The organism is Sphingobium sp. FW305-3-2-15-F-TSA7 (genome assembly GCF_058787155.1).
Window position 1 is genome coordinate 1 of the sequence record NZ_JBYSZM010000001.1, and the last position, 113,101, is coordinate 113,101.

The 113,101-nt window shown below is 65.3% G+C and carries 106 protein-coding genes and 1 pseudogene (1 of these 107 cut by a window edge); 51 read left to right on the forward strand and 56 right to left on the reverse strand.

The window, feature by feature from the left end:
* Positions 1–150: 150 nt before the first annotated feature.
* The 8 genes from zapE to AC3WN8_RS00040 all read left to right on the forward strand — a co-directional run bounded on the left by zapE (position 151) and on the right by AC3WN8_RS00040 (position 11,180).
* The gene (zapE, locus tag AC3WN8_RS00005; RefSeq protein ID WP_492667305.1) at positions 151–1,263 is read left to right on the forward strand and encodes a cell division protein ZapE; all 1,113 of its coding nucleotides are present in this window, start codon (positions 151–153) and stop codon (positions 1,261–1,263) included.
* Positions 1,264–1,647: 384 nt separating this feature from the next.
* Entirely contained in the window at positions 1,648–2,610 is a 963-nt protein-coding gene (gene mdh / locus AC3WN8_RS00010; RefSeq protein ID WP_492667306.1) for a malate dehydrogenase, read from the forward strand.
* Positions 2,611–2,706: 96 nt separating this feature from the next.
* On the forward strand, positions 2,707–3,591 hold the full coding sequence (gene sucD / locus AC3WN8_RS00015; RefSeq protein WP_492667307.1) for a succinate--CoA ligase subunit alpha: 885 nt from the start codon (positions 2,707–2,709) through the stop codon (positions 3,589–3,591).
* Positions 3,592–3,646: 55 nt separating this feature from the next.
* Positions 3,647–6,571: a 2-oxoglutarate dehydrogenase E1 component gene (locus tag AC3WN8_RS00020; RefSeq protein WP_492667308.1), complete on the forward strand. Its 2,925-nt coding sequence runs from the start codon at positions 3,647–3,649 to the stop codon at positions 6,569–6,571.
* 8 nt (positions 6,572–6,579) lie between these two features.
* The gene (gene odhB, locus AC3WN8_RS00025) at positions 6,580–7,824 is read left to right on the forward strand and encodes a 2-oxoglutarate dehydrogenase complex dihydrolipoyllysine-residue succinyltransferase (protein WP_492667309.1); all 1,245 of its coding nucleotides are present in this window, start codon (positions 6,580–6,582) and stop codon (positions 7,822–7,824) included.
* A 100-nt stretch (positions 7,825–7,924) separates the two neighbouring features.
* A complete protein-coding gene (lpdA, locus tag AC3WN8_RS00030) occupies positions 7,925–9,319 on the forward strand; it encodes a dihydrolipoyl dehydrogenase (RefSeq protein ID WP_492667310.1) in 1,395 nt (464 codons plus the stop codon).
* A gap of 70 nt (positions 9,320–9,389) precedes the next feature.
* Positions 9,390–10,031 carry a hypothetical protein gene (locus AC3WN8_RS00035; protein ID WP_492667311.1) on the forward strand — a complete coding sequence of 214 codons (642 nt, stop codon included), beginning with the start codon at positions 9,390–9,392 and terminating at the stop codon, positions 10,029–10,031.
* A 528-nt stretch (positions 10,032–10,559) separates the two neighbouring features.
* Positions 10,560–11,180, forward strand: a complete 621-nt coding sequence (locus tag AC3WN8_RS00040; RefSeq protein WP_492667555.1) for a trimeric intracellular cation channel family protein — start codon at positions 10,560–10,562, stop codon at positions 11,178–11,180.
* Positions 11,181–11,185: 5 nt separating this feature from the next.
* On the opposite strand, the gene AC3WN8_RS00045 is transcribed toward AC3WN8_RS00040, so the two are convergent.
* Positions 11,186–11,749: a GNAT family N-acetyltransferase gene (locus AC3WN8_RS00045; RefSeq protein ID WP_492667312.1), complete on the reverse strand. Its 564-nt coding sequence runs from the start codon at positions 11,747–11,749 to the stop codon at positions 11,186–11,188.
* A complete protein-coding gene (sppA, locus tag AC3WN8_RS00050; RefSeq protein WP_492667313.1) occupies positions 11,746–13,614 on the reverse strand; it encodes a signal peptide peptidase SppA in 1,869 nt (622 codons plus the stop codon). Before sppA ends, AC3WN8_RS00045 begins: the two co-directional genes overlap by 4 nt.
* Positions 13,615–13,903: 289 nt before the next feature.
* Here sppA and groES point away from each other — a divergent pair, with 289 nt between their 5' ends.
* Both groES and groL read left to right on the forward strand, forming a co-directional pair.
* Positions 13,904–14,191 carry a co-chaperone GroES gene (gene groES, locus AC3WN8_RS00055; RefSeq protein WP_492667314.1) on the forward strand — a complete coding sequence of 96 codons (288 nt, stop codon included), beginning with the start codon at positions 13,904–13,906 and terminating at the stop codon, positions 14,189–14,191.
* Between the two features lie 112 nt (positions 14,192–14,303).
* Positions 14,304–15,947, forward strand: coding sequence for a chaperonin GroEL (groL, locus tag AC3WN8_RS00060; protein WP_492667315.1), 1,644 nt, complete (start codon positions 14,304–14,306; stop codon positions 15,945–15,947).
* 152 nt (positions 15,948–16,099) lie between these two features.
* On the opposite strand, the gene AC3WN8_RS00065 is transcribed toward groL, so the two are convergent.
* Together AC3WN8_RS00065 and AC3WN8_RS00070 are read right to left on the reverse strand one after the other, a co-directional pair.
* Complete coding sequence (locus tag AC3WN8_RS00065) at positions 16,100–16,297, reverse strand: hypothetical protein (protein WP_492667316.1); 198 nt, start codon at positions 16,295–16,297, stop codon at positions 16,100–16,102.
* Positions 16,294–16,614: a hypothetical protein gene (locus AC3WN8_RS00070; RefSeq protein ID WP_492667317.1), complete on the reverse strand. Its 321-nt coding sequence runs from the start codon at positions 16,612–16,614 to the stop codon at positions 16,294–16,296. Before AC3WN8_RS00070 ends, AC3WN8_RS00065 begins: the two co-directional genes overlap by 4 nt.
* A 156-nt stretch (positions 16,615–16,770) precedes the next feature.
* Between AC3WN8_RS00070 and AC3WN8_RS00075 the strand changes: the two genes are divergently transcribed.
* The 4 genes from AC3WN8_RS00075 to metH all read left to right on the forward strand — a co-directional run bounded on the left by AC3WN8_RS00075 (position 16,771) and on the right by metH (position 22,403).
* The gene (locus AC3WN8_RS00075) at positions 16,771–17,733 is read left to right on the forward strand and encodes an ArsR/SmtB family transcription factor (protein WP_492667318.1); all 963 of its coding nucleotides are present in this window, start codon (positions 16,771–16,773) and stop codon (positions 17,731–17,733) included.
* Positions 17,730–18,671, forward strand: coding sequence for a methylenetetrahydrofolate reductase (gene metF / locus AC3WN8_RS00080; RefSeq protein WP_492667319.1), 942 nt, complete (start codon positions 17,730–17,732; stop codon positions 18,669–18,671). The genes AC3WN8_RS00075 and metF overlap by 4 nt, the downstream gene beginning before the upstream one ends.
* Positions 18,671–19,717 carry a homocysteine S-methyltransferase family protein gene (locus AC3WN8_RS00085; RefSeq protein WP_492667556.1) on the forward strand — a complete coding sequence of 349 codons (1,047 nt, stop codon included), beginning with the start codon at positions 18,671–18,673 and terminating at the stop codon, positions 19,715–19,717. The genes metF and AC3WN8_RS00085 overlap by 1 nt, the downstream gene beginning before the upstream one ends.
* Positions 19,718–19,790: 73 nt before the next feature.
* Positions 19,791–22,403 (forward strand): methionine synthase, encoded by a 2,613-nt coding sequence (gene metH, locus AC3WN8_RS00090; RefSeq protein ID WP_492667320.1) that lies wholly within the window; start codon positions 19,791–19,793, stop codon positions 22,401–22,403.
* Between the two features lie 111 nt (positions 22,404–22,514).
* Here the strand turns inward: metH and AC3WN8_RS00095 are convergent, their stop codons facing one another.
* Entirely contained in the window at positions 22,515–24,464 is a 1,950-nt protein-coding gene (locus AC3WN8_RS00095) for an LTA synthase family protein (RefSeq protein ID WP_492667321.1), read from the reverse strand.
* A gap of 41 nt (positions 24,465–24,505) precedes the next feature.
* Complete coding sequence (locus tag AC3WN8_RS00100; protein WP_492667557.1) at positions 24,506–26,098, reverse strand: alkaline phosphatase family protein; 1,593 nt, start codon at positions 26,096–26,098, stop codon at positions 24,506–24,508.
* Positions 26,099–26,219: 121 nt separating this feature from the next.
* Between AC3WN8_RS00100 and AC3WN8_RS00105 the strand changes: the two genes are divergently transcribed.
* Together AC3WN8_RS00105 and AC3WN8_RS00110 are read left to right on the forward strand one after the other, a co-directional pair.
* A complete protein-coding gene (locus AC3WN8_RS00105) occupies positions 26,220–28,283 on the forward strand; it encodes a protein-disulfide reductase DsbD family protein (RefSeq protein WP_492667322.1) in 2,064 nt (687 codons plus the stop codon).
* 70 nt (positions 28,284–28,353) lie between these two features.
* Positions 28,354–28,974, forward strand: coding sequence for a redoxin domain-containing protein (locus tag AC3WN8_RS00110; protein WP_492667323.1), 621 nt, complete (start codon positions 28,354–28,356; stop codon positions 28,972–28,974).
* Between the two features lie 131 nt (positions 28,975–29,105).
* Here the strand turns inward: AC3WN8_RS00110 and AC3WN8_RS00115 are convergent, their stop codons facing one another.
* Both AC3WN8_RS00115 and AC3WN8_RS00120 read right to left on the reverse strand, forming a co-directional pair.
* Positions 29,106–30,752, reverse strand: a complete 1,647-nt coding sequence (locus AC3WN8_RS00115; RefSeq protein WP_492667324.1) for an amidohydrolase — start codon at positions 30,750–30,752, stop codon at positions 29,106–29,108.
* Positions 30,749–31,615: an NAD(P)-dependent oxidoreductase gene (locus tag AC3WN8_RS00120; RefSeq protein ID WP_492667325.1), complete on the reverse strand. Its 867-nt coding sequence runs from the start codon at positions 31,613–31,615 to the stop codon at positions 30,749–30,751. Before AC3WN8_RS00120 ends, AC3WN8_RS00115 begins: the two co-directional genes overlap by 4 nt.
* A gap of 492 nt (positions 31,616–32,107) precedes the next feature.
* Here AC3WN8_RS00120 and AC3WN8_RS00125 point away from each other — a divergent pair, with 492 nt between their 5' ends.
* Complete coding sequence (locus AC3WN8_RS00125) at positions 32,108–33,358, forward strand: threonine ammonia-lyase (RefSeq protein WP_492667326.1); 1,251 nt, start codon at positions 32,108–32,110, stop codon at positions 33,356–33,358.
* Positions 33,359–33,652: 294 nt separating this feature from the next.
* Entirely contained in the window at positions 33,653–34,441 is a 789-nt protein-coding gene (locus AC3WN8_RS00130; protein WP_492667327.1) for an arginyltransferase, read from the forward strand.
* Between the two features lie 951 nt (positions 34,442–35,392).
* Here the strand turns inward: AC3WN8_RS00130 and AC3WN8_RS00135 are convergent.
* Positions 35,393–36,058: a transposase gene (locus tag AC3WN8_RS00135; RefSeq protein WP_492667328.1), complete on the reverse strand. Its 666-nt coding sequence runs from the start codon at positions 36,056–36,058 to the stop codon at positions 35,393–35,395.
* A 1,053-nt stretch (positions 36,059–37,111) separates the two neighbouring features.
* Here AC3WN8_RS00135 and AC3WN8_RS00140 point away from each other — a divergent pair.
* Positions 37,112–37,264 (forward strand): hypothetical protein, encoded by a 153-nt coding sequence (locus tag AC3WN8_RS00140; protein ID WP_492667329.1) that lies wholly within the window; start codon positions 37,112–37,114, stop codon positions 37,262–37,264.
* Positions 37,265–37,347: 83 nt separating this feature from the next.
* Here the strand turns inward: AC3WN8_RS00140 and AC3WN8_RS00145 are convergent, their stop codons facing one another.
* The 8 genes from AC3WN8_RS00145 to AC3WN8_RS00180 form a co-directional block, all read right to left on the reverse strand.
* Complete coding sequence (locus AC3WN8_RS00145) at positions 37,348–38,097, reverse strand: proteasome-type protease (protein WP_492667330.1); 750 nt, start codon at positions 38,095–38,097, stop codon at positions 37,348–37,350.
* Positions 38,097–38,921 carry a transglutaminase family protein gene (locus tag AC3WN8_RS00150; protein WP_492667331.1) on the reverse strand — a complete coding sequence of 275 codons (825 nt, stop codon included), beginning with the start codon at positions 38,919–38,921 and terminating at the stop codon, positions 38,097–38,099. Before AC3WN8_RS00150 ends, AC3WN8_RS00145 begins: the two co-directional genes overlap by 1 nt.
* 6 nt (positions 38,922–38,927) lie before the next feature.
* Entirely contained in the window at positions 38,928–39,863 is a 936-nt protein-coding gene (locus AC3WN8_RS00155; RefSeq protein WP_492667558.1) for an alpha-E domain-containing protein, read from the reverse strand.
* A gap of 8 nt (positions 39,864–39,871) precedes the next feature.
* The gene (locus AC3WN8_RS00160; RefSeq protein WP_492667332.1) at positions 39,872–41,401 is read right to left on the reverse strand and encodes a circularly permuted type 2 ATP-grasp protein; all 1,530 of its coding nucleotides are present in this window, start codon (positions 41,399–41,401) and stop codon (positions 39,872–39,874) included.
* A gap of 92 nt (positions 41,402–41,493) precedes the next feature.
* The gene (locus AC3WN8_RS00165; protein WP_492667333.1) at positions 41,494–42,288 is read right to left on the reverse strand and encodes a PhzF family phenazine biosynthesis protein; all 795 of its coding nucleotides are present in this window, start codon (positions 42,286–42,288) and stop codon (positions 41,494–41,496) included.
* 10 nt (positions 42,289–42,298) lie between these two features.
* Entirely contained in the window at positions 42,299–43,237 is a 939-nt protein-coding gene (locus AC3WN8_RS00170; protein ID WP_492667334.1) for a cation diffusion facilitator family transporter, read from the reverse strand.
* The gene (gene pdxH, locus AC3WN8_RS00175; RefSeq protein WP_492667335.1) at positions 43,234–43,824 is read right to left on the reverse strand and encodes a pyridoxamine 5'-phosphate oxidase; all 591 of its coding nucleotides are present in this window, start codon (positions 43,822–43,824) and stop codon (positions 43,234–43,236) included. Before pdxH ends, AC3WN8_RS00170 begins: the two co-directional genes overlap by 4 nt.
* Positions 43,825–43,883: 59 nt before the next feature.
* Positions 43,884–44,765 carry a LysR family transcriptional regulator gene (locus AC3WN8_RS00180; protein ID WP_492667336.1) on the reverse strand — a complete coding sequence of 294 codons (882 nt, stop codon included), beginning with the start codon at positions 44,763–44,765 and terminating at the stop codon, positions 43,884–43,886.
* A 188-nt stretch (positions 44,766–44,953) separates the two neighbouring features.
* Between AC3WN8_RS00180 and AC3WN8_RS00185 the strand changes: the two genes are divergently transcribed.
* The 6 genes from AC3WN8_RS00185 (at position 44,954) to AC3WN8_RS00210 (ending at position 49,751) form a co-directional block, all read left to right on the forward strand.
* On the forward strand, positions 44,954–45,436 hold the full coding sequence (locus tag AC3WN8_RS00185; protein ID WP_492667337.1) for a hypothetical protein: 483 nt from the start codon (positions 44,954–44,956) through the stop codon (positions 45,434–45,436).
* A 49-nt stretch (positions 45,437–45,485) separates the two neighbouring features.
* Positions 45,486–46,430 (forward strand): DnaJ C-terminal domain-containing protein, encoded by a 945-nt coding sequence (locus AC3WN8_RS00190; protein ID WP_492667338.1) that lies wholly within the window; start codon positions 45,486–45,488, stop codon positions 46,428–46,430.
* A 9-nt stretch (positions 46,431–46,439) separates the two neighbouring features.
* On the forward strand, positions 46,440–47,426 hold the full coding sequence (locus AC3WN8_RS00195; protein WP_492667339.1) for a YihY/virulence factor BrkB family protein: 987 nt from the start codon (positions 46,440–46,442) through the stop codon (positions 47,424–47,426).
* A complete protein-coding gene (fabI, locus tag AC3WN8_RS00200; protein WP_492667340.1) occupies positions 47,423–48,226 on the forward strand; it encodes an enoyl-ACP reductase FabI in 804 nt (267 codons plus the stop codon). Before AC3WN8_RS00195 ends, fabI begins: the two co-directional genes overlap by 4 nt.
* A 38-nt stretch (positions 48,227–48,264) precedes the next feature.
* Positions 48,265–49,335: a chorismate synthase gene (gene aroC, locus AC3WN8_RS00205; RefSeq protein WP_492667341.1), complete on the forward strand. Its 1,071-nt coding sequence runs from the start codon at positions 48,265–48,267 to the stop codon at positions 49,333–49,335.
* A 149-nt stretch (positions 49,336–49,484) separates the two neighbouring features.
* Complete coding sequence (locus tag AC3WN8_RS00210) at positions 49,485–49,751, forward strand: hypothetical protein (RefSeq protein ID WP_492667342.1); 267 nt, start codon at positions 49,485–49,487, stop codon at positions 49,749–49,751.
* A 53-nt stretch (positions 49,752–49,804) separates the two neighbouring features.
* Here the strand turns inward: AC3WN8_RS00210 and AC3WN8_RS00215 are convergent, their stop codons facing one another.
* The 7 genes from AC3WN8_RS00215 to AC3WN8_RS00245 form a co-directional block, all read right to left on the reverse strand.
* Entirely contained in the window at positions 49,805–50,395 is a 591-nt protein-coding gene (locus tag AC3WN8_RS00215) for an NADPH-dependent FMN reductase (protein WP_492667343.1), read from the reverse strand.
* 3 nt (positions 50,396–50,398) lie between these two features.
* Positions 50,399–51,145 carry a class I SAM-dependent methyltransferase gene (locus AC3WN8_RS00220; RefSeq protein WP_492667344.1) on the reverse strand — a complete coding sequence of 249 codons (747 nt, stop codon included), beginning with the start codon at positions 51,143–51,145 and terminating at the stop codon, positions 50,399–50,401.
* 160 nt (positions 51,146–51,305) lie between these two features.
* The gene (locus AC3WN8_RS00225) at positions 51,306–52,595 is read right to left on the reverse strand and encodes an adenylosuccinate synthase (RefSeq protein ID WP_492667345.1); all 1,290 of its coding nucleotides are present in this window, start codon (positions 52,593–52,595) and stop codon (positions 51,306–51,308) included.
* A gap of 132 nt (positions 52,596–52,727) precedes the next feature.
* The gene (locus AC3WN8_RS00230; RefSeq protein WP_492667346.1) at positions 52,728–53,843 is read right to left on the reverse strand and encodes an ATP phosphoribosyltransferase regulatory subunit; all 1,116 of its coding nucleotides are present in this window, start codon (positions 53,841–53,843) and stop codon (positions 52,728–52,730) included.
* A gap of 9 nt (positions 53,844–53,852) precedes the next feature.
* Complete coding sequence (locus AC3WN8_RS00235; RefSeq protein WP_492667347.1) at positions 53,853–54,272, reverse strand: anthrone oxygenase family protein; 420 nt, start codon at positions 54,270–54,272, stop codon at positions 53,853–53,855.
* A 33-nt stretch (positions 54,273–54,305) separates the two neighbouring features.
* A complete protein-coding gene (gene serA / locus AC3WN8_RS00240) occupies positions 54,306–55,889 on the reverse strand; it encodes a phosphoglycerate dehydrogenase (RefSeq protein ID WP_492667348.1) in 1,584 nt (527 codons plus the stop codon).
* 117 nt (positions 55,890–56,006) lie between these two features.
* Complete coding sequence (locus AC3WN8_RS00245; RefSeq protein ID WP_492667349.1) at positions 56,007–57,170, reverse strand: phosphoserine transaminase; 1,164 nt, start codon at positions 57,168–57,170, stop codon at positions 56,007–56,009.
* 148 nt (positions 57,171–57,318) lie between these two features.
* On the opposite strand from AC3WN8_RS00245, the gene AC3WN8_RS00250 reads away from it, so the two are divergent.
* A complete protein-coding gene (locus AC3WN8_RS00250) occupies positions 57,319–58,008 on the forward strand; it encodes an extensin-like domain-containing protein (RefSeq protein ID WP_492667350.1) in 690 nt (229 codons plus the stop codon).
* A gap of 39 nt (positions 58,009–58,047) precedes the next feature.
* Positions 58,048–58,917 (forward strand): LOG family protein, encoded by an 870-nt coding sequence (locus tag AC3WN8_RS00255; RefSeq protein WP_492667351.1) that lies wholly within the window; start codon positions 58,048–58,050, stop codon positions 58,915–58,917.
* A gap of 183 nt (positions 58,918–59,100) precedes the next feature.
* On the opposite strand, the gene AC3WN8_RS00260 is transcribed toward AC3WN8_RS00255, so the two are convergent.
* Together AC3WN8_RS00260 and AC3WN8_RS00265 are read right to left on the reverse strand one after the other, a co-directional pair.
* On the reverse strand, positions 59,101–59,688 hold the full coding sequence (locus tag AC3WN8_RS00260; RefSeq protein ID WP_492667352.1) for a GNAT family N-acetyltransferase: 588 nt from the start codon (positions 59,686–59,688) through the stop codon (positions 59,101–59,103).
* Entirely contained in the window at positions 59,685–60,326 is a 642-nt protein-coding gene (locus AC3WN8_RS00265; RefSeq protein ID WP_492667353.1) for a c-type cytochrome, read from the reverse strand. Before AC3WN8_RS00265 ends, AC3WN8_RS00260 begins: the two co-directional genes overlap by 4 nt.
* Before the next feature lie 116 nt (positions 60,327–60,442).
* On the opposite strand from AC3WN8_RS00265, the gene AC3WN8_RS00270 reads away from it, so the two are divergent.
* Positions 60,443–61,333 carry a prephenate dehydratase gene (locus tag AC3WN8_RS00270; RefSeq protein WP_492667354.1) on the forward strand — a complete coding sequence of 297 codons (891 nt, stop codon included), beginning with the start codon at positions 60,443–60,445 and terminating at the stop codon, positions 61,331–61,333.
* A 42-nt stretch (positions 61,334–61,375) separates the two neighbouring features.
* On the opposite strand, the gene AC3WN8_RS00275 is transcribed toward AC3WN8_RS00270, so the two are convergent.
* The 5 genes from AC3WN8_RS00275 to AC3WN8_RS00295 all read right to left on the reverse strand — a co-directional run bounded on the left by AC3WN8_RS00275 (position 61,376) and on the right by AC3WN8_RS00295 (position 66,707).
* Positions 61,376–62,221: a S1/P1 nuclease gene (locus AC3WN8_RS00275; protein WP_492667355.1), complete on the reverse strand. Its 846-nt coding sequence runs from the start codon at positions 62,219–62,221 to the stop codon at positions 61,376–61,378.
* A gap of 68 nt (positions 62,222–62,289) precedes the next feature.
* Complete coding sequence (locus AC3WN8_RS00280; RefSeq protein WP_492667356.1) at positions 62,290–62,925, reverse strand: carbonic anhydrase; 636 nt, start codon at positions 62,923–62,925, stop codon at positions 62,290–62,292.
* On the reverse strand, positions 62,922–64,493 hold the full coding sequence (locus AC3WN8_RS00285) for a SulP family inorganic anion transporter (protein WP_492667357.1): 1,572 nt from the start codon (positions 64,491–64,493) through the stop codon (positions 62,922–62,924). The genes AC3WN8_RS00280 and AC3WN8_RS00285 overlap by 4 nt, the downstream gene beginning before the upstream one ends.
* 166 nt (positions 64,494–64,659) lie before the next feature.
* A complete protein-coding gene (locus AC3WN8_RS00290; protein ID WP_492667358.1) occupies positions 64,660–66,036 on the reverse strand; it encodes an OprO/OprP family phosphate-selective porin in 1,377 nt (458 codons plus the stop codon).
* Positions 66,037–66,074: 38 nt separating this feature from the next.
* Positions 66,075–66,707, reverse strand: coding sequence for a hypothetical protein (locus AC3WN8_RS00295; protein ID WP_492667359.1), 633 nt, complete (start codon positions 66,705–66,707; stop codon positions 66,075–66,077).
* A gap of 256 nt (positions 66,708–66,963) precedes the next feature.
* Here AC3WN8_RS00295 and AC3WN8_RS00300 point away from each other — a divergent pair, with 256 nt between their 5' ends.
* Together AC3WN8_RS00300 and AC3WN8_RS00305 are read left to right on the forward strand one after the other, a co-directional pair.
* Positions 66,964–67,674 (forward strand): response regulator transcription factor, encoded by a 711-nt coding sequence (locus AC3WN8_RS00300; protein WP_492667360.1) that lies wholly within the window; start codon positions 66,964–66,966, stop codon positions 67,672–67,674.
* Positions 67,674–68,996, forward strand: coding sequence for an ATP-binding protein (locus AC3WN8_RS00305; protein ID WP_492667361.1), 1,323 nt, complete (start codon positions 67,674–67,676; stop codon positions 68,994–68,996). The genes AC3WN8_RS00300 and AC3WN8_RS00305 overlap by 1 nt, the downstream gene beginning before the upstream one ends.
* A 249-nt stretch (positions 68,997–69,245) precedes the next feature.
* Here AC3WN8_RS00305 and AC3WN8_RS00310 read toward each other — a convergent pair whose 3' ends face one another.
* Both AC3WN8_RS00310 and AC3WN8_RS00315 read right to left on the reverse strand, forming a co-directional pair.
* Positions 69,246–70,430, reverse strand: coding sequence for an aspartyl protease family protein (locus AC3WN8_RS00310; RefSeq protein WP_492667362.1), 1,185 nt, complete (start codon positions 70,428–70,430; stop codon positions 69,246–69,248).
* 278 nt (positions 70,431–70,708) lie between these two features.
* Positions 70,709–71,893 carry an acyltransferase family protein gene (locus AC3WN8_RS00315; protein WP_492667363.1) on the reverse strand — a complete coding sequence of 395 codons (1,185 nt, stop codon included), beginning with the start codon at positions 71,891–71,893 and terminating at the stop codon, positions 70,709–70,711.
* A gap of 44 nt (positions 71,894–71,937) precedes the next feature.
* Between AC3WN8_RS00315 and ispG the strand changes: the two genes are divergently transcribed.
* The 8 genes from ispG to AC3WN8_RS00355 all read left to right on the forward strand — a co-directional run bounded on the left by ispG (position 71,938) and on the right by AC3WN8_RS00355 (position 78,210).
* A complete protein-coding gene (gene ispG, locus AC3WN8_RS00320; protein ID WP_492667364.1) occupies positions 71,938–73,062 on the forward strand; it encodes a flavodoxin-dependent (E)-4-hydroxy-3-methylbut-2-enyl-diphosphate synthase in 1,125 nt (374 codons plus the stop codon).
* Complete coding sequence (locus tag AC3WN8_RS00325) at positions 73,059–73,538, forward strand: GNAT family N-acetyltransferase (RefSeq protein ID WP_492667365.1); 480 nt, start codon at positions 73,059–73,061, stop codon at positions 73,536–73,538. The genes ispG and AC3WN8_RS00325 overlap by 4 nt, the downstream gene beginning before the upstream one ends.
* Positions 73,535–74,428, forward strand: a complete 894-nt coding sequence (locus AC3WN8_RS00330) for a DMT family transporter (RefSeq protein ID WP_492667366.1) — start codon at positions 73,535–73,537, stop codon at positions 74,426–74,428. Before AC3WN8_RS00325 ends, AC3WN8_RS00330 begins: the two co-directional genes overlap by 4 nt.
* A 111-nt stretch (positions 74,429–74,539) precedes the next feature.
* Entirely contained in the window at positions 74,540–74,968 is a 429-nt protein-coding gene (locus AC3WN8_RS00335; RefSeq protein ID WP_492667367.1) for a protein tyrosine phosphatase family protein, read from the forward strand.
* Positions 74,965–75,360, forward strand: a complete 396-nt coding sequence (locus tag AC3WN8_RS00340) for a hypothetical protein (RefSeq protein WP_492667368.1) — start codon at positions 74,965–74,967, stop codon at positions 75,358–75,360. Before AC3WN8_RS00335 ends, AC3WN8_RS00340 begins: the two co-directional genes overlap by 4 nt.
* Entirely contained in the window at positions 75,353–76,261 is a 909-nt protein-coding gene (locus tag AC3WN8_RS00345) for a sterol desaturase family protein (protein WP_492667369.1), read from the forward strand. The genes AC3WN8_RS00340 and AC3WN8_RS00345 overlap by 8 nt, the downstream gene beginning before the upstream one ends.
* Complete coding sequence (locus tag AC3WN8_RS00350) at positions 76,254–76,547, forward strand: barstar family protein (RefSeq protein ID WP_492667370.1); 294 nt, start codon at positions 76,254–76,256, stop codon at positions 76,545–76,547. The genes AC3WN8_RS00345 and AC3WN8_RS00350 overlap by 8 nt, the downstream gene beginning before the upstream one ends.
* Before the next feature lie 76 nt (positions 76,548–76,623).
* On the forward strand, positions 76,624–78,210 hold the full coding sequence (locus tag AC3WN8_RS00355; RefSeq protein ID WP_492667371.1) for a GMC family oxidoreductase: 1,587 nt from the start codon (positions 76,624–76,626) through the stop codon (positions 78,208–78,210).
* Between the two features lie 244 nt (positions 78,211–78,454).
* Here AC3WN8_RS00355 and AC3WN8_RS00360 read toward each other — a convergent pair whose 3' ends face one another.
* The 6 genes from AC3WN8_RS00360 to AC3WN8_RS00385 form a co-directional block, all read right to left on the reverse strand.
* Complete coding sequence (locus tag AC3WN8_RS00360) at positions 78,455–79,942, reverse strand: ammonium transporter (RefSeq protein ID WP_492667372.1); 1,488 nt, start codon at positions 79,940–79,942, stop codon at positions 78,455–78,457.
* A gap of 16 nt (positions 79,943–79,958) precedes the next feature.
* Positions 79,959–80,297 carry a P-II family nitrogen regulator gene (locus tag AC3WN8_RS00365; RefSeq protein WP_492667373.1) on the reverse strand — a complete coding sequence of 113 codons (339 nt, stop codon included), beginning with the start codon at positions 80,295–80,297 and terminating at the stop codon, positions 79,959–79,961.
* Positions 80,298–80,453: 156 nt separating this feature from the next.
* Positions 80,454–80,654, reverse strand: a complete 201-nt coding sequence (locus AC3WN8_RS00370) for a putative signal transducing protein (protein ID WP_492667374.1) — start codon at positions 80,652–80,654, stop codon at positions 80,454–80,456.
* A gap of 70 nt (positions 80,655–80,724) precedes the next feature.
* The gene (locus AC3WN8_RS00375; protein ID WP_492667375.1) at positions 80,725–81,267 is read right to left on the reverse strand and encodes a DUF924 family protein; all 543 of its coding nucleotides are present in this window, start codon (positions 81,265–81,267) and stop codon (positions 80,725–80,727) included.
* Positions 81,264–82,688: a metalloprotease TldD gene (tldD, locus tag AC3WN8_RS00380; RefSeq protein ID WP_492667376.1), complete on the reverse strand. Its 1,425-nt coding sequence runs from the start codon at positions 82,686–82,688 to the stop codon at positions 81,264–81,266. The genes AC3WN8_RS00375 and tldD overlap by 4 nt, the downstream gene beginning before the upstream one ends.
* Positions 82,689–82,728: 40 nt before the next feature.
* Positions 82,729–82,944, reverse strand: coding sequence for a zinc-finger domain-containing protein (locus AC3WN8_RS00385; RefSeq protein WP_492667377.1), 216 nt, complete (start codon positions 82,942–82,944; stop codon positions 82,729–82,731).
* A 218-nt stretch (positions 82,945–83,162) separates the two neighbouring features.
* Between AC3WN8_RS00385 and AC3WN8_RS00390 the strand changes: the two genes are divergently transcribed.
* From AC3WN8_RS00390 to nadB, 3 genes are read left to right on the forward strand one after another with little or no spacing between them, the layout of a single operon-like run.
* Positions 83,163–84,086, forward strand: a complete 924-nt coding sequence (locus AC3WN8_RS00390) for an ABC transporter ATP-binding protein (RefSeq protein ID WP_492667378.1) — start codon at positions 83,163–83,165, stop codon at positions 84,084–84,086.
* A 42-nt stretch (positions 84,087–84,128) separates the two neighbouring features.
* Complete coding sequence (locus AC3WN8_RS00395) at positions 84,129–84,533, forward strand: endonuclease domain-containing protein (RefSeq protein ID WP_492667379.1); 405 nt, start codon at positions 84,129–84,131, stop codon at positions 84,531–84,533.
* Position 84,534: 1 nt separating this feature from the next.
* Entirely contained in the window at positions 84,535–86,124 is a 1,590-nt protein-coding gene (gene nadB, locus AC3WN8_RS00400) for an L-aspartate oxidase (protein WP_492667380.1), read from the forward strand.
* Between the two features lie 146 nt (positions 86,125–86,270).
* Here the strand turns inward: nadB and AC3WN8_RS00405 are convergent, their stop codons facing one another.
* The 3 genes from AC3WN8_RS00405 to AC3WN8_RS00415 form a co-directional block, all read right to left on the reverse strand.
* On the reverse strand, positions 86,271–86,597 hold the full coding sequence (locus tag AC3WN8_RS00405; protein ID WP_492667381.1) for a type II toxin-antitoxin system RelE/ParE family toxin: 327 nt from the start codon (positions 86,595–86,597) through the stop codon (positions 86,271–86,273).
* Positions 86,594–86,833 carry a ribbon-helix-helix domain-containing protein gene (locus AC3WN8_RS00410; protein WP_492667382.1) on the reverse strand — a complete coding sequence of 80 codons (240 nt, stop codon included), beginning with the start codon at positions 86,831–86,833 and terminating at the stop codon, positions 86,594–86,596. Before AC3WN8_RS00410 ends, AC3WN8_RS00405 begins: the two co-directional genes overlap by 4 nt.
* Before the next feature lie 78 nt (positions 86,834–86,911).
* Positions 86,912–87,880 carry an acyl-CoA desaturase gene (locus AC3WN8_RS00415; protein WP_492667383.1) on the reverse strand — a complete coding sequence of 323 codons (969 nt, stop codon included), beginning with the start codon at positions 87,878–87,880 and terminating at the stop codon, positions 86,912–86,914.
* Positions 87,881–87,963: 83 nt separating this feature from the next.
* On the opposite strand from AC3WN8_RS00415, the gene AC3WN8_RS00420 reads away from it, so the two are divergent.
* The 3 genes and pseudogenes from AC3WN8_RS00420 (at position 87,964) to AC3WN8_RS00430 (ending at position 89,239) form a co-directional block, all read left to right on the forward strand.
* Positions 87,964–88,290 carry a metalloregulator ArsR/SmtB family transcription factor gene (locus tag AC3WN8_RS00420; RefSeq protein WP_492667384.1) on the forward strand — a complete coding sequence of 109 codons (327 nt, stop codon included), beginning with the start codon at positions 87,964–87,966 and terminating at the stop codon, positions 88,288–88,290.
* A 115-nt stretch (positions 88,291–88,405) separates the two neighbouring features.
* Positions 88,406–89,120: pseudogene (ccmC, locus tag AC3WN8_RS00425) on the forward strand (heme ABC transporter permease CcmC).
* Positions 89,117–89,239, forward strand: coding sequence for a hypothetical protein (locus tag AC3WN8_RS00430; protein ID WP_492667385.1), 123 nt, complete (start codon positions 89,117–89,119; stop codon positions 89,237–89,239). The pseudogene ccmC and the gene AC3WN8_RS00430 overlap by 4 nt, the downstream one beginning before the upstream one ends.
* A gap of 16 nt (positions 89,240–89,255) precedes the next feature.
* Here AC3WN8_RS00430 and AC3WN8_RS00435 read toward each other — a convergent pair whose 3' ends face one another.
* From AC3WN8_RS00435 to AC3WN8_RS00445, 3 genes are all read right to left on the reverse strand, one after another.
* Positions 89,256–89,897, reverse strand: coding sequence for a CAP domain-containing protein (locus AC3WN8_RS00435; protein ID WP_492667386.1), 642 nt, complete (start codon positions 89,895–89,897; stop codon positions 89,256–89,258).
* Positions 89,884–90,735 carry an alpha/beta fold hydrolase gene (locus AC3WN8_RS00440; RefSeq protein ID WP_492667387.1) on the reverse strand — a complete coding sequence of 284 codons (852 nt, stop codon included), beginning with the start codon at positions 90,733–90,735 and terminating at the stop codon, positions 89,884–89,886. Before AC3WN8_RS00440 ends, AC3WN8_RS00435 begins: the two co-directional genes overlap by 14 nt.
* Positions 90,736–90,853: 118 nt before the next feature.
* Positions 90,854–91,444, reverse strand: coding sequence for a TetR/AcrR family transcriptional regulator (locus AC3WN8_RS00445; protein ID WP_492667388.1), 591 nt, complete (start codon positions 91,442–91,444; stop codon positions 90,854–90,856).
* A gap of 172 nt (positions 91,445–91,616) precedes the next feature.
* On the opposite strand from AC3WN8_RS00445, the gene AC3WN8_RS00450 reads away from it, so the two are divergent.
* Entirely contained in the window at positions 91,617–92,546 is a 930-nt protein-coding gene (locus tag AC3WN8_RS00450; RefSeq protein ID WP_492667389.1) for an alpha/beta hydrolase, read from the forward strand.
* 429 nt (positions 92,547–92,975) lie between these two features.
* On the forward strand, positions 92,976–94,202 hold the full coding sequence (locus tag AC3WN8_RS00455) for a TCR/Tet family MFS transporter (RefSeq protein ID WP_492667390.1): 1,227 nt from the start codon (positions 92,976–92,978) through the stop codon (positions 94,200–94,202).
* Positions 94,203–94,209: 7 nt separating this feature from the next.
* On the opposite strand, the gene AC3WN8_RS00460 is transcribed toward AC3WN8_RS00455, so the two are convergent.
* Entirely contained in the window at positions 94,210–95,091 is an 882-nt protein-coding gene (locus AC3WN8_RS00460; RefSeq protein WP_492667391.1) for an alpha/beta fold hydrolase, read from the reverse strand.
* Positions 95,092–95,169: 78 nt separating this feature from the next.
* Between AC3WN8_RS00460 and polA the strand changes: the two genes are divergently transcribed.
* Both polA and AC3WN8_RS00470 read left to right on the forward strand, forming a co-directional pair.
* Positions 95,170–97,932, forward strand: coding sequence for a DNA polymerase I (polA, locus tag AC3WN8_RS00465; RefSeq protein WP_492667392.1), 2,763 nt, complete (start codon positions 95,170–95,172; stop codon positions 97,930–97,932).
* A gap of 127 nt (positions 97,933–98,059) precedes the next feature.
* Entirely contained in the window at positions 98,060–99,541 is a 1,482-nt protein-coding gene (locus AC3WN8_RS00470; RefSeq protein ID WP_492667393.1) for a lipopolysaccharide biosynthesis protein, read from the forward strand.
* A gap of 289 nt (positions 99,542–99,830) precedes the next feature.
* On the opposite strand, the gene purH is transcribed toward AC3WN8_RS00470, so the two are convergent.
* The 5 genes from purH to htpX all read right to left on the reverse strand — a co-directional run bounded on the left by purH (position 99,831) and on the right by htpX (position 106,234).
* Positions 99,831–101,420: a bifunctional phosphoribosylaminoimidazolecarboxamide formyltransferase/IMP cyclohydrolase gene (gene purH / locus AC3WN8_RS00475; RefSeq protein WP_492667394.1), complete on the reverse strand. Its 1,590-nt coding sequence runs from the start codon at positions 101,418–101,420 to the stop codon at positions 99,831–99,833.
* Positions 101,421–101,508: 88 nt separating this feature from the next.
* Positions 101,509–103,245, reverse strand: coding sequence for a heparinase II/III family protein (locus AC3WN8_RS00480; protein WP_492667395.1), 1,737 nt, complete (start codon positions 103,243–103,245; stop codon positions 101,509–101,511).
* Entirely contained in the window at positions 103,242–103,904 is a 663-nt protein-coding gene (rpe, locus tag AC3WN8_RS00485; protein ID WP_492667396.1) for a ribulose-phosphate 3-epimerase, read from the reverse strand. Before rpe ends, AC3WN8_RS00480 begins: the two co-directional genes overlap by 4 nt.
* 59 nt (positions 103,905–103,963) lie before the next feature.
* Positions 103,964–105,241 carry an RsmB/NOP family class I SAM-dependent RNA methyltransferase gene (locus AC3WN8_RS00490; RefSeq protein WP_492667397.1) on the reverse strand — a complete coding sequence of 426 codons (1,278 nt, stop codon included), beginning with the start codon at positions 105,239–105,241 and terminating at the stop codon, positions 103,964–103,966.
* Between the two features lie 45 nt (positions 105,242–105,286).
* Entirely contained in the window at positions 105,287–106,234 is a 948-nt protein-coding gene (gene htpX / locus AC3WN8_RS00495) for a zinc metalloprotease HtpX (RefSeq protein WP_492667398.1), read from the reverse strand.
* 68 nt (positions 106,235–106,302) lie between these two features.
* Here htpX and AC3WN8_RS00500 point away from each other — a divergent pair, with 68 nt between their 5' ends.
* The gene (locus AC3WN8_RS00500; protein WP_492667399.1) at positions 106,303–106,467 is read left to right on the forward strand and encodes a DUF1674 domain-containing protein; all 165 of its coding nucleotides are present in this window, start codon (positions 106,303–106,305) and stop codon (positions 106,465–106,467) included.
* 52 nt (positions 106,468–106,519) lie between these two features.
* On the opposite strand, the gene AC3WN8_RS00505 is transcribed toward AC3WN8_RS00500, so the two are convergent.
* The 4 genes from AC3WN8_RS00505 to AC3WN8_RS00520 form a co-directional block, all read right to left on the reverse strand.
* The gene (locus tag AC3WN8_RS00505; RefSeq protein WP_492667400.1) at positions 106,520–107,896 is read right to left on the reverse strand and encodes an FAD-containing oxidoreductase; all 1,377 of its coding nucleotides are present in this window, start codon (positions 107,894–107,896) and stop codon (positions 106,520–106,522) included.
* Positions 107,893–108,360 carry a DUF4126 domain-containing protein gene (locus AC3WN8_RS00510; RefSeq protein WP_492667401.1) on the reverse strand — a complete coding sequence of 156 codons (468 nt, stop codon included), beginning with the start codon at positions 108,358–108,360 and terminating at the stop codon, positions 107,893–107,895. Before AC3WN8_RS00510 ends, AC3WN8_RS00505 begins: the two co-directional genes overlap by 4 nt.
* Before the next feature lie 87 nt (positions 108,361–108,447).
* A complete protein-coding gene (locus tag AC3WN8_RS00515; RefSeq protein WP_492667402.1) occupies positions 108,448–109,224 on the reverse strand; it encodes an SDR family NAD(P)-dependent oxidoreductase in 777 nt (258 codons plus the stop codon).
* Positions 109,225–109,279: 55 nt separating this feature from the next.
* Entirely contained in the window at positions 109,280–110,107 is an 828-nt protein-coding gene (locus AC3WN8_RS00520) for an alpha/beta fold hydrolase (protein WP_492667403.1), read from the reverse strand.
* A 141-nt stretch (positions 110,108–110,248) separates the two neighbouring features.
* Between AC3WN8_RS00520 and AC3WN8_RS00525 the strand changes: the two genes are divergently transcribed.
* Positions 110,249–111,232, forward strand: a complete 984-nt coding sequence (locus AC3WN8_RS00525; RefSeq protein ID WP_492667404.1) for a GlxA family transcriptional regulator — start codon at positions 110,249–110,251, stop codon at positions 111,230–111,232.
* A 27-nt stretch (positions 111,233–111,259) separates the two neighbouring features.
* On the opposite strand, the gene nhaA is transcribed toward AC3WN8_RS00525, so the two are convergent.
* The gene (gene nhaA, locus AC3WN8_RS00530) at positions 111,260–112,555 is read right to left on the reverse strand and encodes a Na+/H+ antiporter NhaA (protein ID WP_492667405.1); all 1,296 of its coding nucleotides are present in this window, start codon (positions 112,553–112,555) and stop codon (positions 111,260–111,262) included.
* A gap of 133 nt (positions 112,556–112,688) precedes the next feature.
* On the opposite strand from nhaA, the gene AC3WN8_RS00535 reads away from it, so the two are divergent.
* Positions 112,689–113,101 carry the 5' end (the start) of a L,D-transpeptidase family protein gene (locus tag AC3WN8_RS00535; RefSeq protein ID WP_492667559.1) on the forward strand. 607 nt of this gene lie beyond the right edge of the window, so the window shows 413 of its 1,020 coding nt (coding positions 1–413); it begins with the start codon at positions 112,689–112,691; its stop codon lies beyond the right edge, outside the window.

Below are 113,101 nucleotides of genomic sequence, written 5' to 3' on the forward strand. Positions count from 1 at the left end.
CCGGGTGGGTGAGCCGATGGATGCGGTGGTCGAACTGCTGCGCGAAACCGGCCGGTTGCTTTTCCTGCGCGGGCTGATCGTCCAGGGCGATCACAAGGTGGCAAGCTTCTCCGGCACGATCCGCAAACCCACCCGTAAATCGGACGCATAGTGAGCAACGTTCTCGACCGTTACGAGGCGCTGGTCGCCGCTGGCGAACTTCGCCCCGACCGTGAGCAGCGCCGCGCCGCCGAGCGGCTGAACGCGTTGCAGCAGGCGCTGGAGGCAACGCCCAAGCGCGGCAGCGTGCTGTGGCGGCTGGCGGGCAAGGCGCCGGAGCCGCCGCGCGGCGTCTATCTGTGGGGCGGGGTCGGGCGCGGCAAGTCGATGCTGATGGACCTGTTCCACGATTGCCTGCGCATCCAGCGCAAGCGGCGCGTGCATTTCCACGAATTCATGCTCGAGGTCCATGCCCGGCTGCGCGTCGAGCGGCAGAAGGAAGCGGGCGATCCGATCATCCCCGTCGCCGAGGCGCTGGTCGGCGAAGCACGCCTGCTCGCCTTCGACGAACTGGTCGTGAACAACAGCGCCGATGCGATGATCATGTCGCGGCTGTTCACCGCGATGATGGCGCGCGGGCTGACCGTGGTCGCGACGTCGAACCGCGCGCCGAAGGATCTGTACAAGGACGGGCTCAATCGCGAGCATTTCCTGCCCTTCATCGCGCTGATCGAACGCGAGCTCGACGTTCTCCCGCTCAACGGCCCGGTCGATTACCGGCTGGAGCGGCTGACCGGCGTCGATACCTGGCATACGCCGCTCGGCCAGCCGGCGACCGACGCGTTGCGCGAGGCATTTTTCCGCCTGACCGACTATCCACCCGAGGACAGCGCGCATGTGCCGTCGGAGGAGCTGCCGATTCCGGGCGGCCGCAGCATGCACGTGCCCAAGAGCCTGAAGGGTGTTGCGGTCTTCTCGTTCAAGCGGCTCTGCGCCGAGGCGCGGGGCGCCGCAGACTATCTCGCGATCGCGCGCCGCTATCACACCGTCATCATCGTCGGCATTCCCAGGCTCGGGCCGGAGAACCGCAACGAGGCGGCCCGCTTCGTCACGCTGATCGACGCGCTCTACGAACATAAGGTGAAGCTGCTCGCCAGCGCCGCGGCCGAGCCGCAGCATCTCTACGAGCAGGGTGACGGCGCTTTCGAGTTCGAGCGTACGGTGAGCCGGCTGATGGAAATGCAGTCCGACGACTATCTTGCGCTGGGGCACGGCCAGGACTGATACCGGATCTCGATGAGTTCGGCTCATCGAGATCCGGTATCAGCCCGCGCGGCGCTTGAGCGAACCGATCGAGGATGCGCCAGCATCTTCGAGATCGCATATGATTCCACCTGCCTCGTGATTCTTTGGTCGCGCAGAGTTGGGCAAGGATCGATTTTTCGTCTTTGGCGTTCATGTCGATCAAGGCGGGTGCGTTGATCGTGTCGGTCGATCGCCGCTTCGGCATCCTTATTGCGACTAATAATTAGTTGCAAAGATTTCCGGAAGCCATGCGCTCTTCCTAGGTTGCCCTCCCGATCCAATGCGCCTAAGCGAGCGCCAATCTTGGATGGGCGGGGCCCGAGTCATGGCCTTTTTCCGCCCCGGCGAGGGAGAAAAGACTGCATGGCCCGTAAGAAAATCGCGCTGATTGGCGCTGGCAATATCGGGGGCTCGCTCGCGCACCTCGCGGCGATCAAGGAATTGGGCGACATCGTCCTGTTCGACGTGGTGGAGGGCGTGCCGCAGGGCAAGGCGCTCGACCTCAGCCAATGTGGCCCGGTCGAGGGCTTCGATGCGAAGATCATCGGCACCAACGATTATGCCGACATTGCGGGCGCGGACGTGATCATCGTCACCGCTGGCGTCGCCCGCAAGCCGGGGATGAGCCGCGACGACCTGCTCGGCATCAACCTGAAGGTGATGAAGGCGGTCGGCGAGGGCATCAAGAACAATGCGCCCGACGCGTTCGTCATCTGCATCACCAACCCGCTCGACGCGATGGTCTGGGCGCTGCGCGAATTCTCCGGCCTGCCGCATCACATGGTCGTCGGCATGGCGGGCGTGCTCGACAGCGCGCGTTTCAGCCACTTCCTGGCTGACGAATTCCAGGTCTCGGTGCGCGACGTGAACACATTCGTGCTCGGCGGCCACGGCGACACCATGGTGCCCGTCGTGCAGTATTCGACGGTTGCCGGCATCCCGGTTCCCGACCTGATCGAGCAGGGCCGCTCGACCAAGGAGCGCATCGACGCGATCGTGCAGCGCACGCGCAGCGGCGGTGGCGAGATCGTCGCGCTGCTCAAGACCGGTTCGGCCTATTATGCACCCGCGACCAGCGGCATCGCGATGGCCGAAGCCTATCTCAACGACCAGAAGCGCCTGCTGCCCTGCGCCGCCCATGTCGACGGCAAATATGGGCTCGACGGCCTGTATGTCGGCGTGCCGGTGATCATCGGTGCCGGCGGCGTCGAGCAGATCGTCGAGATCAAGCTGGACGACGAGGCCAAGAGCAATCTTCAGGTCTCGGTCGATGCGGTCAAGGAACTGCTCGATGCCTGCAAGGCGATCGACGAGAGCCTGAAATAATCGCGGTCGTCCCCGCTCCAGTGGGGATCCGGACGATCAATCACGAATAATCTGGATCCCTGCGGCCGCGGGGATGACACAAGGAAAGCAGACGCGATGTCCATCCTCGTCGACAAGAATACCAAGGTCATCACCCAGGGGATGACCGGTGCCACCGGCACTTTCCATACCGAGCAGGCGCTGGCCTATGGCACGCAGATGGTCGGCGGCGTCACGCCGGGCAAGGGCGGGACCACGCATATCGGCCTGCCCATGTTCGACACGGTGGCCGAGGCCGTCGAGAAGACCGGCGCGACCGCATCGTGCATCTATGTGCCGCCGCCATTCGCGGCCGACTCGATCCTGGAAGCGATCGACGCGGAGGTGCCGCTGATCGTCGCGATCACCGAGGGCATTCCGGTGCTCGACATGGTCAAGGTGAAGCGCGCTCTGTCGGGTTCCAAGTCGCGGCTGATCGGCCCCAACTGCCCCGGCGTGCTGACCCCCAACCAGTGCAAGATCGGCATCATGCCCGGCAGCATCTTCAAACAGGGTTCGGTGGGCGTTGTTTCGCGCTCGGGCACGCTTACCTATGAAGCTGTGTTCCAGACCAGCCAGCAGGGCCTCGGCCAGACCACCGCGGTCGGTATCGGCGGCGATCCCGTCAACGGCACGAACTTCATCGACGTGCTCGAGCTGTTCCTCGCCGACGACGCGACCGAGTCGATCATCATGATCGGTGAGATTGGCGGCGACGCCGAGGAGAAGGCGGCGCAGTTCATCAAGGATGAAGCGAAGCGCGGCCGCAAGAAGCCGATGGTCGGCTTCATCGCGGGCCGCACGGCGCCTCCGGGCCGCCGCATGGGCCATGCCGGCGCGATCGTGTCGGGCGGCCAGGGCGGCGCCGAGGACAAGATCGCGGCGATGGAGGAAGCGGGCATCCGCGTTTCTCCCAGCCCGTCGGAGCTCGGCGTCACGCTCGTCGAGCTGCTCAAGGCCTGAACGCGCATATCGATCGTCCGCCCCGGATGGGCGGCCGATCATCGAGGACGGTGACATGGGTTATGAAGGCCAGGATTTCGACGATATCGCGGGCGTGAGTCCGGGGTTCGTGGAAGGGCTGTACCGGGTTTATCAGGCGACGCCCGACAAGGTGGAGCCTGCCTGGCGCACCTGGTTCGAGGGTCTGGAGGCGACGACCTCCGGCCCAAGCTGGGCGCGCGCCAACTGGCCCCTGTCCGAAACCGACGCGCTGACCGCGGCGCTCGATCCCATGCAGATGGCGGTCGAGCCCAAGGCCGCCAAGCCGACGCCGGCCGCGGCGGCCGCCGCACCGATCTCGTCGGACGTCATCGCTGCTGCTGCGGGCGATGCGATCCGCGCGCAGATGCTGATCCGCACCTATCGGGTGCGCGGTCACCTTGCCGCCAATCTCGATCCGCTCGGGCTGACCCAGCGCGAGCTGCCGGCCGACCTGACGCCGGAATATCACGGCTTTTCCGGCGCCGATCTCGATCGGCCGGTCTATCTGGGCGGTACGCTGGGGCTGGAAAAGGCGACGATCCGCGAGGTCGTCGAGATATTGCGCGCCAATTATTGCGGCAATGTCGGCCTGGAATATATGCACATCTCGGATGTGGACGAGCGCCGCTTCCTCCAGGAACGGATGGAAGGCAAGGACAAGGTCATCCAGTTCACCCCCGAGGGCAAGAAGGCGATCCTCGCCAAGGTGATCCAGGGCGAGCAGTACGAGAAATTCCTGGGCCGCAAATATGTCGGCACCAAGCGTTTCGGCCTGGACGGCGGCGAATCGATGATCCCGGCGCTCGAGGCGGTGATCAAATATGGCGGCCAGTTCGGCGTGCGCGAGATCGTCTATGGCATGGCGCATCGCGGCCGGCTGAACGTGCTCGCCAATGTGATGGCCAAGCCGTTCCGCGTCATCTTCCACGAATTTTCGGGCGGTTCGGCCAATCCCGAGGATGTCGGCGGCTCGGGCGACGTCAAATATCACCTCGGCACCTCCACCGATCGCGAGTTCGACGGAATCAGCGTGCATATGTCGCTGGTGCCCAATCCCTCGCATCTCGAGACCGTCGATCCGATCGTGCTCGGCAAGGCGCGCGCGACGCTCGCCATCCGTGACGATCTGGAGGAAATGGACCAGGTCCTGCCCGTCCTCATCCATGGCGATGCCGCCTTTGCCGGCCAGGGCATCGTCTGGGAGACGCTCGGTTTCCAGGGCATTCGCGGCTACGCCAGCGGCGGCTGCATCCATTTCATCATCAACAACCAGATCGGCTTCACCACCAGCCCGCAATTCGCGCGCAACTCGCCCTATCCGAGCGATGTGGCGAAGGGTGTCCAGGCGCCGATCTTCCACGTCAATGGCGACGATCCCGAAGCGGTCACCTTCGCGTGCAAGATGGCGATCGAATATCGCCAGAAGTTCGATCGCGACGTCGTCATCGACATGTGGTGCTATCGCCGCTTCGGCCACAATGAAGGCGACGAGCCCAGCTTCACCCAGCCGCTGATGTACGCGAAGATCCGCCAGCATCCGGCGGTGAGCGCCATTTACGGCGAGCGGCTGGTCAGCGAGGGCGTGATCGACGGCGCCTGGGCCGAACAGTCCAGCCAGTCCTTCGTCGACTTGCTCGAGGAAGAGTTCGAGACGGCCAAGGGCTACAAGCCGAACAAGGCCGACTGGTTCGCCGGCCGCTGGTCGGGGCTCAACAAGCCCGCCGATTCCGAAACCGCGCGTCGCGCGGTGGAATCGGGCATCGAAAAGAAGCTGTTCGACAGTCTCGGCCGCACGCTGACCGACGTTCCCGACGATCTCGTCATCCACAAGACGCTGGGCCGCATCCTCGATGCCAAGCGCGAGATGTTCAAGACGGGCCAGGGCTTCGACTGGGCGACCGGCGAGGCGCTTGCCTATGGCTCGCTGGTTTCCGAAGGCTTCGGGGTGCGCCTGTCGGGTCAGGATTCGGGGCGCGGCACCTTCAGCCAGCGCCATGCCGTCTGGGTCGATCAGACCAACGAGCGCAAATATGTGCCGCTCGGCACCGTGCCGCATGGCCGCTTCGAAGTGCTCGACAGCCCATTGTCCGAATATGGCGTGCTCGGTTTCGAATATGGCTATGCCATGGCCGATCCGAAGACGCTGGTGCTGTGGGAAGCGCAGTTCGGCGATTTCGCCAATGGTGCGCAGATCGTGATCGATCAGTATATTGCGGCGGGCGAAGCCAAATGGCTGCGTGCCAACGGCCTCGTCATGCTGCTGCCGCACGGTTATGAAGGGCAGGGCCCTGAGCACAGCTCGGCGCGCCTGGAGCGCTATCTCCAGCTCTGCGCCCAGGACAATATCCAGGTCTGCAACATCACCACCCCGGCCAATTATTTCCACGTGCTGCGCCGGCAGATGCTGCGTCCGTTCCGCAAGCCGCTGATCATCATGACGCCCAAGTCGCTGCTTCGCCACAAGATGGCGGTGTCGACGGCGGACGAGTTCATGGGTGATTCGCATTTCATGCGGATCAAATCCGACCCCAGCCCGCCCAAGGACGCCGATGTGAAGCGCCTTGTGCTCTGTTCGGGCAAGGTCGCCTATGATCTGATCGAGGCGCGCGACGCAGCGGGCGACGAGAATACGGCGATCGTCCGGATCGAGCAGCTCTATCCCTTCCCGGGGGAGCCGCTGACCGCCCGGTTCAAGCGCATGACCAATCTCGACGAGGTGGTCTGGTGCCAGGAGGAGCCGAAGAACAACGGCGCCTGGTCGTTTGTCGAACCGTTGATCGAACAGTCGCTGGCCGATGCCGGCATCAAACCGAAACGGGCGCGCTATGCGGGGCGCTCGGCGTCCGCATCGCCCGCCACCGGCCTCGCCAAGCGGCATGTGGCTGAACAGGGCGCGCTGGTCGCCGATGCGCTCGGCCACAGCGTCCGCCAGGAAATCCGGCGCCAGAAAAAGGGTTGAACTGAATCATGGCCACCGAAGTCAAAGTCCCGACGCTGGGCGAATCGATCACCGAGGCGACGATCGGCGAATGGCTCAAGCAGCCCGGCGATCCCGTGAAGGCCGACGAGCCGATTGCGAGCCTCGAAACCGACAAGGTCGCGATCGAGGTGCCCGCTCCCGTTTCCGGCGTGATGGGCGCGCATCTCGCCAAGCCCGGTGACACCGTCAATGTCGGCGCGACGATCGCGATGATCGAAGCCGGCGGTGCCGCGGCGAGCGCGCCGGCGGCGAAGGCCGAGCCCGCAAAGGCCGAGGCGGCTGCCCCTGCGCCCGCGCAGCAGGCGCCGGCCGTGTCTGCCGGCGAGGAACCGGTGATGACGCTGTCGCCCGCCGTACGCCGGCTGGTGCTCGAACATGGCCTCGACCCGTCGTCGATCCGGGGCAGCGGCAAGGATGGCCGGCTGACCAAGGAAGACGTGCTTGCCGCCGCCAGCGCGGCCAAGGATGCGCCCGCAGCGGCCGCCGCCGCTCCGGCGCCGGCCCCGACCGCCGCGCTTCCCGAGATTGGCGGCCGCAAGGAAGAGCGGGTCCGCATGACGCGCCTGCGCCAGACGATCGCGCACCGGCTGAAGGAAGCGCAGAACACGGCGGCGATCCTCACCACCTTCAACGATGTCGACATGACCGCGGTCATGGAGGCGCGTGCGAAGTACAAGGATCTGTTCGAGAAGAAGCACGGCGTCCGCCTGGGTTTCATGGGCTTTTTCGTGAAGGCCGCGTGCCAGGCGCTCAAGGATGTGCCGGCGGTCAATGCCTCGGTCGAGGGCGACGAGATCGTCTATCGCGATTATGCCGATGTCTCGGTCGCGGTGTCCGCGCCCAACGGCCTTGTCGTTCCCGTCATCCGCGACGCGAACACGCTGAGCGTGGCGGAGATCGAGCGGACGATCGGCGATTTCGGCAAGCGTGCCAAGGACGGCACGCTGAAGCTCGAGGAAATGAAGGGCGGCACCTTCACCATTTCCAATGGCGGCGTGTTCGGATCGCTGATGTCGACGCCGATCATCAACCCGCCCCAGTCGGGCGTGCTCGGTCTGCACCGGATCGAGGATCGCCCCGTGGTGCGCGACGGCCAGATCGTCATCCGTCCGATGATGTATCTCGCGCTGAGCTATGACCACCGCATCGTCGACGGACGTGAAGCCGTCACTTTCCTCGTCGCGATCAAGAATGCGATCGAGGATCCGACCCGGTTGCTGATCGATCTCTAGAGCGGCCGATGAAATCGACCGCTCCAGGCTGTTGTTTGACCGCGATTGCCGAGTCGCCAGATGATTCATCTGGCTGGCAATCGCTCTGAGGAAAGCTGACATGGCTGATTATGACTATGACGTCCTGGTGATCGGCGCGGGACCGGGCGGTTATGTGGCCGCGATCCGCGCCGCGCAGCTCGGACTGCGCACTGCCTGTGCGGAAAGCCGCGAGACGCTGGGTGGCACCTGCCTCAACGTCGGCTGCATCCCGTCCAAGGCGCTGCTCCACGCGTCGCATCTTTATGAGGAAGCGCATTCGGGTGCGCTCGCCAAGTTCGGCGTGAAGGTCGAAGGCACCAGCCTCGATCTCGACGCGATGCACGGTTCGCGCACCGATGCGGTGAAGGGGCTGACCGGCGGGATCGAATTCCTGTTCAAGAAGAACAAGGTAGACTGGCTGAAGGGGCTTGCCACTTTCACCGGCAAGGACAGCCTGGAGGTCGGCGGCAAGAGCTATCGCGCCAAGAACATCGTCATCGCCACCGGCTCCAGCGTCACGCCGCTTCCCGGCGTCGAGATCGATCACAAGACGATCGTCGATTCGACCAGCGCGCTCGAACTGTCGAAAGTGCCCGACCATCTCGTCGTGATCGGCGGCGGCGTGATCGGGCTCGAGCTCGGCTCGGTCTGGCGCCGCCTCGGCGCGCAGGTGACCGTGGTCGAATTCCTCGATCAGATCCTGCCCGGCATGGACGGTGAAGTCCGCAAGGAAGCCGCGCGGATCTTCAAGAAGCAGGGCTTCGAGATCCGCACCGGCACCAAGGTCACCAAGGCCGCGAAGAAGGGCAAGGGCGTCGTCCTGACCGTCGAGCCCGCCGCGGGCGGCGAGGCACAGACGATCGAGGCCGATACCGTGCTCGTCGCGATCGGCCGCCGCCCCAATACCGACGGGCTTGGCCTCGACAAGGCTGGGCTGTCGGTCAACGGTCGCGGCCAGATCGAGACCGATCATCGTTTCCAGACCGCGGTCCCCGGCATCTGGGCGATCGGCGATGTCGTTCCCGGCCCGATGCTCGCGCATAAGGCCGAGGATGAGGGCATTGCCGTTGCCGAGAATATCGGCGGCCTCACCGGCATCGTGAACCATGATGTGATCCCGAGCGTGGTCTACACCATGCCCGAGATCGCGGGCGTCGGCCTGACCGAGGAAGCCGCGCGCGAAAAGGGCGCGGTGAAGGTCGGCAAATTCCCGATGGCGGGCAATAGCCGCGCCAAGACCATCCACGATACCGCGGGCTTCGTGAAAGTGATCGCCGATGCCGAGACCGATCGTGTCCTGGGTGTCTGGATCGTCACTTCGGTTGCCGGCACGATGATCGCTCAGGCGGCGCAGGCGATGGAGTTCGGCGCCACCAGCGAGGACATCGCCTATACCTGCCACGCCCATCCGACGCATTCGGAAGCGATCAAGGAAGCGGCGATGGCGGTGCTGGGCAAGCCGATCCACATCTAGGCTGGGACGAGCCGAGGAACCAAAGCGGGCCGCCAAGCACTGACTCCTGTAGTCGATACGGGAGTGAAACATGAACAAGGCCCTGCTTCTCGTCCTGCCCGGTCTGGTCGCGACAATCGGCGCGTGCGGACCCAAGCAGGTCGCGCTTTCAGCCGATCCGGTCGAACGCGCCGCAACGTGCGGCGTCGTCGCGGCGGCGCATGCCCGCGACAAGGGTACGGATTTCAAAGGGCCGCTTAGCGTCGAGGCCAAGGGCGAGACGCTGCGCTATGCGCTGCTGACCGGCGCGCAGCAGGAGAGCTTTTCGACGGAGCAGGCGGGCGCGGTGGTCAAGCGTATGCCCGAGATCGCCGACACGGTGATCGACGGCAAATGGAAGAAACTGGTCGAGCCGTGCGCGCAGGCTTATCCCGTCGCCGCGACCGTGAAGCCCGAATTGCCGAAGGATCCGCTGGTTGCCGGCCTCGGCTGCGACATGCTGCGCCAGTTCGTCGGTCGCGCATTGGCGAGCGACGGCCGCTATGAGGAGACGCTGACGCAATATAGCGCGCTCGAGCGCAAGCTCGACGGCAAGCTGGCGCCGCTGATGGCGCGGCAGGGTATCGACAATGGCGCCGAGGGGGCCGAGCAGAAGCGCAAGGCGATGAGCACCGTCGCCAAACTCGGCAATCCCACGGCGGTGATGGATGCCTGCGTACAGCGCTATATCTGAGAACCCGCGATAAGATTCCCTGCGTTGTCATTCCCGCGAAACGCATTGCTGTCGGGGATTGTGCGGGCGGAAGACGGCGTGAGCCAGATAATCCGGGAGGATCGGCCTGCAATTCCGCTGTCGAGACAGGATTTGAGCTTAACGCCGCATCTCCGCGTCTCCGCGGCTCCGCGTGAACCATTCCAGTTCGGCAGACGGGTTGAGCCAACAGGTTCACGCGGAGCCGCGGAGACGCGGAGGGTCGCTGACCTTCAGGCAATCAGCCGCTTCAGCACTGTTTCCTTCGCGTCTTCGCGCTTTCGCGTGAAACCACTAAGCCCGGCGTGGCCGCCAGGACCGCAAACGCTCACGCGAAAGCGCGAAGTGCGTCGATGACTCGGCTTGCGCCTTTCCCCGCGAAAATCTCGGACAACAGTGTGCGAAAGCGGGAATCCAGCTTTTCCGTGAAGCATCAGAAAGAAGAGAAGCGGGATTCCCGCTTTCGCGGGAATGACAGTTAAGGGATAAGGGCGCCGAGGGGAGGGACCAATCATCGACAAGCTTCCGATCGCGCTTTGGTTCGCGACGCTCGATCTCGTCGGGATCGCGGTCTTCTCCGCGTCGGGTGCGCTTGCCGCGGCGCAGAAGCGCCAGACGCTCGTCACTTTCACTTTCTTTGCGGTCGTTACCGGCGTCGGCGGCGGCACGGTGCGCGATCTGCTGATCGGCGCGCCGGTCTTCTGGGTCCAGGATCAGCGCGTGCCCTTTGTCTGCCTGGCGACCGCGCTGATCGTCTGGTTCACGCCCCGGCGGATCTGGCGGGAAAAGGCGCTCGACTGGTTCGACGCGATCGGGCTGGCCGCCTATGCGGTGTTCGGCGCGGCGAAGTCGCTCGCCTTCGGAGTCCAGCCACTGCCCGCGGTGATGATGGGCGTGATCACCGCATGCGTCGGCGGCATCATCCGCGACGTGCTGGCGGGTGAGCCGTCGATCCTGCTTCGGCCGGAAATCTACGTGACGGCGGCGGCGCTCGCCTCGGCATCGTTCGTGATCCTGACCGTGCTCGGCGTGCCATCGCTCGCCGCCGCGGCTGTCGCGGCGTTCGCGGGATTTGCGCTCAGGGGCTGGGCGATCTGGCGGGGCGTTGGACTGCCCGGATATCAGCGCTGATCCCTCTATTTCGGCCCGACCGCGCCGATCTCCGCAAAGGATTTGGGATCGCGCGGCGGTTCGGTGGGGTCGGACAGTTCGCGCTGCCACATGCCGATATCGTGCCACTGGCCGCTTTTATAGCCGATCTCGCGAACGATGCCGGCGCGGCGGAAACCCGTCGATTCGTGGAGCGCGATGCTATGTTCGTTGGGCAGTGAGATCACCGCGACCGCCTGGGTGAAATCCTGCGCGATCAGCGTCTCGATCAGCGCGGAATAGAGCAGGCGCCCGACGCCCTGGCCGGCAACGCCGCCACCCAGATAGATCGAGGTCTCGACGGTATAGCGATAGGCGGGGCGGTCGCGGAACAGCGTGGCATAGGCATAGCCGAGCACGGCGTCGTCATCCTCGGTGGTGGCGACCAGCCAGGGATAGAGTCCGCCGGATGCGCGCATGCGCGACAGGATTTCGGCCGAGTTGGGCGCTTTGGTCTCGAACGAGATCGCGCTGCCCGTCACATAGGGCATGTAGATGGCGGAAATCTGGTCCGCGTCGCTGTCACGTGCGGCGCGTATCTTGATCGTCATTTAAGCCACTCCAGAATTCGCGCGACGATCGAGCCGCGCAGTGGCGCGATGCGCGCCGGTTCGATGGGACATTCGAGGCACTGGACCCGCATTGCCGGTCCGTTCGCCAGCGCTTCCGCGTCCTTCACGGCGCCGAACAGCGCGGCGACGCGCTGACGCGAGAGCCGGGTCAGGAGGTCGGCGTTGCGGCTATCCTCCGGATCGCTCTCCGCCCAGCCCTGGAACAGCGTCTCGAAGAAACCCGGCTGCTTCTCCAGATAGATGGGCACGGCCTTGGCGGGATCGAGCTTGGCGCGCCTGGCGGCGTCTGCGATCGCGTCTTCGAGCGACCCGAACTGATCGACCAGCCCGATCTGGCGCGCGGTGCCGCCGTCCCAGACGCGGCCCTGTGCGATCTGATCGACGCGCGCGAGGGGCAGGCGGCGAGACTGGCTGACCAGTCCGATGAAGCGGCCATAGACATTCTCGATGCTCGCCTGGATCACCGCGTCGAATGTCGGGTTGGTGCCGCCAAAGACGTCGGGCTGGCCCGACAGCGGCGTCGTCGCGATGCCATCGGTGGTCACGCCGATCTTGGCGAGCGCATTCTCGAAGGTCGGGATGATGCCGAACACGCCGATCGATCCGGTGACGGTCGAGGGTTCGGCGAAGATGCGGTCACCCGGCGTCGCGACCCAATAGCCGCCCGACGCCGCGACCGATCCCATCGAGACCGTCACCGGCAATCCCTTGGCCTTGGCCTGGAGGATCGCCTGGCGGATCTTCTCCGAGGCCAGCACCGAACCGCCCGGCGAATCGACACGCACGACCAGCGCCTTCAGATTCTTTTCCGCCAGGCCGTCGAGGATCAGCTTCGAGATGGTGTCGCCGCCCGCCGTGCCCGGCAGCGCATTGCCGTCGACAATGTCGCCGGCGACGGTGATCACGCCGATCTGTCCGCCGGTTGGCGCCGGATTGGCAGCGATCCAGTTGGCGAGCCGGGTGTGGCGGAACGATCCCGGCTGCTTGTCGTCGCCTTCGCCCGCAATTTCCGCGACGCGCTTGCCGAAGGCGATCCGGTCGCCGAGCTTGTCGACCAGCCCGGCTTGCAACGCCGCCTTGCCCAGATCGCCGCCGGCGGCACGGATCTGCGCATCAGGGCTGGCGATGAAGCTGGCGAGTTGCGCCTTGGGACGTGCCTTGGCGACTGCGTCCTGCCAATTCTGCCACAGCGCGCCGGCCAGCGCCTGATCGGCCTGCTTCGCCTCCGGCGACTGGTCGGCGCGGGTATAGGGTTCGACGAAGCTCTTATAGGTGCCGACGCGATAGACATGGGTGGTCACGCCCAGCCGGTCGATCAGGCCCTTATAATAGAGCCGCGAGCCGCCCGGGCCGGTGAACAGCGTCAGTCCGAAGGGATCGAGCCAGACCTCCGATGCATGCGCTGCCAGCGCATAGCTGTCGTCGGTATAGCCGGTCGCAAAGGCGAGCACGGGCTTCTTGGCGGCGCGGATCGTGTCGACCGCCGCCGCGGCGCGCTGGATCGTCGTCTGGCCGCCACCGATAAAGGTATCGAGATCGAGCACGACCACCTTGATCCGATCGTCCTTCGCCGCGGTTTCGAGCGCGCGGACGACGTCGCGCAGACGATGCTGCCGCGAGATCGATGCGCCGCCGCTCAGCACGGTGAAGGGATCGCTCTCTTCGGGCTGCTCGACCAGGCTGCCGCCCAGATCGACGAGCAGCGCGCCCGTCGTGACCGTGGCCGGATTGGGCGTGGCCGAAAGCACGGCCCAGAGCAGGCCGAAGAAGAGCAGCAGCAGGAAGAGGACGAGCGCGTCCTTCACCCCGACAAGGATTTTCCACGCACCCCGAACGAACGCCAAGGTCAGACTCCCGCATGAGCGTTTCGCCCGGGGCTATAGGAGCTTGATCGCCCTGTCCATGGCTGGAAAGGCGGAGAGCGACCGCGGTTTCGCCCCGACTCGAGTCGGTCCGCCCGATCGGTGGGGCGGTGTATCGCAGCCATGTTCGGTTCGGACAAAATTTGCGGCAGGCGCTTGACCTCCTCTGGGCTGACCCACATATGCGCGGTGCTGGCACTCGTCCGGCATGAGTGCTAATAGGTTCGCAATCGCGGGGGCAGACCCCGCACAACTAAGGAAAGGGTGACGCATGAAGTTTCGTCCGTTGCACGACCGCGTTCTCGTCCGCCGCGTCGAGGCCGAGGAGAAGACCGCGGGTGGGATCATCATCCCCGATACCGCCAAGGAAAAGCCGCAAGAAGGCGAAGTCGTCGCCGCCGGTTCGGGCGCGAAAGCCGAAGACGGCACGGTGACCCCGCTCGACGTCAAGGCGGGCGACAAGATCCTGTTCGGCAAATGGTCCGGCACCGAAGTCAAGATCGACGGTGAAGACCTGCTGATCATGAAGGAAAGCGACATCCTCGGGATCGTCGGCTGACCTGACCATTTGTTTCACGTCATGCCGGCACGCGCCGGCCTCTCCGCTGATGCGCGGGGTCCGGCCTTCGCCGGAATGACGCTGGTTTTACGTTTCGAAGAAGGAACACAACATGGCTGCGAAAGACGTTAAATTTTCGCGCGACGCGCGCGAGCGCATCCTGAAGGGTGTCGACATCCTGGCGGACGCGGTGAAGGTCACGCTGGGTCCCAAGGGCCGCAACGTCGTGATCGACAAGAGCTTCGGCGCGCCGCGCATCACCAAGGACGGCGTCACCGTCGCCAAGGAGATCGAGCTCAAGGACAAGTTCGAGAACATGGGTGCGCAGATGCTGCGCGAAGTGGCCTCGAAGACCAACGACGTCGCCGGCGACGGCACGACCACCGCGACGGTCCTGGCGCAGGCGATCGTCCGTGAGGGCATGAAGTCGGTTTCGGCCGGCATGAACCCGATGGATCTGAAGCGCGGCATCGATCTGGCCGTTTCCAAGGTCGTCGAAGACCTCAAGGCGCGTTCCAAGCCGGTCGCCGGTTCGAACGAGATCGCCCAGGTCGGCATCATCTCGGCCAATGGCGACACCGTCGTCGGCGAGAAGATCGCCGAAGCGATGGAGAAGGTCGGCAAGGAAGGCGTGATCACCGTCGAGGAAGCCAAGGGTCTCGAATTCGAGCTCGACGTCGTCGAGGGCATGCAGTTCGACCGTGGCTATCTGAGCCCGTACTTCATCACCAATCCGGAAAAGATGTCGGTCGAGCTCAACGATCCGTACATCCTGATCCATGAGAAGAAGCTGTCGAACCTGCAGGCGATGCTTCCGATCCTGGAAGCGGTCGTCCAGTCGGGTCGCCCGCTGCTGATCATCGCCGAGGACATCGAGGGTGAGGCTCTGGCCACGCTCGTCGTCAACAAGCTGCGCGGCGGCCTCAAGGTCGCAGCCGTCAAGGCGCCCGGCTTCGGCGATCGTCGCAAGGCGATGCTCGAGGACATCGCGATCCTGACCAAGGGCGAAGTGATCTCCGAGGATCTCGGCATCAAGCTCGAGACCGTGACCCTGGGCATGCTCGGCACCGCCAAGCGCGTCTCGATCGACAAGGACAACACCACCATCGTCGATGGCGCCGGTGATGCCGACGCGATCAAGGGCCGCACCGAGGCGATCCGCCAGCAGATCGAGAACACCACCAGCGATTACGACCGTGAGAAGCTCCAGGAGCGTCTCGCCAAGCTCGCCGGCGGCGTTGCCGTGATCAAGGTCGGCGGTTCGACCGAAGTCGAGGTGAAGGAGCGCAAGGATCGCGTCGACGACGCGCTGCACGCGACCCGCGCGGCCGTCGAAGAGGGCATCGTCCCCGGTGGCGGTACCGCTCTGCTTTATGCCACGAAGGCGATCGAGGGGCTCACGGGCGCCAATGATGATCAGACCCGCGGCATCGATATCGTCCGCAAGGCGCTCTACGCGCCGGTCCGCCAGATCGCGCAGAATGCCGGTCATGACGGTGCGGTGATCTCGGGCAAGCTGCTCGACGGCAACGACTCGAACCTGGGCTTCAACGCGCAGACCGACGTCTATGAGAACCTCGTCACTGCCGGCGTGATCGATCCGACCAAGGTCGTTCGCACCGCGCTGCAGGATGCGGCTTCGGTCGCCGGTCTGCTCATCACCACCGAAGCGGCGGTGAGCGAGCTGCCCGAAGACAAGCCTGCCATGCCCATGGGCGGCGGCGGCATGGGCGGCATGGGCGGAATGGACTTCTGATCGACTGATCGGAAGATTCGACGCTCGCCGTTCAGGCGAAAAAGAGAAGGGCCGGGGAGCGATCCCCGGCCCTTTTCATTTGATGTTGCCCTGGCTTGTTGTGTTGCCGCAATTTCCGAGCCGGCAGGTGATTCCACCTGCCTCGAAATTGCTCAGGACGTCGGCGCCGGCGCTTCGTCAGGCGAGAAGGCCACCGCGCTGTTGGCGGCGCGCTCGTCGAGCATCTCCGCCGCGTCGTTGAGCGCTTTCGCCTCGCTCGGCGAGACGCCGCCCACCGTCGCATTGTCGTCGGTGCCGCCGCACGCGGCGAGCGCCGCGCACGCCGGCACCAGGAGCCATCTGGCGATCACGAACTCCGGTGGCGCGCGTCCGCCGCGCTTTCCTTGAGCTTGTCGCCCGCGGCATCGAGCGTGTTGGCGGTGCCCGCCTTGACCGCCTTGGCGCCATTCTCAAGCGCATCGCCGGTCTTGTCGGCGGCATTCTCGGCGGCACCCACCGCATCGGCGCTGACATTGGCGATGTCGGCGGCGGCATTGTCGATCGTCGCGGTCGCGTCGCTGGCGATCGCGTTCGCCGCTTCGCTCGCTTCGTTCTGCGCCTTGTCGCTGCAGGCCGAAAGGCCCAACGCGGCGGCAAGCATCATCGATGCGGTGACGGATTTCCTCATGAGCGCACTCCTGTTCCAATTTCGGCCGACCCGGGATACGGGCGGTGGTCGAACCTATCCCGCCGTCCAGAACCGTGCAACGGGGCGTCGGTTCCGGCGCGGGTAAAGGAAATCCGCGAGTTGACCGCATATAAAGAAATCTTTATATGCTGTTTCATGTCTGTTGAACTCGAAGTCTTCCGTGCGCTTGCCGATCCGACCCGGCTCCGGATCTTCGCATTGCTGCGCGCGATGGAATTGTCGGTGGGCGAGCTGGCGCAGGTGCTGGGGCAGAGCCAGCCGCGCGTCTCGCGCCACGTCAAGATCCTGTCCGATGCGGGCCTGACCGAGCGTCGGCGCGAAGGAAGCTGGGTGTTTCTGGGGCTCGGCGATCGGCGCATCGTCGATCCTTTGCTGGTGACGCTCGACGCCTGGCAGCGCGGGCAGCAGGTCGATCACTGGCAGGCCGCGGACGCTGCGCGACTGGCTGCGGTGCGTGCCGATCGTGCCGACGCGGCCGGCCGTTATTTCGACGCTCATGCCGAACAATGGGATGCGATCCGCAGCCTGCACGTCGCCGAAAGCGAGGTCGAGGCCGCGATGACCGCGCTGCTGGGCGCCGAGCCGATCGGGCGACTGGTCGATATCGGCACCGGCACGGGACGGATGATCGCGCTGTTCGGCCATGGCGCGGACAATGCGCTGGGCATCGATCGCAGTCCGCAGATGCTGCGGCTCGCACGGGCTCGGCTCGCGGATGCGGGGCTCGACGCGGTCGATCTGCGCCAGGCGGACATGTACGCGTTGCCGCTGGGCGACGGATCCGCGGATACGGTGATCCTGCATCAGCTGCTTCATTTCGCGCAGATGCCGGAACTGGCGATCGCGGAGGCCGCGCGCCTGCTCGCGCCCGAGGGGCGGTTGCTGATCGCGGATTTCGCGCCGCACGACCGCGAGGAATTGCGCGCGGAGCAGGCGCATGCGCGCCTCGGCTTCGCGGACGATCAGATCAGACATTGGTATGAGGAGGCGGGGCTGGACACCGTGGCGATCGAGGAATTGAAGGGCGGTGCGCTCACCGTGAAGCTCTGGCTCGGCCGGCGCGTGCCGGCTGCGGCCAGCCAGAGGAGAGCGGCATGACATTGAGCATCAACCAGCTCGAGGAAGCGCGCCGTGCGCTCGATGCGCCTTTGTTCGCCGATCTGGCGGGCGATGCCCAGGTATCGTTCGAATTCTTCCCGCCCAAGACCGAGAAGATGGAGGAGACGCTGTGGAGCGCCGTCCAGACGCTCGAACCGCTGGGCCCCCGTTTCGTTTCGGTCACCTATGGCGCGGGCGGTTCGACCCGCGAGCGCACCCATGCCACCGTGGCGCGTATCCAGCGCGAGACCGCGATCCCGGCCGCTGCGCATCTGACCTGCGTCGAGGCGAGCCGTGACGAGATTCGCGAGGTCGCCGAATCCTACTGGGTGGCGGGTGTCCGTCATATCGTCGCGCTGCGCGGCGATCCGCCGGTCGCGGGCACGCGCTTCGCGCCGCATCCCGACGGCTATGCCAGCGCCGCCGAGCTGGTGGCCGGACTGAAGGAGATCGCGCCTTTCGAGATCTCGGTTGCGGCCTATCCCGAAATGCATCCCGAGGCGGCGAGCGGGCAGGCGGATCTCGACAATCTGAAGCGCAAGCTGGATGCGGGCGCCAATCGCGCGATCACCCAATTCTTCTTTTCGCCCGATGCCTTTTTCCGCTTCCGCGACCGTGCGGTCGAAGCGGGGATCGACGCGGAGATCGTGCCCGGCATCCTGCCCGTTTCCAACGTCGCGCAGACCCGCAAGTTCGCGGCGATGTGCGGCGCCGCCATCCCGCCCTGGATGGACCGGCTGTTCGAGGGGCTGGACGATCACCCGGCTGCCCGCCAACTCGTCGCGGCGACCGTCTCGGCGGAATTGTGCCGCAGGCTCTATGCGGGCGGTGTCCGGCATTTCCATTTCTACACGCTCAACCGCGCCGAGCTGAGCTACGCGATCTGCCACCTGCTCGGATTGCGGCCCAAGACCAACGCACGCGTGGAGGCGGCATGATGACGGTACGCGAAAGGCTTCTCGCAGAGGCGGGAAAGCGCATCCTGCTCACCGACGGCGCGTTCGGCACCGAGATCCAGAACTGGAAGCTCGTCGAGGCCGATTATGCCGGCACGCTGGGCCTGAGCCATGACCAGAAGGGCAATAACGACATCCTCGCGCTGACCAAGCCCGAGGTGCCGGAGACGATCACGCGCGAATATCTGGAGGCGGGATCGGACATGGTCTCCACCAACACCTTTTCCGCCAATCTGATCAGCCAGGCCGATTACGGTGCCGAGCATCTCGTGAAGGAGATCAATGTCGCGTCGGCACAGATCGCGCGGCGCCTGGCCGACGAATATGCAGCGAAGGACGGCCGTCCGCGCTTCGTGGCGGGGGCATTGGGGCCGACCAACAAGACGCTGTCGCTGTCGCCCGACGTCAACGACCCCGGCTATCGCGAGATCGACTTCGACTATCTCAAGGCCGTCTATCGCGAACAGATCGACGCACTGGTCGAGGGCGGAGTGGATTTCATCCTGATCGAGACGGTGTTCGACACGCTCAATGCCAAGGCCGGGATCATGGCGGCGATCGAGGCGGGCGAAGCCCTGGGGCGCGATCTGCCGATCATGCTGTCGATGACGCTGACCGATCTTTCGGGACGCAATCTGTCGGGCCACACGGTCGAGGCGTTCTGGCATGCGGTGCGCCATGCCCGGCCGGTGACGATCGGGCTCAATTGTTCGTTCGGCGCCGAGCAACTGCGGCCGCATGTGCGGAGCCTGAGCGGGATCGCCGACACGCTGATCATGGTCTATCCCAATGCCGGCCTGCCCAACGAGCTGGGCGCCTATGACGAACTGCCCGAGCAGACCGCCGCGCTTGTGCGCGAATGGGCCGAGGCCGGGCAGATCAACATATTGGGCGGTTGCTGCGGATCGACGCCGGCGCATATCGCGGCGATCGCGAGGGCGGTCGAGGGGCTGCCGGCACGCAAGGTCGCGACGCCGGAAGTCCGGACACGACTGGCGGGGCTGGAGCCGATGATCATGGCGGCCTGACCCGCCGCTGGACAATATCATCCTTTGCCGGTCTCCGGCGATTTCCCGATCAAGCAGAAAGTCAGCCCCCTTCGTGTCGTCAGATAACAACACTTCTTCCTCCGCGCAGTTCGTCAATATCGGCGAGCGCACCAACGTCACCGGCTCGGCTGCGTTCAAGAAGCTCATCATGGCGGGCGACTATACGCGCGCGGTCGAGGTCGCGCGCCAGCAGGTCGAGAACGGCGCGCAGATCGTCGACGTCAATATGGACGAGGGGCTGCTCGATTCGCAGGAAGCGATGGTCACCTTCCTCAAGCTGATCGCCGCCGAGCCCGATATCGCGCGCGTGCCGGTGATGATCGACAGTTCGAAATGGACGGTGATCGAGGCTGGGCTGAAATGCGTCTCGGGCAAGCCGATCGTCAATTCGATCAGCATGAAGGAGGGGCTCGACCAGTTCATCGCCCAGGCGAGACTGTGCATGGCCTATGGCGCTGCGGTCGTCGTGATGGCCTTCGACGAAGTGGGGCAGGCGGATACACGCGAGCGCAAGCTCGAGATCTGCAAGCGCGCCTATGAGGTGCTGACGGGCATCGGTTTCCCGCCCGAGGACATCATCTTCGATCCCAACATCTTCGCGGTGGCGACCGGGATCGACGAGCATCGCCGCTATGCGATCGATTTCATCGAGGCGTGCCGCGACATCAAGGCGGCCTGCCCGCACGTCCATATCTCGGGCGGCGTCTCCAACCTGTCGTTCAGTTTCCGTGGCAACGAGCCCGTGCGCCGGGCAATGCATTCGGTGTTCCTCTATCACGCCATCCAGGCGGGCATGGACATGGGCATCGTCAATGCCGGCCAGCTCGACGTCTATGACGCGATCGATCCCGAACTGCGCGAAGCGTGCGAGGATGTGATCTGGGACCGGCGCGAAGATGCGACCGAGCGGCTGATCACATTGGCCGAACGCTATCGCGGCACCGATGCGGTGGCGGAAAAGCAGGCGGCCGAATGGCGCGGCTGGGATGTCGCCCGCCGCCTCGAACATGCGCTGGTCAAGGGCATCGACATGTATGTCGTTGAGGACACCGAAGAGGCGCGGCTCCAGTTCGCCCGGCCGATCGAGGTGATCGAAGGCCCGTTGATGGACGGCATGAACGTGGTCGGCGACCTGTTCGGATCGGGCAAGATGTTCCTGCCCCAGGTGGTCAAGTCCGCGCGCGTGATGAAGAAGGCGGTGGCGCATCTGCTGCCCTTTATCGAGGCGAGCAAGGAGCCGGGCGCGAAGGGCAAGGGCAAGATCATCATGGCGACCGTCAAGGGCGACGTCCATGATATCGGCAAGAACATCGTCGGCGTCGTGCTCCAGTGCAATGGCTTCGACGTGGTCGATCTGGGCGTGATGGTGCCCTGGTCGAAGATCATCGAGGCCGCGAACGAGAATGACGCCGACATGATCGGCCTGTCGGGCCTGATCACGCCCTCGCTTGACGAGATGGTGACCGTGGCGGAGGAGATGCAGCGCTCCAAGATGACGATGCCGCTGCTGATCGGCGGAGCGACGACGTCGCGGGTCCATACCGCGCTCAGGATCGAGCCGGCCTATAAGGGCCCGGTCGTCCATGTGCTCGACGCCAGCCGGGCGGTCGGCGTTGCGACCACATTGGTCAGCGATACCCAGCGCGACGATTATGTCGCCAAGGTCGCAGACGAATATGCCGCCGTCCGCGCCGCGCGCGAGGGCAAGGGGCAAAGCGCGCTCGTGCCGATCGGCAAGGCGCGCGACAATGGCTTCGATGCGGACATGTCGCTCAAGCCGGGGCGGCCGCGCCAGCCCGGCGTCCACAGCTTTCCCGATTGGGATCTGGCGGATCTGCGCAGCTATATCGACTGGACGCCGTTCTTCCGCGCCTGGGAACTGGCGGGCAATTATCCCGCGATCCTGGAGGACAAGGTGGTCGGTGAAAGCGCGCGTTCGCTGTTCGCCGATGCGCAGGCGATGCTCGACAAGCTGATCGCCGAGCGCTGGCTGGTTGCACGGGGCGTTGCCGGGCTGTGGCCGTGCCGCCGCGAAGGCGACGACGTGATCGTCCATATGGACGACGAAAGCCATGTCCGCCTGCCGTTCCTGCGCCAGCAGATCGCCAAGCGCGAGGGGCGTGCGAATATGTGCCTCGCCGATTTCATCAGCCATGACGGCGACTGGATCGGCGGTTTCGCGGTGGGCATCCACGGCATCGAACCGCATCTGGCGCGCTTCAAGGCCGCGATCGACGATTATTCGGATATCCTGCTCAAGGCGCTGGCGGACCGGTTGGCGGAGGCCTTTGCCGAGCGGCTGCACCAATATGTGCGGACCGCCTTGTGGGGTTATGCCGAGGGCGAACAGCTCACCAACGACGCGCTGATCCGCGAGCAATATCGCGGCATCCGCCCGGCGCCCGGCTATCCGGCCTGCCCGGAACACAGCCTGAAGCCGATCCTGTTCAAGATGCTCGATGCGCATCATGCGACGGGCATCTCGCTGACCGAGAATTTCGCGATGCTGCCGACCGCGGCGGTCTCCGGCTTTTATTTCGGGCATCCGCAGGCCGAATATTTCGGCGTGGCGCGGATCGATAAGGATCAGCTCGAAGACTATGCGGCGCGGCGCGGCGTGAGCGTGGAGCAGGCGACGCGTTGGTTGAGGCCCAATCTGGATTAGATCAAGCTGCATGATTTCGGAATCACGCAGCTTGATCTAGCTATTTGTTTTGCCGCGATTCGAGTCGTTCGATGGTTCCATCGAACTGCAATTCGCTCTAGCTGGCCTGGTTCAACGCCGTTCCAGGCGCTTCATCCAGCGCTGGCGGCCCCATTCGGTCACCAGACGGTCGGCACGTGCTTTCTCCGTGCCCGTCAGCTGCGAATAGCGCGCACGTTTGCCGGTGTCGGAGAACCAGACCTCTTCGGTATCGAGGATCAATGTGGTGAAGATGCCGCTGGCCTCGACGATGCCGATCGCGGTCGGCGTGTCGAGCGGGCCGATGTGGAGGAAGGTCGGCGCCCCGGATGCCGCCACCGGCGCGCCGCCCAATGCCGCCAGGAACAGGCCGCGCATATCCTTGAGGCCGAGCGGCCGGTCATAAGCGAGGCCGGGCACGTTCAGCACCAGCGGGATATGCGTCTGCTGCGGATCGATGACATGGCCATGGCCGAGGAAACCGTCGTCGAACAGCGCCTCTCCATGATCGCCGGTGACCGCGAGCACGGTATCCTGCCAGACGCCGAGCGCCTTCAGCCGCGCGATCACCGCGCCGATCTGGGCATCGGCATAGGCGACCGCGTTCCAATAGGTCTGCTGGACGCGCGCCGCATTTTCCGCGCGAATCCGGTCGCGGGGGAGCGGCTGGACGCCCAGCATGTCGGGGAGGCCCGGATGATGATAGGGGAAGTGCGGCGACTGGAAATTGAAATAGACGAAATGCGGGCGCGCCCAGTCCGCCTTGCGACCCATCGACCGGTCGAATTCGCGCAGCAGCTTGGTCTCGTCGACCAGCAGCGACCCCTTGGCCGCGAAGCTGAAGGCGCGTTCGTTCTTCAGCGTCTCGGCATCGACGAAGATGTCCGCCGAACGCTTCATGCCGACCACCGCGGAAATATCGCCGAAGCTTTCGGGCTGGCCGGAAAAGACGCCGATGCGATAGCCGTTCGCCTTCAGGTCGGTGAACAGCGAGGGATCGCCCGCCCTGGGATCGAGCCGTCCGGAAAACAGGCTCTTGAGCGACGCGGTGGTGAAGCCGACATGGCTATAGGCGTTGGGAAATGTGCTCCCGCCCTGCGCCAATGCGTTCAGATTGGGCGCGACCGTCCGCCCGTTGACGCGCTTGCCGATCAGGTCGGCGCGCGTGCTTTCCATCACGATGACGACGAGATGTTTGGGGCGGCCGGGCAGCCTGGGCGTCGCGACGGGCGTATCGGCGCCGGTGAAGACCAGATCGCCGCCAAAGCCGTCCTCGTCCACGCCATTGCCGGGAATGTCGAGCGCGAGCGGATGGCGCGTGGAATCGAAGGGGTGGCGGTCGATCTGCGCCGAATACCAGCCATAGCCGTCGCGATCGAAGTCGGTGGCCTGTTCGAGCAGCATATTGGCCAGCCCGTACGCCGTCATCCGGGTCAATCCGTAGCGGGTGTCGGGGTTGCGGTTGGCGAGCGCGGCGACCAGCGGCATCGCGATCGCCAATAGCAGCACCCAGCGGCCGATCTTCAGCGCGGGCGGCGCGTGATGCCGGCCGGGGCGCCTGCGGATATAGCGGATGCACAGCAGGTAGAAGAGCAGCGCGATCGCCGCAAAACCCAGCATCAGCGCGCCTTCGCTCAGGACGAACAGGAACGCGTCGAACAGGCTGCCGCCGCCGAGATTGCGGATGAGCTCGAAGCTGACCGCGTCGCTGAAATAGCTCAGCAGCTCGAACTTGGCGATCAGCGCCGCGGAGAAGGCGGCGACACCGAAGAAGAGCAGGCTGAAACGGAATAGCAGCGGGTCACAGTTCCGCCCGTGCAATCGGCGCAGGATCAGGAAGAACAGACCCAGGAGCAAGGCATGCGCGGTGAGCGCGCCGATCGCGAAGGTCGCGATCTCTCCGGTCGTGTCGAGCACATGCGACTGGCCATAGCCGCCGCCGAACAGCGCGAATTTGCGCTCGACGAGCGCGAGTTCGAGCAGCAGCGTCAGCGCAAAGGCGAACGCCAGAGTCCAGAGATCGCGGCGACGCTCGGTCTGCATCGCCACCGCCTAGCCGGTATATGCTTAAAAGAGAGTTATCTCTAGCTGCATGTATCCTGCGCGCCTGCATCGAGATCGAGGCAGCGGCCGTCGATTTCCTCTTTCGGTACCGCCAGCCCGATCAGCGCGGCGAGCGTCGGCATGATGTCCACCGTCTCGACGCCCAGCGGCTGTTCGAACGGCACCGTGCCGGGGCGGTAGAAGATGATCGGCACGCGGCGGTCGTAGATCCAGGGTGAGCCATGGGTGGCGACGGCGCTTCTGACCGGGGCCGGGATCGGCGTGACATAGGGTTTGAGCAGCATCTGGAGATCGCCCGAGCGCTCGGGGTCGAACGAAGCGCGGACGCGCTCGGCGAGCGACCATTCCTCGACCGGCGGCTGCGGATCGGGCATGCGGCGCAACTCTTCGGCGGAGAAGACCGCGGCGACCTGACGGTGCGCGAGCAGTTTCGCCCTGATCGCCGAAAGCACCAGCGGCCGGATCGCGGCCGGCACGTCGCGCGACAGGTAGAAATTGCCGCTTTCGACGCGCGCGAGCGGCCCTTCGAGCTTCAGGCCGAATTCGTCCGCGATCGATTTCAGCAGCGCGCCCGACGCCAGCGCCGGATCGATCCGCTCCGCACGCGCGAAGCCGCGGGCGTCGTTGCGTTCGGGCAGATCATGGCCGCCATGATCGGCGGTGAGCACGACCGCATAGGGCACGCCGATCGCATCGAGCGCGGAGAGGATACGCCCGATACTGGCATCGAGCCCCATTTGCTGCGCGCACATCTCGGCGCCTTCGGTGCCGTAAGTGTGCCCGACATAATCGTTCGCCGACAGGCCGATATCGATGACGTCGGTCGCCGGACCCCGGCCCAGCTTCATGTCGCGGATCAGGCCGATGGCGAGATCGGCGGTCGCGGCGTCGAAATCGATCGCGGTGCGGAACCCTCTGAAATCCTCGGCCTTGCGATCGGCGAGCACGCCGACCTGCTTGCCCCCATCGACCGGCACCGCGACCGATCGGGCGCGGCAGATGGCGGGCAGCATCGCCTTTGCGGGTTTTGCGACGATGCCGGCGACACGCGCGTTGATCTGGCCGACGATCGCGGGGGCGGGGCCGGTGCGGCCGGGCAGGGTGACATAGCTTTTGCCGCCCCAGAACCAGATCTGGTCGGTATTGTGCCCGCCCATCATGATCGCGGCGCGATCCTTGCCGGCGACCGAGACGCTGCGGCTGGCCGGGTTGGCCGCCTTCATCCGGTCGCCCAATGTCGGCACTTTCAGGAAAGCGGTGGAGACGGTGTAATTTTCGGAATTGCTGTCCGGCACCGTCGGATCTTCGGAGCAATAGACGCGCTTGTCGGTGCGCGCGAGGCTCAGGTCGATCCATTCGTTGGCGATGATGCCGGTCCGCGAGGGGCGCGAGCCCGTCAGGATCGTCGAATGGCCCGGGCAGGTCTCGGTCGCGCCATGGCTCTGATAGCCGGAAGGGAAGACCACGCCGTCCATTTCGAGCCGCCGCAGCCCTTGCGAATAGAGCTGGCGATATTCGGCGAAGAGGTCGGCGGAGAATTGATCGACCGAGATCGCGACGATCAGCCTGGGCTTTTCCGGCTGGGTCGGCTTGTCCTGTGCCTGTGCGGCCATGGATGTGCCGGCGAGAAGCATTGCGGTCGCTGCGATACGGGTAAAGGCCTTCACGAATATCTCCTGTCGCCAATCGGCGGGCCGTTCCCTATAGCGTTCGTGCGACCGAATGAAGACGCCCATGCCCTTGCTCAGATATCTTCTGCTCCTGTTTGCGATGCTCGCCGTGCCGGCGACGGCGCAGCGTGCGCCCACCCATATCGCGCCGCGGCTGATCGCCGAGAGCGACGCCCCGGCATCCGGGCGCACGGTGATGCTTGCGCTGGCGATGACGCCCGAAAAGGGGTGGCATGGCTATTGGGCCAATCCCGGCGATGCCGGCATCGGCCCCGAGTTCAAATGGACGCTGCCCGCCGGCGCCAAGGCTGGGCCGGCGCAATTCCCGGTGCCGCATCGCCTGCTGATCGCCGGGCTGATGAACTATGTCTATGAAGGCGAATATGCCCATCTGATCGCGATCGACATTCCCGCGGGCCTGACGCCCGGCACCAAGTTGCCGATCCGGCTCGCGGTCGACTGGCTTGCCTGTACCGACGAGATCTGCGTGCCCGAAAGCGGCAGTTTCGCGATCGATCTGACCGTCGGCGACGGCGCGATCGGCGGCGCACGCAAGGCGCAGTTCGATCGCTGGCGCGCGGCCTTGCCCCGTCCGCTGGGCGCGGATGCGCGTTTCCAGGTGAAGGACGGGGTGTTCCGGATCGGCGTGCCGCTGCCCGCGAGCGCGGCGGCGGGCGATGCCTATTTCTTCCCGCTGACCGACGGTGCGATCGATTATGCCGCGCCGCAGACCGCGCGGCGCAACGGCGACCTGCTGACGATCGAGGTCAAGGCGCGGGCCTCGGCCGCATCGCTACAGGCCGTGGAGGGCGTGCTCGCCATCGACCGCGAGACCGGATTGTCGCTGAAAGCGGTGCCGGGCCCGGTCGAGGCCGGCGGTGCGCTGCTCGGATCGGGCGGCTCGGGCGGTTCGGCCGAAGGGGCGGGCGGGCTTGCCGGCACCATCGCCGCATCGTTCGGACTGGCGCTGCTGGGCGGGTTGCTGCTCAACATCATGCCCTGCGTCTTCCCGATCCTGAGCCTGAAGGCGCTGAGCCTGGCGAAGGCGGGGGATGACGAGCGGAGCGCGCGTCGCGAGGCGCTCGCCTATACCGCCGGTGTCGTGCTGATCTGCGTCGCGCTGGGCGCGGCCCTGCTCGGCCTGCGCGCGGCCGGCGCGGCGGCGGGCTGGGCGTTCCAGCTTCAGGATCCGCGCGTGATCCTCGTCCTGCTGCTGCTGGTCAGCGCGATCGCGCTCAACCTGGCCGGACTGTTCGAGATCGGCTCGCTCGGCATCGGCGGTGCGCTTGCCTCCGGCGGCGGCGTCGGCGGCGCTTTCTGGACCGGCGCGCTGGCCGCCTTCATCGCGACGCCATGCACCGGCCCGTTCATGGGCGCGGCACTGGGCGCGGCGCTTGTCCTGCCCGCGGCGGCGGCGCTCACCATCTTTGCCGGGCTCGGGCTCGGGCTTGCCCTGCCGTTCCTGCTGCTCGGCTTCGTGCCCGCATTGCGGCGGCGCCTGCCCCGGCCGGGCGGCTGGATGGAGACGTTCCGCCGCGTGCTTTCGATTCCGATGTTCCTGACCGCGCTCGGCCTGGCCTGGATCCTTGGTCGCCAGTCCGGCGTCGACGGCATGACCATGGGGCTTGCCGCCGCGCTGGTGCTCGCCGTCGCGCTCTGGTGGATCGGGCGCCGTCAGGCGACCGGACGGAGCGGCTGGCTGGCGCTTGCGCCCGCGCTTGCGGTCGCGATCGCGCTCATCGTGGTTTTGCCGAAGGACTCCGCGCAGGCCTCTCCCGCGCAAGATGGTGGCATCCTGGCCGCCGAACCGTTCAGCGAAACCCGCCTCGCCGCGCTCCAGGGCGAGGGGCGGCCGGTCTTCGTCTATTTCACCGCCGATTGGTGCCTGACCTGCAAGGTCAATGAGAAGAGCGCGATCGAGCGTGCCGAGGTCGCCGATGCGTTCAAGGTGAAGCAGGTCGCGGTGCTTGTCGGCGACTGGACCGATGGCGATCCCGCGATCGGCCGGTTCATCGAAAGCCATGGCCGGTCGGGCGTGCCGCTTTATCTGTTCTATCGGCCGGGTGCCGCACCCGAAATCCTGCCGCAATTGTTGACGCCATCGACACTGACGGCGTTGGCGGGATAGGTTCGGCCAAGATCGGCGGCGATCAAGAGACGAGCGGGGTGGACCGGACGGATCGTAAGGAGGATCGAGGATGACCATGCGTTACTGGATTGGCGGTACGATCGCTGCGGCGGTCGCGGTTTCGGCGCCCTTGCTGGCCGAGCAGGTGACGGGGGCCAAGGCAGGCAATTTCCGCCTCAACGATGCCAGCGGCAAGGTGGTCGAACTGTCGCAGTTCGCGGGCAAGACGGTGGTGCTCGAATGGCACAATCCCGGATGCCCCTTTGTCCAGAAACATTATGACAGCGGCAATATGCAGAAGACCCAGGCCGCGGCGCGCGCGCAGGGCGTGGTCTGGCTCACGATCAATTCGGGCGCCCCGGGCAAGCAGGGCTATATGAGCGGCCCCGAAGCGCAGAAGCTGGTGACGACGCAGGGCGCCAGATCGAGCCATTATCTGCTCGACCCCAAGGGTGTGGTCGGCAAGGGCTATGGCGCCAAGACGACGCCGCACATGTATGTGATCGCACCCGACGGCACGCTCGCCTACCAGGGCGGCATCGACGACAAGGCGACCGCGAACAAGGCCGACATCGCCACCGCGCGCAACCATGTGCTGGCCGCGCTCGGCGAGCTGAAGGCGGGCAAGCCGATCTCGGTGAAGGAAGCCCGGCCCTATGGCTGTTCGGTCAAATATGAAGGCGTGAGCTGAGCGCTTCCTCGATCCTATGCCTCAATCTTTGTCATTCCCGCGAAAGCGGGAATCCAGCTATTCCGTGAAGCATCCGGAAAAAGAAGAAGCTGGATCCCCGCTTTCGCGGGGATGACATCGAGGGAGGTACCCTATTTCCGCGTCCAGACCGGCCGGCCGTTCACCCAGGTCTCCAGCACCTTGGTCGCGCGGATCTCGGCGGGCGTCGCCATCGTCGGATCCTGGTCGATCAGGATGAAGTCGGCGCGCATGCCGGGTTCCAGGCGGCCCAGCCGATCCTCGGCGAAGCTGGCATAGGCGCCCCAGCTGGTGAAGCCCGCCAGCGCCTGTTCGCGGCTCACCCGTTCCTCGGGGCGCCAGCCGCCAAAGGGCTGGCCATTGGCATCCTCGCGCGTGAAGGCGGCGGCGATGCCGGCAAAGGGGTCGGGGCTCTCGACCGGCGTGTCCGACCCGAAGGCGAGCCTGCCGCCGCTCTTGAGCACCGATTGCCAGGCATAGGCGCCGGCCAGCCGCTCGGGGCCGAGCCGCGCCTCGGCCATCAGCCGGTCGGAGGTCTGGTGGACGGGCTGCATCGAGGCGATGATGCTGTTCTTGCCGAAGCGCGGCAGATCGGCGGGGTCGACGATCTGGGCATGTTCGATGCGCCAGCGGCGATCGCCCGGATAGCTCTGGACGAGCTCGTCGATCGCGTCGAACAGCTGGGCATTGGCCTGATCGCCGATCGCATGGACCGCGACCTGGAACCCGTCCATCGCCGCACGGCTCATCAGGTTGCGGAGCTGCGCGTCGGTGAGGAAGCCGAGTCCGCGCTCACGCGGCGAATCATGATAGGGTTGCTTCAGCCAGGCGCCGCGCGATCCCAGTGCGCCGTCCGAATAGAGCTTCACGCCGACCATTTTCAGTCGGTCGTCATAGAGCCAGGGCGTCGGCCCGGGGCCGCCGATCTGGATCATGGCATCGACGCCCCCCGCATAGGACAGGATGCGCAGGTTCAGCCGGCCGCTATCGCCTGCGCGGCGAAAGGTCATCCAGTCGTCGAGTGAGGTGCCCATGTCCGCGATGCTGGTGATGCCGTAGGACAACAATGTCTGCTGCGCCTTGACCAGCGCCAGGTCGCGCTCGCGCGGCAGCGGCGCGGGCAGCATCTTTTCCACCAGCGGCATGGCCGCGTCGATGAAGACGCCGCTCGGTGCGCCGGTCGCGGTCTTCTCGATCTTGCCACCGGTGGGGGCGACCGATTTGGCGGTCACGGCCGCGGCGGTCATCGCCGCGCTGTTCGCCCAGCCGGCATGGCCATCGACGCGGGTCAGCCAGACCGGCCGGTCGGACACCGCCGCATCAAGCTCCGCCGCGGTCGGGAAACGGCCAAGGCCCCAATCCTCCTGGTTCCAGCCGCGGCCGATGATCCAGCGGCGATTGGGATTGGCCTGCGCATAGGCGGTCACTTTCGCCTGAACCTCGGCGAGCGAGCGCGTGCCCGAAAGATCGAGGATCAGCGCCTGGAAACCGACGCCCATCACATGGCCATGCGCATCGATGATGCCCGGCATCAGCGTACGGCCCTTGCCGTCGGTCTTGAAATCCGGCCGTTCGGGGCGCTTGTCCTTGCGGTCGAGCAGCTTCGCGACCTTGCCGTCATTGGTCAGGACCAGCCCGTTGAAGCGGACGATGCGGCCGTCCTTGTCGAGCGTGATGCCGTTGACATTGTCGATCAGCGCATCGGCCAGGGCAGGGGCGGGAAGGATCAGCGCCAGAAGGGGAAGGAACAGGCGTTTCACTTGGGCAATCTCCGGATCAGGGCGCTGGTGTCCTGCCGATGGCCGCCCATCGCCTGGACGTCGGCATAGAATTGGTCGATCAGCGCCGCGACGGGCAGCACCGATCCGTTGGCGCGCGCCTCGTCGAGCGCGAGGCCGAGATCCTTGCGCATCCAGTCGACGGCCAGGCCGAAATCGAACTGCTCTTCGGCCATCGTCTTCCAGTGATTGGTCATCTGCCAGCTCGACGCCGCGCCGCCCGAAATCGATTCATAGACCTTGTCGAGATCGAGCCCGGCTGCCTGGGCGAAACGTATTCCCTCGGCCAGGCTCTGGATGATGCCGGCAAAGGTGATCTGGTTGACCATCTTGGTCGTCTGTCCGGCGCCGGCTGGGCCGACATGGACGATGCGCGACGAATAGGCCCTGAGCAGCGGCGTCGCGGCCTCCATCGCCGCGGCCGATCCGCCGCACATGATGGCGAGCGAGCCGTTTTCCGCGCCGACCTGTCCGCCGGTCACCGGCGCGTCGACGATCAGAAGCCCCATGCTCTTGCCTTCGACGGCAAGCTGGCGCGCGATCCGCGCCGAGACGGTGGTGTGATCGATGAAGACGGCGCCCTTGCGCATCCCGCGAAATGCTCCTTCGCGGCCGAGCGTGACTTCGGCGAGATCGTCGTCATTGCCGACACAGGTGATGACCGCGTCCGCACCCGCCGCGGCGCTTGCCGGATCGGGAGCGGTGGCGCCGCCATGCGCCGCCACCCAGGCATCCGCCCTGGCGCTGGTGCGGTTATAGACGGTGAGCGTATGTCCGGCCTTCGCCAGATGTCGTGCCATCGGGCCGCCCATCACCCCGATGCCGATAAATGCAATCTTCGCCATGCGCGCCTGCATAGCATTGTTTCCCGTCCGGGCCAGACGGATCGCGGGATGAGTAGGTGCGTGGCGCGAGACGTTTCCTTCCTGGCACATCGCCGCGATTTTCATCCACTGGTGTCCGGGATTGTCTTGGCTGAGGTGGGCGTAAGCCAGACAATCCCTTGGGATGAGCCGGTCATCCTGTTGTCGCGACAAGATCCGGGCCTGCCGCAACCCTCCCCTCCGCGCCTCTGCGGCTCCGCGTGAATCATCCCCGCTTGGCAGTGCCGCCAGTTTGACGGGTTCACGCGGAGACGCGGAGGAGAAAGTGATAGGGCTTGCACCCGTTCCACGAAAATCCTGGACAGCAGTGGATTTTCATCGGGGCGACGGATGGTGGATGACGCAAGATCGACGGGCCGGGCGACGCCAAGGCGCCGGCCCGATTTCGGATTCCCGCGCGATCACGGCCGGAATTGAGTGCGTGCGCCAGATGGGCTAGGGCCTCGAACCATTATGGCAAGCGAACCCATCCCCTCCGATCTCACGGCCGACCTGCCCGTGACCCTGTCCGACGTGCGCGCGGCGGCGGAGCGGATTAGCGGCGCGGTTGTCCGCACCCCGACATTGTTCAGCCAGACGCTGTCGAACCTGACCGGCGCGCGGGTCTGGCTCAAATTCGAAAATCTCCAGTTCACCGCCGCGTACAAGGAACGCGGCGCGCTCAACACGCTGCTTCAGCTCGACGAGACGGCGCGGCGCAACGGCGTGATCGCCGCGTCGGCGGGCAATCATGCCCAGGGCCTTGCCTATCACGGCGCGCGGCTGGGCATCCCCGTCACCATCGTCATGCCCAAACCGACGCCGATCGTGAAGGTGATGCAGACCGAGGGGCATGGCGCCACGGTGGTGATGCATGGCGAGACCTTCGATGCGGCCTATGCCCATGCGCGCGAGCTCGAGGTCGAGCGCGGCCTTGCGTTCGTCCATCCCTTCGACCTGCCCGACATCATCGCGGGCCAGGGCACCGTCGCGCTCGAGATGCTCGAGGATGCGCCCGAGATCGATACCTTCGCGATTCCGATCGGCGGGGGCGGGCTCATCTCGGGCATGGGCGTCGCCGCGCGCGCGCTGAAGCCCGACATCACGCTGATCGGCATCCAGGCCGAGCTGTATCCCAGCATGTACAATCGCGTGAAGGGGGCGGCGCTGCCCTGCGAGGGCGATACGCTGGCCGAGGGCATCGCGGTCAAATATCCCGGCCAGCTCACCGCGCGTTTCGTCGAGGCGCTGGTCGACGACGTGCTGCTGGTCAGCGAGCGCAAGCTGGAGGAAGCGGTGAGCCTGCTCCTCCAGATCGAGAAGACCGTGGTCGAGGGCGGCGGCGCCGCCGGCCTTGCGGCCTTGCTCTGCTATCCCGAGCGGTTTCGCGGCCGCAATGTCGGCATCGTCCTGTCGGGCGGCAATATCGATACGCGGCTGCTGGCGAACGTGCTGCTGCGCGATCTGGCGCGGTCGGGCCGGCTGGCGCGGCTGCGCATCCGGTTGCAGGATCGCCCGGGCGCCCTGTTCCACGTCGCCAAGATCTTCCATGAGGAACAGGTCAACATCATCGAGATCTATCACCAGCGCGTCTTCACCTCGCTGCCCGCCAAGGGGCTGATCACTGATATCGAATGCGAGACCAAGGATGCCGCGCATCTCGACGGGCTGATGGCGGCGCTGCGCGCCGGCGGCTATTCGGTGAGCATGGTGGAACTGGCCTGATTTCGGGGCTTTGAAACGCCCAAACGCTGCGCGAGCTTCATCAGGGTTCGATGAGTCATGCGCATCGATCCAGGCCTTTGATATCGCATCATTTTGTGCGGAAAACCGGTGTCCGCTTTTCCCCGCGATGCTCTGGTATTAACCCTTCACTGTCCCGTTTTGAATCGCATCGTTCCGCACGAAACTGCGCGCGACGCATCTTTCGTGGTAAACGCGCTTTTCAACCCCGCATTGTGAATCCATAACTTCGAAACAAGGTGAAGCAGTCGTAAAGGTTTCGGGGGGAAAGTTCAGGTGAGCGCACCATTTCGCTTTCCACGTTTTTTCGTCACGAGCCCCAGCCCGTGCCCCTATCTGCCGGGAAAGGTGGAGAGGAAGGTCTTTACGGAGCTTTCGGGGCCGCACGCCGCAGAACTGAACGACGCACTGGGCCGCATCGGTTTCCGCCGCAGCCAGGGGGTCGCGTACCGGCCGAGCTGCAGCGATTGCCAGGCCTGTATCTCGGTTCGCGTCGTCGCGAGCGATTTCGTGCCGAGCGCCAGCCATCGCAAGCTGATGCGCCGTCAGGGCGATCTTCAGGTCAGCGCCTGCAAACCCTGGTCGACGGGCGAGCAATTCGATCTGCTGCAACGCTATCTGGATGCGCGCCATCCCGGCGGCGGCATGGCGCAGATGGACGAGCTCGATTATGCCGACATGGTCGAGCACACGCCGGTCAACAGCCATGTCATCGAATATCGCGAGCCCGCCGCCGATGGCGGCCCGGGCCGGTTGATCGGCGCCTGCCTGACCGACCAGCAGGCCGACGGGCTGTCGATGATCTACAGCTTCTTCGACGCCGCGCATGAGAGCCGGCCCGGCCTCGGCACCTATATCATCCTCGACCATATCCGCCGCGCGGCCAGCGCGGGCTTGCCCTATGTCTATCTGGGTTACTGGATCCAGGGATCGCAGCGCATGGCGTACAAGACCAATTTCCGGCCGATCGAGCGGCTGACGCCCGGCGGCTGGGAAGTGTTCGATCCGCCGGCGCCGGGCTTTGTCGAGCGCCGCGCGCGCGAACGGGAAACCGTTTTCGGCTGAGGCCTATCCTTTTTCCTTCTTCTTGAAAATGTTCGAAGGCGATCGCTTCTGGCTGAGGTTAAAGGGGTGTGCCGACATTCCTCTGCTCTTGCGCGTCGCTTGAGCTGACGCCATCAGCCTTCAATGAATAACGCTTTCGTACTCAGGATTCTCGAGCATCCGAACGGTAGCGAGCGTGTGCTGATCCTCCGCCGGTCGGATGGCGTTTATACGTATCGAAGGCAGTGGCGGGGGCCTCTCCTGCGAATAGGCGATACCGGATATGAAGAATGGGATCCGGCTGGGCCCGATTGTGGCTTGTATGATGGCCTCGACACGGCCGAAGCGGAGGCCAGGCAGCGCATTCCTTGGCTGAAAGCCTTATTCCATTGATCAAGGTTAGGAGTGAATGCCCACTCAATTCGCCGGCATGAACTGTGGAACCGGGATATTAAGGTGACATGTCATCACCGTAATACGAGAAAATATTCTGAGGAGAGAGTACGGCTTTGTTCCAGGCTCGGTTTATGGAAATCCATCTCGAGCCCTTCCTGGGTGTGTTGCATCTCCCCAAATTCGGAGCTGCCAGATGATCGGAAAATAACGTGAAATTTCTTATTTTTCCCATCGCTATCTTGATTTCTGGCTGTTCGGAACGTGTCCCGAGCAGTCAGTCCATTGAGAAATCCTGCGCTCATGCGTGGAATGTCATGCCGTCGCGGCAAAGACTGGAATTTGGAAACTGGGTTAACTTCAGAAATCTATGCAAAAATAATGCTTGGGTTTCGCAATGCCGTAGCGGCAGATTGGATTTCGCTGATAGCGGTGACACCGTCTGTGCCAATGAAGGTGGGAGTGTTCGGGATTTTAAATTCCCAGATGGATGACTGTCTACTATTATTACTTATTACGATGCCAGTGTTATTACGGTGATCGCAGGGCACGGTCCAGACATGACACCTTGCTTAACCCCTAAAATGCTTTTGATTTTGGTCCGCGCTTCTTCGGCCTGAGGGAAAGGCCGGTCCGTGCTTCCATATCCTCAAGCCATTGCACCGAGCCAACCGGGCGGCCAATGCTTTCGGCCTTGCGCAAGGCGGCGTAGGTGAAGGCTTCATCGAAAGCCTCATCGAGGAAGGCGGCGAAATCCCCGACGCGCTCCAATGCCGGCGCAACCGCGACGATGCCGTCGCCGCTCCCCTCGCACAGCGCGCGGGTGCTCGACCATTTCCAGTCGATCGCACGCCTCACCAGTCGCGCCCGGACGGGATTGAGCGCCACGTAGCGAAAGGCGGCGACGAGATGCGCTTCATCCATTGCCACCGAGCTGAACCGACCCTGCCACAGATGGCCGGTCTTGCGCATCCGCGCATTGATATAGCCCGTGTAGCGTCGATGCAGATCGCCGAAGGTTCGCCGCAAGCCGTCTTCATCCTGGGGGACGAGGACGATATGAACATGGTTGGGCATCAGGCAGTATGACCAGATCTCCGTATGCGCACGCCCGGCTGCCTCGGCGAGCAGATCGAGATAGAGCGCATAGTCGCCGTCCTCGAAGAAGGTCGGCTCGCGTCGGTTGCCCCGCTGTGTCACATGATGTGGGATGCCCGGAAACACGAAGCGAGGAAGGCGAGCCATGCAGCAGATGCTGGCACAATATGGGGGTTAAGTAAGCTGTCACCGTAATTCCACCGTAATTCTACAAGTCTTACCAGGATTGAGTGAAATTGGCAGTAAATCCCCGGGAATTCTTGCGGATCGCCTTGCTACAAAATCTCCAAGACTGATTGGTGATGTTATGATTAATCTTGATGGATCTACAAATAATATAGATAACAGACTTAGAAGATTCCTAGACAGGAATAGGAATTATCAGGATATGGAGGAGCAATTCTGCAATGCGCATATGTTCGCGTGCTAAAGAGATTCTGATATGAAAATTAGAGAAATTGGCATTTATACTTTTGGAGCCTGCGCTTCCATGGTTCTGGCACTATTTTTGTGGTACGCCTATGAAATGTCGGGTGCAATTCAAATAATTAAATCGAGAGAAAATATAAGAGAATGTAATCGATATATTGAAAATAGCGTGATTGACGACGCGATAGCAAGGGATATAATAAATATAGTGGGAATTTCAAAGAGATCAATACTTATGTTTAAAACATCGAAGGCAATATTTATAGCTCAAATGAGGATATTCTATCCTATTGGTATCAGGCGTAGCCTTGTTCTGAAAGTAAGTTCCGGTCCAATTGAAAATTGCTCACGGCTATGAGTTGACATCCATAAGATCGGATTGCAGTGACATGTGGGATTGCAGTGACATCTGCAAAACCCCCTAAATTATTGACGGTCGCCGCGATTGCAGCCACGGCCCGGCTTCCACGCATCGTCCTTCCCGGCATCTCCCTACACATGACCCAGCGCGGTAATCGCTAAGATCCAGTCTTCCTCGAGCAAGGCGAGGCAGCCGATAAAATCTGATGAGGAGTTCGACCTGTGCCACATCCCAATATCTGGGGAGCGGCGTTAGCGCTCTCGTGCCTGGCAATCGCTGCCCCCGCAAATGCGAGCAGTGCGGACCAAGGCTATACATCGTCCATATTGACAACAACCGACGGGCGGGCATTTTTCGAGCAGAATGGAATCCGGACGACAAGGCCGGCATGCGCAACGGCGACCAGATGGGTGATCGACGTGACCACCGCGACGGGACAAGCCATGCTCGCGAACCTGCTGAGTGCGAACGCGCAAAATCGGAAGGTTTTCATCAGCGGCACGAGCAATTGCGCCGCCTGGGGCGACAGCGAAACCGCTGCCGGTATCATGCTGGCCGACTGACGCATCGAAGGCGCGGCGCCGGTTAAAATGGCGACGGGACCGCTTCGCTTCGCCCCAACTCCCCCATCATGTACCCAATCCCCTCAATCCGCCGGCATGAACGGCGGATCCGGGATGGTCGCGCGCGCTTCGTTGAGCAGCATGCCCCAGCGGACCGACAGGTCGTTGAAATACCGATCGTCCCAGTCGATGCGGCGGCGGATATCGGGCTGGGTACGGTCCGACGGGATCACGATGAGGTCGAGCGGGCGGCCGACCGCCAGGTTGGATCGCATCGTGCTGTCGAACGAGATCAGGCCGACTTTCACCACTTCGCCGAGCGGGGTCGAATAGGACAATGCGCGGTCGAGGATCGGCTTGCCATATTTGGTCTCGCCGATCTGCAGGAACGGCGTTTCCGGATAGCATTCGATGAAATTGCCCTGGCTGTAGATCATGTAGAGCCGGAGCGGCTCGCCGCCGATGCTGCCGCCGATCAGGAAGGAGACGCCGGTGTTGATGCTGGTGCCCTGGAGCGTGCCCTCCAGGTCGCTGCGGGCATGGTGGATCGCCTCGCCGACGAGCTGCGCCGCGCGGAAGATCGTCGGCATGTCCTCGATCCGGCGCACCCGGCCTTCATGCTCGGGATCGGGCAATCCCTCCCGCAGCATCGCCAGCGCCGACTGGGTGACCGACAGATTGCCGGCGGTCATGCCGACGACGATGCCGCGCGGGCCGTCCTCCAGCATGTGGAGTTTGCGATAGGTCGAGATGCTGTCGACGCCGGCATTGGTCCGCGTGTCGGCGATCATGACCAGGCCGGCCTCGACGAGCATTCCAACACAATAGGTCATTAGTTCTGCTGCTGGCTCTGGGACATGCTGACGCGCACATCGACGGACAGATTCTCATCGCCGCCGCCTGTGCGCGCCCCGGATAGCGGAGCCGCGGCGGCATAGTCCAGCCCCGTGGCGACGCGGACATAGGCGTCGTCGGCGCAGATGCCGTTGGTCGGATCGAAACCGATCCAGCCGAAACCCTCGACATGCGCCTCGGTCCAGGCATGGGCGGCGGGCTGTTGCTCGAGCCCGTCGCGGCGGAAGAGATGGCCCGAGACGTAACGCGCCGGCGTGCCCATCACGCGCGCCGCCGCGCAGAAGATATGCGCGAAATCCTGGCAGACGCCGTGCCCCGCATCGAATGCCGAGCCCGCATCGGTCTCGACCCCGGTCTTGCCGGGATCGAACCGCATCCGCCGGTTGAGCTCGCGATTGAGCAGATGCAGCCGCGACAATTCGTCCTTCTCGACCGCGATCAGCCGCTCTGCCAGTTCGCTGATCGCCGGATTATGCCGGCTGAGCGGGGTCGGGCGCAGGAACAATGTCGGCGGCAGCGGTTCGGGCGCGTCGCGGATCACCCCGGCGGTGTCGTCGGTGAACACCTCTCCCCACACATTGACGCTGACATGGTCGACCGGGCCGGGCACGTAGAGCATCGTCACCTTGTTGCCATAGCCGTCGACATGGTTGCGCAGACGCGCGTCGCATTCGACGTCGAGCGTCCAGTTGACGATGATCTGGCCGGCATGGCTGGCCGGCGTCACCCGCAGCAGCTGGATGATCCGCGTCTGCGGCTGGCTGAACCGATAATCGGTGCGATAGTCGATGGTCAGGTGCATGACGCCTCAGGTGAACCGGAACTGCTCGGCGATCGCCGCGTCCAGTTCGTTATTGTCGCGGATGAAGCCCAGCAGGAACTGGTGCAACCCATTCTGGAAAACCGTGTCGATCGACAGTCGTTCCAGCGCGGCCTCGCGACGCCGGGCCAGGCGGTCGGCCTGACCCTGTTTGCCGATCGCGCCGGAGATCGCGCTGAGCATCTGGCTCGCTTCGTCGGCGGTGGCGACCAGCGAGCGCGGCATGGCGCGGCGGAAGATCAGCATCTCGGCGACCAGCCAGGGTTTCAGGCCCTGGGGATAGAGCATGTGATAGGCAGTGCGCGCCGACACGACCTGAAGCAAAGTGAGCCATTGGTCGCGGTCGATCATGCCGCCGACCTTTTCGCCCTCGGGCAGCAGCAGATGATATTTGACGTCGAGCAGCCGCGCGGTCGATTCGCCGCGCTCGATGATCGATCCCAGCTTCACGAACCAATAGGATTCGCTGTGCAGCATCCGGTTGATCGCGCCTTCGAAGCCACGGGCCTCGGCCTTGATCTGATCGGCCAGGTTGAGCGTCGCCTGGGTACCGCCCGTGCTTGTCCGCCCCTTCAGATTGTTCCAGGCGCGGTTGATCGTCTCCCACGCCTCGCGGGTCAGCGCGACGCGCGCGGCGCGTGCGTTCAAACGGGCGGACTGGATGCACGAGCGGATCGAGCTGGGATTGCTCTCGTCGAGCGCCAGATAGCGGCTGACATGCATGGGCGAGATATTCTCGCCCGTCGCCCTGAAACCCTGCGCCGCCGACGCCACGGCGAGCGCGCTGGTCCAGGCGCCCATGCCGGCCGGGCGGGCCGAAAGCGAGTCGAGCCGGATCGTCGCTTCGAGCAGCCGGGCGGTGAATTCGGCGCGTTCGACATAGCGGCCGATCCAGTAGAGGTTCGACGCGGTGCGCGACAGCATGATCAGGCTCATTGCGCCGACCCCTGCGTCTGGGCCTGTCCTTGCACCTGGCTTTGCTCCTGCCCCTGTCCTTGCGATTGCGTCTGCGACTGGGCCGGAGGGGCGGGCCTGTCCATCAGCACGAAACTGTCCTTGGTGCCGCCGCCCTGGCTGGAATTGACGACGAGCGATCCTTCCTTGAGCGCGACGCGGGTCAGCCCGCCCGGCGTCACGGTGACGCCGTCGCGCCCGGTGAGCAGGAAGGGGCGGAAATCGACATGGCGGGGCGCAATGCCCTTGGCGGTCCAGGTCGGAACCGTCGACAGCGCCAGTGTCGGCTGTGCGATATAGCGTGCGGGCTCGGCCTTCAGCGCGGCGCGGAAATCCTCGATCTCCGCGCGGCTCGCGGTCGGCCCGACCAGCATGCCATAGCCGCCCGATCCATCGACGAGCTTGACCACCAGCTGCTCGAGATTGTCGAGCACATATCTGAGCGCCTCGGGCTCGCGGCAGCGCCAGGTTTCGACATTGGGCAGCTTGGCCTCGCCGCCCGAATAATATTTCACGATCTCAGGCATATAGCTGTAGATCGCCTTGTCGTCGGCGATGCCGGTGCCGGGCGCGTTGACGATGGTGACATTGCCCGCCTGCCAGGCCGACATCAGCCCGGCGACGCCGAGCATGGATTCGGGGCGGAAGACCAGCGGGTCGAGGAAATCGTCGTCGACGCGCCGATAGATCACATCCACGCGCACCCGGCCCGATATGGTGCGCATATAGACCACATCCTCGTCGACCTCGAGGTCGGATCCCTCGACCAGCGCGATGCCCATCGTGTCGGCGAGGAAGCTGTGTTCGTAGAATGCGGAATTGAAATGGCCGGGAGTCAGCAGCACGCAGACCGGATCGCGCCGCGCGCTTTCGGGCGCGACCGAGACGAGCGTGCGGAACAGCGAATCATGATAGGTGTCGACCGGGCGCACCGGATAGGTTTCGAACAGCTCCGGACAGAGCCGCAGCATCGCCTCGCGATTCTCGATCATGTAGCTGACGCCCGACGGCGTGCGGGCATTGTCCTCCAGCACGAAAAAGGCGTCGGGCCCGGTGCGCACGAGATCGATGCCGCAGATGTGCGCATAGATGCCGTGCGGCGGCCGCGCCGCCGAGGCGGGCACGCAGAATTGCGGGTTGGTGAAGATCAGCTCGGCGGGAACGACGCCGTCGGCCAGGATGCGCTGCGCGCCATAGATGTCCTGAAGAAAGGCGTTGAGCGCCTCGACACGCTGGACCAGCCCTTCGGACAGCGACGCCCATTCGCCGGGCGTGAAGATCCGCGGCACGATGTCGAAGGGGATGATGCGCTCCGCGCTTTCCTCTTCGCCATAAACGGCGAAGGTGATGCCGAGATCGCGGAAATATTGTTCGGCGGCGCCCTGTCTTCGTTCGAAATCGGCGGGCGGTGTGGCCTTTGTCCAGGCGGCCAGATCCTCCAGCCCGGGCCGGGCCTGGCGCCGTGCGCCAAAGCCCCAGATCTCATCGAATGTCCCGCGTCCTGCCATGCCCGTGATATCGAACCCGCTTCCCCATTGCGTCTCAGGCGCGGAGACTGCACGGCTTTGTTGCGTTGCACAAGGGGGCTGGGTTCATCGCTTCAAAGCGTGAAAATGCCTTCGATCACGGTGACGCAGCGGCCGCCCAGGATCACGCGGTCGTCGTCGAGGCGGCAGGTGAGGTGTCCGCCGCGCCGGCTGGCCTGATAGGCGGTGAATGCGTTCCGCCCCAGCCGCTTCGCCCAATAAGGGACGGCGACCGCATGCGCCGATCCCGTCACCGGATCTTCGTCGACGCCGACGCCGGGGGCGAAGGCGCGGCTGACGATATCGGTCTCGGCGCCCGGCGCGGTGACGATGGTCAGCACGTCGCCATCGGCGGCCAGCGCGCGGAAATCGGGCCGGATCGCGCGCACGATCGCTTCGTCCTCGACCACGATCAGGGCGTAGCGGCTGTTGTGCCACAAGGTCTCGACCGCCGAGTCCAGCCCGAGTGCCGCGACCAGATCGGGCAGCGGCCTGGGTTCGGGCGCCCGGACGGGCAGGGCGAGCGCATAGCCGTCGTCGGTGCGCGACACGTCGAGCAATCCGGCCCGGCGCGTGCGGAAGCGGACGGTGGCGCGCGCCGGATCGGCCGCGAGCACGACATGGCCGCTGGCGAGCGTGGCATGGCCGCACAGGGTCACTTCGCCGCCGGGGGTGAACCAGCGCAGCTCATAATCCGCTTCGCCGCCGGCGTCGGGCAGGATGAAGGCGGTTTCGGAAAGGTTGTTCTCCCCGGCGATCGCGAGCAGCACATCGTCGTCGAGCCAGGCGTCGAGCGGGATCACCGCGGCCGGATTGCCGGTGAAGGGCCGGTCGGCAAAGGCGTCGACCTGGGTGATCGCCAATTTCATCGCGGCGCTTTCATAGCGGCGTTTCCCTCAATTGCTCGTCATCCTGACCCGCGCGATCGATCTGGCCGACCGGATCGGGGTGGATCAGGATCTCGACGTCGGGAAACTCGATAGCGAGCTTCGCTTCGACTTCGTCCATGATGCGATGCGCCTCCGCGACGGTCAGGTCGGGGTCGACGCGGACATGGAACTGGACGAAATCCTGCGCGCCGCTGGTACGGGTGCGCAGGTCGTGGATGTCGACCAGTTCGGGATGGCGCGCCGCGATCGCCAGGAAGCGCGCACGCTTCTCCGCCGGCCATTCCTTGTCCATCAGCTGGTCGATCGCCTGGGACGAGGCCCGCCACGCGCCGTAGAGCAGCCACAGCGCGATGAGCACGCCGAAGACCGGATCGGCGCCGGCGACGCCCAGATATTGCTCGATGACGAGCGCCGCGATGACCGCGCCGTTGAGCAGCAGGTCGCTTTGATAATGGACATTGTCGGCGCGGATCGCGACCGACCGGGTGTGCGCGATCACGCTGCGCTGATAGGCGACCAGGCCGAGCGTCAGCAGGATCGCGACGACCGAGACGCCGATGCCATATTCGGCATTGGCGGTGGTATCGCCCGCCATCATTCGTGAAGCGGCGCGGGCCGCGATCGCCAGCGCGGAGACGGTGATGACGACCACCTGGAACATCGCGGCGATCGCCTCGGCCTTGCCATGGCCGAACCGGTGTCCTTCGTCGGCGGGCTGGGCGGCGACATGGACGCCGAACAGGGTGACGAGCGACGCCAATATGTCGAGCCCGGTATCGGCGAGCGAGCCGAGCATCGCCACCGAGCCCGTCGCCCATGCCGCATAGCTTTTGAGCAGCAGCAGGACGAAGGCGACCGACAGGCTCGCCAGCGCCGCATTGCGCGTCAGTCGGGCACGGTCGCCGGGCGACGTCGCTACCGTCGTCATGGATAAAGGAGCGTCTCGCGCCATCCCCCGGCTCCGGCATCGTCGCTGCGCAGGAACAGCCGCCGTTCGTGCAGCCGATATTCGCGGTCCTGCCAGAATTCGATCCGCGCGGGCGTGACGAGATAGCCCGACCAATGCGGGGGGCGGGGAACGTCGCCGCCCTCGAAACGCGCCTTGGCTTCGTCGAAACGGCGCTCGAACGTCTCGCGCGCGTCGAGCGGGCGCGACTGGTCCGATGCCCAGGCGCCAAGCTGCGAATCGCGGTGGCGCGTCGCGAAATAGGCATCCGCCATCGCGTCGGTCACGGTCGAGACCGATCCCTCGATCCGGACCTGGCGGCGCAGCGATTTCCAGTGGAAGAGCAGGGCAGCATGCGGGCTGGCGGCGAGCTGGTCGGCCTTGCGGCTTTCCTGGTTGGTGTAGAAGACGAAGCCCTCCGGGCCGTGCCCCTTGAGCAGCACCATGCGCACCGACGGCCGGCCTTCGGCATCGACCGTGGCGAGGGCCATCGCGTTGCTGTCATTGATCTCGCCGGCGCGCGCCGTGGCGAACCAGTCGTCGAAAAGGGCAAAGGGATCCTGCGTCATGGGGGCGGTTTAAGCGATCGCGCGGCGATGCCAAAGGGCCAGTTGCATGGATATGGCGCTCATGCGCCGCGTGCACCCGTAAGCACCGGCCGCAGCGACTCCGCCTGCGCGGCGATCGCATCGATGATCTCGCGCACGGGGGCGACGCCGCGCAGGCGTTCGGGATAGACCAGCCAGAGTTCGCTCGCCTCGACATCGAAGCAGCGCACCAGATCGGGGGCGCCATGGCCGGCGACGCACGGGATCGCGCCGACGCATCCGCCGCCGCGGACGATCGCGATCAGCGCGCCGATGGTATTGGTGACATGGATGATATTGGCGCCGAGCGCCGCCGCCGCGTCGCGCGGTGCGCCATCGAGCGTCGCGATGCCATGCGTCAGGATCGTTTCGAAGCTGGGCATGCCGTGGCGATCGATATAATCCTGCGTGGCGTAAAGCGCCCATTGGCTGTCGGGCAGGCGACGGCGGACGAGCAGCGGATCGTTGGGCGTCACGCCCGCGCGGATGGCGATATCGGCTTCGCCGCGGCGCAGATCGGCAATGTCGCTCGAAACCGCGATTTCGATCCGGATCCCGGGGTGAAGCGCGCGAAATCGCGAGGCGACGGGCGCGATCAGCAGATCGGCGATGCTGTCGACCGCGGTCACGCGGATCACGCCCGCGCCGACCCGGCGAATGGCGCCCGCCATATCGGCAAAGATGTTGCCGCCGGCCTCGATCGCCTCTGCGGCGGGCACCAGAGTGCGGCCGGCCTCGGTCAGCGCGTAGCCGGAGGGCCCTCTGTCGAACAGCCGGATCCCCAGCGCCGATTCCAGCGCCGCGATCCGCCGTGCGCAGGTGGTCTGGTTGACGCCCAGCCGCTGCGCGCCGCCCAGCGTGCTGCCCGCGCGCGCCACGCTCAGGAAATAGGCGACGTCACCAAGCTCCCAATCGATCGCCATTCGACATCATCCGTTCTGCGAATTCGCAGAACGGTTCTGCACGACGGTCGATTGTCTGTCGAGCATCGCCCAAGCTATTCCATATTCACCGAACGGGCGCCGCCCGATCACCGAAACCAGGCCCCTTATTCGCTGATCCGGCGCGCATTGCGTCCGGAAACGGCGCGGCCTTGCCGAAAGGACCCGACATGATCTTCCACGCCTCGATCCCGTCCGACAATCCGCGCCGCACCGCCGAAGCGATCGCGGCGCTGTGGGGCGGCCGCGCCTATCCCTTTCCGCTGCTGGCGCAAGGAAGCTGGGTGGCGCTGGCCGGCGACGATCGCGGCAGCATCGTCGAGGTGCTGCCGCGCGGAACCGAATTCCACCGTCTGTCCGGTGAGCATTGCCTGACGGTCGAGGGCGAGCCGAACCGCCACGGCGCCTATCATCTGCTGATCTCCACCGCGCTCGACATCGAGGATGTGATCGCGATCGCGATCGACAAGGGGTTCCACGCGCACGCGGCCAGCCATGCCGGCCTGCCGGTGATCGAATTCTGGATCGACGATTGCTTCCTGCTCGAGGTGCTGACGCCCGCGGCCGAAGCCATTTATCGCGGCTCGGTGAGCTTTGCCGCGGCCGATGCGATGATCGAGCAGATGGGCGGAATGGCGGCGCTTGCGGCCTGATCCGTTCGGCAAGGTTGCCGCGAGCCGCGCCACGCACTAGCTAAGCGGCATGGCAGATCCATATGCGACTTTGGGAGTGGCCCGCGGGGCGAGCGAGGCCGAGATCAAGAAGGCTTATCGCACGCTCGCCAAGGAGCTGCATCCCGACCGCAACAAGGATAATCCCAAGGCCACCGAACGTTTCGGCCAGGTCACGTCCGCCTATGACCTGCTGACCGACAAGGACAAGCGCGCGCGCTTCGACCGCGGCGAGATCGACGGCGACGGCAATCCGACATCGCCCTTCGGCTTTGGCGGGGGCCATCCCGGCGGCGGACGTCCGGGCGGATCGCAGCATTTCGAGTTCTCTGAAGAGGGGCTCGACCTTGGCGATATCTTCGACGGACTGTTCGGCGGCGGCGGTGCCGGTCGTCAGCGCGGGGGCGGATTCAGCGGCTTCGGCGGCGGACAGCGCCGTGCGCCGCCGCCCAAGGGCGGCAATGTCTCCTACCGGCTGGCCGTGGCGTTCGAGGATGCGGCCGCGCTCAAGCCGCAACGCATCACGCTGCAGGACGGCGCCGCGATCGACCTGAAGCTGCCGGGCGGCGTCGAGACCGGCACGCAGATGCGGCTGGGCGGCAAGGGGCAGCCCGGGCCGGGCGGCGCGGGCGACGCGATCGTCACCATCGAAGTGCGGCCGCATCGCTTCTTCACGCGCGACGGCGACAATGTGCGGATCGACCTGCCCATCACATTGTCCGAAGCGGTGCTCGGCGCGAAAGTGAAAGTGCCGACGGTCGACGGCGCGGTGATGCTCGGCATCCCGGCCGGGTCGACATCGGGCAAGGTGCTGCGGCTGAAAGGCAAGGGGTTCCACGCCAAATCGGGCACGCGCGGCGACCAGCTCGTCACGCTGATCGTCGATATTCCCGCCGACGATGCGGCGCTGACCGCTTTCGTCCGCGACTGGCAAGGGGATGCTGCGCGGAACCCGAGGGCGGCCCTGGGGGGTTAACCTCGTACGATGCAGGACATATCCCCCCAATCGCCGGAGGAGAGGCGCAAGCGGCTCTCCGGCGCGAGGGCGGCGATGCAGGGTGGGCTCGACCGGATCCGGCCCGGCACCTATCCCTTCACGGTCGCCAAGCGGGTGGTGATTGGCGTCTATAATGACGGCTTCATCCATGCCGGCAATCTCGCCTATCTCGCGCTCGTCACGCTTTTCCCCTTCTTCATCGTCGCCGCCGCGGTCGCGCGGCTGTTCGGACGGACCGAGGACGGGCTCCACGCGGTCGACGCCTTTCTGCGCACCGTGCCGCCGGGGGTCGCGGAAGTCCTGGCCAAGCCGATCAGCGACGTTCTGAGCGCGCGTTCGGGCTCGCTGCTCTGGCTGGGCGCGCTCGTCGGGCTCTGGACCACGGGCAGCTTCATCGAGACGATCCGCGACATCCTGCGCCGGGCCTATGGCGTGCGCTATTCGCGGCCCTTTTGGGAATATCGCCTGGGGTCGATCGGGCTGATCGTCGGATCGGTCATCCTGGTGATGATCGCCTTCAGCTTCCAGGTGATATTGCTTGCCGCCGAGCAGTTCATCATCCGGGTGCTGCCGGTCGAATCGGATCTGGCCAGTTTCGTCACCTTCTCCCGCGCGGCACCGGGGCTGGCCTTGTTCGCGGCGATGTACATGCTGTTCGTGTCGCTGACGCCCAAGGCGTATCGTGGTCGCGAATATCCGAAATGGCCGGGCGCGCTGACCGTGACGATCTGGTGGCTCGGCGTCGGCACGCTGCTGCCGATGGCGATCGCGCATTTCGGCTCCTACGATCTGACATATGGCAGTCTTGCCGGTGTCATGATTTCGCTCATTTTCTTCTATCTTGTTGGCTTCGGCGTGGTTATCGGGGCCGAACTCAATGCGGCGCTGGCTGAAAGCCCAGGCACGCGGCGCGGGATGGACACTCCGGCGCCTGTCGAGAAGACGGCGTCGACGACAGTTACGGAGGACGTGTGAACGGCTTGATGACCGGAAAGCGCGGGCTGATCATGGGACTCGCCAACGATCGCTCGCTGGCGTGGGGGATCGCTCAGAAATTGCATGCGGCGGGTGCCGAGCTTGCCTTCAGCTATCAGGGCGAAGCGATGGAAAAGCGGGTACGCCCGCTCGCCGAACAGGTCGGCTCGGATTTCCTGATCGATTGCGACGTCTCGGACATGGCCAATCTCGACGCGGCGTTCGCGACGCTTGCCGCGCGCTGGCCGACGATCGACTTCGTCGTCCACGCCATCGGCTATTCCGACAAGAACGAGCTGCGCGGCCTGTATGTCGATACCAGCCTCGACAATTTCCTGCTGACGATGAACATCTCCGCCTACAGCTTCGTCGCGGTGGCGCAGCGCGCGCGGCCGATGATGGCGGCGGGCGGCGCGCTGCTGACGCTGAGCTATTACGGCGCGGAGAAGGTGATCCCGCACTATAACGTCATGGGCGTGGCGAAGGCGGCGCTCGAGGCCAGCGTCAAATATCTGGCGATGGACCTGGGGCCCGAGAATATCCGCGTCAATGCGATCTCGGCCGGGCCGATCAAGACGCTGGCCGCATCGGGCATCGGCGATTTCCGCTATATCCTGAAGTGGAACGAGCTGAACTCGCCGCTGCGCCGCAACGTCACCATCGACGATGTCGGCGGCGCGGGCCTTTATCTGCTGAGCGATCTCGCCAGCGGGGTGACCGGTGAGACGCATCATGTCGATGCCGGCTATCACGTCATCGGCATGAAGGCCGAGGACGCCGCGGACATCGCCCTAGCTTAGGGCTTTCTCCCCTTTTTTGGGGAGAGGGGGAGACGGGCATGAGCTTCAACACGTTCGGCCGTGTGTTTCGCTTCACCAGCTGGGGTGAATCGCACGGGCCTGCGCTTGGCGCGGTGGTGGACGGTTGCCCGCCGGGGCTTGCCCTGTCCGAAGCCGATATCCAGCCCTTCCTCGACAAGAGGCGTCCGGGCCAGTCGCGCTTCACGACGCAGCGGCAGGAGCCCGATCAGGTCCGCATCCTCTCGGGCGCGTTCGAAGGGAAGACCACCGGCACGCCGATCTCGCTGATGATCGAGAATGTCGACCAGCGGTCGAAGGATTATTCGGAGGTCGCCAAGGCGTATCGCCCCGGCCATGCCGATTATGCCTATGACGCCAAATACGGGTTTCGCGACTATCGCGGCGGCGGGCGCAGTTCGGCGCGCGAGACCGCGGCGCGCGTGGCTGCAGGCGCGGTGGCGCGGCTGGCCATCCCCGAAGTGTCGATCCTGGCCTGGGTATCGGAGATCGGCGGCGACGCGATCGATCCGGCGCGCTTCGATCCGCGCGAGATCGAGCGCAATCCGTTCTTCTGCCCCGATCCGCAGGCGGCGCTGCGCTGGGAACGTCTGGTCGACGGCGCGCGCAAGTCGGGATCGTCGCTCGGCGCCGTGATCGAATGCGAATGCCGCGGCGTTCCGGCCGGATGGGGCGCGCCGCTTTACGCCAAGCTCGACAGCGAGCTGGCCGCGGCGATGATGAGCATCAATGCGGTCAAGGGGGTCGAGATCGGCGACGGCTTCGCCGCGGCACGGCTGAGCGGCGAGCAGAATGCCGATCCGATGCGGCCGGGCACCGACGGGCCCGAATTCCTGGCGAACCATGCGGGCGGCATTGCCGGCGGCATCTCGACCGGCCAGCCGGTGCGCGTGCGCGTGGCGTTCAAGCCGACCAGCTCGATCCTGACTCCGGTCGAGACCGTCGACCGCGACGGCGAAGCGACCGAGATCATGACCAAGGGGCGGCACGATCCCTGTGTCGGGATTCGCGGCGTGCCCGTCGTCGAGGCGATGGCGGCGCTGGTGCTGGCCGACCAGAAACTGCTCCACCGCGCCCAGTGCGGCGGCTGAACACACAGGTTCCGCCATCCGTCGTGCTTGCCGAACGACCCGTCGTCGCGCCTCGGCGGGCGGGGCCGGCATCGGGATGAGCTGCGCATCCTAAGCGTGCCCGCGACGTTGACCCGTCGCTACCACAAGCACGTCACTCAGGAGTTTTCATGCGCAATCTGATGATCTTCGCCGGTTCGGCCCTGCTCTTCGCCGGCGCCGCTCAAGCCCAGGACACCGCCACCCAGCCGCCGGCGCCTGCCGAAGCCCCCGCACAGGACGCGAGCACGACGCCGCCCGCCGACCCGGTCGCCCAGCCCGCGGATCCGATGGCGCAGCCGGCATCGGCACCGACCGACAGCGCGGCGCCGGCCGCGGACGAAGCGGACCATGGCAAGCACAAGAAGGGCAAGAAGAAGGACAAGACGCCCGAATAGGCGACGATCCTTCGGGATCGATCGGGCCGGCTGCCGAAAGGCGGCCGGCCTTTTCAGTATGGCGGGGCCTTGATCGCCTTTTGTGCCTTTGCCGCCTCCGCCCACCATTCCAGATCGGCCGCGAATTTCGGGAAATTGCGTTCCAGCCGCCCGCCGCCCTCGCCGACGGGTTCGCCATCGGCATCGAGCGTCTGGTGGATGCGGCCGACCGGCAGGATCTCGGACACGGTCGGCATGCCCATTTCCGCCAGCGACACGCGCCAATTCATCATCGCGCGGACGCCGCCGAAGATGCCCGCCGAATAGCAGGCGATCGCCGAGGGCCGCCAGAACCATTCCTCGAGGAAATGGTCGGTCAGATTCTTGAGGCCCGGCTGGACGCCCTGATTATATTCGCCCGCGACGAAGACAAAGGCATCGGCGCGGCGGATCACGCCCGCGACGCGTTCCAGCGCCTCGGGCGCTTCGCCGGCGGGATATTCCTTGTAAATCCGGTCGAGCATCGGAAAGGCTTCGGCCCTGGCATCGACCAGCGTGGCGGCATGTCCGCGCGCGGCGAAGCGGCGCGTGAGATAATCGGCCAGGCGGATGCCGAGACGGCCGCTGCGATAGGATCCGTAGAACAGCGCGATCTCAAGGCCCATCTTCTACCCCCGTCTGATGCCGATCACCGTACCCTTGGTACCGCTCAGGTCCAGCCGGAATTCGAAATCGGGCCAGCGCTTGCGCCAGCGCTGGAGCACGATCCGTTCGCCCGGACGGGCGCCGTCGTCGAGCAGCACGACGCCGCCCGGCGCGATCCGGTGGAACAGGCATTCGGCGGCGCCGCGCACATAGGGATGGATCGCCCAGGGCGGGCCGTCGATCACCAGCATGTCGATGCGATCGGGCAATGCGGCGATATCGTACCAATAGCCCGGCCAGTCGCCCGGCGCCGGGACCAGCGCCGCGCCGCGCATATCGGCCTCCAGCCCATATTCGGCGAGCCAGCCGCGCGTCGCTTCGATGAAATCCTCATGCTGGTCGAAGCTGACGAGGCGGCCGCCGCCATGGCGCTGGAGAGCGCGGGCGGTGACGAACGACGATGCGCCCGCGCCCAGCTCGACGACGGTCGCGGGGCGGGCGCGCTCGATATGATCGACGATCAGGCCGAGCAGCGCGGTATCGGCCTTCCAGCTTCCCAGATTGGGTAGGGAATCATGCGGCAGCTCCAGCCGATCGAGCAGCGCGATCTTGTCGTCGAGCCGCCCGCCCGACAGGCTACGCAACAGCCAGGGCCAGCCGATCGCGCCGAAGAACAGGATGTGCGCCCGGTCGGAGAGCGAGGTCACGATCTCGCGGGCTTGCGCGCCGTGCGATCGGGGAAGGAGTCCGGTGGCTTCGCGCGTGGTCATCGCAGGGTGGTACACCGCATCGCACGCCAAACAAGCCGTGCGGGCCTCGGTTCCCCTTGCGCCGCAACCCGATGAGCGTGACTCGCCGGGTCGCGGCATGATCGCACATGAAGATTGCGCGAAGCTGTCCCCGGATGCGTCGGCATCCGGGGAGACCTGATCAGTCGGAGAAGGGGTCGCGGACGAGGATGGTGTCCTCGCGCTCGGGGCTGGTCGAAACCAGCGCGACCGGGCACTGGATCAGTTCCTCGATGCGGCGGATATATTTGATCGCCTGTGCGGGAAGCTGTGCCCAGCTCCGCGCGCCGGCGGTCGATTCGTGCCAGCCGTCCATCGTCTCGTAGATCGGCTCGACCGATGCCTGATCCGCGGCATTGCTCGGATAATGATCGATCACCTGTCCGCGCAGCCGGTATCCGGTGCAGATCGCGATCTCGTCGAAGCCGTCGAGCACGTCGAGCTTGGTCAGCGCGATGCCGGTGACGCCCGACACCGCGACCGACTGGCGCACGAGAACGGCGTCGAACCAGCCACAGCGGCGCTTGCGGCCGGTGACCGTGCCGAATTCGTGACCGCGCGTGCCCAGACGCTCACCGATCTCGTTTTCCTGTTCGGTGGGGAAGGGGCCGGAGCCGACGCGCGTCGTATAGGCCTTGGCGATGCCGAGCACGAAGCCGACCGCGCTGGGGCCGAGGCCCGATCCGCCCGCCGCGGCGCCCGCGATGGTGTTGGACGAGGTGACGAAAGGATAGGTGCCATGATCGACGTCGAGCAGCACGCCCTGCGCGCCTTCGAACAGGATGCGGCGGCCACGCTTGCGCGCTTCGTTGAGCATCAGCCAGACCGGCTTGGCGAAGGACAGCACGAAATCGGCGATCTCGCGCAATTCGCTCAGCAATGCCTCGCGATCGACCGGCGGCTCGCCGAAACCGGCGCGCAACGCGTCGTGATGCGCGGTCAGGCGGTCGAGCTGCGGGCCGAGTTCGTCGAGATGCGCGAGGTCGCAGACGCGGATCGCGCGGCGACCGACCTTGTCCTCATAGGCGGGGCCGATGCCGCGCCGGGTCGTGCCGATCTTGCCGGCGCCGCTCGCATCCTCGCGCAGCGCGTCGAGATCGCGGTGAAAGGGGAGGATGAGCGCGCAATTGTCGGCGATGTGCAGCGTTTCGGGCGTCACCTTGACGCCCTGTCCGGTCAGCTTCTCGACCTCGGCCTTGAGCGCCCAGGGGTCGAGCACCACGCCGTTGCCGATCACGCTGGGCGTACCGCGCACGATGCCGGACGGGAGCAGCGAGAGCTTGTAGACATTCTCACCGATGACCAGGGTATGGCCGGCATTGTGGCCGCCCTGGAAACGGACGACCATGTCGGCGCGCTCCGCGAGCCAGTCGACGATCTTGCCCTTGCCCTCGTCGCCCCATTGGGCGCCGATTACTGCGACATTTGCCATGTGTACGAGTCTCCGCCTGCCGAGCGGATCCGGGACGCCCTTCGACAGGACTCGGCGACCGGATGCGATTAATGCGGGCGCTGCCCGCGTTCGGCGGCCCCTCTGCCTTCGGCGGGGCCGAAGGTCAAGCGATCACAGCGGGTGGGGCGCTCCGTCGTGCAGGATATGCGAACAGATCTGCGCCGCCGGGCTGTCGTCCTCGGTCAGTGCGGCCACCGTCACCCAGCCGGCCTCGCGCAGGCGCGCCGCCTCGGCCGGATCGGCGCCGAAGGGCACGAACAGGCGGCGACGCGCCTCCGTCGCCAGGCCGGCATCGACCAGCGGATCGCAATAGAGCGAAAAGCCGATCGCCGGTTCCTCGCGTCCGTCGGGATGGACGATGGTATAGGATCCGCCGCGCCCGATCTCGCCGCTGACGCCCTCGGCGAACAGCGAGAAGCCGAACCAGTTCTGATATTCGAAGCCGTGGCGCTCGGTGGGATCGAGCGTGATCGCGACCTTGCCGCGCACGGCCGCCGCGATCCGCTCCAGCCCGTCGAGGCGCGATCCGAGCGTGCCGGCCGTATCGAAGGCGCGGAGCCGCGCGATCGCGGCATCGAAGGTGCCGGCAGCTTCGACCAGCGGCAGGAAGGCGTCGGCGCCCCGCGCCACGAGGCCGCCCGCATCCTTGGCATCGAGCAGCGCGCGAACCTCCGACGCCTCGGCGGCATCGAGCGGCAATGGGCCGGCGGCGAGATGGTCGACCAGATCGGGCAGGGTGAAATCGATGGTGAGCCCGGTCACGCCCGCGCGCGTCAGTGCCTCGACCGCGACGCTGACGATCTCGAGCGCGGCGGCGACGGTGTCGAGCCCGACCAGTTCGGCGCCGACCTGCATCATCTCACGCTCGGGGCGCAATTGCGTCGCCTTCAGCCTGAGCACCGGCCCGCCATAGCTGAGCCGCAGCGGGCGCGGGTGGTGCGCCATGCGGGTCGCGGCGATTCGGCCGACCTGGGTGGTGATGTCCGGACGGATCGCCATGGTCCGTTGCGAGACGGGATCGACGAAGCGCAGCAGATCCTGTGCGCTTGTCGTCTTCAGTCCGGCGCGCAGCCCGTCCTCGAACTCGGCGAGCGGCGGCGAGACGCGCTCATAGCCATAGCCGGTCGCGGTATCGAGCACGCAACGCACCAGTCGCGCCGATGCGTCCGCCTCGGGCGGCAGTCGGTCGCGATATCCTTCGGGAAGCAGTCCGGGCAGCAGGGTCATGCGGTCCCCTCAGACGAATTGGCGGATGAACACAAATGTTGCGGCAATACCCAGCGCCGTGCGGCCGGCATGAAGCCGCCCCCATTGCCGGATGAGCGGCTGCGCGTTGCCCGGGTCGGACAGTTTTTTCAACCGATTGTTGGTCGGCATGATCGCGATGAAGGTAAAGGGCCAGTTGGCGAGGATCAGCAGGGCGCCGGTCAGCCAGCCCGGACCGCCGCCGATCCACCAGGCCCAGATCGCCGCAGCGCCGGAGACGATCGCAAGCCCGGCCTGGAGCGGGGCGGCGCGATCATAGCTCATGCGCCATTGATCGAGCATCGCGGCGGGCGGCAGCGTCAGCCGCACCGGCTGCTCGACGAGCGTGATATAGGCCGCCGCGCCGGTGAAGAGCGCGGCGGCCAGAAGAGCGATGGACTGGACGATCAATGGAACCTCCGCCGAACGGGCAGAGGCGTCTTATCAGAATTTGAGCGCCTTCACCCGCTTGACGCCCGGCAGGTTGCAGACCGCCCACAGCACCGGCTCGGGCACCGGCGAATCGACCGAGAGCAGCAGCGCGGCTTCACCGCCCGGGCCCGCGGCGCGACGGCCGAGATGGAAAGTGGCGATGTTGATCTCCGCTTCACCCAGCGCCGATCCGATGCGGCCGATGAAACCGGGCGCGTCCTGATTGACGACATAGAGCATCTCGCCGTCGAGATCGGCCTCGACCTTGATGCCGTGCAGTTCGACGAGCCGCGGTTCGGCGTTGGAGAACAAAGTTCCCGCGACCGAGCGCTCGCCCGCGTCGGTCGAGACCGTGACGCGCAGCAGCGTGTGATAATCGCCCTCGCGATCGTGGCGCACCTCGCGCACGTCCAGCCCGCGTTCGCGCGCCAGATGGGGTGCGTTGACCATGTTCACCGTGTCCGAATAGGCGCGCATCAGGCCCGACAGCACGGCGGCGGTGATCGGCTTGGGATTGAGCTCCGCCGCGGCGCCCTCGACCTCGACCGCGACGCCCTTGATCTTGTCGCCCTCGAGCTGGCCGACCAGCGAGCCGAGCTTTTCGGCGAGCGCCATATAGGGGCGCAGCTGCGGCGCTTCCTCGGCGGAGAGCGAGGGGACGTTGAGCGCGTTGGTGATGCCGCCATTGACCAGATAATCGGCCATCTGCTCGGCGACCTGCAGCGCGACATTGACCTGCGCTTCGCTGGTCGACGCGCCGAGATGCGGGGTCGAGATGAAGTTGGGCGTGCCGAACAACGGGCTCGCCGTGGCAGGCTCCTCCACGAAGACGTCGAGCGCGGCGCCGCCGACATGGCCCGAATCGAGCGCGGCCTTCAATGCCGCTTCGTCGACCAGTCCGCCGCGCGCGCAGTTGATGATGCGCACGCCCTTCTTGGTCTTGGCGATGTTCTCGGCCGACAGGATGTTGCGCGTCTGATCGGTCAGCGGGGTGTGCAGCGTGATGAAGTCGGCGCGGGCGAGCAGTTCGTCCAGCGTCACTTTCTCGATGCCCAGTTCCACGGCGCGCTCGGGGGTGAGGAAGGGGTCATAGGCGGCCACCTTCATCTTCAGCCCGCGCGCGCGGTCGGCGACGATCGAGCCGATATTGCCGGCGCCGATCAGGCCCAGCGTCTTGTTGGTGAGCTCGACGCCCATGAAGCGGTTCTTTTCCCACTTGCCCGCCTGGGTGGAGGTGTCGGCCTCGGGAAGCTGGCGGGCGAGCGCGAACATCAGCGCGATGGCGTGTTCGGCGGTGGTGATCGAATTGCCGAACGGCGTGTTCATCACCACCACGCCCTTGGCCGAGGCGGCGGGGATGTCGACATTGTCGACGCCGATGCCGGCGCGGCCGACGACCTTCAAATTGGTCGCGGCGTCCAGGATCTCCTTGGTGACCTTGGTGGCGGAACGGATCGCGAGGCCGTCATACTGGCCGATGATCGCGATCAGCTCTTCCTTGGTCTTGCCGGTGATCTCATCGACTTCGACGCCACGCTCGCGGAAGATCGCGGCGGCCTGGGGATCCATTTTGTCGGAAATAAGGACTTTGGGCATGGTGAAAACCTTTCTGGTTTTCGTCATCCCGGCCGCAGCGGGAATCCCCGGTTCTTTTGCATATTCGGGCGAAAAGAAGGGAGATCCCGGCCTTCGCCGGGATGACGTAAATGGGAGTCAGGCGGCCTTTACGGTCGCATAGGCCCAGTCGAGCCAGGGGCCGAGCGCTTCGACATCGGCGGTGTCGACGGTGGCGCCGCACCAGATGCGCAGTCCCGCCGGTGCATCGCGATAGCCGGCGATGTCGTAGGCCGCATCTTCGGCTTCGAGCAGCGACGCGAACTTCTTGATCATCGCTTCGTCCGCACCCTCGACCGTCAGGCAGACGCTGGTGGTCGAGCGTGTCGCCGGATCGGGAGCGAGATGACCCAGCCAGTCGCGGTCCGCGACGATCCTGTCGAGCGCCGCCGCATTGGCATTGGCACGACCGATCAGGCCAGTGAGCCCGCCGACCGACTTCGCCCATTCGAGCGCGAAGATCGCATCCTCGACGGCGAGCATCGACGGCGTGTTGATCGTCTCGCCCTTGAACACGCCTTCGGCCAGCGCGCCCTTGGAAACCAGGCGGAACACCTTGGGCAGCGGCCAGGAGGGGGTGTAGCTCTCCAGCCGCTCGACCGCGCGGGGGCCGAGGATCAGCACGCCATGCGCGCCTTCGCCGCCCAGCACCTTCTGCCACGAGAAGGTGGCGACATCGATCTTGTCCCACGGAATGTCGTAGGCGAAGACCGCGCTGGTCGCGTCGGCGAAGGTCAGGCCTTCGCGTGTCTCGGGGATCCAGTCGCCATTGGGCACGCGCGCGCCGGAGGTGGTGCCGTTCCAGGTGAACAGCACGTCGTTGCTCCAGTCGATCTGCGTCAGATCGGGGATATGGCCGTAATCGGCGCGCAGCACGGTGGGATCGATCTTGAGCTGCTTGACGGCATCGGTGACCCAACCTTCACCGAAGCTCTCCCATGCGAGCGCAGTGACGGGGCGGGCGCCGAGCATGGTCCACATCGCCATTTCGAACGCGCCGGTGTCGGAACCGGGGACGATGCCGATGCGGTGCGTGTCGGGCAGCGCGAGCATCTCGCGCATCAGATCGATGGAATATTGCAGCCGGGCCTTGCCGATCTTGGACCGGTGCGAGCGACCGAGCGAACCGGTCGCAAGGCGTTCGGGCGACCAGCCGGGAGGCTTGGCGCAGGGACCGGAGGAAAAGTGGGGGCGCGCCGGCTTGGTGGCGGGGCGAGTCGTCGCAGAATCGTGCGCATCGCGCACGGGCAGTGTATTCGTCATGTCAGTCTCTCCTTTCAGAGAGCACGCGCTGCGTTGGGACAGCGTGGCCCGCCGCCGCCCTTAAAGTCGCGCCCGCGCCTGTCAAGCAATGAGTTCCCGAAATCGCCTCTTAGGATGTTGTTAACCATCACTGCCCTAGGATTAAGCCATGGTTTTGCTGCGTAGAGATCGGTTTTTTCTGGCCGGGCCGCTTCTCGCCATCATGGCGCTGGCCGCCTGTGTCGGTGCGCCGGATGGCCGAAGGGCCGCGCCGGGCAAGCGCCCCCTCGCGCAGAAACCGGTTCCGATGCGTTTTGCCGACGACGTATCGACCCGGCAATGCATGGCCGATCTGGGCGCCGCGTCGGTCCAGTATAGCGCCTTGCCCAATCAACAGTTCGATGGCGGCTGCTCGTCACTGGGCAGCGTGAAGCTGCTCGATATCGGCACGCCCGTCACCAATCTCGGTGCGATGACCTGCCCGCTGGCGAAGACTTTCGCGGCCTGGGCGCGCTATGGCGTGCGGCCCGCGGCGCGCCAGATCCTGGGCGCCGAAGTGGTGAAGATCGAGACGATGGGCACCTATAGCTGCCGCAACGTCAACGGCGCCGCGACCGGGCGGCTGTCCGAACACGCGCACAGCAATGCCGTCGATGTCGCCGCCTTCGTGCTCGACGACGGCCGCCGCATCGCGGTGCGCGGCGGCTGGAAGGAAGGGACGAGCAGCGAGCGCGCCTTTCTGAAGACGATCCACGATTCGGCGTGCAAGCGATTCGCGACCGTGCTCAGCCCCGATTACAATGCGGCGCATTACGATCATTTCCATCTCGACATGGGGCGCGGGCCGTTCTGCCGGTGAGGGCTTGGGCTATCCGTCAAAGGCCGCTAAACGCCCTTGATGACTGACAAGATCGTACCCAGCCGGGTTTTCCCGCAAGCCAAGCAGGACGCAGAAAAGGCCAAGCAGGGGGTTTCGACCCCGCAGACCGAGCATCCCGCCTATCGTCTCGCCTTTCAGGATACCGACTTCCTGCTGCGCGAGGATTTGCGTCCGGTGCGTTTCCAGCTCGAGCTGCTCAAGCCCGAGCTGCTGCTCGACGAAGCGAAGATCGCATCGATGTTCGTCTTCTACGGGTCGGCGCGCATTCCCGAGCCCGAAAAGGCGGCGGCGCTGCTCGATATCGCGACCGACGAGCCGAGCCGGCGCATCGCCGAGCGGCTGATCGCCAAATCCAAATATTACGACGTTGCCCGTGAACTCGCGCGCATCGCCAGCCAGAGCCCGCGCGACACCGAAGGGTGGCGCCACTTCGTCGTCTGTTCGGGCGGCGGCCCGTCGATCATGGAAGCCGCGAATCGCGGTGCGGCGGACGTCGGCGCCGAAACGGTCGGACTCAACATCGTCCTGCCCCATGAACAGGCGCCCAATCCCTATGTCACGCCGTCGCTGAGCTTCCAGTTCCACTATTTCGCGCTCAGGAAGATGCATTTCCTGCTGCGCGCTCGCGCGCTTGCGGTGTTCCCGGGCGGCTTCGGCACGTTCGACGAGACCTTCGAACTGCTGACGTTGATCCAGACGGGCAAGATCAAGCCGATTCCGGTGCTGCTGTTCGGGCGGGAGTTCTGGGAACGGGTGGTGAATTTCGAGGCGCTGGTGGAAGAGGGCGTGATCTCCGCACGCGACCTGAACCTGTTCCATTATGTCGAGACGGCGGAGGAAGCCTGGGCGATCGTTCAGGATTTCTACGCGGAGTCGGCATCAGCCTGACAACCGGCGTCGGATCCGTTCATTCCGAAACACGCGTCATTGCGAGCCCTTCGACTGCCTGCCAAGGCAGGCGCTCAGGATAAACTTCGATCCTTTGGACCGAAGCGAAGCAATCCAGCGGCCCGAGCATTCTGGATTGCTTCGCTGCGCTCGCAATGACGATCCAACTCGCGCCAGCCAGTTTCAGCTCAGCGTTCTCATCCAGAATTGCATCGGCTTCTCGGTTTCGGCCGGGTCGCCGACATCCTTCCATGAGAAGCCGGTGGTGATGCCGTCGAGCCGTTCATAGCCGCGCTTGCGCCAGAAGCCGTCGAGCGGGGAATAGTCGGCCGGGCGGGCGGGATGATCGGCCGGGCGCATCACCGCACAGAAGGTCGCGTGGCGACGGCCGAGCGCGCGGGCATGCGCTTCGCGACCGTCGAAGAAGGCATGGCCGAGGCCATGGCCGCGATAATCGGGCAACAGCACCGATTCGCCGAAATAGAGGATGGTGGAGAGATCGTGGCCGTGCGCTTCGAACGGCGCGGCGAATTCGGCGGCATGATCCTCCATCGGCGCGGCGGTGGCCGCGCCGACCAGTCGGTCGCCGTCGAACGCCCCGATCACGATCGCGCCCGGACTGTCGGCATAGGCGGTCAGATAGCCGCGTTCATAGCCGATATCCCCATCATAGAGATAGGGAAAGGCGCGGAATACCGCGATGCGGAGCGCCGCCAGATCGTCGATCCGCTCGCCGAGCGCAGGGCCGGCGAGCGGTTCGACGCGGATCAATGCGCGGCGGGCGCCGCGGCGTTGGCGGCCGGCGCTGCTTCCGCGGCATTTCCAGCCGGCGCAGCGGCGTTGGCGGCCGGAGCCGCATCGCCGGCGGCAGGTGCAGCAGCCGCCGCTGCCGGCAGCGGCAGGTTCGAACCCTGCGCGTTCAGATAGACGAGCAGATTCGCGCGATCCTCAGGCTTCGACAGGCCGGCAAAGGTCATCTTGGTGCCCGGTGCGAACTTGCGCGGGCTGGAAAGCCAGGCGTCCATCTTCTGGAAATCCCAGTTGCCGCCCACGCCCTTCAGTGCGTCGGAGAAAGCGAAGCCCGCTTTGCCATGGCCGATCTCTTCACCCATGGTGCCATAGAGATTGGGGCCGATGCCGTTGGCGCCGCCCTGGTTGACCGTGTGGCACGCGGCGCATTTCTTGAACACTTCCGCGCCCTTGGCGGCGTCCGCAGCCGGCAGCAAAGTGGCGATATCGACCGCAGCGGCAGCGCCGCCACCGCCGGCCGGATCGGCGTCCGCGACCTCGTAGCCGGGCTTTTCAGGTGCTTCCGCATGGAAGTACATACCGCTGGCGATCGAAGCGCCCAGTGCCACGATCCCCGCGAACAAGGTCCAGCCTGCGATCGTGTTGAACCTGTCGTCCATCAGAATCCCTCTAATTCGTCCCGCATTCGAATGGCGCTCCCTTTAAGAGCCAGTGTCGAGCATCGCAAGCGCGGCTTGTGCCGAATCCGCTTCGTGCGTAAGCGCCTCGGCCTATCATGGAAAAATATCCCGCACCCGCACGCCCGATCGTCAGCGCGATGCTCGAGGCCGCCGCCCGCGAACCGGCCCGCGCCGTCGCTTTTCAGGGCGCGCCGGGCGCCAATTCGCATATCGCGGTGGAGCAGGCATTTTCCGATGCGCTGGCGCTGCCCTGCTTCAGTTTCGAGGATGCGATCGATGCGGTGAAGGAGGGGCAGGCCGATCGCGCGCTGATTCCGATCGAGAATTCGCTGCACGGGCGCGTCGCCGACATGCATTTCCTGCTCCCCGAATCCGGGCTGGTGATCACCGGCGAGCATTTCCTGCCGATCCGCTACAGCCTGATGGGGCTCGGGCCGATCGAGGGGATCAGGGATGCGGTGAGCCATCCCCAGGCACTTGGCCAATGCCGCCGCTGGCTGCGCGCGCGCGGGATCACGCCGGTGCCCTATGCCGATACCGCCGGCGCCGCGGCGCTGGTCGTCGAAATGAACGACAAGGGGGTAGCCGCGCTGGCGCCGCCGCTCGCGGCCGGAATCTACGGACTGGAAACGCTGGCGGAGGGGCTTGCCGATTCGGAAGACAATGTCACCCGCTTCGTCGTGCTCGCGCGCGAAGCGCCGGCGACGCCACCCGAAGGCAAGCTGATGACCACTTTCATCTTCGAGGTGAAGAATGTTCCAGCCGCGCTCTACAAGGCGATGGGCGGTTTCGCGACCAACGGCGTCAACATGACCAAGCTGGAAAGCTATCAGCGCGGCGGCAGCTTCGCCGCGACCGAGTTCTTCACCGACATCGAAGGGTCACCCGACGATCCGGCGGTCAGGCGCGCGCTCGAGGAGCTGGCCTTCCACACCAAATGGGTCCGCGTGCTGGGCACTTATCCGCAGGCGCGGCCGCGGGGGTAAGTAAGCTGGGCGAGCAATGACGATGCGATCGTTGGGGCGCCGTTAGCCCAGGGCCTCGTCAAGCAGCCGCGCCAGCCTCAGCCCGCCGCGCTCTACCTGGAGGCGCAGCGGCTCGATCAGTTTCGCGATCGTCTCGTTCGACAGTTTTGCGCGCTCGGGCGGCTGGCCGGCACAGGGATCGCCGCCATAGGCGCTGGCATAGACGGTGTCGCGCGCGACCTGCCAGCTTTCGCGGCTCCAGTCCTCGGTCGAGCCGGCGCCCATCGTCGCGCGTTCCTCCGCCGAATAGCGGCGCACGAGCGGCGGCGGCGTCGAGATCGCGCGCTCGGCGAGCAGGCCATCCCAGATCGCATGGAGATTGAGCCGCTCGGTGACATAATCGCCATAGGCCGCGCGTGCGCGGTTGCCGCCCAGGTCGCTCTTGTCGCCGGCATGGAGCGGCATGTGGAGATCGCCGACGAAATGGACGAGGAAGGCGAGCGCCATGACCCGCTCACGCACCGGTACCGACTTGTCCTTGAGCAGCTTCAGATTGCGGTCGACCTGCGCGGAGACGCAATTGCCGTCCTTGCACGCGGCCTTCAGGTCGAAGGGCTTGCAGATATCGACATTCTGATAATGCCAGGAATAGGCGTAGGAGAAACGCAGGCCGAGCTCCTTGACGCAATCCGGCCAATAGCTTGCCAATTCGATCGTGCGGACCGGGCAGGTCGGCGTCTCCAGCAGGCGCCCCTGCCGCAGCAGCGCGTCGATCGCCGCGCGCGCCTTGGGCGTCACGTTGCGATAGGCGATCGCGCCGACCGTCTCATGGCCATATTCCCACCAGGCCTGGGCCGGGGCTGGAGCGAGCAGGAACAGCGCGGCGAAGAAGGCGAGGAGGCGAGTCATCGCCGACGCTGTACCAGCAGCGACGGGCGCGACGCCAGTGCCCTGACGCCGCGCCTATGCTTTCGGACTCAGGCCGCTTCGGCGGACTCCAGCTCGCGTCGGCCGGCAGTCTGCGCATCGATCTCCGCCAGCGTCCGGATCAATCCGTCGCGCAGATTATAGACCCAGCCATGCAGCTTGAGCGGCTGGCCCGTCGCGAAGGCATCCCGCACGGTCTCGGTGCGCGAAAGCCGCTCCAACTGGTCGACGACGTTGAGTTCGACCAGCCGATCGACCTTGTCTCCATGCGCATCGATGCACGCGATCTCACCCTGGTGGAGATCGCGGGTCGTACGCGGATTGGCGAGCCATTCGTGCACGGGGCCCTGCGTTCCGCCATTCAGCGCCGCAGCGATGCCGCCGCAGCCATAATGGCCGCAGACGATGATGTGGCTGACCCGGAGCACCGAGACCGCATATTGGATGACCGACATCAGGTTCAGGTCGTTCTCGTCGACCAGATTGGCGATGTTGCGGTGCATGAACATGCCGCCGGGCTGGGTCATCGTCATCTGTTCGGGGCTCACCCGGCTGTCCGAACAGCCGATCCAGAGGAAATCCGGGCTCTGGCCGGCAACCTGCCGGCTGAAGAATTCCGGATGTTCCTCGATCATCTCGGACGACCACGCCTTGTTGGCGAGAAGGAGCTGTTTGTACTGTCTCATGCGTATTGCACCCTGGTGAGCGGCGCGTTGATCAGCGGCGCGGTGTTCTCGGCGATATCGCCGCGGACGATCACCGAGATTTCGCGGAATCGTGCGCCCTTGATGAAGGCATTGATGATTTCGACATTGTCGAGATCGACATAGTTGGTCGACGACAGGTCGATCAGGACGTTGGCGCCGTCGGGCACGCGCCCCAATTCGCGCTGCAGCTCGTATTTGTGCATGAAATAGAGGTTGCGGCGCGCCCGGATCAGGCAATCCTTGCCGTCGCAGGCAAAGGTGATGGCGGGCCGCATGTTGCGGCCGAGCACGAAGACGAAGCCGACGGCCAGGCCGATGCCGATACCCATCAGCAGATCGGTGAACAGGATCGCCACCACCGTCACCACGAACGGAACGAACTGCGTCCAGCCCTGCTGGTAACGCTGGAAGAACAGCTTGGGCTTGGCCAGCTTGTAGCCGGTCGCGATCAGGATCGCGGCGAGCGCGGACAGCGGGATGAGGTTGAGCAATGTCGGGATCAGCAGCACGCTGAGCAGCAACCAGGTGCCGTGCATGATCGTCGATGCCTTGCTTTCGGCCTTGGCCTCGACATTCGCCGACGAGCGGACGATCACGGAGGTGACGGGGATGCCGCCGATCAGGCCGGAGATCAGGTTGCCGCCGCCCTGCGCGATCAGCTCGCGATTCTTGTCGGTGGTCCGGCGCTGGGGGTCGAGTTCGTCGACGGCCTTCACGCTGAGCAGCGATTCGAGGCTCGCGACGATCGCCAGCGTGATGGCGATCGTCCAGGTCGTCGGATTGCTGATCGCAGAGAAGTCCGGGAAGCTGAACAGCGAGAGGAACGCCGGCAGGTCTTCGGCGACCGGCACCTTCACGAGATGGGTGATATCGATCTTGAGCGTCGGCATCGTCATGCTGAGCAAGGCATTTCCGAGGATGCCGATCAGCACGACGACGAGCGGGCCGGGCAGGTAGCGCAGCGGTCCCTCGGTCGGCTTTGCGTCGTCCCACCAGAACAGGAAGACCAGGCTGATCGCCGCGATCAGGATGGCGCCCGGGTGGACGCTGCTCGTCAGCGAATGGACGATCGTGCTGAAGGTGTTGAGCCCGTCGGCCTGCATGAATTCGAAGCTGCCCTCATAGGTGCCGTCATAGCCGAAGGCGTGCGGCAGCTGCTTGAGGATCAGGATCAGGCCGATCGCGGCGAGCATGCCGGTGATCACCGAGGAGGGCACGAATTCGGCCAATACGCCCGATCGCGTCAGGCCCAGGATGATCTGGAGCAGGCCGGCGAGCACGACGGCAAGCAGGAACGCTTCGAAACTCGGCATGCGCTCGATCGCCGACAGGACGATGACGGTCAGGCCCGCGGCCGGGCCGCTGACCGAAAGCGGCGATTTCGAAAGTGCGCCGACGACGATGCCGCCGACGATGCCTGCGATGATTCCGGAGAATAGCGGAGCGCCCGATGCGAGTGCAACGCCAAGGCAGAGCGGCAGTGCGACAAGCGCAACGACGATAGATGCGGGTAGATCCGCTTTCCAGCGATCGAATATGGTCGGCATATTCAGAAATTACCTTTGCATAGTCGCGGTGGTGGATGAATTATATCGTCCGCTGCGATGCACAATAGTCCGCACTGCACGGCAACAAGATGTCATGAAGCGGACATATTCGCTTACAAATGCGACGGTGTGATCGTCATCATTTCGCAATAATCGGGTGGTTCGATCAAAAATCCAGCTCCATACGCATACCAGTGATGTCGCCAGTGTAATCGTCGAAAGTTGGGGTTCGATATCGGATACGGCCGTAATTCACGTTCAGGCGAAAATAGTTGATCGGCGTCCATATCAGGCCGAAAAGAAGTGCTTTCTGATTGCCGCCGTCGATCATATTGTCGATCAGATCGAGATAATCATATCTGATATTCAGCTGGACGGATCCAATTCCACCGTCGCCCAGGGAGGATTTTGGCGGGCTGCGGTCGAAGATGCCATTTTTATGCACTCGACTGTCGCCGCGCGTCAGGAAATAGCCGAGTTCGACATAGCCGCCGAAAAAAATGGGGTCCGGCTGGCCGACGCGCATCGCCTTGAGCCAATGCGCCTCTGCGGCGAAATGCCATCGATCCCGCACCGCGGCGATTTCACCGCCATAATGGAGCTCGTTCGTCACCGCGAGTGCTGGCGTGGCGAGGATCCTGGTGTTGTTGGCATGGAGATAGGGCCGCTGCCGATACCGCGTGGGTTGCTCGGCGGTCCGGTTGAGTGCGCGCCAATGCGCGGATGCGCCGAGATGGAGCAGGACGCTGCCGATCTTGCGCGCATGGACGATCCGCCCGTCGATGCCGAAGCCGTTATTCTCGTCACCGCCCGACGGCCCGTCACTGTCATTGGCAAGTGCTGCGGGATCGTCGGTGAAGATGCCGGCCTGTGCGAGCCAGCCGCCCTTCTGATAGCTTGCGGCCAATCCCAGCCGACGTTCGAAATTGAACGCATCGGTGAAGGCCGCGCGTTCCATGAACGAGCCGCTGGTGTCGCCGATCAGTTCGTCGAGCGATTGAAACTGGTTCTGGTTGCCGAGCGACAGGGTCAGTGGGCCGGTTTCATAGGTCACGAACGCATCGACGAGATCGACGCTGTTGTCGGACAGTTCGAGTTCGAGCTTGTAACCGATCCCGGCACCCAATTGCCCCTCGCCACCCAGCCTGATCCGGCGGAATTCGCTGGAGAAGCCGAAGGCGCGATCGCGGGAGCCCGGCGGCCGCGAAACATAGCCGGCGTCGACCTGCAGTCGGCCCTTCGCCTTGAAGCGTTGATCGCCGGATATGAATTGCGGGGAACCCCGCCATTGGATCGTGGTCGCGGGTGCCTGGGATTCACCGCTCGCCGCCGGCGAGGCCGATGCCGTCCGGGGCGGTTCGGGCGCGGTGGCTTCGCTTGCGCCCAGGCGGCGTTCGAGCATGTCCAGCCGCGCTTTCAACGACGCGACTTCGTCGCGCAGCGACTGCGCTTCGTCGGCGGAAAGCGATTGGGCCTTTGCGCCCGGCGCATGAAGGCCGAACAGCGAGGCCGTGGCCAGGGTCGCCAGCAATTGCTTTGTCACTGTCTGTCCGCGCAATCTGTGTCGGATGAAACGGCCGGTCAGTCGGCGCGGCCGGAGGTGCGCTGCGCCTGATAGTCGTCGACGGCCATCAGCAGCCCCGCCGCTTCGGCGGGCATGATCGTGCCGACGACGTCGCTGCCGGTCTCGTCCTTCAGCTTGAACCGCCAGCCATCCGCGTCACCGGCGCGATAGCGCTCCGCCACGTCGCGCAGCAACGCCGTGTCGATGGGGAAGGCCATGGTCTTGGTGAGGACGCATTCGCCGTTGGTTTCCGCGTTCGGGCACAGGTCGGCGCCGTGACGGGCGATGGCGAGCGGCATCCGTTCGATTCCGGCACCGGCCGCATAATGGACGGTGCCATAGCTGCGACGCGGTCCGAAATAGCGGATGTCCTGCCAGACTTCGTAGCGTGCGACGCCGGAGCGCTTGTCGATCACCGCGCGCAGATAGGCATCGCTGTCGATCGTGCCTTTCGCGGGCTTGCCCCGTCGATAGCCGCGCTCGGTGGAAATGATGGCGTCGAATTCCAGCGGATCGTCATCGGTCGATGCAGCCGCGCGAAAACTCTCGGGCGTCATGGCCGCCAGGCGCCGATCGGTCGCGGCCTGCGCGGCGACGCTTGCGGGCAGCAATATTGCGAGAAGGAGGAGGCGGCGGTGCGAGGCGTTCATCGTGACAATGCGATCCGTGGCTATGGCCAGTGCTGCGGCCGGTTTGAACCAGGGGGCGACCTAGTCCGCCGAAATTGCCCCTCCATGCCGTTGCGGTAAGAAAGTGTTGCTGCGTCTCGGCATGGTTTCCCGAGCGTGACAAAACATTTCCGCCCCGATGGGCGCCATGAGACGCGCGGTCCTGCGGTTGACCTTCCCCGGGTCGCTACCTAGTTCGCGCGGACATGATTTTTTCTTTGTATTCGTACCCCGCACCATGACCGCGCCATCGATCGTCATCGTCGAGGATGATCCGCCACTGCGGATGCTGACCGCCCGCGCGCTTCAGGAGCATGGCTATCAGGTCCGCCCGACATCGTCGGCCGCGGAGATGTGGGTCGCGTTCGAGGGTGGGCCGGTCGATCTCGTGCTGCTCGACATCATGTTGCCGGGCACCGACGGAATCGACCTATGCCGGCAGATCCGGCGCAAGAGCGAAGTGCCGATCATCTTCATCAGCGCCCGTGGCAGCGAGGCGGACCGGGTGATCGGCCTCGAACTCGGCGCGGACGACTATCTTGCCAAGCCGTTCGGCACGCGCGAACTGATCGCGCGTATCCGGGCCGTGCTTCGGCGGGTGGGGAGCGAGCGTCAGCCCGGCGATTTCCGGGAAAGCGAAGCGCATTTCGACGGTTGGTCGGTGAACTTCCCGCGCCGCGAACTGCGCTCGCCGAACGGGGCGGTGGTCGAGCTGACCGGCGCCGAATTCGATCTTCTCGGCAGTTTTCTGAGCCATCCCCAGCGCGTGATCGCGCGCGAGCGGCTGATCGAATTGTCGCGAACACGCCTCGGCGATTCGTCCGATCGCAGCATCGACGTGCTGGTCAGCCGATTGCGCCGCAAGCTGGCCACCGGCGTCGGGCCGGCGCCGATCACGACGGTGCGGGGAATCGGCTATATGTTCAATGCCGAGGTCAGCCGCGCCTGATGCGCCATTTCCGCGGCTCGCTCGATCTGGTCGGACGGATCTTCGCGATTCTGCTGATGGCCGTCACCATCGAATTCGCGGTGGGCATGATCGTCTATGAGCGCGCCAGCCATTTGTCGCTGAAGGAGGACGAAGCGCGCCGCCTGGCGGAGCATCTCGTCATATCGCGCAAGCTCGTCGTGGAGCGTTCCTGGCGGGAGCGCGAAGCGATGGCGGCGCAGCTCACCACCGATCGCTACGATGTGCACTGGTCGCCGACGCTGCCGCCGCCGCAGCGACTCGCGCCGCAGCTCGAACGGATGCGCGGGCAGATCCTGGCATGGGAGCCGTCGCTGGAGCGCACGGATCTGCGCATCCGGCTGATCTCGCTCGGCCGCCAGTCGATCGTCACCGGCGGTCTCCGCCTGTCCGACGGCAGCTGGCTGTATTTCAGCATGAAGGATGCCCCGGGCGGCTGGGCGCTGACTGCGGGGCGCGTGGGTCTTGCGCTGATTCCGGCGGTGGCGCTGCTGGTCGTCGGCGGCCTGCTCATCCGTCGTACGCTCACGCCGTTGCGACGCCTCGCAAGCGCCACCGAGCGGATCGGACTGGGCGAACAGATCGCGCTGGAGGAAGCCGGCACCGTCGAGGTGCGCCATCTCATCCGCGCATTCAACGAGATGCAGCGGCGCATCCAGCGCCTGATCGACGACCGGACCGAGACGCTTGCCGCGGTCGGCCACGATCTCAGGACCCCGATCGCGCGGCTTCAACTGCGCATCGACGGGATCGACGATGACGAGTTGCGCGATTCGATTGCCGGCGACGTGACGGAAATGGGCGCGATGGTGACGTCGCTGCTGGCCTATCTCGGCGGCGAGAAGGATCCGGAAGCCGTCATGCCCACCGATATCGCGGTGATGGCCGCGACGATCGTCGACGAGATGGTCGATCAGGGGCATCTGGCCGATTATACCGGCCCGGCCCATCTGGACATGGCGGTGCGGCCGACGGCGATGCGTCGCGCCCTGTCCAACCTTGTCGAAAATGCGCTGCACTATGGCAAGCGTGTCGAACTCTCGCTCCTGCAGGACGCGGATTCGGTGGTGATCCGGGTCGATGACGACGGCCCGGGCATTCCCGAGCATCTTATGCAGGAGGTGCTGAGGCCCTTTATCCGGCTCGATACGGCGCGGCGTCGCAACACGCGGGGGCTTGGGCTGGGGCTTGCGATCGTCGCGCGCGCCGTCGAACGCGAGCAGGGGGTGTTGCTGCTGGCCAATCGTGAGGGCGGGGGGCTTCGTGCCGAAATCCGCCTGCCGCAGGCCGGCCGATCCGATTGAGCGCCGTGCCGGGGTGGCACCGGCGCAGACGCATTTCCTTACAAACCGGACAAGGACCACCAATGATCGGGCTTTAGCGTGCCCGGCTCCGGCGCGACATGGCACCGCATTGCCGTTGCGAGAGGCCGTGCGCGCCGGACGCAGGAGGGAGATCCCACCCTCCGGATCCCGATCGCTTCCGGCCGGACGGTTCACGCACGGCCTTTCATGCCGAAGCGATCGGGGTCGAAGCGCCCCTCGGGGCCCTCTCTAATAATAATCCTCCAGCGTGATCGCATGGTCGCGGCCTTCGGTCGTCCGGAGCGTGATGACGGTGCCGGCGGGCCTGCGGCCGATCGGCGTCGTGCCCGGCGGATAGGCTTTGGGCAGGTCGACGCCGTCGATCGCGACGATCCGGTCGTTGACGCGAAGGCCGGCGCGTTCGGCTGGGCTCGCGCGGGCGACGTGCAATATGCGCAGATGGCCGCCCTCCCGATATGTGCTGAGGCCCGATCGATCGCGCGGGAAGGGCGTCCGCCCGGCGTCGCGGCGAGGGGTCAGGCGGATTTCGCCGCGCGCCGCGTCGATCTGCACGCGAAATCGGGCAAGCACCGGCAGTCCGATGACCCCGGCGACCTGCTGGTTCCAGCGCTCGGGCACCGCGACGGGAACATCCTTCATCGCGACACCCGCGAAATCGAGGGTGTCGAGCGTCGAGAGCAGGCTGAAATCCACCCCCTCCATGCCGACGGTCATGCCGGTCGATACCCGTTTCCCGTCGAGCAGTTTCGATTTCAGCGCATAGGCCGGTGACAGGTAGATCGACACGGCACTGCCGAGATCGAGCAGAAAGTCCGCCTCTCCCCGATCCTCCACGGTGGCGGCGACGGTATAGAGGCCCTGTTTCGTTCCCAGCTTCAGTGTCACCGTGTCGCGGCCTTGCGCGCCGCAACGATCGCTGCCGAAGCGGACGCGGTTTTCGCCGAAATCGATATCGACCACGCCATGCGCGAATATCTCGCGTCCAAGCACCAGGTCGATCGGGCGCGCCGCAGCCCTTGATACCTCGCCGAGATCGAGCACGCCCATCGCCAGCGGCAGCGTGACGTCGCCGATCCGAACGGGCGTCGCGGCGCTCATCTGGCCCGCCATGTTTCCTGTCAGGCCCTGGGCGACATAGCCCGGCTGCAGGGACAGGCCCAGCCGCTCGGCAGCGGCGCGATCGATCACGCTGCGCGTGGCGCCGCTGTCGACGACGGCCGAAAAATCGACCCCGGCGATCGTGACCGGCACACGGATATAGCGGTCGCGATCGATGTCGAAACCATGCCATGTGCCGGTTTCACATGCCGGCCCCGCCAGTGCCGGCGCCGCGGCGAACAGCAACGGCGCAGCCGCCATGCCAAGGCAGAAGCGCCGCATATGGCGGGCGATGGAACGGGACGGATGCTGCACGAGGGATCACCTTTTCTCCCTCGCTATTGCCGCCTGTCGTTTCGCGATCCGATCGTGATTGTAATGATTTGTTGCCTGGAGCCCGATCCAACTGGATCAACTCATCTTGTCATTCCCGCGAAAACGGGAATCCCGCTTCTTCTTCTTTCTGATGCTTCACGGAAAAGCTGGATTCCCGCTTTCGCGGGAATGACAATCTAGGCGCGCGACACAGGTGGATTAAATTCTAAGAGCCTGATCGCCATCGGCGGAAGCGCTACGCGTTTCCGCCGATGGCGTTACGATGCCTTGGGAACCCGCCCCAGTCCGATCAGCGGACGCAGCCAGGCCAGCCGGCCACCCAGCGTATAGAACAGGACGCAGCTCGCGGTCGTGCCGGTGACGATGATCGCCGCTTCGGCCAGGGGCGTGAGGGCGAGCGGGAGCAGCCACCAGGCGATCAGGACGATTGCGGTCTGGTGGATGATGTAGAAGGGGAAGATCGCGACGCTGAGCGTCGCGCGCCAGCGATGGTCGTGATTGAGCAAGGCGGTTGCGGCGTGCAGCATGACCAGCGCCATGCCCCACATCATGCAGGCCAGCGCCGCACGGTTCGCGGCCATCGTTCCGTGCGGCGGCGTCATCTTGCCCGGATAGGCGATCTCGACCGCCACGAGCACCACGAAGCTCGCAAGCGCGAGGATGAGCGCCGGGCGCCAGACCCGGCGGATCGCGGGCCAGAGCTTGGCCGTGCCGGCGAGACCGAAACCGAACAGGAAGGCCGGAAAATGGATGAGGTCGGTCAGCCAGTCGTCGAACAGGCCGTGCGATTCGCCGGTGGTGAATGTGATCGCGACGCGCACGGGGACGAAATAGACCAGCGGCACCCAGAGCAGGCGATATCCCGTGCCGAGCGATTCGAACATGCCGGCGATCCTGGCGCGGGTCTCCGCGCGCAACAGGATCAGGCCGGCGGTCAGGGCCATGGTGAAGAGCCACAGATAGAAAACGAACCAGAGATGTTCCCAGCCCGGCAGGGTGACATGGTCATATTGGCCGAAGATCAGCCAGTCGTTCGTCATGAAATGGCTGAAACTCCGGGTGTAGCCGTGGTTGAAGCGCAGATTGACCCAGCTTTGCGGCGGAATGATCACCGCCATCGCGAACAGCAGCGGGATGATCAGCCTTTTGGTCCGCTCGCGTGCGAACAGGCCGGTGGTCTTCAGTTTGCCGAGCAGCGCACGCGCGGCATAGCCCGAGACGATGAACAGCACCGTCAGCCGCCAGGGCGTGACGAACAGCATCGGATAGGCGAGCCACTGGATCGGCTGCGCCGTCTTCACGATCCAGTCCCCGGTCACGAAGACCATGCCGGCATGATAGAACATCAGCAGCAGGAACGCGCCGATTCGTAGCCAGTCCAGACCATAATGCCTGGGTACGGGAACGCTTGGCTGCACAGGAACTTCACTACCGGTCGTCATTCAAGCGCGCTATAGGGCATTGCCTCCTAACTGAAGAGTAAAACATGTCGGTCCGTCCCTGGCGCGATATCGCGCGCCGCCAATCCCGCCAGATCATGGTCGGCAATGTTCCCGTCGGCGGCGATGCGCCGGTCACCGTACAAACGATGACCAACACGCTGACCAGCGATGCGAAGGCGACGATCGACCAGATCCGCCGTTGCGAGGAGGCGGGCGTCGACATCATCCGTGTCTCCTGTCCCGACGTCGAGTCGACCGCGGCGCTTAAGGAGATCGTCCGTGCGGCGCGCGTGCCGATCGTCGCCGACATCCATTTCCACTATAAGCGCGCGTTGGAGGCGGCCGATGCCGGTGCTGCATGCCTGCGCATCAATCCGGGCAATATCGGCAGCGCCGATCGCGTGAACGAAGTGGTCAATGCCGCGCGCGCCAATGGCTGCGCGATCCGCATCGGCGTCAATGCCGGCAGCCTGGAGCGTGACCTGCTCGAGAAATATGGCGAGCCCTGCCCGGAGGCGCTGGTCGAAAGCGCGCTCGACCATATCAAGCTGCTCCAGGATCGCGACTTCCACGAATTCAAGGTGGCGGTGAAGGCGTCGGACGTTTTCCTCGCCGTCTCCGCCTATATGGGGCTTGCCGAAGCGGTGGATTGCCCGCTGCACCTGGGCATCACCGAGGCAGGCGGGCTGATCGGCGGCACCGTCAAGTCGGCGATCGGCATCGGCAATCTGCTCTGGGCCGGTATCGGCGACACGATCCGGGTCTCGCTATCGGCCGAGCCCGAGGAAGAAGTGCGCGTCGGCTACGAAATCCTGAAATCGCTCGGCATCCGCACGCGCGGCGTCCGTGTCGTCTCGTGTCCCAGCTGTGCACGCCAGGGCTTCGACGTGATCCGCACCGTCCAGGCGCTCGAGGAGCGGCTCAAGCATATCAACACGCCATTGTCGCTTTCGGTGCTCGGTTGCGTCGTCAACGGCCCCGGCGAAGCGCGCGAGACCGATATCGGCATCACCGGCGGTGGCAATGGCAAGCATATGGTCTATCTGTCCGGCGTTACCGACCATCACGTCCAGGACGCCGACATGATCGAACATATCGTCAGGCTGGTCGAGGCCAAGGCGGCCGAGATCGAAGCCGAAAGCATCGACACGCCGGTGGCCGCGGAATGACGCTCGCCATCCGCACCGCCCGCCCGGGCGACGAAGCCGAGATATTGCGCCTGGTCCAGGCGCTCGCGGATTACGAGCGCGAGCCCGACGCGGTGAAGGCGACGGTGGCGTCGCTGCGCGAGACGCTGTTCGGCGACGTGCCGCGCGTCTGGGCGCATCTGGCGGAGATCGACGGCAAGGTCGTCGGGCTGGCCTTGTGGTTCCTCACCTATTCGACCTGGACGGGCAAGCCGACGCTCTATCTGGAGGATCTGTTCGTCGAGGAGGTCGCGCGTGGATCGGGGGCCGGCCTCGCCCTGTTCAAGGCGCTGGCGACGGAAGCCAAGGCGCGCGATTGCGGCCGGATGGACTGGGCGGTGCTCGACTGGAACGACAACGCCAAGCGCTTCTACGGCCATATCGGCGGACGGCGCACGACCGGATGGGAAATCTGGCGGCTCGAAGGCGAGGCACTCGATCGGCTTGCCGGGGAATGAAGCCCGCGGGCGGTGCCGCCGCCTTTGCCGTCGCCATGCTCGGGATCGCGGTGTTCTCGGCGATGGACGCGCTCATGAAGGGGCTGTCGATCGAAATGGGCGCCTATAGCGCGATGCTGTGGCGCTCGATCTTCGGGCTGATCATCGGTGGGGTCGTATTCTTCGCCGGACGCCGCCGCTGGCCGGACCGGCCGGTGCTGATCCTGCATTTCTGGCGTGGGCTAACCGCCGGGCTGTCGGTGCTGCTGTTCTTCTGGGGGCTCGCCCGCATGCCGATCGCGCAGGGCGTGGCGCTGAGCTTCATCGCGCCGCTGATCGCCTTGTACCTCGCCGCGGTCATCCTCAAGGAACGCGTGGATCGGTCTGCGATCGCCGCGTCGGCGCTCGCATTTCTGGGCGTGCTGGTGATCCTGGTGGGGCAGGCGCGGGCGGATATGGGGCCGGAGGCGTTTCGCGGCGCGATCGCCGTCCTGATCGGCGCGGTGCTCTATGCCTTCAGCCTGATCATCGCGCGGCGCCAGTCGCAGGTCGCCGATCCCTTCGAAGTCGCCTTGTTCTTCAACATCGTCGCGCTCGGCATCTACGCGCCGGCGGCGCCGTGGTGGACGGTGCTGCCGGACGAGACGCAGGTGCCGCGCCTGATCGTCTGCGCGGTCTTCGCCTTCATTTCGATCATGCTGCTGTCCTGGGCCTATGCCCGGGCGGAGGCCAGCTACCTCCTGCCCGTCGAATATACCGCCTTCATCTGGGCGTCGCTGCTCGGCTGGTGGGTGTTCGGCGAAACCGTATCGGCGATGACCATCATCGGCGCGCTGATGATCGTGGCAGGGTGCCTGTGGGCGGCGCGGCGCAAGACGATCATACCGCCCGCGACCGAGGCGGCGCTATAGGCCCCGAGCGGACTTGTCCGCGATCATGGCCCATCACCGCAACGAGCGTTTCGCGATCCGATCTCGCGCGCTATGACATTCGCGAAGCGTCCAATCGTGGTGGAGTATATGATGTTCCGAAGGCTCGATGACACGATCGCCGTGTCGCCCCAGATCACCCCGGACCAGGTGGCCGCCGCCGCCGCGCAGGGCGTGACGATGATCATCAACAACCGCCCCGAGGGTGAGGAAGAGGGGCAGCCGACCGGCGACGAGATCGAGGCTGCGGCGAAGGCCGCGGGCCTTGCCTATCGCGCGATTCCCGTCACGCATGCAGGCTTCTCGGCCAATCAGCTCGACGAGATGAATGCCGCGCTCGACGCGGCGGGCGGACCGGTGCTGGCCTATTGCCGGTCGGGCACGCGTTCGACCTATCTCTGGGCGCTGGCCTCGGCACAGCGTGGCGGTTCGCCCGATACGCTTTCCGAAACGGCGGCCGGCGCAGGCTATGACCTAGGATCGATCCGCCCGATGCTGGACGCGCTCTCGGCACGCGCATGAACTGGCTGCTGCTCGGCGGGTCCTTTGTCGGGGTGCTTGCCCTGGGGCTTGCCGCGCACCTGCTCGGGCTTGGCGCGGACGTCCGTATCGCCGACGCGGAGCATGCGTGCATCCTGGCGGACGAAGCGCATTGCGGATTCGATCCAGTCGATGTGGTGGTGGATCGTGCCGGCCATGCCGCATTGCTCAAGGATGCCGATGGACGGCACATGCTGATCCGTGCGCATGGCAATCATTTTGCGTCGCGCCTGATCGAGCCGCCGTTTTTCGGCCGGCTCGATCGCCGGACGCTGACCATCGAGACGTCGGACCGGATGTTCGGGCGGGTGACGCTCGACCTGGGCGATCAGGCCGCGCGCTGGGCCAGCGGGCTGAGGGGCGCGCATGCCTGAGCTGCCCGATCCCGTCAATTTCGCGATTCCCGGCTTTGTCGCGCTGGTGCTCGTCGAAATGATTGCCGCGCGCGCCCGCGACAGGACGCGCTACAATGTACGCGACACGCTGACCTCGCTGGGATTGGGGCTGGGCAGCACGATCGCGGGCATAATGTGCGCCGGGGCGGTAGGGGCGCTGGCGATCTGGTTCTGGAACCATCGATTGCTCGATATCGGTTTTGCCTGGTGGGCGTGGCCGCTCTGCTTCCTGCTCGACGACCTCGCTTATTATGCGTTCCATCGCAGCGCGCATCGCGTGCGCTGGTTCTGGGCGAGCCATGTCATCCACCATAGCAGCCAGCATTATAATCTCTCGACCGCGCTCCGGCAGACCTGGACCGGCTTTCTGAGCCTGTCCTTCGTCTTCCGCCTGCCCCTGTTCCTGATCGGCTTTCCGCCCGCGATGGTGTTCTTCTGCGCTGGGCTCAACCTGATCTATCAGTTCTGGATCCACACCGAGATGGTGGGGCGGATGCCGCGCTGGTTCGAAGCGGTGATGAACACGCCTTCGCACCACCGCGTCCACCATGCGACCAATCCGCGCTATCTCGATCGCAACTATGCCGGCGTCTTCATCATCTGGGACCGGATGTGCGGCACCTATACGCCCGAACTCGACGAGGAGCGTCCGCGCTATGGCATCGTGAAGCAGCTCGGCAGCTTCAACCTGCTCTGGGCAGCGTTCCATGAATGGATCGGCATCGCCAGGGATGTGTGGCGGGCGCCGGGCCTTCGGAACAAGATCGGCTATATCGTCGCGCCGCCGGGCTGGAGCCATGACGGATCGCGCGACTCGAGCGAGACGATCCGTGCGCGCTGGCAGGCACGACAGGATGCGGCGGTGCCCGATCATGGCTGAGGCGATCAAGCTCGATGCGCGAGGCTGGACCGATGTGGAATCCTTCTACGACGCATTCCTGGCCGCGGTCGACGCGCCCTCCTGGCACGGCCATTCGATCGATGCGTTGTCGGATTCGCTGATCGGCGGCGGAATCAACGGCGTCGAGCCGCCCTTCGCGGTCGAGATATTGTGCCCGGCTCGTCCGGCGCCCGAACTGACGGCTCTGTTCGACGCGCTCGTCGGGATCGTCGACGACGCGCGCGCGCTCAACCGGCCGATCGACCTGCGCTTCGTCCACATCTGATCGCGCTTGCCGACGCCTCAAATGACGTTAACGTAAACGCGAGATCGCCTGAGGGCGGCCGGGCAGGAGCGGGTGGATGGACGAGGTCGACATCGTCGTGATCGGCGGCGGATCGGGCGGCGCCGCGGTGGCGGGGCGGCTCGCGGCGGACAAAAGGTTGCGCGTTGCGCTGATCGAAGCGGGCGGCGCCAATACCGACTGGCGCATCCGGGCCCCGGGCATGATGCCCTTCATTCCCGATGCGTCGAACTGGCGGTTCGAGACAGTGCCGCAGCCGGGCCTGAACGGGCGGCGCGGCTATCAGCCGCGCGGGCGCGGGCTGGGCGGATCGAGCGCGATCAATGCGATGCTCTATATCCGGGGCAGTGCCTGGGATTACGACAATTGGGCGGCCATGGGGTGCCTGGGCTGGTCCTATGCCGATGTGCTGCCGGTCTTTCGGCGCGCGGAGGATAATGAGCGCGGCGAGGATCGTTTCCACGGCACCGGCGGGCCGCTGGCCGTGTCCGACCAGCGCAGCGCCAATCCCGGCAGCCTGGCGTTCGTCGATGCGGCGGCATCGCTGCAATTGCCGCGCAATCCCGATTTCAACGGTGCGCAGCTCGACGGCGTCGGCCTCTATCAGGTGACGCAGAAGGGCGGCGAGCGCTGGAGCGCCGCACGCGCCTATATCGAGCCGCGCCGCGACCGCATCGACATCCGCACCGGCGCGCTGGTCGAACGTATCCTGTTCGAGGATGGCCGCGCCATCGGCGTCCAGTTCGTCCAGGGCGGTACCCGGTGCACCATTCGTGCGCGCGGAGCGGTCGTCGTCGCGGGCGGCGCGTTCGGATCGCCGCAGACACTGATGCTCTCGGGCATCGGCCCGGCTGCACATCTGCGCGACCATGGCATCGCGGTGGAGCGCGATCGCCCGGCGGTCGGTGGCGCATTGCAGGATCATGTCGACTATGTCGCGGGCTACGAGACCGACGGGGCGCCCTTTATCGGCCAGACGCTGCGCGGCACGATCAGCACATTGGGCGCGATGGTCCAGTGGTTCCGCTCACGCAGCGGCCCCTTCACCACGCCCTATGCCGAAACCGGCGGTTTCGCGCGGACGCGGCCGGACCTGCCGGCGCCCGACGTCCAGTTCCATTTCGTGCCTGCCTTGCTCGAGGATCACGGGCGAACCAAGGTGAAGGCGCACGGCTTTTCCTGCCATGTCTGTGTCCTGCGGCCGCATAGTCGCGGGACGGTCCGTCTCGCCTCGTCCGATGCGGCGGCCGCGCCGCTGATCGATCCGGCTTTCCTCTCCGACAGCCGCGACGTCGACACGCTGCTGGCCGGCGTGAAGCTGATGCGCCGCATCCTCGAGGCGCCGCCGCTCTCCGATTATGGCGGGCGCGACCGGCATATGGCGGGCATCGACGACGATGCGGCGATGATCGAGATCATCCGCAGCCGCGCCGACACCGTCTATCATCCGGTCGGCACGTGCCGGATGGGCGCCGATCCGGACTCGGTGGTCGATCCGCAACTCAGGGTGCGCGGGGTCGACGGGCTCTACGTGGCCGACGCCTCGATCATGCCGGCGCTCGTATCGGGCAACACCAATGCGCCGACGATCATGATCGGCGAGCGCTGCGCCGGTTTCGTGAGGGCCGATCTCGCGCAACTCTAAGCCCCTCCCTTTCAAGGGAGGGTTTGGGGTGGGTGCGAGAGACATATGTCTCGAGCGGCGATGCCGATCGCAAGCTTGATGTTCGAAAAGGCGGTCAGGAGACCCCGGCGTTCTTCGGGGTTATGCCATCGCGCCTTTGACGCGCCGGCATAAAAAAGGGCCGGCATGTTGCCACGCCGACCCAGTCTGTTCGCAGGAGGAACCCCGTGGGGGGGGGGGCTTCTTCGGCCGCCCTCCGATCGTGTCAGTAATTGTAGGCGCGCTCACCATGCTCGGCGAGGTCGAGCCCTTCCTGCTCGACCTCGGCGCTCGGGCGGAGCCCGATCGTCTTGTCGAGGACGAAGAACAGCAGGGCAGACACGCCGCCCGACCAGACGAGGGTCAGCGCCACCGCCTTGATCTGCGTGAAGACCTGCGCACCCATGTCATAGGCGCCGGGTATGGCGGGCGTGACGGTATAGTCGAACCAGCCCTGGCCGCCGAGCGACGGCGCGGCGACGATGCCGGTGCCGATCGCGCCGACGATGCCGCCGATGCAGTGGACGCCGAACACGTCGAGCGAGTCGTCATAGCCCAGCTTGTTCTTCACCGTGGTCACGAAGAAGAAGCAGACGATCGACGCGGCGAAGCCCAGCAGGATCGAGGTCATCGGTGCGGCGAAACCCGCAGCCGGGGTGATCGCGACGAGGCCGGCGACGGCGCCCGTGGCCGCACCGAGCAGCGAAGGCTTCTTATGGACGATCTGCTCGATCACGGCCCAGGCCACTGCCGCCGCGGCGGTCGCGACATAGGTGTTGATGAAGGCGACCGTGGTCACGCCGTTGGACTCGAGGTTGGAACCGGCGTTGAAACCGAACCAGCCCACCCACAGCAGGGATGCGCCGATCATGGTCATGGTCAGCGAGTGCGGAGCCATGGGCTCCTTCTTGAAGCCGATCCGCTTGCCGATGACGAGGCAGCCGGCAAGGCCCGCAATGCCCGCATTGATGTGGACGACGGTGCCGCCGGCGAAATCCAGCGCGCCCCAGCCATAGAGCAGGCCGAAGTCGCCCGGCTGCTTCGGCAGGAAGTCCGGGCCAGCCCAGTACCAGACCATGTGCGCCATCGGGAAATAGACGATGGTCAGCCACAGCACGACGAAGATGATCAGCGGCGTGAACTTCACCCGTTCCGCGAACGCGCCGACGATCAGCGCCGGCGTGATGCAGGCAAAGGTCATCTGGAACACGATATAGGCATATTCCGGGATATAGACGCCGTTGGAGAAGGTCGCCGCCAGGGTCGACGCATCGACGCCCTGCAGGAACATCTTGGACAGGCCGCCGATGAACGGCGCGGTCGCGCCGCTGCCCGCGGTGAAGGCGAGGCTGTAGCCGTAGGTGACCCAGATCAGGCTGGCGACCGAGACGATCATCAGCACCTGCATCAGCACGGAAAGCATGTTCTTGGTGCGGACGAGGCCGCCATAGAACAGCGCGAGGCCCGGAACCGACATCATCAGCACGAGCGCCGACGAGATCAGCATCCAGGTGGTGTCGCCCTTGTTGACCATCTCGGCGGTCGGCGTGAAGGCCGCCGCCGCGGCAGGCGCCGCTTCGGTCACCGCGGCCACGGCGGTGTTGGCGGCGTCCGCGACATTGGCGGCGGCGACATTGGCCCAGGCGGGCATTGCGGCGAACAGCGAAGCGCCGACCGCCCCCGCACCCGCCGCGATTTTCTTGGAAATCGTCATGGTTCCCCCTTTCTCGTTAGAGCGCGGTTTCGTCGGTCTCGCCGGTGCGGATGCGCACGGCCTGACCGATATCCAGCACGAAGATCTTGCCGTCGCCGATCGCGCCGGTGTTCGCCGACGCCTGGATCGCCTCGACGACGCGATCCGCGAGCGCGGTGGTGCAGGCGACCTCGATCTTGATCTTGGGGACCATGTTCGTGCTGTATTCGGCACCACGGTAGATTTCGGTCTGGCCCTTTTGCCGCCCGAAGCCCTTGACCTCCGTAACCGTCATTCCGGCGACTCCAAGCTCGGAAAGGGCTTCGCGCACCTCATCGAGCTTGAAGGGTTTGATGATAGCTATGACGAGTTTCATTCGGCCCCCTTTCCGCTTTTTGTCCGGAACGGATGTCAGCAAGGGGTGTGCCAGATTCGAAAATGGCACGATTCAGGCCGTATGCGCACGATCCGCTACGGCCATGGACGGCCCGAGATGCTAATTATTGTGCAGGTGCGAAGTGATGCCCGTTTTTTAGGCAGGTTCGATCAGGGGCCGGGCGCGATCGGCATCGTCGGCGTGAACCATCAGGCGAACCGGCGTCATGAAACCGAAACCCAGCCCGGCCATGCCGCCATCGAAAAGCACGGCGTCGATCCCTTCGGCGGCAAGCGCGATCCGCGCGACATCGGCGGCGATGCGATCGGGATATTCGGCGATCGAAACCAGCGTCATTCCGGAAGGCGCCGGCGGCCAAGGGGCGGGGGGCGTCTCGCCGCGATCTCGGAATCGGCCATGGCCGACCCTACCAGTCGGCGCCCTGCTGTGCAGCCTCTTCCTCGCCGGCACGCATTGCGCGGCCCAGCACGGCATTGCGATGCGGAAAACGGCCGAATTTCGCGACGATATCGTGATGCTTATGCGCGAAATCGAGCGAGTTCGGGATGCCGAGCGCGGTGAACAGCAGCACCGAGCGCTGCTGGTCGTCGAGATCCTCGCTGTGCATGAACGGCATATAGAGGAACGAGCGTTCGTCCTGGCTCAGCGCATCGTCCAGCCCGGCATCGACCGCAGCTTTGGCGATCGCGATGGCGAGCGGGTCGGTGGAGAAGGCGTCTGCGCTGCCCCGGAACAGGTTGCGCGGGAACTGGTCGAACAGGATCACGCCCGCCAGGGCCTCGCGCGCGGAGCCGAGGAAACTTTCGGGCGGGTGTGACCGCCAGTCGCTCCAGAGATCGAGGAACCGCGCACGGATCGTCTCGTCGGTCTCGTCCGAGCGCTTCCACCAGCGATCGGGGCCGAGTTCGTCGAACCAGTAATGCAGGATATCGTCGGTCCCGGTGCTCACGCGGCGGTTCCGCCGACGGTGAGTCCCTCGATCAGCAGGGTCGGCTGGCCGACGCCGGCGGGAACCGATTGGCCGGCCTTGCCGCACATGCCGACGCCTTCGTCGAGCGCGAAGTCGTTGCCGATGCCGAGCACCTTGGTCAGTACGGTGGGGCCGTCGCCGATCAGGGTCGCGCCCTTGATCGGTGCGCCGAGTTTGCCGTCCTCGACGCGATAGGCCTCGGTGCAGGAAAAGACGAACTTGCCCGAGACGATATCGACCTGTCCGCCGCCGAAGCTTTTGGCGAAAATGCCCGATTTCATCCGCGACAGCAGTTCCGCCGGATCGTCCTTGCCGCCCTTCATGAAGGTATTGGTCATGCGCGGCATCGGTGCGTGCGCATAGGATTGCCGACGGCCATTGCCGGTTGGCGCGACGCCCATCAGCCGGGCATTGAGCCGATCGTGGATATAGCCTTTGAGGATGCCGTCCTCGATCAGCACATTCTCCTGCGTCGGTGTGCCTTCGTCATCGATCGACAGCGAACCGCGGCGCTCGCCGATCGAGCCGTCGTCGATCACCGTCACACCCGGCGCACCGACGCGTTCGCCGATCCGCCCGGAAAAGGCGCTGGTGCCCTTGCGGTTGAAATCGCCTTCGAGCCCATGGCCGATCGCTTCGTGGAGCAGCACGCCGGGCCAGCCGGGGCCGAGCAGAACCTGCATCTCGCCCGCCGGCGCCGGCACGGAGTCGAGATTGACCAGCGCCTGTTTGAGCGCTTCGTCGATCGCGCGATCGATCAGTGCGGGATCGAGCAGCCGATCGTAGAGATAGCGGCCGCCAACGCCGAAGCTGCCGGTTTCGCGGCGGCCGTTCAATTCCGCGACGATGCTGACGTTCAGTCGCACCAGCGGCCGGACGTCCATCGCGGTGAAGCCGTCGGGGCGGACGATATCGACCACCGACCAGGAACCCGAAAGCGACACCGAAACCTGGGCGACGCGCGGATCGCGCGCGCGGGCCATCGCGTCGACCGATTCGCACAGGGCGACCTTGTCGGCGAACGACACCAGGCCCAGCGGATTGTCGGATGTATAGAGATGGCGATTGTTGCCGCGCGGGGGTGGGGCGGGTGCGCCCTTTGCCGGATCGAGCAATGTCATCGTCTCGGCCGCGCGCCGGATCGCCGCTTCGCTCAACTCATTGGCATGGGCGAACGCAGTGGTCTCACCGCTGACGCCGCGCAGGCCGAAGCCCGATTCGGTCGAATAATCGGCGGTCTTCAAACGCCCGTCATCGAAGCCGAAGGCTTCGGTCGCGCTATATTGCAGGAAGAGCTCGCCATCGTCGCAACGCGACAATGCGTCGGCCGTCAGGCGCTTGGCCGAATCGGGATCGAGCCCGTCGGGCCGGTAGAGATAGGAGCGAGGATCGATGGTCATGCCACCGATATAGGCATGTCCCGGGCGCAGTCGAGATGTATCAGGCCGCCTGGGACGCCTCTTCGCCGTCCTTGTCGGCCGGACCGCCGATAAGCACGAAACGCCGGTCGCAATAGCCGCACTCGACGAAACCGGTCTCGTCGATCTCCAGCCAGACGCGCGGATGGCCGAGCGCGGCGCCGCCGGGGATGTCACTGGCGCCGTCACAGGCGACGCGGCTGGTCTTCACGCGGAGGGTTTCGGGTGCGGAGCTCATGCATGCGCGCTTAGCAAGGCGCGCGCGGGCTTGCCAGTCCGATTTGGTATTAGAAGAGTGCCGGGGCGCCGACGAGCGCGAGGAGCATCGCCGATCGCAACGCCAGACCGGCCAGGTCCTCGATCCAATGGGGCTTCCGCATCGTCATGGGCGCATCATCGCGTATGCGGGTTAAGGAAGGCTTGCGTGCCGCGCTGCTTGGCGTATGCGCATGACGCATGGTTCAGGCAGCGATCGAGATCGAAGGGCTGGAAAAAGTCTATGCGGGCGGCAAGCGCGCGCTGGACGGGGTCAGCTTCGACGTACCGCGTGGGCAGATCTTCGGTCTGCTCGGTCCCAATGGCGCGGGCAAGTCCACGCTGATCAACATCCTGGCAGGTCTGGTCAACAAGACCGCCGGGCGTGCCTCGATCTGGGGGTTCGACATCGACCGGAATCCGCGCAACGCGAAATTCTCGATCGGCATCGTCAACCAGGAGATATTGTTCGATCCCTTCTTCACGCCGCGCGAGGCGCTGGAGATCCAGGCCGGGCTCTATGGCGTGCCCAAGGCCGAGCGGCGGACGATGGAATTGCTGCGCGCCGTCCGCCTGGACGACAAGGCGGAAGCCTATGCGCGCACGCTTTCGGGCGGCATGAAGCGCCGGCTGATGGTGGCCAAGGCGCTGGTCCACGCCCCGCCCGTGCTGGTGCTCGACGAACCGACCGCCGGCGTCGATATCGAGCTGCGCCAGCAGCTCTGGGCCTATGTCCGCGAATTGAATGCTCAGGGCGTGACGGTGGTGCTGACCACCCACTATCTCGAAGAAGCCGAGGAGCTTTGCGACCGGATCGCGATCATCAACCATGGCCGGCTGATCGCCAACGAACCGACGCGGACTTTGGTCGGCATGGCGCAGGAGAAGCTGGTCGAGGTGACTGTCGACCGCGATATCATGGCGGCGCCGGACAATGCCTGTTTCCAGAAGATCGAGCTGAAGGGCGAACGCGTGCTCGCGATCACCTACAGCAAGGACAAGGTGAATGCGGGCGAAGTGCTCGCGGCGGTGCAGAAGGACGGATACGGCATCATCGACGTGGTGACGCGCGAGGCGGACCTCGAAGATGTGTTTCTGAACCTCACGCGGGCAAGCAATGCATAGATAAGCCCCTCCCCTTCAGGGGAGGGGTTGGGGTGGGGCACGATGCCGAGATTGAACCCGAAGCTTGCGGAATATGCGCGAAGAATGCGGCGCGAACCAACGGAGTTCGAGAAGCGCCTGTGGCGTCACTTGTCCAACTCTCAACTTGGCGGCTGGAAGTTTCGGCGGCAGACCCTGCTCGGTGGCCGCATCGTTGATTTCTTTTGCCCGGCTATTGGTTTGGCGATCGAGGTTGATGGCGATACGCACAATCGAGAACGAGATTTGGAGAAGGATCTGGCAGTCGAGCCGTACGGATTATGCGTCCTGCGTTTCACCAATGCCGATGTCTTGAACAATATGGAGGGTGTTCTGGAAGCCATTTTGTCGAAAGCGCAGACCTTGCCACCGCGCACTTCATGGCGACTGCCCCCCCCCAACCCCTACCCTGAAGGGGAGGGGCTTTAAGATGCATAATTACGACGTTCTCGTGATCGGTTCGGGCGCCGCGGGGCTGACCGCGGCGCTTAACCTGGCGCAGCGCTTCAAGGTCGCGGTGATCGCCAAGGGCGCATTGTCCGACGGATCGACCGCCTGGGCACAGGGCGGCATCGCCGCGGTGCTCGAACCCGGCGATACGTTCGAAAGCCATATCGAGGACACGATGGTCGCGGGGGCGGGGCTCAACAACCGCGCCACCGTCGAATTCGTCGTCGAGAATGCGCCGGCCGCGATCGAGCGGCTGGCGGCGATCGGCGTGCCCTTCAACACCGAGGCGGGCGCGCTCCATCTGACGCGCGAGGGCGGGCACAGCCATCGCCGCATCGTCCATGTCGACGACGCCACCGGCCTGGCGGTGCAGCAGGCGCTTGAAAAGGCGGCCGAGGCCAATCCCAACATCACGCTCATTCCCGACATGGCGGCGATCGACCTTGTCACCGGACGGCATGGCGAGCGCTATTCGGGCGACGGCCATGTCTGGGGGCTCTACGCGGTCAACCGGCGGACCGGCCATGTCGAGTTGTTCACCGCGCGCGCGACCGTTCTGGCGAGCGGCGGGGCGGGGCGGACCTATCTTTATTCCACCGCCCCGCGCGGCGCGACCGGCGACGGCATCGCGATGGCGTGGCGCGCGGGCTGCCGCATCTCCAACATGGAATTCATGCAGTTCCACCCGACCTGCCTTTACAATCTGGAGGTCAAGAATTTCCTGATCACCGAGGCGGTGCGTGGCGAGGGCGGCGTGCTCAAGCTGCCGCCTGGCGTGCAGGGCGGCGGCGAACGCTTCATGCCGCGCTTCGACCCGCGCGAGGAACTGGCGCCGCGCGACGTGGTCGCCCGCGCGATCGATCATGAGATCAAGCGGCTCGGCCTCGACTATGTCCATCTCGACATCAGCCACAAGCCGGCGGAGTTCGTGAAGGGGCATTTCCCCAATATCTACAGCCGGCTGCTCGAATTGGGCATCGACATCACCCGTGATCCGATTCCCGTCGTGCCCGCGCAGCATTACACCTGTGGCGGCGTGATGATCGATCTCGACGGGCGTACTGATCTGCCGGGGCTCTACGCGGCGGGCGAAGTGACGCAATCGGGCCTGCATGGCGCCAATCGCCTTGCTTCCAATTCGCTGCTCGAATGCTTCGTCTTCGGTGAAGCCGCTGCGCGGCACATCGCCGAGCATTGGGACGAGTTTCCGGCACCGCCGCCGATCCGGCCCTGGGACGAAAGCCGCGTCACCGATTCGGACGAGGAAGTGATCGTCCAGCACAATTGGCGCGAGATCCGCCGCTTCATGTGGGATTATGTCGGCATCGTCCGCACCACCAAGCGCCTTGAGCGCGCCGCGCACCGCGTCGCGCTGTTGCGCAAGGAGGTCGAGGATTATTACGGCCATTTCCGCGTCACGCCCGACCTGATCGAGCTGCGCAATCTGGTCGAGGTCGCCGACCTCATCGTCCGCTCGGCACTCCATCGCAAGGAGAGCCGGGGGCTGCACTATACGACCGACTATCCGGAGATGCTGCCCGTTGCGGTCGACACCATCCTGGCGCCCTGATCGATGGGCGCGGGGATCACATCGCGCAGATCGTGCCGTGTCTCTTAGAGCAAGCTGCGCGAAATGTGAATCGCGCAGCTTGCTCTAGCTATTGGTGATCGCATCGTTGTTGCGGAAAACCGGTTCCCACTTTTCCGCACGATGCTCTAGCGTTCAGGGCTGCCCATCCACGCTGGAATATCCCGCTGAGCGTGGAGGACGCGCCATATGTCGATATGATCGTCTCGTTCGAGATAGAAAATCAGATATGGAAATCGCGCGATTTTGCGGCTGCGCAGTCCCGGCAGTTCCAATTCATGGGCGTATCTCGGCGAGCCGGTGGCAGGTCGCGATGATATTGCGCGATAGGTCGTCTCAAGCGCATCGATGAAGCGGAGCGCGACATCGGCTCCGGCTTCCTCCGCATAATAATCTACGGCTTCATCGACGTCACGACGCGCCGCAGCGCGAGGGACGACGGGTTTTGCGCTCACTTGCCGGCAACACCCTGCACACGATCACGCAAGCCATCGAAATATGCGCCGTCAACGGGCTCGGTCGGCGCGGACGCCGCCCCGTCGAGCATTAACTGGCGCAGCACCTGACGATCCTGATCCTTTCGGATCAGCTCGCGGACATATTCGCTGCTCGTGCCAAATCCACGCCCGGAGACCTGTTGATCGACGAACGATTTGAGCGTTTCAGGCAGTGAGATATTCATCGTGCTCATGCCGTTCCAGATAGCGATTTTGGCAAAAATTGGCAAGCTTCGACACCATCGACATGGAGAAGTTCGAGGGAAGGCGGCTCAAAGGGCCATCGGCATTTCTCCATCTCGCGAGTGGGAAGCTTTAGCGGTTCTCTGATCGACGGGCACGGGGATCAGTGCCGCGCGCGGCGGCAGTGTCTCGGGTGTACGAACGTTCCAGGCAAGGCCGGCGCGTTCGAGCAATTGGATGAAGACGAAACCCCAGTCGCTCTGGCCGCGATAAAGGCCGATCTGGGCGGAACCGGGAAAGGCATGGTGGTTGTTGTGCCAGGCCTCTCCCATCGTCGGGATGGCGGCCCAGGGAACGTCGTGCGCCTGTACGCCGGCGCCGTCGACGAGCCAGCTTTGCGGGCCGCGGCGATGTGCGAGATGGCCGATGAACCAATGGCCGGTGACCGAGGCGCTGACCCGTGCGCAGACGCCCCAGATCACCCAACCCCAGCCACCGATCAGGAAAAGCAGTGCAGCGATCGGAATCTGCTGCGCCATCCAGCTGCGTTCCAGAAACCGATAAAAGGGGTCGCGCCCGATCCGCCCGAGATCGAAGGCGGGTGGTCTGTCGAGCACCAGCCGGCAATGGATCTGCCACCAGGCATCGACGATCATCGGACGGCGATGTGCGAGATAGTCATGGCAGTCGGATTGGCGTTGTGCCCAATCGCGCAGATCGTGCGTGCGGATCATCCAAAATGGTCCGCTCATCCCGACTGTCGTTCCGAACCAGACCAAGGTTCGTTCGAGCCATAGGGGTGTGCGGAAGCTGCCATGGATCAGCAGGCGGTGGAAACCGACGCTATGGCCGAGCAGCAGCCCGGCGCCGGTGGTGCCCAGAAATATGGTGAACGCGCCCCAGCTGAACAGCAATGGCCCCGCTGCCAGCGTGAGCGCGAGCATTATGCCGTTCCACAGCGAATGCACCGGATCCCATCGCACCATGCCTGCGACCGGGCTGCAGCCCGGCGTCTCGACCAGGGAATGCACCGCATAGGGGTCTTCGGACTCGCTCATGATAAGCTCCTAGGTATTTAATTTATTTCTTAAATGATAAGATGCTTGTCAAGTAGTTAGCTTACTCCTTAAATAACGGCTGTATGCAACGCGTCTTCGAAGCCCTCGCCTCCGCGCCTCGCCGGAAGATTCTCGCCTATCTGGCGCATGCTGAGCTCAATGCCGGAGAGATCGCGGCACGCTTCGAGATATCCAAGCCGGCGGTGTCGCAGCATCTCTCCATCCTCGAAAATGCCGGATTGATCGCAAGCGAGAAGCGCGGCCAATATGTCTATTACCGGCTCGTACCGGAAAGCCTCGCCAACACGCTCAACGGCTATGTCCAGGAAGTCTGTCCGGTTTCGCGCCCGCTCAAGGCGGAGAGCGCGGCGATCGCCAGCCGCAAGGCGACCGACGGTAAGACCGACTAGATCACGGAAGGCCAGTGCGCGCTGTGCTCTTGCCTCATCATGTGTCTCGCTTCACAGGATTTCATCGGCGCCGGTCATTGGATGGCGCGTGATCTCTTGGGGGGGGCGAACGTCGATGCACGGTTATGCCAATCCGCGCCGCTTTCTGGCGATTGCGAAATCCCTGACCGCATGGCTGACCTGGGGTGGCCTGATCATCTCCTTGGCGGGCATGCTGGGTGGTCTCTTCTACTCGCCGCGCGATTATCTTCAGGGTGAAAGCGTGCGCATCCTCTACGTCCATGTGCCGGCCGCATGGCTCGGCATGGGCGGTTGGGCCGGGCTGGCGATCGCCAGCCTGGTGCAGCTTGTCTGGCGGCCCCCTGTCGGGCATAGCGGCGCGTGCGATTGCCGTGCCCGGTGCGTTGTTCACCGCGATCTGCATTGCGGCGGGTTCGGTGTGGGGGCGTCCCACCTGGGGAACCTATTGGCAATGGGACGGGCGGATGACCTCGATGCTCGTCCTGTTGTTTCTCTATTTCGGCTATATCGCATTGGCCAATGCAAGCGCGGAGCGCGGCAATGTCAGCCGGGTGGCGGCGATTTTCGGTCTGGTGGGGATCATCAACGTGCCGATCATCAATCGATCGGTGGTCTGGTGGAATTCGCTCCATCAGGGGCCGAGCATCACCATGAAGGGATCGAGCATCGACAGTTCGATGTTGTGGCCGCTCGGATTGACGACTATCGGCTTCGGTTTGGTGTTCGGCGCGATCGTGATGATGCTGATGCGCGCGATGCTGGCACGCATCCAGACCGAGGCGCGCCTGAAACGGATGGCTTCGCAATGAACCACTGGCCCTTCATCATTGCTGCTTATGGCATCGAGGTCTTGGGCATTGGCGGCGTCATGCTGTGGGCATTCATGTCGATGCGGCGCGCGGAAAACGACCGGCAGGATCTTCGATAGGGGCCGATCTTGCGGGTCAGTCGCGGGGCGCCGGCAGCCTGACATCGCCATTGGCGGTTTCGCCGAAATCGATCACGCACATCCAGCGATAGCCGCGATGCGTGCCGCAGGCCGCACCGGCATGGCGCCAGCGCGTGTCGAACAGCATCTTGCGGTGACCGCGCGTCGGCACGGCATCGTCGACGATGAGCTGGCGCACCGCATCCTCGGCATTGTCGGGGCCATAGGTGATCGATTCGCCAACATAGATATGCCCGCCGCGGCGCTGCACGCGAATGCCGGGCGTCGATCCGTCGGGTCCGACATGACCCATGGCGCCCCGGTTGCCCTGGCTCCGCACATGATCGGCGGCGGCGCGCGCGAAGATCGGGCTCGGCAGCAGCGGCGGCAAAGGCGTCTGCCGGTCGAGGAAGCGGATCGCCTCGTCCACCGCCGCGACGCCTTCGTGCGTCAGCAGCCGGTCGTCGCCACCGGGCAAACTCACCACCCTGCCGTCATAGCGTTCGCGATATTCGCGAAGCGACCGGGCATAGTCGCGCGGATCGGCGCGGACGCGGTTGATTTCGGCGACGATCGCGTCGCCATGCTCTTGCGCCGCCGCGGGAAATGCGGTCAGCGCGCCGAGCAGCAGCGCCGCGATCGGATCAGCGCGCGACAAGAAAGCTCCGCACCGCCGCGTTGAACCGGGCGGGCTGGTCGAGCATGACCATATGGCCGCTTTCGGCGATGGGCACGAGCCTTGCCTGTTTCGCGCCACGATAGGCAGCCGTATAGGTCTGGCGTATCTGTGCGGGTGTGAGCGCGCCGCCGGGCGCCGGCGTGGCGAAGGCCACGGTCATCGGCGCCGTGATCCTGGGCAGTTCGGGGGTCAGGTCGATCGCCGCCAGTTCGCGCAGGCTGCGGGCGGTGACGTCGGGATCGCTCGTCGCGCCGCTGCCTCCGAACATCCGCATCAGCGACCCGAAGCTGCGTCGCCCCTCGGGCGTGGCGGTGAACATCTCGGTGAGCCGGTCGGCAAGCGGGCCCCAGCCCTCGGCATTGCCGCCGAGCAGTCCGGCGGGGGCGGGCAGCATGTCGACCACCATCAGCCGGCCGACGCGCGCGGGCCAGCGCGACGCGACCATCATCGCGATCGTGCCGCCCATCGAATGGCCGATCAGCGCGGGGCGGATCAGCCGGGCATCGGCGATATAGCGCGCGATCTCTGCCGCGAGCGCGCCGACAATCTGTCCCTTGGCATTGCCCCCGGCCGGAACGCCCGCAAAACCGGCGATCTGGACGAGATGGCTGCGGCAGCCGGACAGCGCAGCCATCGTGCCGTTCCAGATTGCGCGCGACGAATCGACGCCGTGGATCAGGATCACGTCGGGGCCGGCGCCCTGAACGGTGACGGTCAGCCGGGACGAGGTAAAGGGTGCGGCAGCCGCTAGGCGCGGCATCAGCCCGGCGGCGAGCGTGCCCATCAACAATGTTCGGCGGCCGATGGTTCTTGGCATGTCCATCGTGCTTCCAATGAAGATGGGGCTTTAACACAGGCTGAAGCGGGCCGGCGGTGGCAGTGAAATTCGCCCGACCATCCGTGATCTGGCGCAGGTCCGGATTGGTCGTAGACTCTCAGACGGCGAGGATATCCCCTGTCACTTGTTCGAGAAGATCCAGAAATGGACCGGACTGCAGTTCGGGGATCAGCGCCATTTCGATCGCGGCGCCGCTCGCGAGCGCGTTGACGAGGCGCAGCCGCAGTTCGAATCGATCGATATCGGTCTCGTTCGTCGACAGGGCTTTCAGCTTCGTGTCCAGCGCCCTGGATGCTTTGTGCTGCAATTGCATGGCGGAGCGGACCTTGTCGTTCCGCATCATCTCTGCCGCGATCTCGAGTATCAAAGCCGTTCGGTCCCGATCCAGCATCGTCGAACGCAGTGTCGCGACGAAGCGGGCGATCGCGGCGGCGGCCGTGGGAGGACTGTCTTCGAGAACCTGCGAGAAGCGTTGAAGCTGTTCCTCAGAATCCGCCTCTATGATCGCTTCCACCAGTGCCTCCTTGCTGGGGAAGAAACGGTAGACCAAGCCCACGCTGACGCCGGCCTCCGCCGCTATGTCGGCGACCTTGGTGGACGCAAACCCTGATCGGATGAAGCACGTCCTTGCGGCGTCGAGAAGCTGGGCCCTTCGTACTTCGGGAGCCTCTGTCCGTTTTCGCTTCATTCGACACCTCCGTGCCGCACGATAGCGGGATCGGCGGACCATTCCAATGAATGAGTGATCAATCATTTCAATTGACATGGAAGCATCGAAATACCAGTGAATAATTATTCATTCACTGGTGGAGGTTGAAATGAGCGATGAGGCTGTCGAAAATCCGATGCGGGGCGTGACGATGAACGGCCTTTGGAACAGCCGCTATTTCGAGATGGCGGCCGCCGCCAATGCGGAACGCTATCGCATCTTCGTGGGAGCGCCCAATCCGCCCTTTTTCGGCGGTGCGCCAGATCCGCATGCGCGCCATCCCGTGATCCTGGTCCTCGACGCGAAACTCAATTTCGCGATGGTCCACGCTCAGGTGCAGACGATGAGCGCCCTGGGGCAATTGCCTCCTGCCTACGTCGTCGGCATCGGCTATGCTGGCGACGAGAGCTTCTTCGAAAAGGATGCCTTCCGGCGTCAGGCCGATCTCACGCCGAATCGCGGCGGAGATCGTGAAGCCCTGATGGCCGCCACCAATCGTGCGGACGATATAGTTCATGGCGGGGCGGGGGCGTTCCTCGCATTTTTGCGGGACGAGCTCCTGCCTCTCCTGCGGGAAATCCATCCGATCCTTCCCGACGACGTCACGCTCCTGGGCAACTCACTGGGCGGCCTGTTTCCTTCATGGGTCCTCTTTCACGATCCCGGGTCGTTCCGACGCTATGTGATCGTGAGCCCGGCGCTGTGGTGGAACGACTATGAGATCTGGTCATGGGAAGCGGCCTATGCTGCTCGCCAGGACGATCTGCCTGCACATGTCTTCATCACTTTCGGAGGACTCGAAACGGCCGAGAACCATCGTGCGGGCGTCGAGCGGGCTATCGACGCCGCGCCGCAGGATCTCAAAAAACTGTTGGAAACGACACTTGCGAATTCTGACGCGGCCGGCTGGGTGCTTGGTGCGGAGCTGATCCCGGAGGTCGACGCCAGGTTGAAGCGCCGCGATTATCCGGGCCTGAAATTGACCACCATGATCCTGCCCGACGAAACGCATGAATCCATTCCGGGCGCAGGCTTTTCGCGTGGCTTGCGGTCGGTATTCGAAAGCTGGAAGCCGTGCTGAAGGGCGGTGCCGCACCGGACGGAAGGATGCGGGCACGGATCGGCGGCGACGTCTTCATATGGAAGCCTAATCGCCATTCGTCTTCAAGCCCGGCCGAAGGGACCGCGCTTCCCACACTGGACCGGGCACGTTAAGGGTCCAGACCCATGATTTATGAGGCCGTGACGAGGGAGAATTGGGTTGATGGCTAGGCGCGAGTACGCCGGATAGCATCGCTATCCGGCAATCGAGCAACGACGTCAGGAACCCAATTCCCCCTCGCCCGAAGGGTGGCATCATATCGGGCGATCCGCGGCGTCGGAACGCTTGCACGTGGCGAATGCCACGCGCTACGCGCTCCTCCTGGCGGCTCATCCCGATCTGATACCATCACGCCCTCATAAATCATGGGTCTGGACCCTAAAAGCCGCGCCCCGACGGAGTTCATACATGACGGCCGCATCCCCCGGGCGACGCAATGCCGCGATCGCCTTCATCCTGGTGACGGGTGCGCTCGACGTGATGTCGATGGGCCTCGTCATCCCTGTCCTGCCCTCGCTGATCGAGGAGTTTGCGGGATCGAACGCCAGCGCGGGCGTGTGGAACGGCGTGTTCATCGCGCTCTGGGCGGGCATGCAGTTCATCTGCTCGCCGATCATCGGATCCCTGTCCGATCGTTACGGCCGTCGCCCGGTGATCCTGATCTCGACCGCGGGGCTGGCGGCGGACTGGATGTTGATGGCGCTTGCGCCCAATCTCTGGTGGCTTGCGGTGGGGCGGATCATCGGCGGCATCACCTCGTCCAGCTTCACCACCGTCTTCGCCTATATGGCCGACATCACCGAGCCTGAAAAACGCGCCAAGGCCTATGGCCTGATCGGGGCGGCGTTCAGCGGCGGCTTCGTGCTGGGGCCGCTCGTCGGTGGCGTGCTGGGGGAAATCTCGCCGCGCGCGCCGTTCTGGGCGGCGGCGGCGCTGTCCGGTCTCGCCTTTCTCTACGGGCTGTTCATCCTGCCCGAATCACTGAAGCCCGAAAGCCGGATGGCGTTCTCGTGGAAGCGCGCCAACCCGTTCGGTGCATTGCAGCTGTTGCGCTCGCATCCCGAACTGTCCGGGCTCGCGGTCGTCAATTTCCTGCTGTATTTCGCCCATCACGTCTTTTCCGCGGTGTTCGTGCTCTATGCCGAATTCCGTTATGGCTGGAGCGCGCTCGAGGTCGGCGTGCTGCTCGCGATGGTCGGCGTGCTCGACATGTGCGTGCAGGGGCTGCTGGTCGGACCGGTCACCAAAAGACTCGGGGATCGCGGGACGATGGTGTTCGGCCTGTTCGCCGGATCGATCGGCATCACCTGCATGGGGCTGGCGCCGACCGGCTGGCTGTTCGTTGCCGCGATGCTGCCCAATGCGCTGTGGGGGCTGGCGATGCCGACGCTGCAGTCGCTGATGACCCGGCATGTGTCGGAAAGCGAGCAGGGCCAGCTTCAGGGCGCCAACAACAGCGTGGCGAGTGTCGCTGGCGTCGCCTCTCCCTTGTTCTTCGGCATCGTCTATTCGATGTCGGTAAGCGCCGATCCGGTGCTGCCGCACCCGGGCTCACCCTTTTTCATCGCCGCGCTGATCCTGCTGGGCGGGGCGTTGATCGGTCGCGTGGTGACGCGGCGCGCGGTTGCAGCCTAGGCAGGATTCACTGAGCCAGAAACGCCTTCATCGCGGCGTGAAAGGCATCGCGATTGTCGTACATGATGAAATGCGCGCTGTCCGGCACGCGGACCAGCTTCGCGCCCTTCAACCCGGCATAGGATGACTGATAGGTCGCATCGATCTGCGCGTCGGTGAACGGGGTGCCGGCGGGGGTGACGTAGAGGATCTCGGCGGGCACCGCGATGCGCGGCAATTCGGGGCGCAGGTCGGTCACGACCAGTTCGTGAAAGGTGTTTTCGGTCACCGCCCGGTCGCTGTCGAGCGCGCTTTGCACCACCGCGGGTCGCTCGCCATCGGTCTTCACCATGCCGCCCGTCATCGCTCCGATCGACTTGGCGCGCGCTTCGGCGGTGGCGCCGCGCATCTGCGCCAGCACCGCGTCGGCGGTGGGGCGGACGGTTTCGGCGGTGGTGCCCGGCGGGCCGAACATCATGCCCATAAAGGGCACCTGATCGACGACCATCAGGCGCGAGATCGCGGTGGGGTGACGCGCGCCGATCATCAGCGCGATCGTGCCGCCCATCGAATGGCCGATCACCGCCGGCCGCCTGAGCTTCGATTCGGCGATGTAGCGCGCGATTTCCGACGTCACGCCATTGAGCAGATCGCCTCTGGCATTGCCCTCTGCCGCGGTGCCGGCAAAACCCTTCACCTGCACCAGATGATAGCGATAGCCCGGAACCGCCTCGACCGCATATTTCCATGCGGCGGGGCTGGAGGTGAGGCCGGGGATCAGAATCACGTCGGGGCCCTTGCCCTGCACCGTCACCGTGATTCGGTCCGATGCGAAGCCCTTTGCCTGCGCTGCGACCGGCCCGAACAGTCCCAGGAGCGCGAATAGCGCGAGCAGCATCCGGCGAGTCATGATTTTTCCCCTCGATCGTATGCCACAATAATCTGCGGGGAGTGGCGGCGCCAGCCGGCTTCGGCTATCCCCGCGCGCATGGCCAGCAACCATCTCTATCTCGTCGACGGCTCCGGCTACATCTTCCGCGCCTATCACCGGCTTCCGCCGCTCACCAACAAGCATGGGGAGCCGGTCGGCGCGGTCTATGGCTATACCGCGATGCTGTGGAAGCTCGCCGATGAAGTGCACAAGGCGGACGGGCCGACGCATATGGCGGTCGTGCTCGACAAATCGTCGCACACCTTCCGCAACGAGCTTTACGACAAGTACAAGGCGCAGCGTCCGCCGCCGCCCGAGGACCTGATTCCCCAATTCCCGATGATCCGCGATGCGACGCGCGCCTTTTCGCTGCCTTGCATCGAGGAAGCGGGCTGGGAAGCCGACGATCTGATCGCGAGCTATGCCAAGGCGGCACTGGCACAGGGCTGGCAAGTGACGATCGTCAGTTCCGACAAGGATCTGATGCAGCTGATCGAGCCCGGCCTCGACATGTACGACACGATGAACAACCGGCGGCTGGGTGCCGAGGCGGTCGTCGAGAAATTTGGAGTCATGCCCAAGCAGCTCGGCGACGTGCTGGCGCTGATGGGCGACAGCGTCGACAATGTGCCCGGCGTGCCGGGGGTTGGGCCCAAGACCGCGTCGAAGCTGATCCTCGAACATGGCGATGTCGAAGCGGTGCTAGCCGCAGCGCCCACGATGAAGCCGGGCAAGCTGCGCGACAATCTGATCGAGCATGCCGATATGGCGCGGCTCTCGAGAAAACTGGTCGAGCTGGCCAGCGAGGTGCCCTTGCCCGATCCGCTGGAGGATCTGGCGCTCAAGGGCATTCCGGAGGCGCCGCTGCGCGCGTTCCTCGATCATCACGGCTTCAAGTCGCTGCTGATGCGCCTGGGCACCGTCGCCGATGCGCCGCAGCCCGCGCCCGCATCGACGATCGAACTGCCCGCCGATCCGCCCTGCGATCATGACGCCTATGAAAGCGTCATCGATCTCGACGCGCTCGATCGCTGGATCGCCACGGCGACAGCGCAGGGCTTCGTCGCTTTCGACACCGAGACCGACGGGCTTGGTCCGATGGCGCGGCTGGTGGGGATCAGCCTGGCGACCGCGCCCAACAAGGCCTGCTATATTCCACTCGGCCATGGCAGCAACGACCTGCTGTCCGAAGCGCCGGTGCAGATCCCGACCGATCAGGTGCTCGCGCGGCTGAAGCCGTTGTTCGAGGATCCGGCGGTGCTCAAGATCGGGCACAACGCCAAATACGACATCAGCATCCTGGGGCGTCAGGGCATTGCCGTGGCGCCGATCGATGACACGATCGTGATGAGCTTCAATCTCGATGCCGGCCTGCACGGCCATGGCATGGACGAGCTGGCAGCGACGCATCTCGACCATAGCTGCATCGCGTTCAAGGATGTGGTCGGCACCGGCAAGTCGCAAAAGGGCTTCCATGAAGTGCCGTTGCGCGAAGCGACGCGCTATGCCGCCGAGGACGCCGACGTCACGCTGCGGCTGTGGCGGCGGTTGAAGCCGCGCCTTTCGCCCGAGCATGTCACCCGCGTCTACGAAATGGTCGATCGGCCGCTGGTGCCGGTGATCTCGGGCATGGAGCGCGCGGGCATCAAGGTCGATCGCGAGGAGCTCGCACGGCTGTCGGCCGAATTCTCGGGACAGATCGCCGAGCTGGAGAAGGAGATCCACGCGATTGCCGGCGTGCCCTTCACCATCGGCAGTCCCAAGCAGCTCGGCGACATATTGTTCGACCGTATGGGGCTGAAGGGCGGCCGCAAGGGCAAGTCCGGCGTCTATTCGACGGACGTCAACGAGCTCGAGCGCATCGCCGGCGACAAGGATGGCGGCCCGGGCGTCGAGATGGTGCGCAAGGTGCTCGACTGGCGCCAGCTCTCCAAGCTCAAATCGACCTATACCGATTCGCTTCAGGCGGAGATCAAGCAAGAGACCGGACGCGTCCATACCAGCTATTCGCTGACCGGGGCACAGACCGGCCGACTGTCCTCCAACGACCCCAATCTCCAGAACATCCCGATCCGTAGCGAGGCGGGGCGGCGCATCCGCGAGGCGTTCGTCGCCGAGCCGGGCAATGTCCTGCTCTCCGCCGACTACAGCCAGATCGAGCTGCGGCTCGCCGCGCATATGGCGGACGTCCCGCAGCTTCGCGAGGCGTTCCAGCGCGGCGACGACATCCACAACATGACCGCGCAGGAATTGTTCGGAGAGGTCAATCGCGACACGCGCGCACGCGCCAAGACGATCAACTTCGCCATTCTCTACGGCATCTCAAGATGGGGCCTGGCCGGCCGGCTCGAGATCGCGCCGGACGAGGCGCAGGCGATGATCGATCGTTATTTCGAGCGTTTCCCCGGCATCCGCAACTATATCGCCGAGACGCTTTCGAGCGTGCGCGAATGCGGTTTCACCACCACATTGTTCGGCCGCAAGACGCATTTCACGCGGATCAAGTCGAGCGTCCAGCACGAGCGGCAAGGGGCCGAGCGTGCCGCGATCAACGCTCCGATCCAGGGCACCTGCGCGGACATCATCAAGCGGGCGATGGTCCGTATGGGCCCCGCATTGCTCGACGCTGGGCTGCCCGAAGTGAAGATGCTGCTCCAGGTGCATGACGAACTCGTATTCGAGCTGCCCGAGGGCGACGTCGACAAGGCAAAGCCGGTGATCGAGCATGTCATGGCGACTGCCGCCGCGCCCCTGGTGACGCTGTCGGTGCCGCTGGGCGTGGAGATCGGCACCGGTCACAGCTGGGGCGCCGCGCATTGATACGGGGTTCGACGCCCTTTTCCTGTCGTTCCCGCGAAAGCGGGAATCCAGTGCGGTATTTGATACGGCAAAGTGGCGGACACGCCGATCTGGATTCCCGCTTTCGCGGGAATGACAGGGTTCGGCGTTGACCGCGCCCACCGAAAGCACCGAGGATATCCAGGCGCTCGCCAAGGGCGGACGGACGAATTTCTTCGGCTTCCTGCTGCGCCTTGCCGCGCGGCTGCCTTTCCTGTTCATCGCGGGGCGCTGGTATGGGGCGGATGCGCTGGGCCGTTTCGCCTATGCTGTGCTCGTCATCGAGTTCGCCGCGCAGATCGCGACTTTCGGGCTGAAGCGCGGGCTGGCCGAACAGCTTTCCAAGACCGACCGGCCGCATGTCCATGTCGTGTGGGATGCGTTGCTGGTGGGTGGACTCGCCTCGGCGGTCGTCGCCGGCATCCTGATGGTCTTTCCCCAGGCGATGTTCCCGAACAGCCAGATCAACGGGCTGGAACTGTTGCTGCCGCTGACCATCTTCGCGCTGGTCGGTTCGGATCTGACGCTGGCGGCGCTGGCCTATCGTTTCGATATCGGGGCGACGGTGCGGGCGCGCTCGGTGATCGAGCCCTGGACGATCAGCATCGCCGCATTCGGCTTCGCTTTCTATTCCACGCGCGACGGTCTGATCATCGCCTATGCCGTGTCGATGGCGGCGGCGCTGGCCGCGTCGCTCTGGCCGTTCTTCCGCAGCTATGGCGTGCCGCATGGCTGGCGGCCGCGACCGGCGCCGATCTTCCGGCTGATGCGGCAGAATATGCCGCTCGCCGCCGCCGATGCGGTCGAATGGGGATCGCGCCGGCTCGACCTCGCCATTCTCGGCCTGTTCGTTTCGCCCGCGATCGTCGGCATCTATTATGTCGCGCAGCAGGTCGCGTCGCTGCCGCAAAAGCTCAAGACCAGCTTCGATCCGATCCTGGGCCCGGTCATCACCCGCAATCTGGAGGCGGGCGACCGCGCGGCGGTTGCGCGCCAGGTGAGCCAGGTCGGTTTCTGGATCATCGCGGCGCAGGCGGGCATCGCGCTGGCGCTCGGCATTCCCGGCGAAGGCGTGATGGGGCTGGTTGGCCCCGGCTTCGTCGGTGGTGTCGGCGCACTCGCTTTCCTGCTCGGCGCCGAAGTCGTGGCGGCAACCGCGGTCGTCAGCGAATCGGCGCTGATCTATGTCGCGCGTCATCGCAACATGATCATCTCGCTGGTGATGATCCTGATCCAGGCGGTGTTGAGCGTCGTCTTCATTCTGGCGATGCAGGAAATGGGCTGGCCGGCGCTCTGGGTCGCGGCCGGCCCGCCGCTCGCCTTGTGCTGCGCGCTCGGTCTTGCCTCGATCGTGAAGGCGCGGCTGCTGTCGCGGCTGCTAGAGGCACCGGTCAATGGCTGGCGCTGGGCGCTGGTCTGGGCTGCTGTGGCAGCGGGAATGGTCGGCTATCTCGCGACGCAGCTTCCCGAATGGCTGGAGCTCGGGGTCGGTATTCCGGTGATCCTGGGTGTCTATGGCTATATCATCTGGACGCGCGGCTTCGGCCCTGATGACCGGGCACTGTTCCGGATGAAGGAAAAGGCGGTTTAGCCGCGAGCCCCTGATGTGCGTTGCCCGCAAGATGCCAGCCTTCGCTGGCATGACGGTTTAGTGTTCTGGAACAACGCCCCAAAGTCCGTTCGTGTCGAGCCCTTCGACTGCCCGCCAGGGCGGGCGCTCAGGATGAACTTCGGCCCCGTGGGCCGAAGTCGGGACACGCGGCGCGGACTCCAACGTCCCTCGACTTCTCCGCGAAGCGGAGAAGTTCATCCTGAGCGCCTGCCTTGGCAGGCAGTCGAAGGGCTCGGGACAAGCGGTGGAATTCAGCCCGCCAGGCCCCTCAATGCCGGAAGTGGCGCATGCCCGTGAACACCATCGCCAGGCCCGCTTCGTCGGCGGTCGCGATGACTTCGTCGTCGCGGATCGATCCGCCTGGCTGGATGACGGCCGTCGCCCCTGCCTCGACCGCTGCGAGCAGCCCGTCGGAAAAGGGGAAGAAGGCGTCCGACGCGACGGCCGAGCCGATCGTCCGGGGTTCCGCCCAGCCATAGGTCTCGGCGGCTTCCTTTGCCTTTACCGCTGCGATCCGCGCCGAATCGCGGCGGTTCATCTGGCCGGCGCCGATGCCCGCGGTCGCGCCGTCCTTGGCATAGACGATCGCATTGGACTTGACGTGCTTGGCAACGGTCCAGGCGAACAGGCAGTCGGTCAGTTCCTGCTCTGTCGGCTGGCGCTTGGTCACGACCTTCAGCGCATCGCGCGTGATGCGGCCATTGTCGCGCGACTGGAGCAGCGCGCCGCCCGCGATGGTCTTCAGCGTCATGCCGCCGCGCGCCGGATCGCCGAGCGGGCCGGTGAGCAGCAGGCGGAGATTCTTCTTCTTCGCAAATACCGCCAATGCGTCGGCATCGGCCTCGGGGGCTGCCACCACTTCGGTGAAGATGCCGGAGATCGCTTCCGCCGTCGCGCCATCGAGCGGACGGTTGACCGCGATGATGCCGCCGAACGCCGAGACGCTGTCGCATTCCAGCGCGGCCTTATACGCTTCGATCAGCGTCTCGCCGCTGGCCACGCCGCAGGGATTCGCATGTTTGACGATCACCACCGTCGGCGGGCCTTCGCGGAATTCGGCGACCAGCTCGAGCGCGGCATCGGCATCGTTGAGATTGTTGTACGACAGCTCCTTGCCCTGGACCTGGCGATGATCGGCAAGCGATCCATTGGGTGCGAAGGCAGGCAGATAGAGCGCGGCGGACTGGTGCGGATTCTCGCCATAGCGCAGCGGCTGGCCGAGGCGGAACGGCACGGTCAGGCGCGGCGGGAAGCTTTCGCCCTGATCGGCAAAGGCGAACCAGGATGCGATCATCGAATCATATTCGGCGGTCGCGGCGAACGCCTTGGCGGCAAGCCGGCGACGGAAGTCGAGCCCGGTCGCGCCGGCCTTCGCGTCGAGCGCTTCGGCCAGTTCGGCATAGTCGGCGGGATCGGTGACGATCGCGACATGCGCATGGTTCTTGGCGGCGGAGCGCACCATCGACGGGCCGCCGATATCGATATTCTCGATGATCTCGTCACGTTCCGCGCCCTTGGCGACGGTCTGCGCGAATGGATAGAGATTGACGACGACCAGATCGATCGCGCCGATGCCATGTTCCTCCATCGACGCGACATGCGCGGCATCGTCGCGGACGGCGAGCAAGCCGCCATGGACCTTGGGGTGCAGCGTCTTGACGCGGCCGTCCATCATTTCGGGAAAACCGGTCAAGTCGGAAATGTCCATCACCGCGAGGCCGGCATCGCGCAACGCCTTGGCGGTGCCTCCAGTCGAAACCAGCTCGACGCCGTGGCGCGCCAGGGTGGCGCCCAGCTCGGCAAGGCCGGTCTTGTCCGACACCGAAAGGAGGGCGCGGGTGATCTTCACGTCGGTCATCTTGGATTCCTGAATTGTCCCGAATCCGTTCGGGCTGAGCATTCCGAAGCCCTGTACTTCTTCTTTCCCCAAAGAAAAGGGCAGGGCATCAACCCGCGCGCTTGAACACCCATCCGATCGCACCGCCATCCGCCGCCGCGGCTGCCGCCACCGCAAGCTGGAGCGTGTTGTGCGGACGGCCGTCGGCATCCACCCAGATGCTGTCCTCGATGGTCAGCGCACCGCCGCGGCAGCGGAACTGCCACAAGGCGCCCTGGCCGATGCGGAGCAACGCGCCCATGCCGTCGGCGGTCGGCGAGGCCTCGACTTTCGGCGCCAGGTGGAATCGCACCGCGAACGGGGTGTTGTCGGGCCTTTTGCGCCGCTCGGAGGGGAGCAGCATATCCTCGCCGCGCAATTCCTTGCCGTCGGACGTGAGCGCGAGCAGGCGGCGATGGATGAAGCCGAAGCGACGGGCATAGCCGTCATGGCTCGCCTCGATCCGGCTGCCGGTATCGACTTCGCGGCGGTCGAGCTCGATCTCCGCGACGCCCCGGCCCATCGTGCCGTCGCCATGGATGGCGGTGCTGTTGCTGTCGGCGACGATCAGCGTCGAATGCGCGGCGCTCGATCGCAGCCCCTGGGTCAGCCGTGCGGGAATATGGGCGCTCGATTCGCGCGATCCGCCGCAATTGACGACCAGCCGGTGGGGCCCGTCGGACATTTCGATGGCGAGCGTCGACGCGCAGCCGCCCGCGCTCAGCCGACTGACAGGGGGCGGCCCCGCATCGACGATCAGCACCGTCGCGCCGCCCGAAAGACGGTGATAGCCCCATTCGCGCGGCTGGCGCTGCGGGCGGGTGCGGATGCCCGAGGCCTCGATCACCGCGGTCACCTTTTCCGCGGGGACGGGCGCGCTGCCCTGGAAGCTGGCAAGCCCGCCATCGCCATGGGTGACGCCGAGCAAGGCGGGCACCGCACGCCCGATCGCCGCTTCGAGCGCGTCGGGCGGGGTCTGCCGGCGCACGTCATAGACCGCGAGCAACATCGACAGCAGCATCACTGCCTCGATCTGGCCGGACGGAGAGCGACAGGCGACGCCGCCATCGGAGAACAGGCCGCTCTGCAATGCGCGCGCCAGGCCGGTTTCGGCGGAGGCAAGCCGCGTGCCCGATCCGGGGATCAGCAGTCCCGCCGCCGCAAGCCCCGCCCAGGCGGCGATACGCGGCACGCCGGGTTCGGCCTTGTCGGCGCCGCGATCGAGATGCCGCGCGCCGCGCGCGAGTGCGTTGAGCACCGCCGAACGATAGATCAGATCGTTGCTCGACAGGATCAGCGGTGCGTGCGCCGTCCAGAACAGGATGCGCTTGCCCCACAAATCGGGCCGCCAGGCGAGGTCGCTGACCTGCTGGGCGTGGCGCGCCGTCCATTTGCGCATCACCGCCTCGGCGATCGGCGCCCCCTGTTCGCGCGTCGCGACGGTGGACAGGTCGCGCAGCCAGGCGAAGCTGTGGATATAGTCGACCAGGCCGGGCGAAACGTCGAGCCGCGCAAAGTCCAGCGCGGCGAGGTCCAGCCGTTCGCCGCGGAACAGGAATGCGCCGGAGAGCAGCGCGCGGCCGGCGCGGATGTCGCCGATCACCGGATCGTCGGGCACCGCCATCAGCTTGAGCGGATAGCGGCCCTTCAATCGCAGCGCATGGAGCGGCGAGCGCCAGCTCAGCCGATGGAAACGCGCGGCCAGACGCTCGGCCAGCGAAAGCCCCTTGTCGCCGCCCAGCCGCACGAGCCTTTTGCCCTGCTCGATGCCGTCGGCGCCCCCACCAATGGGTGGATTGGCGCTCACCCGCCCCTCAATGCCTCGATATTGGCGGCGTAGCGCTCCGGACCGCCGCGGAAGGTGGCGGTGCCCGCGACAAGCGTGTCGGCGCCTGCCGCGATCGCGCGCGGCGCGGTGTTGATGTCGATGCCGCCATCGACTTCCAGCCTTATGTCCTTGCCCGTCTTGTCGATCATCTTGCGGATCGCCTCGATCTTGCGGAGCTGGCTTTCGATGAAACTCTGCCCCCCGAAACCGGGATTAACGCTCATCACGAGGACGAGGTCCACATCCTCGATCAGATAGTCGAGCATCTTGGCCGGGGTGGCGGGGTTGAGCACGACGCCGGCCATCTTGCCGAGCGCCTTGATCGCCTGGACGGTGCGATGGGTATGCGGGCCGGCCTCGGGATGGACGGTGATGATGTCCGCTCCGGCCTCTGCAAAGGCCTCGAGATACGGGTCGACCGGCGAGATCATCAGATGCACGTCGAACGGCTTGGTCGTGTGCGGGCGAAGCGCCTTCACCACCGCCGGGCCGATCGTGATGTTGGGGACGAAATGCCCGTCCATCACATCGACATGGATCCAGTCGGCGCCCGCGGCGTCGATGGCGCGGATCTCCTCGCCCAGTCGGGCGAAGTCGGCGGAAAGGATGGATGGCGCGATGCGGATGGGAGTGCTCATGGACCCTCGGCCTTAGCCAAGGGGCCTTGCGCGGGCAAGCGCGCTATACGTTCCCCGCGTTATCGCCTGATCAGCCGCGCCATGAAGAAGCCGTCCAGTCCGCCCTGTTCGGCAAGCATGCCGGGCAGGGTGCGCACCCAGCCGCGTTCGTGCGGCGATAGTCCCGCAGGGAGTTCGTCGGCCCGGACGGGGTTGAGCGCGATGTCGGGGCGCGACGCCAGCAAGGCGTCGATCTGGTGCTCGCCTTCTTCGGGTTCGAGCGAGCAGGTCGCGTAGACCAGCCGACCGCCGGGCGCGAGCCAATCGACCGCACGGGCGAGCATCCGGCCCTGCAGCGCTGCCATGTCCGCGATCTCGCGCGCGCCGATCCGGTGGAGCACGTCGGGATGTCGGCGGAAAATGCCCGTGGCGGTGCAGGGCGCATCGAGCAGGATGGCATCGGCGGGGGCGCCCGGTGCCCATTCGAGTGCGTCGGCGGTGACGATGTCGAGCGGCAATCCGATGCGTGCGGCATTTTCGGCGACGCGTTCGAGTCGCCGCGCGCTGCGGTCGAGCGCCTTCACTTGCCAGCCCGCCGCCGCGAGCTGGAGCGCCTTGCCGCCCGGTGCGGCGCACAGGTCGAGCGCGACGCCGTCGCCGGAGCCGAGCAGCCGGGCGGGCAGTGACGCGGCAAGATCCTGCACCCACCAGGCACCGTCGTCGAAGCCGGGCAGGCCCTTGACCGGACCATTGTCGGATATGCGGACATGGCCCGGTGCCAGGCTGGTGCCGCCAAGCTTTTCGGTCCAGCGCGCGGTCTCCGCGGCATTTTTCAATGTCAGGTCGAGCGGCGGGGGCGCCGCGAGCGCGGGGCTTGTCGCGGCGACCATCACATCACCCCAATTGGCCGACCAGCGCGCGCGAACATGGTCCGGAAGCGTGGGATGTTCGGGCAATGTCGCGCCGCCGCGCATCAGGCTGCCGAACACGCCATGGACCAGCCGCTTCGGGCCGCCATCGACCAAGGGCAGCACCGTCGAGATCGCCGCATGGGGCGGGGTGCCGAGCGCGAGCGCCTGGACCAGCGCGATGCGCAGCACGGTGCGCGCCTTCGCATCGTCGGGCAGGATCTTCGATGTCGAACCGTCGATCAGCGCGTCGAGATCGGGCAGCCGGCGCAGCGCCTCCGCGGCGATGGCGTGGGCGAGCGCGCGATCCTCGGATTTTTCGATGCCCTGGGTCGCGCCATGGAGCGCGGTCTCCAGTGGCTGGCCGCGGCGGAGCACCGCATCGAGCAGCTTGAGGGCGGCGCGGCGCGCGGCAAGACCGGGCGTGGGGGCTGGATAGCGGGATGTCATCGCTCTCCCCTCGGTGCGGGGGGAAGCGATGTCAAATCCCGACGATCATTTCCGCCGCAGCGGATCGAGCGCGCTGCCGCGCTTGCTGCGGACGGATGAAGGCACGGCGCTCTGCCGGCGCGGCGGCTGGTCGAACCGCGGCGGTGGGCTGTGCAGCCCCATTTCGCCCGCGATCTGCTCGAGTGCGTCGATCCGGTTCTGCGTGTCGGGATGGGTGGAAAACAGGCTGTCGCCCCCGCGTCCGCTGAGCGCCGGCACGATATAGAGCTGCGCCGCCGCCGGATTTCGCTCGATGAAATGATTGGGCACGCGCGCGGCACCCTGTGCCAGCTTGGCGAGTGCGGATGCCAAAGCGCGCGGATTGCCCGAAATCTCCGCGCCGCCACGATCCGCGCCATATTCGCGCGTGCGGCTGATCGCGAGCTGGACGATCATCGCGGCGAAGGGCGCGACGAAGACCGCGAGGATCGTCGCCAGCATATTGCCGCGATTGTCCCCCGAACGGAAGAACAGGCCGAAATTGGCGAGCATCGAGATCGCGCCGGCAATCGTCGCGACCATCGTCATCACCAATGTGTCGCGGTTGCGGACATGCGCAAGTTCATGCGCCATCACGCCAGCGATCTCGTCGCGGCTGAGCATGTTCAGCAGGCCGCTGGTCGCCGCGACCGCCGCATTCTCCGGATTGCGGCCGGTGGCGAAGGCGTTGGGGTGGGGATCGTCGATGATGTAGACGCGCGGCATCGGCAATCCGGCGCGCATGGCGAGCTGGCTCACCAGCCCGACGAATTCGGGCGCGCTCGCGCCGTCGACCTCGCGCGCATTGTGCATGCGCAGCACGATCTTGTCGGCATTCCAATAGGTGAAGAGGTTCATGCCGGCGGCCACCAGCAAAGCGATCAGCGCGCCGCCGCTGCCGCCCAGCGTATAGCCCAGCCCCATGAACAGCGCGGTCAGCGCCGCCAGCAGCATCGTCGTCTTGAAACCGTTCACTTGGCATTCGCTCCTTCGATCCCCAATGTGGGATGGAAGCGCTTCCGCTGCAATATCGAGGTGATGCGATGACCGGCCGCCGTCCAGATCATGTGAAACCCCCGGCGCATCTGTCGAAGAGCCCGCCCGTGCCCGAACCGGAGCCATTGAAGCGTCCGGATGAGGACCCGCTGGGGCGCGATCCCGTCCGCTACGGCGATTGGGAGCTGAAGGGGATCGCGGTCGATTTCTGACCTTTCAATGTCATTCCCGCGTGCGCGGGAATGACAGGGAGGTGATGGAATCCTATTCCGCCGGCTTCAAATCCCCCAGCACTGTCGGGATCAGCTCCGATACCGTCGGGTGGATCGGCACCGCCCATTGCAGCACGCCGTAATCGACATCGGCGTTCATCATGTCGAGAATGCCGTGGATCGCCTCATCGCCGTTCGTGCCGAGGATCGCGGCGCCCAGGATCCGCTTCGTGTCGGCGTCCGCGACGATCTTCATGAAGCCCCGGGTCTCGTCCTTCTCGATCGCCCGGCCGACGCGCGTCATCGGCCGTTTCGAGACGAGCAGTTTTCTGCCGCTCTTGCGCGCCTCGCTCTCACTCATGCCGACGCGCCCGAGCGGTGGATCGGTGTAGAGCGCATAGCCGAGGATGCGATCGCTCAGCTTGCGGTCCGCACCGTCGAGCAGATTGGCGGCGATGATCTCATAGTCATTATAGGCAGTGTGGGTGAACGCGCCGCGGCCATTGCAGTCGCCCATCGCCCAGATGCTGGGGACATTGGTCTCCAGTGCGTCGTTGACGGTGATATAGCCGCGCGCATCGACCGAAACGCCCGCGGCGTCGAGCCCGAGATCGTCGGTATTGGGGCGCCGGCCGACCGCGAGCAGCGCATGCGATCCGGTTTCGGTCGGGCTGCCCGAGTTGCAGTCGACACCGACCTCGATCCCCTGCGGATGGGGGGCGAAGCTGATGCATTCGGCGCCGGTGCGGACCGTGATCCCCTCTGCCTCCATGATCTCCCGGATCGCTTCGGACACGTCCTCATCCTCGCGTGAGACGAGGCGCGGGCCCTTTTCGACGACGGTGACCCTGGCGCCGAAGCGGCGGTACATCTGCGCGAATTCAAGCCCGATATAGCTGCCGCCGACGACGACCAGATGTTCGGGCAATGTATCGAGCTGCAGGATCGAGACATTGGTCAGATAATCGACGTCGTCGACGCCGGGAAAGTCCGGCACATTGGCGCGGCCGCCGACATTGAGGAAGATGCGCGGCGCTGAGATCCTCTCGCCGTCGACCTCCAGCGTATCGGGGCCCGTGAAGCGCGCATGGCCCATGATGAGGGTCAGCCGCTCCATGCCGCGCAGCCATTTTTCGTTGTTGGTCCGCGCATTGGTCGAGACCGCATCGGCGCGGGCCCTGACCTTCTTCATGTCCACCGAGATCGGGCCGGTCTCGACGCCGAAATCGGCGCCGCGCCGGGCGAGATGCGCGGCATAGGCGCTGGCGACCAAAGTCTTGGTGGGCATGCAGCCGGTGTTGACGCAAGTGCCGCCGATCAGCTTGCGCTCGATCAGCGCGACGGTCATGCCGGCCGCGGTCAGCCGACCCGCCAGCGACGGGCCGGCCTGGCCCGCGCCGACGATGATCGCATCGAATGTCCGGGTCATGCTGTGGCGGCGGCGCAGACGATGAGCCAGGCGCCGCCGATCGCGACCACATCCTCGATGAGCGCGGCGGGCCGGTCGGAGCCGAACAGTCCGGCAAGCTTGGCGCGCACCGCGGCGCCGCCATAGGTGCCGATCACCGCGCCGACCGCGCCGATCGCGGCGCCCGACAGAAGCGCCCCGCCTGTCGAGCCGATGGCCGCGCCGGTGACGGCGCCCATCAGGATGCGCGTGCCGAACTGCACCGGCACCTTGCGGCTGGGGGTGGAGGGAAGCTGGTCGGTCACCAGTTCGCCGAGCGCGAGCAGTGTGAGGATCCAGGGGGTAAAACGATAGCCGAGAAAGGCGAGCCAGGTGCCGTCGAGATTGAGCCAGCCACAGGCGGCGGCCCAGCTTATCGCGGCGGGCGCGGTCATCGCGCGCAGTCCGGCGATCACGCCGATCAGAAGAGCAAGAAGCAGGATCATCGGTCGACTCCGTCAGAGGGAGGCAGCGGCCGCATGCTACAGCGATCCGCCGCCTTTCCTAGATGTCATTTCAGTGCGGCAACGATATCAGCGGTAACGCTTTGCCGCATGGGCCAGCGACAGGCCGGGGCGCAGCGCGGTGCGGGTGGCGACGAAGCCGGTCCAGTCGGCGATGTCGGGCAAAGCGGGGATGGTGACGGCTTCCCCGATATCGAGCCCGGCCAGCGCCGCATCGACCATTTGGTCGACCTCCATGATCATTTCGGGCGGGATATTGTCGAGGCTCTCCTTCTCCCAGATCGCGGTGCGGGTGATGCCGGGCAGCACGGCCTGGACGCGGACGCCCTTGGGGCCGAGCTCGGCGGCGATCGCTTCGCTGAACGCGAGCACGAAGGCCTTGGTCGCCGGATAGACCGATGTGAAGGCCTCGGGCATCAGCGCGGTGACCGAGGTGATGTTGACGATCGTGCCGTTGCCCTGGGCGGCGAAACGCGGCGCGATCGCGGCGGTCAGCCGGGTGACGGCGGTGACGTTGAGATTGATCATCATCGTCAACAGCGCCGGGTCGGCGGTCGCGATCGGGCCTTCGCCGGCGATGCCCGCATTGTTGACGAGCATCGCGATCCTCGTGTCGTCGCGCAGGCGCTGTTCGACGATCGCGAGGCCGGCCGCGTCGGACAGGTCGGCGGGCAGGATCTCGACCGCGACCCCGGTTTCCGCGCGCAGCCGCTGCGCGAGCGCTTCGAGCTTGTCGGCGCTGCGCGCGACGAGGATCAGGTCATGGCCGCGTTTGGCGAGGCGATCGGCATAGGTGGCGCCGATACCGGTCGAGGCGCCGGTGACGAGTGCGGTTCCGTTGCTCATGTCATATTTCCTTGAAATGCGCGGGCGGGGATGGCCCCGCCCGCGACGTTGGTGTTCAGTTGCGGAAGAAGGTCAGCAGGTCGGCATTGAAGCGGTCCTGCTCGGTCTGGGGCAGGCCATGGCTGCTGCCTTCGTAGATCTTGAGGATCGAGCCCTGGACCAGCTTCGAGGACATCAGCGCGGAGGCGCCGATCGGTACGATCTGGTCGTCGTCGCCATGCAGGATCAAAGTGGGGCGATCGATCTTCTTCAGATCCTCGGTGAAGTCGCTCTCGGAAAAGGCGCGGATCGAGTCGAGCTGGCCCTTGAGCCCGCCCATCATGCCCTGCCGCCAGAATTCCTCACGGATGCCTTCGGAGATCACGGCGCCGTCGCGGTTATAGCCATAAAAGGGGATCGTCAGATCCTTGAAGAATTGCGAGCGATTGTCATAGGTGCCCTTGCGGATGCCGTCGAAGACGTCGAGCGGCAGGCCGCCCGGATTGGCTTCGGTCTTCAGCATCAGCGGGGGAACCGCGCCGACCAGCACGACCTTGGCGATGCGGCTGGTGCCGTGGCGGCCGAGATAGCGGGTCACTTCGCCGCCACCCGTCGAATGGCCGACCAGGATGACGTTGGTCAGATCGAGCTGGTCGAGCAACTCGCCGAGATCGTCGGCATATTGATCCATGGTGTTGTCGTTCCACACCTGGTCCGACCGGCCATGGCTGCGGCGGTCATGGGCGATGGTGCGGAAACCCTGATTGGCGAAGAACACCATCTGCCCGTCCCATGCGTCGGCGCTGAGCGGCCAGCCATGCGAGAAGACGATGGGCTGGGCGTCCTTGCTGCCCCAGTCCTTGTAGAAGATGCGGGTGCCGTCCTTGGTGGTGATCGTGCTCATCGTTCGATCCTTTCGAAATACCGGGTTCTGAAGACTGTCGGTGCGTTTCCGCTGCCGATGGACAGGAGATAGGCCGCTTCCGGAACGATCGGGATTGGCGTATCCGACATAAGACAGGTCAAAACTGACAAAGGTGTGACGATGACGCAGACTGTGGCGAACCCGTCAAAGGCGGAAGTCGGATTGCTGCTCTATCCGGGCTGCCAGATGGCGATGATCCACGGCATGACCGATCTGCTCGCGATCGCGGGCAATTTCTCCGAGAAGCATGGCGGCCAAAGGCTGCGAGTCAGCCATTGGCAGCGCGGCGACGATGGCTGTTTTACCCGTTGCTACGACACCGATCCGAGCAGCGGCGGCGAGCCGGAGGTGCTGATCGTGCCCGGACGGCTATCGGGCCCGGTCACGCCCGAAGAGGCGGCACCCTATGCCCGCTGGCTGCTCAATCGCCATGCCCAGGGCGCGACGCTCGTCTCCAATTGCGGCGGCGCATTCCTGCTGGCGTCGACCGGGCTGCTCGCCGGACGGCGCGTCACCACGCATTGGGCGTTCGCCGACGCCTTTCGCGCGCGCTTTCCCGATGTGACGGTCGATCCGGACAAGATGGTGATCGAGGATGGCGACATCATTACCGCGGGCGGGTTGATGGCCTGGACCGATCTCGGCATGCGGCTGGTCGATCGGCTGCTCGGGCCGACGGTGATGATGGAGACCGGCAAGTTCCTGCTGATCGACCCGGCCGGGCGCGAACAGCGGCATTACAGCAATTTCGCGCCGACGCTCACCCATGGCGACGAAGTGATCCTGAAGGTCCAGCATTGGCTGCAGGCCAAGGGCGCGCGCGACGTCGGCGTCCGTGAGATGGCGGCGGAAGCGCATCTGGAGGAACGGACCTTCCTGCGGCGCTTCCGTGCGGCGACGGGGCTGAAGCCCACCGAATATGCGCAGAAGCTGCGCGTCGGGAAAGCGCGCGAATTGCTCGAATTCACCAATCGCCCGGTCGACCAGATCGCCTGGTCGGTCGGTTACGAGGATGCCGGTGCGTTCCGCAAGGTGTTCAACAAGGTGACCGGGTTGCCGCCGGGCGATTATCGGCGACGTTTCGGGATATCGGTGCAGGCGTAGCTTTCCACCGTTCGGGCTTCGACAAGCTCAGTCCAAGCGGGTGGGGAGGGCGCGCTTTGCTTCATCCTCGGTCCGCGCATCGCCGTCCGCATCGATCTCGCGCGACATCTCCGCTTCCTCGGCCTCATAGGCGGCATGCGCCGGTGCCAGCCGGAGCACGGCGTAGCCCGCGATCGCCGACAGCAGCGAACCGAGCAGCACGCCGATCTTGGCTTCCTCGATCAGCAGCGGATCGCCGGGAAAGGCGAGGGCACCGATGAACAGGCTCATGGTGAAGCCGATGCCGCACATCAGCGAGACACCGTAGATCTGGAGCCAGGTCGCGCCGCGCAGCTTGCCGGCGATGCCCAGCTTCACCGACAGCCAGATGCTGCCGAAAATGCCGATCTGCTTGCCCAGGAACAGTCCGGCGGCGATGCCGAGCGGCAGCGGCGCCAGAAGCTGGGCGAACCCCATGCCCGCCAGCGACACGCCGGCATTGGCGAAACCGAACAGCGGCACGATCGCATAGGCGACGCTCGGGTGCAGCGCATGTTCGAGCCGATGGAGCGGGGAATCCGCGGCATCGGGCGCCCCCGGCGTGCGCTTGATCGGAATGACGAAGGCGGCAAGGACGCCGGCGATGGTCGCATGGACGCCCGACAGCAGCACTGCGTACCACAGCAAGGCCGCGCCGATCATATAGGGGGTGAGCGCGGTCACCCCGCGCCGGTTGAGCAGCATCATGCCCGCCAGGATGGCAGCGGCGACGCCGAGCGCGATCAGGTTGATGCTGGCGGTATAGGCGATCGCGATGATCGCCACCGCGCCCATATCGTCGACGATCGCGACGGTGGTCAGGAACAGTTTGAGCGATGTCGGCGCGCGGCTGCCGAGCAAGGCAAGCACGCCGATGGCAAAGGCGATGTCGGTCGCGGCGGGGATCGCCCACCCCGCCGCGAGATCGGGTGTTCCACCGGCGGCCGTCAGATAGATCGCCGCGGGCACCACCATGCCGGCGGCCGCGGCAAGCACCGGCAGCCGGCGCTGTTGCCACGTCGCCAGCCGTCCGTCGACGAACTCGCGCTTGATCTCCAGCCCGACCAGCAGGAAGAAGACCGCCATCAGCCCGTCGTTGATCCACAGATGCGCGGTCATCGGTCCGAGCTTTTCGCTCAGCACCGGTCCGATCGGGGCATGAAGCAGATGGTGATAGACTTCACCGAGCGGCCCGTTGGCCACGATCAGCGCCAGCGCCGCCGCCGCCATGAGGATGATTCCGCCCGCAGCCTCGCTGTGCAGGAAATCGCGCAATGCGGAAACGGGGCCGGTGCGTTGGGTCATGCCGCACAGTCCTACCGGGTGAGGCCGGCAACGCAAGGATGGTCGGGGCGGATAAAACCGCGCTCCGGAACGTTGTCATGGCGATATCATTCGGGAGTGTCCGTTGCGTATTATCCTTTGGCTCGTCGGAGCACTGTTGCTGATCGGGGCTGTCGTCATCGCCTTGCCTCATATCCTGGTGCGCGAAGAGCCGGCGCCATCACCGGACGTCGCCGCGCAGATGCCCGCCGCGGACGACCAGCCGCGCCCGATCATGCAGATACAGGTCGCCCTCGATCGGCTGGGCTTCGGCAGCGGCGTGATCGACGGCAAGGAAGGCCAGTCCTTCACGGCCGCGCTGCGCGGTTTCCAGGAATCGAGGGGGCTGACGGAGAGCGGTACGCTCGACACACCGACGCGCGCCGCGCTGGCCGAGTGGGCCAACATCCCGGCGACGCGGATCGTCACCATCTCCGCCGATTTCGCCAAGGGGCCGTTCACGCCGATCATCCCGCGCGATCCCGCCGCGCAGGCGAAGCTGCCGATGATGGGCTATCGCAACCTCGC

Coding starts and splice junctions, on each gene's coding strand:
- AC3WN8_RS00300 (WP_492667360.1), top strand. CDS start 66,964: ATGACCGCGCCATCGATCGTCATCGTCGAGGATGATCCGCCACTGCGG.
- AC3WN8_RS00170 (WP_492667334.1), bottom strand. CDS start 43,237: ATGACGACGGTAGCGACGTCGCCCGGCGACCGTGCCCGACTGACGCGC.
- AC3WN8_RS00095 (WP_492667321.1), bottom strand. CDS start 24,464: ATGCAGACCGAGCGTCGCCGCGATCTCTGGACTCTGGCGTTCGCCTTT.
- AC3WN8_RS00295 (WP_492667359.1), bottom strand. CDS start 66,707: ATGAACGCCTCGCACCGCCGCCTCCTCCTTCTCGCAATATTGCTGCCC.
- AC3WN8_RS00105 (WP_492667322.1), top strand. CDS start 26,220: ATGCCCTTGCTCAGATATCTTCTGCTCCTGTTTGCGATGCTCGCCGTG.
- AC3WN8_RS00415 (WP_492667383.1), bottom strand. CDS start 87,880: ATGAGCGAGTCCGAAGACCCCTATGCGGTGCATTCCCTGGTCGAGACG.
- AC3WN8_RS00365 (WP_492667373.1), bottom strand. CDS start 80,297: ATGAAACTCGTCATAGCTATCATCAAACCCTTCAAGCTCGATGAGGTG.
- aroC (WP_492667341.1), top strand. CDS start 48,265: ATGAGCTTCAACACGTTCGGCCGTGTGTTTCGCTTCACCAGCTGGGGT.
- metF (WP_492667319.1), top strand. CDS start 17,730: ATGACATTGAGCATCAACCAGCTCGAGGAAGCGCGCCGTGCGCTCGAT.
- AC3WN8_RS00445 (WP_492667388.1), bottom strand. CDS start 91,444: ATGAAGCGAAAACGGACAGAGGCTCCCGAAGTACGAAGGGCCCAGCTT.
- AC3WN8_RS00500 (WP_492667399.1), top strand. CDS start 106,303: ATGACCGGCCGCCGTCCAGATCATGTGAAACCCCCGGCGCATCTGTCG.
- pdxH (WP_492667335.1), bottom strand. CDS start 43,824: ATGACGCAGGATCCCTTTGCCCTTTTCGACGACTGGTTCGCCACGGCG.
- AC3WN8_RS00315 (WP_492667363.1), bottom strand. CDS start 71,893: ATGACGACCGGTAGTGAAGTTCCTGTGCAGCCAAGCGTTCCCGTACCC.
- AC3WN8_RS00330 (WP_492667366.1), top strand. CDS start 73,535: ATGAAGCCCGCGGGCGGTGCCGCCGCCTTTGCCGTCGCCATGCTCGGG.
- rpe (WP_492667396.1), bottom strand. CDS start 103,904: ATGAGCACTCCCATCCGCATCGCGCCATCCATCCTTTCCGCCGACTTC.
- AC3WN8_RS00035 (WP_492667311.1), top strand. CDS start 9,390: ATGAACAAGGCCCTGCTTCTCGTCCTGCCCGGTCTGGTCGCGACAATC.
- polA (WP_492667392.1), top strand. CDS start 95,170: ATGGCCAGCAACCATCTCTATCTCGTCGACGGCTCCGGCTACATCTTC.
- AC3WN8_RS00020 (WP_492667308.1), top strand. CDS start 3,647: ATGGGTTATGAAGGCCAGGATTTCGACGATATCGCGGGCGTGAGTCCG.
- serA (WP_492667348.1), bottom strand. CDS start 55,889: ATGCCCAAAGTCCTTATTTCCGACAAAATGGATCCCCAGGCCGCCGCG.
- AC3WN8_RS00100 (WP_492667557.1), bottom strand. CDS start 26,098: ATGGCCGCACAGGCACAGGACAAGCCGACCCAGCCGGAAAAGCCCAGG.
- AC3WN8_RS00450 (WP_492667389.1), top strand. CDS start 91,617: ATGAACGGCCTTTGGAACAGCCGCTATTTCGAGATGGCGGCCGCCGCC.
- AC3WN8_RS00180 (WP_492667336.1), bottom strand. CDS start 44,765: ATGGCGATCGATTGGGAGCTTGGTGACGTCGCCTATTTCCTGAGCGTG.
- AC3WN8_RS00305 (WP_492667361.1), top strand. CDS start 67,674: ATGCGCCATTTCCGCGGCTCGCTCGATCTGGTCGGACGGATCTTCGCG.
- AC3WN8_RS00255 (WP_492667351.1), top strand. CDS start 58,048: ATGACTGACAAGATCGTACCCAGCCGGGTTTTCCCGCAAGCCAAGCAG.
- AC3WN8_RS00325 (WP_492667365.1), top strand. CDS start 73,059: ATGACGCTCGCCATCCGCACCGCCCGCCCGGGCGACGAAGCCGAGATA.
- odhB (WP_492667309.1), top strand. CDS start 6,580: ATGGCCACCGAAGTCAAAGTCCCGACGCTGGGCGAATCGATCACCGAG.
- AC3WN8_RS00390 (WP_492667378.1), top strand. CDS start 83,163: ATGGTTCAGGCAGCGATCGAGATCGAAGGGCTGGAAAAAGTCTATGCG.
- AC3WN8_RS00145 (WP_492667330.1), bottom strand. CDS start 38,097: ATGACCTATTGTGTTGGAATGCTCGTCGAGGCCGGCCTGGTCATGATC.
- AC3WN8_RS00370 (WP_492667374.1), bottom strand. CDS start 80,654: ATGACGCTGGTTTCGATCGCCGAATATCCCGATCGCATCGCCGCCGAT.
- AC3WN8_RS00135 (WP_492667328.1), bottom strand. CDS start 36,058: ATGGCTCGCCTTCCTCGCTTCGTGTTTCCGGGCATCCCACATCATGTG.
- AC3WN8_RS00195 (WP_492667339.1), top strand. CDS start 46,440: ATGCAGGACATATCCCCCCAATCGCCGGAGGAGAGGCGCAAGCGGCTC.
- AC3WN8_RS00455 (WP_492667390.1), top strand. CDS start 92,976: ATGACGGCCGCATCCCCCGGGCGACGCAATGCCGCGATCGCCTTCATC.
- lpdA (WP_492667310.1), top strand. CDS start 7,925: ATGGCTGATTATGACTATGACGTCCTGGTGATCGGCGCGGGACCGGGC.
- AC3WN8_RS00275 (WP_492667355.1), bottom strand. CDS start 62,221: ATGACTCGCCTCCTCGCCTTCTTCGCCGCGCTGTTCCTGCTCGCTCCA.
- AC3WN8_RS00510 (WP_492667401.1), bottom strand. CDS start 108,360: ATGATCCTGCTTCTTGCTCTTCTGATCGGCGTGATCGCCGGACTGCGC.
- AC3WN8_RS00525 (WP_492667404.1), top strand. CDS start 110,249: ATGACGCAGACTGTGGCGAACCCGTCAAAGGCGGAAGTCGGATTGCTG.
- groES (WP_492667314.1), top strand. CDS start 13,904: ATGAAGTTTCGTCCGTTGCACGACCGCGTTCTCGTCCGCCGCGTCGAG.
- AC3WN8_RS00270 (WP_492667354.1), top strand. CDS start 60,443: ATGGAAAAATATCCCGCACCCGCACGCCCGATCGTCAGCGCGATGCTC.
- groL (WP_492667315.1), top strand. CDS start 14,304: ATGGCTGCGAAAGACGTTAAATTTTCGCGCGACGCGCGCGAGCGCATC.
- AC3WN8_RS00420 (WP_492667384.1), top strand. CDS start 87,964: ATGCAACGCGTCTTCGAAGCCCTCGCCTCCGCGCCTCGCCGGAAGATT.
- AC3WN8_RS00185 (WP_492667337.1), top strand. CDS start 44,954: ATGATCTTCCACGCCTCGATCCCGTCCGACAATCCGCGCCGCACCGCC.
- AC3WN8_RS00120 (WP_492667325.1), bottom strand. CDS start 31,615: ATGGCGAAGATTGCATTTATCGGCATCGGGGTGATGGGCGGCCCGATG.
- AC3WN8_RS00355 (WP_492667371.1), top strand. CDS start 76,624: ATGGACGAGGTCGACATCGTCGTGATCGGCGGCGGATCGGGCGGCGCC.
- AC3WN8_RS00395 (WP_492667379.1), top strand. CDS start 84,129: ATGCCGAGATTGAACCCGAAGCTTGCGGAATATGCGCGAAGAATGCGG.
- AC3WN8_RS00515 (WP_492667402.1), bottom strand. CDS start 109,224: ATGAGCAACGGAACCGCACTCGTCACCGGCGCCTCGACCGGTATCGGC.
- AC3WN8_RS00165 (WP_492667333.1), bottom strand. CDS start 42,288: ATGAAATTGGCGATCACCCAGGTCGACGCCTTTGCCGACCGGCCCTTC.
- AC3WN8_RS00285 (WP_492667357.1), bottom strand. CDS start 64,493: ATGCCGACCATATTCGATCGCTGGAAAGCGGATCTACCCGCATCTATC.
- AC3WN8_RS00440 (WP_492667387.1), bottom strand. CDS start 90,735: ATGCCAAGAACCATCGGCCGCCGAACATTGTTGATGGGCACGCTCGCC.
- AC3WN8_RS00190 (WP_492667338.1), top strand. CDS start 45,486: ATGGCAGATCCATATGCGACTTTGGGAGTGGCCCGCGGGGCGAGCGAG.
- AC3WN8_RS00410 (WP_492667382.1), bottom strand. CDS start 86,833: ATGAGCACGATGAATATCTCACTGCCTGAAACGCTCAAATCGTTCGTC.
- ispG (WP_492667364.1), top strand. CDS start 71,938: ATGTCGGTCCGTCCCTGGCGCGATATCGCGCGCCGCCAATCCCGCCAG.
- AC3WN8_RS00265 (WP_492667353.1), bottom strand. CDS start 60,326: ATGGACGACAGGTTCAACACGATCGCAGGCTGGACCTTGTTCGCGGGG.
- AC3WN8_RS00385 (WP_492667377.1), bottom strand. CDS start 82,944: ATGAGCTCCGCACCCGAAACCCTCCGCGTGAAGACCAGCCGCGTCGCC.
- AC3WN8_RS00345 (WP_492667369.1), top strand. CDS start 75,353: ATGCCTGAGCTGCCCGATCCCGTCAATTTCGCGATTCCCGGCTTTGTC.
- AC3WN8_RS00220 (WP_492667344.1), bottom strand. CDS start 51,145: ATGACCACGCGCGAAGCCACCGGACTCCTTCCCCGATCGCACGGCGCG.
- AC3WN8_RS00110 (WP_492667323.1), top strand. CDS start 28,354: ATGACCATGCGTTACTGGATTGGCGGTACGATCGCTGCGGCGGTCGCG.
- AC3WN8_RS00215 (WP_492667343.1), bottom strand. CDS start 50,395: ATGGGCCTTGAGATCGCGCTGTTCTACGGATCCTATCGCAGCGGCCGT.
- AC3WN8_RS00340 (WP_492667368.1), top strand. CDS start 74,965: ATGAACTGGCTGCTGCTCGGCGGGTCCTTTGTCGGGGTGCTTGCCCTG.
- AC3WN8_RS00125 (WP_492667326.1), top strand. CDS start 32,108: ATGGCAAGCGAACCCATCCCCTCCGATCTCACGGCCGACCTGCCCGTG.
- AC3WN8_RS00210 (WP_492667342.1), top strand. CDS start 49,485: ATGCGCAATCTGATGATCTTCGCCGGTTCGGCCCTGCTCTTCGCCGGC.
- AC3WN8_RS00070 (WP_492667317.1), bottom strand. CDS start 16,614: ATGAGGAAATCCGTCACCGCATCGATGATGCTTGCCGCCGCGTTGGGC.
- AC3WN8_RS00155 (WP_492667558.1), bottom strand. CDS start 39,863: ATGCTGTCGCGCACCGCGTCGAACCTCTACTGGATCGGCCGCTATGTC.
- AC3WN8_RS00230 (WP_492667346.1), bottom strand. CDS start 53,843: ATGACCCTGCTGCCCGGACTGCTTCCCGAAGGATATCGCGACCGACTG.
- AC3WN8_RS00280 (WP_492667356.1), bottom strand. CDS start 62,925: ATGAGACAGTACAAACAGCTCCTTCTCGCCAACAAGGCGTGGTCGTCC.
- AC3WN8_RS00085 (WP_492667556.1), top strand. CDS start 18,671: ATGACGGTACGCGAAAGGCTTCTCGCAGAGGCGGGAAAGCGCATCCTG.
- AC3WN8_RS00160 (WP_492667332.1), bottom strand. CDS start 41,401: ATGGCAGGACGCGGGACATTCGATGAGATCTGGGGCTTTGGCGCACGG.
- purH (WP_492667394.1), bottom strand. CDS start 101,420: ATGACCGACGTGAAGATCACCCGCGCCCTCCTTTCGGTGTCGGACAAG.
- nadB (WP_492667380.1), top strand. CDS start 84,535: ATGCATAATTACGACGTTCTCGTGATCGGTTCGGGCGCCGCGGGGCTG.
- AC3WN8_RS00250 (WP_492667350.1), top strand. CDS start 57,319: ATGGTTTTGCTGCGTAGAGATCGGTTTTTTCTGGCCGGGCCGCTTCTC.
- AC3WN8_RS00075 (WP_492667318.1), top strand. CDS start 16,771: ATGTCTGTTGAACTCGAAGTCTTCCGTGCGCTTGCCGATCCGACCCGG.
- tldD (WP_492667376.1), bottom strand. CDS start 82,688: ATGACCATCGATCCTCGCTCCTATCTCTACCGGCCCGACGGGCTCGAT.
- AC3WN8_RS00335 (WP_492667367.1), top strand. CDS start 74,540: ATGTTCCGAAGGCTCGATGACACGATCGCCGTGTCGCCCCAGATCACC.
- AC3WN8_RS00505 (WP_492667400.1), bottom strand. CDS start 107,896: ATGACCCGGACATTCGATGCGATCATCGTCGGCGCGGGCCAGGCCGGC.
- AC3WN8_RS00460 (WP_492667391.1), bottom strand. CDS start 95,091: ATGACTCGCCGGATGCTGCTCGCGCTATTCGCGCTCCTGGGACTGTTC.
- AC3WN8_RS00045 (WP_492667312.1), bottom strand. CDS start 11,749: ATGACGATCAAGATACGCGCCGCACGTGACAGCGACGCGGACCAGATT.
- AC3WN8_RS00360 (WP_492667372.1), bottom strand. CDS start 79,942: ATGACGATTTCCAAGAAAATCGCGGCGGGTGCGGGGGCGGTCGGCGCT.
- sucD (WP_492667307.1), top strand. CDS start 2,707: ATGTCCATCCTCGTCGACAAGAATACCAAGGTCATCACCCAGGGGATG.
- AC3WN8_RS00490 (WP_492667397.1), bottom strand. CDS start 105,241: ATGACATCCCGCTATCCAGCCCCCACGCCCGGTCTTGCCGCGCGCCGC.
- AC3WN8_RS00430 (WP_492667385.1), top strand. CDS start 89,117: ATGAACCACTGGCCCTTCATCATTGCTGCTTATGGCATCGAGGTCTTG.
- mdh (WP_492667306.1), top strand. CDS start 1,648: ATGGCCCGTAAGAAAATCGCGCTGATTGGCGCTGGCAATATCGGGGGC.
- AC3WN8_RS00350 (WP_492667370.1), top strand. CDS start 76,254: ATGGCTGAGGCGATCAAGCTCGATGCGCGAGGCTGGACCGATGTGGAA.
- nhaA (WP_492667405.1), bottom strand. CDS start 112,555: ATGACCCAACGCACCGGCCCCGTTTCCGCATTGCGCGATTTCCTGCAC.
- AC3WN8_RS00245 (WP_492667349.1), bottom strand. CDS start 57,170: ATGACGAATACACTGCCCGTGCGCGATGCGCACGATTCTGCGACGACT.
- AC3WN8_RS00520 (WP_492667403.1), bottom strand. CDS start 110,107: ATGAGCACGATCACCACCAAGGACGGCACCCGCATCTTCTACAAGGAC.
- AC3WN8_RS00150 (WP_492667331.1), bottom strand. CDS start 38,921: ATGCACCTGACCATCGACTATCGCACCGATTATCGGTTCAGCCAGCCG.
- AC3WN8_RS00225 (WP_492667345.1), bottom strand. CDS start 52,595: ATGGCAAATGTCGCAGTAATCGGCGCCCAATGGGGCGACGAGGGCAAG.